The sequence below is a fragment of the Alteromonas gracilis genome, assembly GCF_036870955.2.
Taxonomy (GTDB): domain Bacteria; phylum Pseudomonadota; class Gammaproteobacteria; order Enterobacterales; family Alteromonadaceae; genus Alteromonas; species Alteromonas gracilis_A.
Window position 1 is genome coordinate 2,998,915 of record NZ_CP145482.2, and the last position, 115,343, is coordinate 3,114,257.

Sequence of the window (115,343 nt, forward strand, 5' to 3'; positions counted from 1 at the left end):
GTACTTTGAATCACAATTATTAAAGATAAAAGCGCAGACATAAAAAAAGCCCGCTAATAATAGCGGGCCAAAATGGTTGGATCCAGGGTAACCACATATTCCCACCGCTGATAACCATCTAAATTGCTACCAACCGATTTATGAATGCGGTACAAGCTTATTTGCTTGAAGTGACAATTTAAACGACATTTGTGAGAGTTATATGACAGTTAGCCTCTTTTCGTCGAATTTTTTTCAATTCTAACGGTTGATACTCATGATGACTGATAATTATTCCATTTCGCCCATTGCCACCATAAATACGCCGTTCAAGCAAAAATTCGCAATTCCTCGTCAACCTAGTTTAGCAAATGCTAAAGGCTCGATTTCGTTTTTACCTGGGTTTGATGACCCTGCCATGCTTGAAGGTATAGAGGGCTTTAGTCATTTATGGCTACTTTTTATTTTTCACCAAACCCTACCTCGCGGATGGAAAAGCAAAGTCAAAGCCCCCCGTTTAGGAGGAAATGTCACTACAGGTGTACTGGCAACGCGAAGTACGCACCGCCCTAATGGCATAGGTATGTCTGCGGTAAGAAACCTTGGTATAGAGATAAAAAAAGATAGGACAGTCCTTAACGTTGGGGGCGTAGATCTTGTCGATGCAACCCCGATCGTTGATATTAAGCCGTATCTTCCTTATTCAGATAACGTCGATGATGCTACGGATTCTTTGAGCACACATTCTGGAATACCGGCGCGACGCGTTGAGTTTGAGAAAATACTTGCCAGCAAACTCTCAGAACTCGAGAGAAAATATGTGGGTTTTAAAGCGCTTTGTAAAAACGTGTTGTCACAAGACCCTAGGCCTGCGTACAAACAGCATATCGATGATGATCCTAAAACCTACAAAGTTGCGCTTTATGATGTAGACATTGGCTTTGTTATTCATAAAGGCGTTGTCACTGTAACGCAGATAAATCAGCTTTAAGCGCACGCGTTTGTAGCGAAATTGCTCTTAGTTATTTAGAATACGCCAGTTCAGATAAATTTTTACAGGAAACCTGCTTTACATGCGCACTAGTCAATATTTGCTTGCCACGCAGAAAGAAACCCCTGCAGATGCAGAAGTTATCAGCCACCAGCTAATGCTTCGTGCTGGTATGATAAGAAAACTAGCATCGGGACTATACACTTGGTTACCGTCTGGTCTTCGCGTACTCAATAAAGTAGCGAATATTGTTCGTGAAGAAATGAATAAGGCAGGCGCTATTGAAGTACTTATGCCTGTAGTCCAGCCAGCTGACCTTTGGGAAGAGTCTGGCCGCTGGGATGAATATGGCCCTGAATTACTTCGTGTTAAAGACCGCCACCAGCGTGATTTCGTGTTAGGTCCAACACATGAAGAAGTGATTACTGCCCTAGTTCGCAACGAAATTAGCAGCTACAAGCAGCTTCCTTTGAACCTATACCAAGTTCAGACTAAATTCCGTGATGAAGTGCGCCCTCGTTTTGGCATTATGCGCGGACGTGAATTTACGATGAAAGACGCGTATAGCTTTCACATAGAAGACAGTTGCTTACAAGAAACCTACCAGAAAATGTACGATGCTTACTGCAACATTTTCTCGCGCATGGGCTTGGATTTTAGAGCTGTTATTGCCGACTCAGGTTCGATTGGTGGTAGCCACTCTCACGAATTCCATGTACTTGCTGAGTCTGGCGAAGACGCCATTGCTTTCTCTAGCAACAGTGATTATGCAGCCAATGTAGAGATGGCAGCAGCGGTAGCTCCTGCAAAAGCGCAAGCTTCAGGGGCGCAACAAGAAGTGAAAGATGGCAAGGGTAAAGACTTCAACGCCATCTTAAAAAGCGTTAATGTATCACCTGAAAACGCGGTAAAAGTTGTCGTGGTCAAAGCGGCCAATGGCACCGATAGCAAGGGCGAAGCTGTAGAATCTGACAACTGGGTGGCGCTAGTACTTCGCGCAGACCACGAGCTTAATGACGTGAAAGCAGAGAAGCTTGAAGGCGTGGCCTCACCGCTTGTTGAAGCAACGTTTGAACAGGCAAAAGACATTTTGGGCGTTTCAGTATTGTTTGCTGATGCAACCAACCTTTCTATACCTTCATTCGTTGACGCAAGCGCTGCTGCACTTGCTGATTTCGCTACGGGTGCAGGCGTTGGTGGTAAAGTCAGTGTGAATAATAACTGGGAAGACGACGTACAAACTGCAGATATTCGCAACGTGGTAGCAGGTGACGCTTCACCTGATGGTCAGGGAACACTTGATATCAAACGCGGTATTGAAGTAGGTCATATATTCCAGTTAGGAAGCAAATACTCTGAAGCAATGAACTGTGGGGTATTGACCGAAACAGGGAAGCACCAGACCTTGACTATGGGGTGTTACGGTATTGGTGTATCTCGCATTGTGGCAGCGGCGATTGAACAGAACCACGATAAATTTGGCATTAAGTGGCCAGATCCTATCGCACCGTTTAAAATTGCTCTTATACCAATGAACATGCACAAGTCTCATCGCATCAAAGAAGCCGCTGAGAAACTTTATGAGGAGCTTGTATCACTTGACGTAGAAGTGCTATTTGACGACAGGAAAGAGCGCCCAGGTGTGATGTTTAACGACATGGAACTAATCGGTATTCCTCACAGTATTGTCATTGGCGAAAGAAACTTGGATAATCAACAAGTTGAGTATAAAAATAGACATACTGGCGAGAAACAGTTATTAGACCTTAGTGCCGCAAAAGATTTTGTAGCCGCTCTCTAACATCTGAACTTGCCCACTAGGTAAGAAGAGGGGCGTATGCGGTTAACATTTTATGGCGTAAGAGGTTCTATCCCGACACCGGGAGCAGATTTTGTTCGCTACGGAGGCAACACCGCGTGCGTCCACATTGAGCTTAAGGACGGTACGGATATCGTCCTAGACTCTGGTACCAGTATTCGGCTACTGGGTGAGAAGCTCGCATCAAAAACCACCCCCATCAATATTTTGCTGAGCCACAATCATTGGGATCATATTCAAGGTTTTCCTTTTTTCGTTCCTATCTACCAAGATGGCCGAGAAATAAATATTTTTCCGGGGCAGACCTTACTTAATGAACCAGACCAAATACTGCGTCAAATGGAAGGTTCGCTATTTCCCGTTCCCCAAGAAGCGCTAAAGGCCAATATTGTCATAACATCACTGCCAGAAGATCAAGACAGGTTTACCATAGGTGCAGCGGTCATCAAACGCTTGCGTATGAACCATCCAGGGAGAGGCAGCGCATATTGCATTGAGTCAGATGGGTGTAAAGTCGCTTATATCACCGATAACGAACTCTACCCTCCTTATAAAAAAGAGACTGACTTCCTAGACTTTGTCATGTTTGCACAAGATGCAGATTTACTTATCCACGATGCACAGTATATGTTGTCAGATATGCTTAGCAAAGACAGGCTGGGGACATTCAGTCGCAGAGGAAGCGGTGAAATTGGCAATGGCCTGTAATGCAAAACAATTGGCGCTGTATAGTCATGATCCGGATCGCACTGATGAGGATATAGATAACGTGGTGGCGCATTGTAATGAATATGTCACTATCGCAGAGTCTACTTTACACATCATTGCATCATCAGAAGGCCAAACACTGGACTTCAGTTAAGCACAACTTACAACCCTTATATGGAGATACCTAGGTGTCAGTGTTAAAGCCTTTACTACTTGCTGTTATTTTTGCAGCTTCGCTTCCCGCGCATGCACAAACACGTCCTTCTGATTACGATAAAGCCAATCAGCCCACACCCACAGAAGGGAAAAAGCAAACAGAAGAAGCACAAACAAAAGGTATCGAAGTTATCGACATCATTAAACGCGATACCACAACAGAAAGCGCATTAGATGAGCGTATGGAAGGCGACAAAGAAGCCCTCGACAACGTGTTTGCAATTACTCAGCACAGACGAAACTATATACTGCCCTATACCTATGTTTCTTCTCCCAACTCAATGGGCAACGAAGACTTAACTGACGAAAATGTGGATAACAGCGAAGCGAAGTTTCAAATAAGTACAAAGCTTCCACTTTATTTAGAAGACAGTGGCTTTGACGGGATGTATTTTGGTTTCACGTTAACGTCATTCTGGCAATTGTATAACAGCGAAGTCTCTAAACCATTTCGTGAAACTAACTATGAACCTGAAATTTTTTGGCAGGAAACCGGCGATTATTCGGTTTTAGGCTATAAATTCAATACGTTTCAGGTTGGCTTTAACCATATGTCTAACGGACAAAGCGGCATTCGTTCAAGAAGCTGGAACCGCATATTTGCTTCTATTGTATTCAGTGATAATGATGATATTTATTATCTTAAAACCTGGTACCGCATTCCTGAGGACGAAAAGGAAGACCCTGCGGATACTTCAGGTGACGACAACCCTGACATCCAAGACTTTTATGGGCGTATCGAATTGGGCTATGGACGCAAAATCGGAGCGTTCAAAATGCTCGCGCTGCTTCGCAACAACTTAGACTTTGATTCAAATAGAGGCAGCATTCAAGTCGACTTGACCTACCCTATCTCTGACAGGTACGAAGTATTACTGCAATACTTCAACGGTTATGGAGATTCACTGATTGATTACAACCGCTCTCAAGAGCGCATTGGTATAGGTTTTCAGCTTCACTTTCTTTGATAGCGCAAATACGTAATAGCCTATGCAACTACGCCTGCTGCACGGTACAGTTGAATGTGCACATCAACAAGTGCCGCTATATCGCGCTGGTAGCCCCCACCAATAACTGCTGCTATTGGCACGCCTAGGCGTTCGGCCAATGCAAAGACTAAGCAATCTCGCTGATAAACCCCTTCAGTGGAAATGTTGAGGTGCCCAAGGTCATCGTTTATGTGAACATCAACGCCCGCATCATAAATTATTGCATCAGGTTGAAATTGGCGCTGGGCTAACGCTAGCGCTTCCTCTAACGTTGACAGATATTCATCATCTCCGGTGCCCTTTTCTAGACCAATATCTAAATCAGACTGCTGTTTGCGGTAGGGAAAGTTTTTCTCACCATGAATTGAGAGCGTAAAAATATCATTGTCATTTTCAGCGAGCTTAGCGGTTCCATCACCCTGATGCACATCAAGGTCAACAATAAGCACATTTTCAATGTTTTGATCTTCTTGCATGGTTTTAGCTGCAATATACAAATCATTAAACAGGCAAAAACCAGAACCAAAATCGTTGAAAGCATGGTGGTAACCATAGGTTAAATTCAACGCCCTCCCCTCTTTGAGGGCTAACATTGCTGTAAGCTGCGTGCCCGCAACTGCAGTGCGAGTGCGTTCAATCAATTGTGCAGACCATGGAAAGCCGATGCGACGCATGGCTTTCTTGTCTAAGTCTCCGCGAGTAAGCGCACTGACATAGTCAGCGCTATAAAATGACCGTAGCACTTCATCATTCACTGGTGTGGGTTTTATAAAACGCGATGGGTCGACGCCTCGTCTGATTAATTCATCTCTTATCCCCACATACTTTTCAATGGGGAAACGATGTCTTTCGGGTAAATCAAGCTGGCTGTAGATGGGGTGAAAAACTAACGGCGTCATTAACTCACAGTACCTATACAAAAAAAGGAGCTCGCTGCTCCTTTTTATAATACTGTCAAAGCAGACTTAACGGGTCAAACTGTTAACGACTTTTTCGACGTTGTGCGACATGCTTTTCATTGAACGTGACATGTCATCTTTTTGCGCTAACTGGTGATAGCGCTCAGATGATGAAACCACGTTACTAATTATTGCTTCTACCTGATGCAATACCGCTTCTTGTTCATCTGCCGCTTCGTTTAGTGCTACTACAACACTGGCCGTTTCCTGGATATCTCGTACCACATTATTTAGGGTTTCAAGTGCAGTAGCCGCTTCAGCTGCGTTATTATCTGACAGCTGTTTTCCCGACGCCATGGCAGATACCGCACCTTTTGCTTCAGACTCAAAGCTGCTTAGAATATCGTTTATCTCTTTAGTCGACTGCTGGGTTTTGGCAGCAAGCGCGCGAACCTCATCGGCAACAACCGCAAAACCTCTTCCGTGCTCACCTAAGCACGTGCAGCTTCAATTGCCGCATTTAAGGCTAACAAATTGGTTTGGTCAGCAATCTCATTAATAACATTAACGACTTTCAGTATGTTAGTACTACGGCTTTGAAGTTCAGATACTATATTGCTCGACTCTGTCACTGTTTTAGCAAGCTGTTTAAAACCCAAGTTCGCTTTTTCAAAGGTAGAATAGCAACTTGCAACGTTTTTCTCTGAGTTGTTTGTTGCAACGGCAACTTGGTCTGTGATCGCCACTAAACTTTGTACAATCTCTCGAAGCTTGTCTGTGCTGCTGTCTAAAGAGTGTGACGCATCACGCTGCTCATTTGCGCCTTGCATGATTGACTGACTCACACCGCCAAGCGTGCTAAACGCATGCTCCATTTCACATTCAGCCTCTTGTAGCTGTGCCACTGATTCATTTAGCTTGCTTTGCAATGCGCGTGCTGAATCGGCGAGAACGCCCAGCTCGTGTTTACTGGTGTATTGAAGTTGATAATCATATTTGCTAGTCGCTAAATTTGAAATGCAAGCAGCAACTTGCTTAGTCGGCTTTATCACCTGCGAACGCAAACGAGAAATCACATAGGCCACTGACGCAATAGTCAAAACAATAGCAGCCAACAAAATAAGCCAAAGCATGCTGCGAGTGGTAGATTTTAAATTTGCTATAGCATTGGCTGATTCAGTAGCAATATCATCGGCAATACTCGATAGTAATTTAGCTGGCTCTCTGTCAATACCTCGAACATAGCTATCGCCTACCTTGGGGTCAAAACCAGCGGCGACGAAAGCCTCGTACCCTTCTCGGTATTTGGTTGCCATGAGTGCGTGTGCTTTTTGAAATTGACGAATTTCAGACTTAGCTTTGTCGCTAATCACATTGTTACCGAGCATTTGCTCAAACTGGCGAGTGATGTCTGCTTCTCTTTCTTTAAATCGGTTCCAATATTTTTCGCGGTTTTTCTGGTCATGGCCACGTAACAACACATTTTTCCATTCTTGAACCTGTGTTTTGAAGGTACTTAAGACGCTGTTAACATCGCGCTCTGACTGAACGAGGGTGTTTTCTAGCTCATCAAAAGAGCTTAATACCGAGAAAGATTTTAGAATTGATGCGCCATTGAGTAATACAAGTAAGAACAAACTGGCAAGGACAGGCGTCATGACAAGACGGCTGATGCTAGTGTAGTTGAACACAATATGACCTTTTATAAGGAACAAAAAAGATGCCGCTATTAAATGGTATTTTTATGACACTAATGTTACACACACATAAATACCTTTTAATTAAATGCTCTTTTTAACATGATGTTTTGCTCGTCGATTTGATTTAGCCCGCTGAGCAAGCATGCCATCGTCAGCGGCATTTTTGCTGCTCTTCAACAATCCAAACCATACTCTGTGAAGTAACAATATTGCGACAATAATCGCCCAAGAAGTAACGTCGTTACTACCCGCTTTCTCACTCATGCCAAAATGATAAAGTACGACTATAGCAAGTAGATAAATGCAGCGATGAATCTGTCTCCACCTGCGCTTCAGCACTTTTTGAATGACATCAGGGCTTGTTAGGGCCAGCAGACACAACAAACCAATACTTATCCACCCAAGCGCGATAAATGGTCTGGTATTGGCATCCCATACAATATCTTGCCAAAGCCAGTCAAAATCTAACCACAAGTAAAAATACAAATGGACCAATGCGAAGAACGTGCAGACCATGCCTAAGCTACGACGAAGCTTTATCAGCCAGTTCCAATCGCTCAAACGCTTCCCATAACTTAACTTGCACTGCTGACAAGCAATGACAGCCCACCGTCGAAGTGGAGTTATGGTTAGCACTATCACCAAATAAATCAGTGCATATTGACCAGTGAGTTTCATCAGTAATTGATAAACATTGTTAGCAGAAGAGAAATAAACCATGCAAAGATAAACACTGAGAAGCATCGCTACCAGGTAAATGCTGTTACTAAGAAATGCATGACTCTTTGAGAAAAAGCGCAGCCAATGCTCCACAATGCTACTCGCTGTAAAGACTAGCCACCTGCTCCGCAAATCCATTGAAGAGTTTGGTCGGCCTTTTTTGTTTTTCTCCCAAAAACAATTCTCGCCTTTGACTCCATCTTGGATGAGGCTCTTTAGGATTTACGTTTGCATAAAAGGTATATTCACTTGGACTTGCTTGTTCCCACGCCCCTACAGGTTGTGATTGAGTGAGCTCAATACGCGTAATCGCTTTAATGCTTTTGTATCCATATTTCCAAGGCACTACCAACCGAATTGGCGCACCGTTTTGCTTAGTCAGTGATTTGTCATACATTCCTGTAGCCAATATGGTAAGCGGATGCATGGCTTCGTCCAATCGCAATCCTTCAACGTACGGCCATGGGAAGTGCTGTCGCCTCTGCATAGGCATTTCAGAAGGGCGAAAAACACTATAAAATTTAACATATCGCGCAGTTTCTTTTGGCGAAACTAGCGACAAAAGTTCGCTAAGAACAATTCCTTGCCACGGAATAACTGCAGTCCACCCCTCAACACAGCGCATCGGGTAAACACGGGACACGGTTGGTGTTAATTGAGATACATCTAACGTTTTCGGTGAACTTACTTCACCATCGATTCGCAATGCCCAGGGCGAAGTGGTCAATTCCTTCGCAAGATGGTGTACGACTTTTTTATTGTCAGAAAATTCATAGTAGTTGCAGTAAGTAGAGGCCATCCGCATGGGTGTAATTGCATTCACGTTGTTAGTATGGCCGCGGGCAATTCGAGGTGTTGCTGCCAAAAGCCCTGAGCAAAGTGCTTGCTTTATAAAATACCTTCGATTGTGAAATATTGACTCGCTCGTTATTTCCGATGACGTAAAGTACTTCATTATTTCCTCAAGGACATCACGTAGCTGACCACTTGATTAATCTCTTGCTCGTTGAGTTGATCTCCCCAAGGTGGCATTTGTCCAGAGCGTTGCATGGCCTCTCCTCCTTTAGTCACAATATCAATGAGGTAAGCTTTCGGTAACCGCGAAAGTGTTAGGTTATAGGGAGGAGGTGATTTGATGATTTTACTCATCCTCCCATTACCTTCACCCGCTGGGCCATGACACAGTACACAGCGTGTTTCATATATATCCCTACCTAGCAAATACGCTCGTCAACTGCGAACCATTGTCGCTTTCATCCTTTAACAAATTGAGGCTTTTGGGAGTGTCGGTTTTTAGGAGCATCAGAAAATCAACAACACTCTCTAGCTCCGTCCAACTCAATTCAGCTCCCATTGGTGGCATAAAATCGGAGATGTTGTCTAGTGATGCACCATGGGTAACGACGCGGTGGATCTCTTCTCGACTTCTCTGCCGAATACGCTTTAGAAGATTGGTGTTGGGATAATCTTTGAGTTTCATGGGCAAAATCCCTTCGCCCATCGCTTGCATACCATGACAAAGTACACAACGCTCCTGATATACACGCGCACCTATTTCAACTGTTGGCTCAGTTTCTTGTTGATTAGCCATTACTGAAAAGGCCAGCATAGTGACCAAAAATAAACTACTCAATGAATAAGCTTTGAGTAATTTCATTGTTTAGCCCTCGGGCTCTTCTACGTGAATCACCATCCTCATAGAAGGATGGATAGCACACTCAACTTCTACTTCTCCTGCCGTATCAAATTGAATATCACGGTGTTCGCCTTGCGGAAAAGATCCCAAATCAAAAAGTGCCGCGTCAGAAAGGGAGAAAACGTTGTGAAAAAAAGAGTCCTCATTAACAAACCGTACCGTATCTCCTACTTTTATCGAGACTTCACTTACTGTAAATGCTTTGTCTTTTTGTCCCACCACAACAGGCCCATTAGCCAATGCTGGTGTTGAACTCAAAAAAAAGATAGCAATAAATAACCTATACATGGTCTTCATCCTCAAAGTGGTAAAATAGGCAGAACAAATGCTTTAGGAGGCGTAGTGAGCGACTCCATAAATGCGACAATGTCTTCCTTTTCTTGCTGTGATAAGTTCAGCGTTTTCATGTTTGGCGAGCGATTCTCCTTAACCACACCGCCAATGGCATAATGTTCAACGACGTCCATCAACGTTTCTGCGCTACCATCATGAAAATACGGGGCGGACAGTGTGATGTCTCGGATGGTTGGTGTCTTAAATGCGCCTTTCATTAAACGCAAAGGCCGCTGGGTATAGCGCCCTAGATCTGGGTTCTCTTGTCCATAGGAGGCAAGGCCTAAATTGTGGAACCCATTGTCAGTAAAATTGGGCGCACTGTGACAAACCGCACAATTTCCTTTATTCGGGTCGACAAATAATTTAAAGCCCCTAACCTGTTGCTCACTAAGCGCTGTTTTATCTCCCTTTACCCATTTATCAAACGGAGAGTTTCTGCTGACAATAGTACGTTCAAATGACGCAATAGCCTTAGCAATTTGCTCTACGCCAATAGTTTCTTTAGGAAATGCCTTATCGAAATGCTCTTTATAATCAGAGGTACGTAAGAAATTGCGCAACTTAGGAATGTCCATATTCATCTCTGCGGTATTCCGCATTGGTCCTATAGACTGGTCCTCTAATGTTTTCTCTCTGCCGTCCCACATCTGTATGTCGTTATACCCCGTATTTACAACCACAGGCGATGCACGGCCCAACACCATACTTTTATGACCTCGGGCAGTCTTCTGACCGTCAGACCAGCCAAATAAGGGAGAGTGACAAGAAGCACAAGACATATTGCCATCACCGCTGAGACGTGGGTCGAAGAAAAGCATTTTCCCCAATGCGACTTTTTCCGGTGTCAGTGGATTATCCTTCGGTGTAGGAACGTTTTCAGGAAGCAACCATTCTTGAAGGGACGCGTGCCCTGCTTCAAAAACATATTCCGTTGCCACTACGTGAAATGAAGTTAAAAATAACGCGATTAAAGCAAGCTGTTTCACTTAGTACCTCCTATTAATGTAAAGTAGGACACAAGCGACTGCAGCCTGCTTGATGATTTCGCAAGACTGTCGGACAAGCCTTCCATATCTGCGACTGAAAGCGTTGTTGAATCAATTACGCCTTTTAGTTTTTCCATGGCCGCGATAATAGCCCTGGTCTCTTCAAGCTGCTTGTCCCCCAGTAATGACGTTTCCTCTATTCGTTCTTCGCTATTTCTTATCAGCAATTCTGCATTCAGAATGCTCTCCAGGGTCGATTCAAACTCTTGGCCTTGTTTTTCAACTTTTTCACTTGTCTCACTCATTTGAGAAACCATCGTTGAAACACTGTCAGTTAGTTGTTGTGCCAAAGACGCTATTTCATCTACCGATGCATTGGAACGAGATGCTAGATTCCTGACTTCATCTGCAACGACAGCAAAGCCTCGACCACTTTCACCAGCTCTCGCTGCCTCTATAGCAGCATTCAGAGCAAGCAGATTAGTTTGCTCTGAAATAGCCGCAATGGTTTCAGAAATCGAAGTGATGTTTTGAACGGCAAGCCCCATTTGCTCTGCACATTGATTAGATACATTTATAGCGTTGTTTACTTCAGCAATGTTTTGCTTAGTGACTTTCGCCTGCTCCAATGCTTTTAGTGCTGTCGCACTTGCTTCTGAACTTTTAGTTTGTGCAATGTGCAACTGTTGTGCGGTTTGTTCACTGATGTCTATGTTGGTTTTGGCGCTTTCATCTATACGTTCATAAGTAGTAGTGAGAGCCTTTACGTTATCTATTGATTGCTCTGTCGCTTCTTTTACAACTTCAGCATTCCTATATAGACTCGATGCCCTGTCAGATATTTGATGTACTGTTTTTTCTAGTTTGGCTATTGTGATTGAGATCGAGTCATTAACTTCACCAATTTCGCATTTACTGCGTTTTTCAACTCTACTTGTTAAATCGCCCTCACTTACTTTGCTAAGGACAACTCGGACATGATTGAGTCTGTTTTTTAACGTCTTACCAAAATAGAGCGCTATTCCTAGCGATATAGCCCCCCTACGCAAGAAAATATTATTAAGGTATAAACTAGACGAGTGTTCTGAGAAGCATTGGCTTCTTTTAACTGAGTAAGCTGCTCTGATTCTCGCTTTACTAAATCAAGACTAATTTTTTCTAGTTCTGAAATGAGTGGCTTCATTTCTTTGGCAATTACCATTGCTTCCGCATCTTGATTTCGCTTTGCTTTACCAATGACTTGCATTTGCTTAGGTTTAATCTCATCGAACAGCCTTCGCATATCGATTAGGCTAGGCTCGCCGCTAAGCGTTGCGTTCAATTTTGTTAGCTCTTCCTCTACCGTAGAGGTCGCTTTTATTGTCGCAATTGCACTTTCTCTGATGTCTTCTTTCGACGATGCCGCAATCAATGATTTTACTTCTGCATTTAGTGCTAGATTTGCCACCATGAATGAAAGCGACATATCTTGACGGCTTTTTAAGTCGTCAATCGCGTTTTGAAGAGACTCGCTTTGCGAGAAAAGTGTATTAGATGCTAGTACAACAATAGACAAGCAGACCAAGATCGGAACTGCGCCAACGAGGTAAAGCTTAAACTGCCAACTTGCCATGTTTTGCTTCAAAAACATCCTGTCAATTCTTCTTAAGTTTAATTTTTACAATCACTAAAAAAAGAATAGTCCAGTTCAAAAAACGTGCAAAAGAATTTTTAAGAAAGTCAATTAACTACAATATTGTCGCAGGAGATAGAGATTTGACTTGCTGTCTAAGAGTGAGAATAAGTTATGGGTCAGGGAAGACAAAAAAGGCCAACAACTTGTGCTGGCCTTTGCGCTGTCACCCTATTTGGGGAAAGAGAAAGAATAGTGGTGTAACACCTATTATTCCCATTCGATAGTCGCCGACGGCTTACCAGAAATATCGTAAACCACGCGGCTAATGCCGTCGATTTCGTTGATGATACGGTTAGACACTTTGCCCAAGAAATCGTATGGCAAGTGGGCCCAATGTGCCGTCATAAAGTCGATGGTTTCAACAGCTCGTAGACTCACTACCCAATCGTATTTACGCGCATCCCCCATTACGCCTACCGAACGTACTGGTAGGAACACAGTAAATGCCTGACTTACTTTCTGATAAAGGTCAGCTGCGTAAAGCTCTTCAATAAAGATAGCGTCAGCACGACGTAGTAAATCGCAATAGTCTTTCTTTATTTCGCCGAGTACGCGAACACCAAGACCTGGACCAGGGAACGGGTGACGGTAAAGCATGTCATACGGCAAACCTAGCTCGAGACCAATTTTGCGTACTTCGTCTTTAAATAGTTCACGCAGTGGCTCAACAAGACCTAGTTCCATATCTTCTGGAAGGCCGCCTACGTTGTGGTGCGACTTAATGACATGCGCTTTGCCCGTTGCAGAACCGGCAGACTCAATCACATCAGGGTAGATCGTACCTTGCGCTAGCCATTTTGCGTTCTCACGCTTACCAGCTTCTTCATCGAATACACGAACAAACTCATTGCCAATGGCTTTGCGCTTAAGTTCAGGGTCTTCAATGCCTTTAAGACGCTCAAGGAATCTATCCTCAGCATCAACGCGAATAATGTTAAGTCCGAAATGGTCGCCGAACATTTCCATTACTTGGTCAGCTTCATTTAAACGCAATAGACCGTTATCGACGAAAACACACGTCAGATTTTTGCCGATTGCACGGTGAAGAAGCATAGCGGTAACTGATGAATCAACACCACCAGAAAGGCCAAGAATAACTTCTTCATCACCCACTTTTTCTTTAATGCGTTCAATAGCATCATCAATAATTGCGCCAGCGGTCCAAAGCTTCTCGCACTTACAGATATCCATAATGAAATGGGTAAGTAAGCGCATACCTTGGCGTGTATGTGTTACTTCAGGGTGGAATTGTACGCCGTAGAACTGTTTCTCTTCGTTATACATTGCCGCGTGCGGGCACGATGGTGTTTGTGCAACAGTTTCAAAACCAGCTGGTATAGACGCTACTTTATCGCCATGGCTCATCCACACATCAAGTAATGCTGAACCATTGTCACTAATGGCGTCTTCAATTTTGTCTAAAAGCGGGCTTGGCTTGATAACTTCAACTTGCGCATAACCAAACTCACGCTTGTCAGAACCCTGTACTGCCCCGCCTAATTGTTCAGCCATGGTTTGCATGCCATAGCACACACCTAGCACGGGTACGCCCGCTTCGAAAACGTATTGCGGCGCACGCGGAGAGCCTGCTTCAGTCACTGACTCAGGGCCACCTGACAAAATAATGCCTTGCGGATTAAATTCACGGATTTGCTCTTCGGTCACATCCCAAGCCCAAAGCTCACAGTAAACACCGATTTCGCGAACACGACGTGCTATCAACTGTGTGTATTGCGAGCCAAAATCCAAAATAAGTATGCGTTGAGCGTGTATGTTTAAACTCATAAAAAGCCTTTTTCTTTTTCCAATCACTAAGCAACGAGTCGCAAGTTAGCGTGGGCAAAGTGTTTGTAAACAACCTGTCCGAGGCATGGATGCCGAGGCCAAGCTCCCATGGATGGGTTTACAGCGTGGTTGTGTCAAACACTTTGACCACGCTGAGCGGTAACTCGCCTTAACCTAAGCGGTAGTTTGGCGCTTCTTTGGTAATGCTTACATCGTGCACGTGACTCTCGCCCATGCTTAGCTGCCGTTACACGTACAAACTGTGCTTTAGTGTTAAGCTCTTCAATTGTTGCGCAACCCGTTAAGCCCATCGCCGAGCGCAAGCCGCCCATTTGTTGATGAATGATGTTCGCAATTGGGCCTTTATATGCAACGCGTCCTTCAATACCTTCAGGTACTAATTTCTCCGCGTTGTCAGATTCTTGGAAATAACGGTCAGATGAACCGTGACTTTGATCCATTGCACCGAGTGAGCCCATACCGCGGTAAGACTTGTAATAACGACCTTGGAAAAGCTCCACTTCACCTGGCGCTTCTTCTGTACCGAGCTAACATGCTGCCCACCATTACGCAGCTTGCACCAGCGGCAAGTGCTTTAGCGATGTCACCTGAGAAACGAATACCGCCGTCTGCAATGACAGGAATATCAGTATCTTTAAGCGCTTCAACAGCGTCTGACACTGCAGTAATTTGTGGCACACCACAGCCTGTAACAATACGTGTAGTACAAATTGAACCAGGGCCAATACCTACTTTAACTGCATCTACACCTGCATCAGCCAGCGCTTTTGCACCGTCACCTGTTGCCACGTTACCTGCAATAATTTGTACATCTGGATAGTCAGCTCGCACTTTCTTAACACGGTCGATAACACCTTGTGAGTGACCATGTGATGTATCGATAAGCAATACATCAACACCTGCATCTACCAATAGCGCGATACGCTCGTCAGTACCTGGGCCAACACTTACTGCTGCACCCACGCGAAGACGACCTAGCGAATCTTTACATGCGTTAGGTTTATTTTCAGCTTTCTGGAAATCTTTAACGGTGATAAGGCCTGTAAGCTTGAATGCATCGTCAACCACAAGAATTTTTTCAATGCGGTGCTCATGCATAAGGTCTAGTACAACATCAGAGCTTGCGCCTTCTTTAACGGTAACCAAATCATCCTTACCTATCATCACGTTGCTAATTGGCAATTCAAGACGTTTTTCAAAGCGTAGATCACGACCTGTCACAATACCGATAAGATTATTATCTTCATCAGTTACAGGGAAACCTGAGTAACCAAGGCGCTTGGAAAGTGCAATGACTTCACCAATAGTTGCGTCTTTTGATACCGTTACAGGGTCAGACACCACACCACTTTCGTACTTTTTAACTTCACGTACGTGCTTAGCTTGCTCTTCTGGCTTCATGTTTTTATGAATAAAACCAATACCACCCTCTTGCGCTAGCGCGATTGCTAGGCGGGCTTCAGAAACCGTGTCCATGGCTGCAGACACCATTGGAATATTTAACGTTACGCCACGCGTAAGGCGTGTTTGTAAGTTGGCAGTGTGAGGGAGGACGGTCGAGTGGCCGGGAACCAGCAACACATCGTCGAACGTCAGGGCTTCTTGGATGATACGTAGCATGCAACAACACCTATTCAGTTGAGGGTTAATTGCGGCGCAATTGTAGTGTTTTTTAGTTTTCAGGTAAACTCTAAATGTATTAAACCCAGTGATTTTTTTTATGTTTACAAATTCGCCATCTACCTCTCGACAAATTTTAACAGTTACTAAGCTAAATCGCTTAGCCAGAACCGTACTAGAAGGTGAAATTGGCCTTATCTGGCTATCGGCAGAAATTTCCAATTTTGTTGCCGCAGCGTCGGGGCATTGGTACTTCACGCTTAAAGATAATAAAGCGCAAGTTCGCGCAGCAATGTTTAAAGGCGCTAATCGCAATGTGCGTATTCGCCCGAAAGAAGGTGACAAAATATTAGTCCGCGCCTCTGTCGGCTTATATGAGGCACGCGGTGACTATCAGCTTGTGGTTGAGCACATGGAAAGCGATGGCGAAGGTGCGTTAAAACAAGCCTTTGAAGCGCTAAAATTTAAATTAAATAATGAAGGCTTATTTGATGCCGCTCGCAAGCGCCCGCTTCCAGAAAAAATACATCGAATTGGTGTCATTACATCTTCTAGCGGCGCTGCCCTTCACGATGTGCTAAGCGTTTTAAAACGTCGAAGCCCGCAGACGGAAGTCATTGTCTATCCATCAATGGTCCAAGGTGATACTGCACCGACACAGCTTATTCATGCACTACAAACTGCAAACCAGCGCAATGAGGTTGACGTTATCTTGCTCACGCGTGGTGGCGGCTCTCTTGAAGATCTTTGGTGCTTTAACGACGAGCAGCTAGCACGAACGGTGTCAACAAGCGCATTACCGGTTATCAGTGCAGTGGGACACGAAGTAGACTTTACTATCTCAGATTTTGTCGCTGATATGCGAGCCCCCACCCCGTCAGCTGCTGCTGAGATACTTAGCCAAGATTCAACAGCACTGGTAGCCTTTATCGCGCAACAACGGCAGCGTTTATCGCGCGCCATGTCGCATTATTTGTCAGCGAGTAAACAACAACTCATTTTAAAAAAGCAACGACTTGACGCGCTCCATCCCGAAAGCAAGATTCAAGCACAATGGCAAAGCTTGGACCGGCTTCACTTAAGGCTAACTCATCAAATACAGCGCGATTTGTCAAAAGCTGAGAAACAGCTGAATTCACAAAAAGCGACACTAGCGCAATATTCACTTAGGTGACAAAAGTAGCGCGAGTGAAAGATAACGTAGCGACGCTGAACAAGCGCCTTTCACATGCAATGCACACATATTTAAAGAACAAAAAAAGTGAACTCGGCGGTCATGTATCACTCTTACAATCTGTGAGTCCACTTTCAACTTTGGCACGCGGCTACTCCATTACCATGAAAGAAAACAGCACAGTTAACCATGTTGATGATGTCGAAATTGGTGATGAAGTGAAAACACGAGTGACTGATGGCGAAATAACCAGTAAAGTAGTAAAAATTAATCGGCAATAGGAATGCTACGACCACAATGTCATTGCGCACATACAAACAAGTCTTCGCTTTTCACAGGCAGTGCGCTGGCACTTTTGCTGGCAAATCGCTTTTGAAAACCATACGTAAGGCATTATATCTCGGTACTACATGTGCAATGACAATGAGTCAGATTGTTAATAGTGCCTACGCGGTTAGCATTCAAAATCCGGTATCTATATTTTCAACTTACCCAAGTGACGCCTTAAACGCACTATGCGAGGCTGAAGCTCAAAAACAAAATTGCATCGAAGATGCTATCGCACCCGCAGCTTTTGTTAATGCTATTCAAGCCACTCAACTATTTTCTTCGCTCGCCCCGTTTAATGAAGGAAGTGACTACGAAGTGCTAATTGCCAACTTGGGAACGACCACAAGTCATGGTAATGCCCAGTTTGTTGAATTTACGCTTCAATGGCGCGGTATTGAAATTGATAGTGCGACCTTTACCGAATGGCAACAGACACCTTCTCAAAGCAAAATTATAGACACTTTGGTAGCCAAATGGGTAACGCACATCAAACAGCAGAATGTGTTTTCTAGTCGATATCTTTATTCAGCGCTAGAAGCAAGTAATTATGAAAATAGCCTGACGGTTCCAGACAGTATCGGCGAGTTTACTAAACTGGATACGCAATTATATTCTGACCCATTTAACGGTGCCATTACGCGCTATACGCACCCTGCATATGAGGATGCATTAGTAGATGTGACTGTTTATCCAATTTTGGGATCACTAGAAACTGCTGATAACGTACTCTTAAACAAACAGCTCAATGAGGACTTGGAAAAAGCCAATTCTGTCGCTCAAGCCCAACAACTCACGCTTAGCCTTCCTGCTCCTGCCTCACCTTATACCGTTAACCCTGCCATTCAAGGTTGGCGACTCGGTCTTAAAGCTGAATCAGATACAACGCCGACAATCTACGCATCAACGTATGTCTTCCGTCAAGAAGACAAGATTGTCAAAGTTGCGACCACGTTCCCCACTGACTTTTCAGACCCCTTGGTTAATGAATTACTTGCTCATGTTCAAGTACCTAAAGAGTCTGCTTTAATGAAAAATATCCGCGCTATGCTCTCGGAATCTATTAACTAGCGGGAATTGATATTTACAGAGCACCTCTTAGTTTGATGAAACGCTTTACCAAACTTGGTTTTGTGTAAGCGTTATGGGTCAATGTATATACGCGGTTTTCTTCTGTTGTCTTGTACCTATCAAACCAATTGTATACTTGGTTTTTCTGTAGTGAAGCACTGACTTCTTCATTTTTGTTCACTGACATATTAATCCTTACTGTGTTTTTCCTAAATCTAACTTTAGAAATGAAACGTCCATGAGACTCGAAGGGCAATGTCGCTAAACGCGGCGACATTTAATTTCCAATGAAACATGCACCAATGTCTTATTTTAAAAAAGGCGGTGTCGCTTTTTGCATACAATGCATAGGCAACACTGCTGTTACTTGCACTCACAAAAATTGCCAAAACGCGAAATGACTCACTATTTTGCAACTAATGCCAATTCGATATCACGCTACACCCTTAAAATTCTGCAGCACGTTGTAGCTAAAGTAAGAACGATGCAAAAACAGTGCACAAACGAGAGTACTAGGCATTATCCATTTATTATCAATAAGTTATGGGCCGACAACTACTTAGCTTGCATACCTTTATGAGCTTTACATCAAGATTAAGAATATTTGCGGAACAATAGTTACAAAGCGTTGTAAATATCACTTTCTCGCGCTCCTTAGTTTGGATTAAAGAAGGTGCGCGAGTTGTTAGACAAAAAGTATGCCGCCAAATGTAAAAAAGCCGCTAACGCGGCTTTTAAAAGACACAGTCAGGTGATTTCAAAGCGCTACAAGCGCAATGAAACAACGATGAATGTGGTTATTTTTTATCTTTATAATAAGACATCATACGACGGCGTTTGCGCTGCTGCGCTAACGTAAGGTTATTCTTTTTACCTTCAAATGGGTTGTTACCCTCTCTGAACTCTATCTTAATAGGTGTTCCCATAATCTCTAATGCTTTTCTAAAATAATTCATTAAAAAGCGTTTATATGAGCTAGGAAGGTCGTCTACCTGATTCCCGTGGATAACAATGACAGGAGGGTTATATCCACCTGCGTGTGCATACTTCATTTTAACGCGTCGCCCTCTCACCAAAGGAGGCTGATGATCGTCTTGCGCCATTTCCATAATTTGAGTAAGTAATGCGGTATTAATGCGCTTAGTAGCACTGTTATAAGCTTCTTGAACTGATTCAAATAAATTACCAACGCCAGAACCGTGCAATGCGGAAATAAAGTGAATACGTGCAAAATCAATAAAGCCAAGGCGTCTGTCCATCTCGCGCTTAATTTCATCTTTCACGTCGTTATTTAAGCCATCCCATTTGTTTACTGCAACAACCAGCGAACGGCCAGAGTTAAGAACAAAACCTAGCAGGCTTAAATCTTGATCTGTTATCCCCTCTCTTGCATCAATCACTAACAGTACAACGTTAGCTTCTTCAATAGCCTGCAATGTTTTTACAATAGAGAACTTTTCCACGGCTTCATTAATTTTCTTGCGTTTACGAACACCAGCTGTATCAATGAGGATGTATTCCCTATCGTCACGTTCCATTGGAATATACACGCTGTCTCGGGTTGTGCCCGGCATGTCATAAACCACTACGCGCTCTTCACCAAGAATGCGATTAGTCAACGTGGACTTACCCACGTTTGGCTTACCTACTATTGCGAGCTTTATCGGTAGTTCTTGCAGTCGCTGACGTTGACTTTCAGCATCTTCACTTTCTTGTGGTTCTTCTTCAACCACTTCCATATCAGGGAATTCAGCTTCTAGGGGCGCTAAAGCATCTTGCAGAAGCTGGCTTACACCGCGACCATGCGCAGCGGCGATTTGTTTAATATCACCTAAACCAAGTGAGTAAAACTCTGCACTTTCACTATCACCGTCAATACCATCGACTTTGTTTGCAACAACAAATACCTTCTTGTTTATGCGGCGTAAGTGGTCAGCAATCCCCTGATCTGCAGGCAATAAGCCTGCTCTTGCATCAACCAGAAACATAACGACATCGGCTTCTTCAATAGCCAACAATGACTGTTGCGCCATTTCAGCATCAATACCTTCTTCGTCCCCCGTGATACCCCCGGTATCCACAACGATGAATTGGCGCTTATCAAACTTCGCTTGACCGTACTTACGGTCACGCGTCAACCCCGGGTAGTCTGCAACTAACGCATCACGGGTGTTTGTAAGACGATTAAACAAGGTCGACTTGCCAACGTTTGGGCGGCCTACCAGAGCAACAACGGGTAACATTTATCAGATCCTAAGGGTCATGAGAGCAAAAGCACTAAAAAACCGAAACTAGCACTGCGCTTATCGGTGTCATAATGTGCAGATTTTTGAAAGGCTGCATTATACCCTGTTCACTTTCTAATACCAATCGGCATAAAAGTACGGGATATACCGCAACATTATTGTCTTACCAAAAACGAAAAACGGCGACATAGTGCTAGCACTACATCGCCGCTTTGTATCAGTGTAACTATTATTGTGGAATGCTTACCGAAGCAACCGTTCCTGTTCGCGTCACTGCTATAACATTATTATTGACGTTAAGTGGCGCTGCGAAAATAGCGTCATCTTCGTCATCGCCACCGACATCTAGTCGAGCAACGATTTTACCGCCGTCTTTTTCAATCCAGTGTAAGAAGCCCCAGTTGTCACCAACAACCACATGCTCACCTACAGGTGTTGCCGCGGTCAAAGAACGAGACTTTAAACCACCTTGTGACCATAGCTCAACGCCATTTCGTCTATCAAGTGCGTACACATTAGAATTGTTGTCGACAACAAACAATTTGTTGCCGTCCAAAGTGAGGTTTCTAAAAGACGCATATTCACGCTTCCAAATTACGCGGCCAGAGCGCAATTCAACTGCCGCTAACGTACCATTGTACGATACGGTATAAATGGTGCCGCCATATAAAATAGGCGTTGTATCAATATCAACAATACGCTCTAGCTCGGTTGCACCTGTTGGCGTGGCAATCGCCGTCTCCCAAGCAAGAACGCCAGAATCAATCAAATTAACCTGAATTTTGCCTGTCGGGGTACCAACAATGGCTCCGCCGTTTGACGCAATTGGGCCTGAAATACCGCGTAGTGTTAATGGCGGTGTGTCGCCTTCATGACGCCACATTTGCTCGCCGCTACGGGTACTAAATCCAAACAAGCTTCCCGCACCGGTGTTTACTACCAAAATGCCTTCGTCAACGGCAGGTGCTGCAAGCACTTCACCCGGTACCGTCGCGTCCCATGAGAGTTCACCCGTTTCGGCATCAAGCGCAGCAACATAGCCGTTTTCAGTGCCAATAAAAACCAGTTTATCGGCTACCGTAATTCCGCCAATACGCGCAGTTTCACCGCTTTGCCATAAATTGGTCACCGAGCTCATCATGCCTTCGCTTTTGAAGGTCGCAAAATTCTTTTGCCAAATGACTTTTCCTGTATCCGGCTCCATAGCAACTACGGCACCGTGGCGGTCAGCCGCATAAAGTTTGTCGTACGCATATACAGGGCGTAAGCGAGAGAAAAAGTGCTCTACACCATCACCAATATCTCGTTCCCAGTTTATTTTGGGCTCGAACTCGGCCTCAATAGGCTTAAGTCTTCGTATTTCCAACTCTTCTTCGTCGGCAAACCAATCTGAGATGGTAGTACAGCCTGACATAGTCATAGACACGGCGAGTGCCATTCCTACCGTGCGAGCAAAACGACCTTTTCGGCCACACGTCTTGTGAAACAAATTGCGTACCTCTTTATTTTTTATACCAGCCTATCGGCCCGCTTATTAATTGGCAGCAGCCACAGAGAGATTATCAAGCTTCATCTGTAAAAGCGGATTATTGGCATTCTTTTCTAACGCACTAGAGTAAGCCAAGCGAGCATCGTCAAACTTATTTTGTTTTTGATATACATCGCCTTTCAATTCAGAAGCTTCCGATGAAAATGCGTCGTTTGTTACGTTGCTAAGCGTAGACAACGCTGCGTCCAGCTGGTTCATTTCAATTTGCACACGAGCAAGTCTTAGGGAAGCTAACGCTTTTAACTCTTCGCTATCGGCAAATGTAACAACGCTATTCAAATGTGATGCCGCGCTGTCTAGGTCGCCAGAATCAACCGCTTGCTTTGCAGCCAACAGGCTCGCCACACTTGCATAACCGCTATCTTTGTTGTCTTCGATAAATGCTTTAACCTTCGCTTCGCTGCCCTCTGTGCCGAAGGTCTCAACCGCATCTTGATAGGCAACCGACGCCGCTTCTTTGCTTTCAATCTGCGACTCTGAATATGCTCTCCAGCCATACAGGCCGCCTAACCCTAGCAGAGCGCCAACGATAATAGCCGTGCCGTGCTCTTTCCAAAAACGTTTAATCGCTTCTACTTGTTGTTCTTCTGTTGCGAACTGTTCCATGATGTCCTCTTTATATTACGCGCTTAGCATCTCTGACACTTTTTCTACTAACGTGTCGAAGCTTGCGGTTATCTGCTCTTGTCCATCGCGAAGTGGTTTTATGCCCACCATACGTGACTGCATTTCGTCTGAGCCTAGTAGTAGCGCTAGACGAGCGCTGGCTTTATCCGCACGCTTAAGTTGTTTCTTAAAGTTCCCACCGCCGCAGTGCATCATTATGCGCACTGTTGGCAATGCATTACGAAGGTGCTCAGATACTTCAATGGCATACGACTGGGCATCATCTCCCATGGCCGTTACGTAGATATCTGCAAAACTGGTGTCCTGACCTTCATCAGTCAATGTGGTCAGTAACAGTACCAAACGTTCGATACCCATGGCAAAGCCTACTGCCGGAGTAGCCTTTCCACCAAGCTGTTCAACGAGGCCGTCATAACGACCACCCGCACAAACTGTACCTTGGGCGCCTAAACTATCAGTTACCCATTCAAACACTGTGCGGTTGTAGTAATCTAGGCCACGTACCAGTCGAGGATTTATCTCAAATTCAATACCTGCCTGTTTAAGTCTTTCGCACAGTGTCTCAAAGTGTGATTTCGACTCTTCATCAAGATGGTCTATCAGTGATGGCGCGTCAGCAATGGCCGCCTGTACATCAGGGTTCTTGCTGTCTAATACGCGTAATGGATTAGTTTCTAAACGACGAAGTGAATCTTCATCTAATTGATCTGCTCGTGCTTTTAGAAATTCAACTAGCGTGTCTCTGTACGCGGCACGCGCTTCATTCGAACCAAGTGTGTTAATTTGTAGCTTAACGTGCTTTTCAATGCCGAACGCTTTCCAAAAACGAGCGCTAAGTAGAATGACTTCTAAATCAATATCTGGCCCGTCCATGCCATAAGTTTCCACACCAAATTGATGGAACTGGCGGTAACGGCCTTTTTGTGGACGCTCATGACGAAACATTGGCCCCATATACCACAAGCGCTGTTGTTGATTGTAAAGCAGGCCGTGCTCATTACCCGCACGCACGCAGCTTGCTGTGCCTTCTGGACGTAACGTTAGGCTATCGCCATTTCTGTCTTCAAAGGTATACATCTCTTTTTCGACAATATCGGTTACTTCGCCGATAGAACGCTTAAAAAGGTCTGTGCTTTCAACAATAGGGGTACGTATTTCTTGGTAGCCGTAACTCGCCACTACTTGACGAAGTACAGATTCTACTTTTTGCCATGTACCGGAAATCTCCGGTAGGCAGTCATTCATGCCTCGAATTGCCTGAATAGTCTTAGCCACGTGTAATTCTCATACTGCTATATAGTGAAAAGCCCCGCATTATAGGGGCTTTGGAAGTAAACAACAATGAACAAAAACTGACTCAGTCTTTAACCGAAACCTGTATCTTGTTTTCTTCGCTCATTCGGGCGGCTTTTGCTCGGATCTTAGCTTCCAATTTGTCCACTAGATCATCGTTAGCAAGGCGTTCTTTTACGCGTTTACCATCTTCGTAGAGACCGCTCATATTGCGCGCGCCAGTAAGACCTAGGTCAGAAACCTCAGCCTCGCCAGGCCCATTAACCACACACCCAATAATAGATACATCCATTGGTGTCAGTATATCTTCTAAACGCTGCTCTAGCGCGTTGACAGTGCCGATAACATCGAACTCTTGGCGCGAACAACTAGGACAAGCAATAAAGTTGATACCGCGAGAGCGAATACGCAGCGACTTTAAGATATCAAACCCTACTTTAATTTCTTCTACTGGGTCGGCAGCAAGCGATACGCGTAATGTATCGCCAATACCTTCAGCTAACAGCATTCCTAAACCAACCGCACTTTTCACAGCACCTGCTCGCTGCCCACCTAGCCTCGGTTATACCAAGGTGCAGTGGCTGGTCGATTTGTTGTGCAAGCAAACGGTAAGCACCGACTGCCAAAAACACATCTGACGCTTTTACACTGACTTTAAACTGATCGAAGTTAAGCTTATCTAGGATATCGACGTGGCGCATTGCCGACTCAACTAAGGCTTCCGGTGTCGGTTCACCGTACTTTTCTTGTAAGTCTTTCTCGAGCGAACCGCCGTTTACGCCGATTCGAATAGGGATATTTTTATCTTTCGCACAATCTACCACAGAGCGAACACGCTCCATGTTGCCAATATTTCCAGGGTTTATACGTAGGCAATCTACGCCATATTCAGCTACCTTCAATGCAATGCGATAGTCAAAATGAATATCTGCAACCAGCGGCACGCTTACTTGCTTTTTTATTTCCTTAAACGCTTCTGCCGCTTCCATGGTAGGCACTGAAACACGCACTATTTCACCGCCAACCGCAACAATGCGATTGATTTGGTCTACAGTAGCAGCCACGTCAGTGGTACGTGTATTTGTCATTGATTGAACGGCAATGGGCGCACCATCACCAATAGGCACATTACCTACATTAATGCGCGTGGACTTTCTGCGCTTAATGGGACTTTCTGAAAACATCTAATTACCTACATAGGAAGTGTAAAGCGAGCTGTTCTACCATTTTGGTAAGAAGAAATATCAACAGGCTCGCCATTTACCGATATACGCACATTATCCGGTGCACCGAGCGTAACTTCAACAGGAGGTACGCCTTGAATCTCCATTACTCGACCTTTTTGCTTCACGCCATAGGCAATTGCTTCGCCTGAAGCGTCTTTGATATTTACCCAGCAATCATCATCAAATGTGAACGCCATGGAAATCGCAGCTGCATTATTGTCTTGAGTAAGATCAGGCAGCTGAGGCGAATCGTCCTCTGCGATTAGCTGTGTAAGGTTATTACTTTCATTAACGTCGGTATCCGGGGCAGATATTGCACCGTCTGCTAAATCACCATCTTGGGTAAATCCGCTCTCTTCTAAGCTAGACGGCTCTATCAGAGTATCAGTACTCAACACATCCCGTTCAGTTGCAGTGTCATCACTCTCATAAGACTCAGAAGGGATAGGAGCTTCGTCCTCCGGCAAGGTCACCTGACTTGCATCTTCAGTGCTCGATGGGATAGGTGTATTGCTCGCTTCTCGTTTTACTGCTTCGGTAAGAGACACATCGGAAACGGCTTCATCACTGGGTTGCTGATACCACCAGGCAACAACACCTGCGATAATGAGCAAAAGAATAATGTAGGTAACCATCATCCAGCGGTCATCGTGTGTCTGTTTTGCGACACGCTTTGAAAAACTTTGTAGTTTTTCTGATGAAGGCACAGACGTTTGGTTATGAAAACGCTCAAAAGCCTCAATAACCTCTTGAGCATTCATGTTGAGTTGTTTCGCGTAATTTCTTACATAGCCTTTCGTGAAGGTTACAGATGATTTCTCGTCAATAACATCGCACTCCAAATCATTGATTTGATGCGCTTTTAAGAAAAGTTTATCAGCAATATCCTGTTGTGTAAGGCCGAGCGCTTCACGTTGAGCTTTCAGCATGGCACCTGGACTTGGCGTACTTTCTTGTTGTTGCGAATTTACGTCTTGGTTCGCGTTTTCTTCTGACACCATTAACCCTTATTCCTCCTGCATATCTGGTGGTACTAACCAAATCGACTGACCAGCAATAATAGCGCCAGTATTGTCTAAATTATTCCACTCTCGCAGTGTAGCCATCTTGATATTGTGTAATAGAGAAATACGATATAAGTTTTCGCCCGGTTTTACTACATGGATTTTAACTGTTTGTTCAGATAATTCAGTATTTTGATCTTCTTTTGAATTCGCTGAACTTACCGCTTGAGCCTGTGTATCTGAAAACGCCGTCTCGGTATTGCTCACTTCTGGCTCTCTAACAACACTTTCACCACGCGGTGCAGGAGTTGTAGCGTTACTTGTTTTGACCGTTTTTACCACTTGACGCTGCAAAGATTGACTTTCATCTACGTAACGCTTGGTCAGCGGGTTATCAGGATAAACCGACTTCAGCATGTCTCCATAGCCTTTAGCCGTTTCAAGATCCCCCTGCCCTTTGGCAATCTCATAAGCAAGCCATAAAGAATCTGGCGTTACTCTCGCCACTCTCTCATATTTGTTTAAGGTTGTTTTTGCGAGCTCCCACTGCTCTGATACTACGTAAAGCTCGGTAAGGAGAAAAAGACTTTTTCCTCTTGCGGGTTGATGTTTAAGCGCCTCATTAAAATACCCAATTGCCTCTTCTAATTTCCCCTGACTTTGCGCGCACAGGGCCAAATTTTCATAGGTTTGAGCGGCATTAGAATAGAGACGATTGTTAATGGCATCAAAAAAGTAAGCTTTAGCCTGCTCATATTGACCATTCTGACATTTAAACGCCCCATAGCTATTGGCGATATCGCCATTGTTGGGCGATAAATCAATCGCCGCTTCGTAGTATGTTTCAGCACGCTGATTATCGCCTACTAATTGATAGTAATACGCCATGGCATACTGAACGTCAGCAGAACGCGGATTAAACTCTAAAGCTTTGTCGAGGTTTTTCTTTGCTTGGGAATAATTGTTATTTTGCAGATAGGTAAGACCTAGCGACATGCGTGTTTTGGCTGCTTCTTCCCGGTTAAAGTTTCCGCCATAAGCCCCTGACGGGTCGTTGCTGACACATCCTGTAGTGGCTAATACCGCTACTAGTGCAGTGCCGAGCACCGTTTTCTTAAGCCCAAATCGCAATCCTGCTAGCATAGTCTTACCCTATTATCTTAATGATTATTGGGCTATTTTTACCGAAATTGCTTCGCCCTTCATCTGTTTTTTTAATAATCTTTTTGTTCTGTCGACAACATCGCCAACTAATTGGCCGCACGCGGCGTCAATATCATCACCGCGCGTCTTACGCACAACTGTAGTAAACCCATATTCCATAAGCACTTTTGCAAATCTATCGATGCGTGAATTGCTCGAGCAAGTGTAGGGTGAACCCGGGTATGGGTTAAAAGGTATTAAGTTTATTTTACTTGGTGTGTCTTTTAATACTTTTGCTAATTGATGCGCTTGTTCTGTGCTGTCATTGATGTTTGACAACATAACGTACTCAACAGTAACACGACCTTGGTTTGCTTTTGACTTCGCCAGATAGCGACGCACACCAGCCAAGAATGCTTCGATGTTGTATTTTTTGTTAATAGGCACAATTTCGTTGCGTAATTCGTCAGTTGGCGCATGCAGCGATATTGCTAGCGCCACGTCTATTTGGTCGCCCAACATATCAAGTGCAGGCACAACACCAGATGTACTTAATGTAACGCGGCGTTTTGACAATCCGAAGCCAAAGTCGTCTAACATAATGTCCATAGCCGGCACTACGTTTTTAAGGTTAAGCAACGGCTCACCCATGCCCATCATCACTACGTTAGTAATTGGGCGTTTGCTAGAATCTTTTGATAATCCAAGGAAGGTAGCAACACGCCAAACCTGACCAATAATTTCGCTAACGCTTAGGTTACGGTTAAAACCTTGCTGCGCAGTCGAGCAGAATGTGCACTCTAGTGCACAGCCAACTTGTGATGATACGCACAGCGTTGCTCGGTCTGTTTCAGGGATCCAAACAGATTCAACTTCCTGACCACCTTCAAGGGTAAGCGCAAACTTAATAGTACCGTCGCTCGCTTCTTGGAAGTACGCTATTTCAGGGGCTTTAATTTCGCAGTTTTCAATGAGCATCGCGCGAAGGTTTTTATTTAGGTTACTCATTTCCTCGAAATCGCTAATACCGTGCTGGTAAATCCACTTCATTACCTGGTCGGCACGAAATGGTTTCTCGCCCATTTCCTTAAAGAAATTGCGCAAGCCTTCGCGATTTAAGTTTAATAAGTTAGTTTTTGCCATGAATAAGATGACCCTTTTACCTTCGAGGGATACCCCTCTTACTACTGAATATGGTGTAAAAAACAGCGATTCGACTATGTCTTGAGCGACATTTAAGAAAATGAAAAGCGCTGATTAAAATTTGCGCGGATTTTACCACAAATGAGATTTGAGAAAAAGCCGATTTAACGCAGAGAAAGGTTAAGTTTGGCTATGGGCGAAAAGCGTAGTTTAGTATGCCTAAATAGAAACAAAAACGGGGCCTATAGGCCCCGTTTTGCTGCTTCTGTAATCTTAGCGAGTACGTGGGCAGATTTCTTCTTCAGAGAAGAAGTATGCGATTTCGCGTGCTGCTGACTCAGGTGCGTCAGAACCGTGAACTGCGTTTTCATCGATAGATGCTGCGTAGTCAGAGCGAAGTGTACCTGCAGCTGCATCAGCTGGGTTAGTCGCGCCCATGATTTCACGGTTAGCTAGAACAGCGTTTTCGCCTTCTAGTACTTGAACCATAACTGGGCCAGAGGTCATGAAGTCTACAAGTGCACCGAAGAAAGGACGCTCTTTGTGTTCTGCATAGAAACCTTCCGCTTGCTCTTTGCTCATGTGGATCATCTTAGATGCCACAATGCGAAGACCTGCAGATTCGAAACGGTTGTAAATTGCACCGATAACGTTTTTAGCTACCGCATCAGGCTTGATAATCGAAAAAGTACGCTCAAGAGCCATGTTCTCTCTCCAAACAAATAGTATGTATCTTTAAAAATTTTGGTCGCGAATTATAGGCAATAAATACCAGCTTGACTAGAGCCTATGTGAAATGAAACTTAAAGTATTGTTTTTACGGGCAAAGCTTGCGCTAGAGTAGCGCATGATATATGACAATATGATGACAGTGTACACATTACATTGCGCTGACAGGCACTTAATGAGAAATACCTGTCAGGCGAATACCAGTGTTTACAACCTATGCGTTGGCTTTTGCAAGCTCTTGAATTTTACCCACGATGGCACGCAAACCGTTACCTCGTGTGGGGGTAATATGACGCTCTAAATCCAACGCTTCAAAGTAACCATCAATATCAAATGCAATGATATCGCTGGGTGTTTTATCGTTGTAGGCCGCCAACACGAGGGCCAAAAGACCTTGAACGATCACGGCGTCACTGTCGACATCGAAGTTAATTTTGTTGCCATCGTAAGATTCAACAAGCCACACACTGCTTTGACACCCTTTTACTAAACGCTCTGGTGTTTTTGCATCTTCAGATAAACCAGGGATCGATTTACCCAAGTCGATAATGTATTGATAACGCTGTTCCCAATCGTCGAAGAACGCTAAATCATCAATAATTTCATCACTGCTAGGTAATTGCATGGTTATTTCCGTTTAATATGTCAAAAGGTAATTTGAAAGTGTTGTGAGAATACAGCTTAGAAAAACAGTCCGGCTTCAAGCTGCGCCTCTTCACTCATCATTTCGCGTGACCATGCTGGGTCGAAGACTAACTCAACATTCACATTATTCACGTGAGGCACCATAGCAACGCGATATTCCACGTCACCGACAAGTACTGGCCCCATACCGCAGCCAGGTGCAGTGAGCGTCATATCAATGTTCACATCACCTGAAGCTTGGTCGATGTCTACCTTGTAGATAAGGCCAAGAGACACCAAATTAATAGGGATTTCTGGGTCAAAGATGGTCTCTAACGCATCCCACACCTGCTGTTCGCTGATGTTTCCATCTTCTGGTGCTTCGAAGCTCAGCGTCATAGCTTTGCGACCAATGGCGCCCGCGTCCGTACCATCAATACGGTACATGTTTCCACGCCACGTAACCGTGTAATTACCACCGAGCTCTTGCGTGATATTCACAAACTCGCCTTCAGGAATAACGGTTGGGTTACCCGCGGGTACTAGGCGCGCTTTACAGTCACGCTCAGTAATCACCATCTTTTGCTTCATATACTACTTAGTGCCTATTTTATTGCTGGCGTTAACCATTAACCTACGTTAAAGCTCTCGCCACAACCGCATTCGTCAACCACGTTAGGATTGTTGTATTTGATCACGCCGTTAACGCCTTCCATTACATAATCAATTTCTGTATTACGTAAAAGCTCTGTCGCGTCTGATGCTACCGCAACATTAAGCATTGGTGAAATCTCAATAATCTCATCATCTGCCTTTGCGCTGTCTGCAAAATCAAGTACATAAGCGTAACCTGTGCAGCCGCTTACTTTTGTCGATAAACGAATTAACTGACCAGGCTTGTCTTTAAGCTTACTTTCGAAATGCTTAACGGCACTGTCAGTTAGCGAAATGAGTTTTGTACTTGGTACAAAGGTTTCAACACTCATAATGCCTCCTTAGGCCAACATCATTTTTGCTTTCTTAAGTGCAGCAAATAAGCTGTCGACTTCTTCAAGCGTGTTATAAATTGAGAACGACGCACGCGCCGTGCCCGGAATACCAAAACGCTTCATTAATGGCTGCGCGCAGTTATCTCCTGTGCGGATCGCCACGCCCTGACGGTCAAGAATAAAACCGACATCTGCCGGGTGCGCGCCGTCGAGCAAAAAGCTTAGTACCCCAACCTTGTTTGGAGCAGTACCAATGATACGCATTCCCTCGAGGGCCTGTGCTTGTTCGGTCGCGTAGGCAAGTAGCTGTTGCTCGTGTGCATGAAGCGCTTGTACATCAAGTGCACTAAACCAATCTACAGCCGCCCCCATGCCGATGGCTCCAGCAATATTTGGCGTACCAGCCTCTAGACGGTTTGGCAATGCACCCCATGTGGCTTCATGATAGGTAACGTCTTTAATCATTTCGCCGCCTACCTGCCATACTGGCCATGTCTCAAGCACGTCTTTTTTGCCCCACAGGCAACCAATACCCGTCGGGCCAAAGAGCTTGTGCCCTGAGAAGGCATAAAAATCACAGCCAATGTCTTGTACGTCAACACCACCGTGAGCAATACCTTGAGCACCATCAACCAACACCCAAGCACCAACCGCTTTAGCTTTTTCAGTAAGCTGTTTAATAGGGTTTACCGTACCTAATGCATTAGATACATGCGGGAACGCCACCATCTTGGTATTGTCAGACAGCAGTCTATCGAAAGCGTCAACATCAAGCTCACCACTATCAAAAATAGGCACAACGTTTAGCGTTGCGCCAGAGCGGCGACATGCTTGTTGCCAAGTTACTAAGTTGGCGTGGTGTTCAAGTTCAGTAACCATCACTTCGTCACCTTCATTGAGAAGTTGACCAAGTCCATTAGCGACAATATTAATGGCTTCTGTGGTACCTGAAGTCCAGATAACCTCTTCGCGGGCACTGGCGTTGATAAAACTCGCAACGCTGCTTCGTGCATTTTCATAGCGGCGCGTGGCTTCATCAGATAAATGGTGCGCACCGCGGTGCACGTTTGCATTCGTACCCGTGTAGAAGTCCATTAATGCGTCAATCACAGCCTGAGGCTTTTGTGTGGTAGCCGCGTTATCAAGGTATACCAGCGGCTTGCCGTCTACCGTTTTAGATAAAATGGGAAACTGGGCACGAAGTGCTGCAACGTTTAAGCTCATTTCACCTCCATTTGGGCGAATCGCTCACTTAAAATTGGCGCTAGCCATTCACGTATAGCAGTGTTTGGTACGTCGTTAATAAGCTCTTGAATAAAGCCAAAGTTAAGCATTACTAGTGCCTTGCTGCGAGAAACACCGCGAGTTAGCAAGTAATACAAGGCCTCTTCTTCAATTTCTGCCACCGTTGCACCGTGGGCACATTTTACATCGTCAGCATAAATCTCAAGCTCTGGCTTAGTGTTGATAACACCGCGGCGAGATAGCAACAAGTTGCGGTTGTTAAGTTCAGCCAATGTCTTTTGGGCATCGCGATGAATATGGATACGACCATTAAATACAGCGCGCGCCTTATCACCCACGATACCGCGCGCGTTTTCTTCTGTCGTGCCATTTGGCATAGCGTGCTCAATGGTTGAGTGAAGGTCGAATAGCTCGCCTTCTGCCAGAAGATAAATGGCGTTCATTTTCGCATCGGCAAACTCGCCAGCGTGATGAATATCTACGTCTAAACGCGAAAGCTCACTACCGTAACCTACCATAGTGCTATTTAGCGTGGTGCGGTTATGCAGCTTAAAGTGGCTACCACCTAGCTGCTTTGCTTTACCAGTAAACATAGCAAAACGATAGTGCTCAAGGTGCGCATCGTCGGCCAAGTCATATTCAGCAAAAGCAGTAGTTAAGCTTTCGGTATCACCAAAGCCTTGCTCAATAACCGTGGCGCTTGCGCCTTCGGCTAGCTTTACTACTACACGCGTGTGGGCATCTACATCTTGTGATGTCATATTCACAATGCGAACTGGTGTGTCAATTTTCACACCAGCTTCTACATGAATGAATATACCGTGTTGGCATAATGCATCGTTCACTAGGCCAAACATATGACGTGTAGGCTTAACCTGACCGTATACGCTGCTAATGGCTTGCTGGGTAGCCGCGTCATCGCTGTTTAGTGATGTAATGGTCATGCCTGCTGGCACGTCTAGGGTATTAACCTGCGTTACCAAGACACCATCAATAAATACAAGGTCGATAGCATTTAAATTGTCAATTGCCGGTACTGGCAAATTGTCTGCCTGAACGACTTGCTTCGCATCACGCTTTTCAAGTGACGTAAGTGGCGTAAACCGCCAGCTTTCGTTACGGCGTGCGGGCCAGCCATCGGCTTTTAACTGTGTTAAGGCCTGTTGACGCACGGGCGCTAAATAATCGGAGATTTGCGCCGCATCAATGACCTGGTCTAGCCATTGACTCATGCCTCAGCCTCCTCATAGCCCTTACCCAAGAAAGCATAACCGCTTTTCTCTACTTCTAGCGCTAGTGACGCGTCGCCGCTTTTCACAATTTTGCCGTCAGCAAGGATATGTACGAAATCAGGCTTAATGTAGTCTAGAAGGCGCTGATAGTGAGTAACAACGATGAAGCTGCGCTCACCGTCGCGTTGGCTGTTTACACCGTCTGCAACAACTTGTAGTGCGTCGACGTCAAGGCCAGAGTCTGATTCATCAAGAATACAAAGCTTTGGCTCTAGCAAAATCATTTGCATGATTTCGTTACGCTTTTTCTCACCACCAGAGAAACCTTCGTTAACACCACGCTTTAAGAAATCCAAAGGAAGCTGTACTTGTTTGCACGCTTCTTTTGCTTTCTTTAAAAATTCCGCAGCGCTTAACGGCTCTTCGCCACGTTGTTCACGCATAGCGTTAACCGACTCTTTCATGAATTCCATGTTGCTAACACCTGGAATTTCTACCGGGTATTGGAAAGCAAGGAAAAGGCCTTCACGAGCGCGCTCTTCTACTTCAAGCTCAAGCAGGTCTTTACCGTTTAGCGTGGCTTCGCCTTCGCTTACTTCGTAGCCGTCGCGGCCAGATAGCACGTAACCTAATGTACTTTTACCTACACCGTTGGGGCCCATGATAGCGTGTACTTCACCAGGTTTAACTTCAAGGTTAAGACCTTTAATGATGTTTTTCTCTTCCACGCTGGCATGTAAATTATTGATACTAAGCATTGATTACCCCACTGAACCTTCAAGACTAATTTCGAGCAGCTTGCTGGCTTCAACGGCAAATTCCATAGGCAGCTCTTTGAATACTTCTTTACAGAAACCGTTAACAATCATAGAAACGGCCTTTTCTGTGTCTAAGCCACGTTGCTGACACAGGAATAATTGTTCGTCGCTCACCTTCGATGTTGTTGCTTCGTGTTCAACAATGGCTGAAGGGTTACGGCTTTCGATGTACGGGAACGTGTGTGCGCCACACTTGTCACCAATGAGTAGCGAGTCGCACTCGGTGAAATTACGAGCGCCGTCTGCGCGCGGCCCCATTTGAACCAGTCCGCGATAGGCGTTGTTACTATTACCCGCTGATATACCTTTTGAGATAATGGTCGACTTGGTATTTTTACCCACGTGGATCATCTTAGTACCGGTATCAGCTTGCTGACGACCTCGCGTAAGCGCTACTGAGTAGAACTCACCTACACTGTTATCGCCTTTAAGAACACAGCTAGGGTATTTCCACGTAACCGCAGAACCCGTTTCTACCTGTGTCCACGAAATTTTGGCATTGGTATGCGCTACACCACGTTTAGTTACGAAGTTGTAGATACCACCTTTACCGTTTTCGTCACCCGGGTACCAGTTTTGTACCGTTGAGTACTTGATCTGCGCGTCGTCCATTGCCACTAGCTCAACCACTGCCGCATGAAGCTGGTTTTCATCACGCTGTGGTGCTGTACAACCTTCAAGGTAACTTACGTAGCTGCCTTCATCAGCAACAATTAAGGTACGCTCGAACTGACCCGTGTTCATTTCGTTAATACGGAAATAGGTAGAAAGCTCCATTGGACAACGTGTGCCTTTTGGAATATAAACGAATGAACCGTCGGTAAATACAGCGCTGTTCAGTGCAGCAAAATAGTTGTCTGTGCGCGGCACTACCGAGCCAATGTATTTCTTAACAAGGTCAGGGTACTTCTGAAGCGCTTCAGAGATTGGACAGAAGATAACGCCCGCTTCTTCCAGCTTTTCACGGAACGTGGTCACAACAGAGACCGAGTCGAATACTGCGTCTACCGCCACACCTGCCAACATTTCCTGCTCATGTAGCGGAATACCAAGCTTTTCGTAGGTGCGAAGAAGTTCTGGGTCTACTTCGTCTAGAGACTTAGGCTTGTCTTTCATACTCTTTGGTGCCGAGTAATAAGAAATGGCCTGATAGTCAATTTTTGGATAGTCGACGTGCGCCCAGTCTGGCTCTTCCATTTCTAGCCAAGCATGATAAGACTTCAAACGCCATTCAAGCATCCATTCAGGCTCGTTTTTCATTGCTGATATGCGGCGGATAACCGACTCGTCCAGGCCGCTTTCAAACGTTTCCGATTCGATTTCAGAGTAGAAACCTGCTTCGTACTTTCTGTCTAACGCCTGTTCGATCTGTTCACTCATGTTGGGATCTCACTTGTTTGCCTGCATTTGCTGCCATTTGCTGTTTACTCAGCACAGTAACCACCCCACGGTCTTGATGATTACTGGGTTTCTGTGTATTTGAGTGCGTTTACATTCAAAGAAATCACCACGCAAAACTCAAACAAACCACTTGCCACAAAAAGGGCAGCCTAAAAAATTGGTGCGGTATTATATAATACCCGACTAATTCACTCAAATATTCAGCCGTTTATTTACCGTCACCAAGCTTAAAATTTCTTTAACACGCTATAACCTTTATTTATGCTGCCGCCGCGTCTCTTAATCGAGTCACAACGTCAGTTACTTTCGTTATTACGTAATCAATGTCTTCTTGGGTTGTAAATCTACCCACACTAAAGCGAATACCGGCGTGAGCAAGTTCATTGCTTCGACCAATCGCTTTTAGTACATAAGAGGGTTCAAGACTGGCTGACGTGCATGCTGAACCTGATGACACCGCAATGTCATTTAAGCCCATCATTAAACTCTCGCCGTCCACGCCAGCAAAACTGACGTTCAAAATTCCAGGGACGCGCTGTGTTTCATGGCCATTTAGCAGCACGTCATCAATTTTACTTAGCCCCTGCCATAACGATTCACGAAGAGAAGTAACGCGCTTACTTTCTTGTGCTAAATTTTGGTATGCCAGCGCTATGGCTTCCCCCATACCAACAATTTGGTGGGTAGCAAGCGTACCGGAACGCATACCGCGCTCGTGACCGCCGCCATGTATTTGCGCCGCTAACTGAATTTTAGGACGACGACGGACATATAACGCCCCCATCCCCTTTGGCCCATACATTTTATGGGCAGAGATTGACAGCAGGTCGATAGGCAAAGTGGACAAATCGATGTCTATCTTGCCGACACTTTGTGCGCCATCAACGTGAAACAAAATGCCTTTCTCGCGACACATTTCACCAATAGTTTGAACATCCTGAATAACGCCCAATTCATTATTTACGTGCATCACAGACACCAATATTGTGTCTTCGCGCATGGCATTTTTTAACTCATTAAGGTTAATCAGGCCATCTTGTTGTACGGCTAAGTAAGTCACTTCGAAACCTTGACCTTCAAGATATTCACACGTGTCTAACACCGCTTTATGTTCAGTGTTAACCGTAATGATATGCTTACCTTTCGCGGCATACCCTTCTGCTACACCTTTAATAGCAAGGTTGTTTGATTCTGTAGCGCCAGACGTAAGTACTATTTCACGCGGGTCGCAATTAAGTGCGTCGCTTACTTGGTTTCGTGCAACGTCTACCGCTTCTTCAGCCATCCAGCCAAAACGATAGCTTCGAGACGCTGGGTTGCCAAAGTTTCCATCTAAGGTAAGGCACTTTGCCATCGCCTGTGCCACAGCCGGATCTACAGGCGTTGTAGCAGCATAGTCGAGATAAATTGGAGTTGATAAAGCCATGTGTGACTCGAAACCTGTTTAAAGTTGGATACTAACTTCAATATCGTTGGCGATATTGCGAAGGGATGTGGCGCTATCTTGACGACCAGCGACTTCTTGAACATCACGTTTAGCCATGAGTTCACCCAACGTAATTGAGTCTAAAAATACTGAAATCCTATCGCTTAAATCTTGCCACAAGCTATGAGTGAGGCATCGATCACCGCCCTGACAGTCGGCTTGCCCTTGGCAGCGGGTTGCGTCAATCGATTCGTCTACCGCGCGTATAACCTCACCAATGGCGATGTCACACGCTTCTTTGCCCAGCAGATAACCGCCACCAGGACCTCTTACGCTATCTACCAGTTGCTCTTTACGCAATCGAGAGAAAAGTTGTTCTAAGTACGATAAGGATATTTCTTGACGTTCTGATATATCGGCAAGAGGTACAGGACCGCGTTTGGAATGTAGAGCAACGTCTAACATTGCTGTAACTGCGTAGCGACCTTTAGAAGTGAGTTTCATTGAATTCTCCCGCCATTCTTTAATGACGCGAATTCTCACATACCCGACTAAAATGGTCAAGTATAAGACCTAGTATTTTAGTCAGGTATTGTATTTTCCAATCCAAAGCTGGAACGGTTTCTAACGATTATGGAATCCAAGACCTTTTAGAATGCGGTTTCAAAAGAAACCAAATTTAAACAACACTTCCTGTTTCCAATAGAAACGTCAATTTAGAAGGTTTTTATGATTTAATTCAAATAAGAAAATATGGTAATAGCAGCCTGATTTTCTTATTCCCTGACAGGCAGATTTGGTCAAACAAGACTGACAGATTTGGACCTCTTCTATCTGTCAGATTGTCAGATTTTGACTTATCCAAGTTTTGAACATGAGTACTTATTTAGTCTTTAGGCGCCAACTTTTTTGCTATCACAAAAATACTGTTTTCACTTGGAGTCCATGCAAAAACTGCATCAAACCCGGCTTCAGAAACCAAATCGAGGTATTCTTCTCTCTTGAAGGAGTGTATTTTCGGCACTAGCCCTATAAATTGAACAAATTTCACAAGCCACCTCACGATCACAAATTCATTTTGTATAAGTGGTGTGCTTGAGACAAACACGCCCCCCTCTCTTAATACTCTATGGATCTCGGTCAAAGTAGACGAGGGATTCTCAACTAAATGCATAACGTTTAGCCCCAAAACAGCATTATAAGAATCAGGTTTGAAGTTAAAATCTTCCAACGCACCTACTTCAAAAGATACATTTGAAACATTGGCGGCACTCGCGCGCTCTTTGGCTATTTCAATCATTGCTGGCGAGATATCTGTGGCTTCAACCCTTTCTACTTTTGAAGCATGCATAATTGCAGTGCTACCTGTACCACAGCCAAACTCCAATACGGAATCACTGGAAAGAAGATACGCTTGGGTAAGCTCTACTTTGCGCAGATAAATCTCCTCGTTAGGCACAGCTTTCTTGGCATACCTTTTTGAAATCCGGTTCCAAAAATTCGCTGCTTTAACGTTTGTCTGCATATAGCCACTTCACTCTTCGATAAATTTGGTGTCGTCGAAATTAGCATTAGCTATGGCCAGATGCTCATTTTTTCCGTGTTGACTCAGTATACAAATATGTATACTGGAAATACTAAGCGATGAGAGGGCCACGTATGGATTTCGATTGGAACGATGCTAAAGCGTTTCTGCGCACGGCTGAGACAGGTTCTTTAACAGCAGCATCAAAGATACTACGCACTAGTCAGCCAACTGTAGGCAGGCGGATTTCCGCTTTGGAAAAAAACTTAGGGATCGTATTGTTCGAGCGCAGCAAGAATAATTTATTCCTGACACCGCAAGGAGAGCGAATTGTTGAGGTATTGCAAGGAATGGAGAAAGTTGCGAGTGAGACTATCATAGTAGCCAAAGGAGCTACGTTAGCTCACATTGGAACAGTTACTATTGCAGTTAGCGAAATTGGTGCAGTATTCACCATGCCTGCGATGATTTCTGAACTAAAAAAACTGGAGCCGACCATTCAGATAAGGTTAGAAGTTTCAAATGACACGGCCGATTTACTGCACAGAAATGCTGATATCGCGATAAGACACTATAGACCTGAAGAAGAAGCGCTAATCATCCGTAAGATAGGTAGTAGACAAGTAAGTCTCTATGGGACTCCTGAGTTGTGCAAAACATTTCGTAACGCCAATTTAAATGGGCAAAAAATTCCTATTATTGGCTTTAACGATACTGACTTTATGACACAAATTTTAGTGACTGGAGGTCTAAACGAGAAGCAGATTGACTATGTATCAATAAGTGATTTTCAGCTTAGTCAAATTGAATTGGCAAAACGTGGCTTAGGTTTTATTTTGCTGCCCGTTAATTTTCACGGAACAATAAGTGAACTTGAGTGTTTATACCCTGATAGCCGTTCATTATATGAATACAGTTCATGGTTAGTTAGCCATTCAGAACTCCGTAAAAACAAGCGAATACGCTTCGTATATGATTTTTTGTCGACTCAATTGGAAAAGTTTTAACGCGACCTGCCTAACTCAAATAATATCCAGCGTTAATATTTATTTTGAAGTTGTCAGGATGAAGAAATGCGCTTTCAATTAGGTTCATACCGGATTGACGCGTTAAAGCAACATCCTGTAATTTGAAAACGTAAAAAGTATCTGCCAAAAAGGATAGAAAATTTTCATCGCATTTCCTTTTATACTCATCAGTCCGAGTAAATAAATTCTAGTGTCTATGAAAGCGCCATTTTCGTTGTGTATTATTCATAAGGTGCGATGGATAGTAGGTGTCAAATGGTGGGTGATTGCCTCCTCCTTATGATGTCGACAATGCGATCATGGATAATTTGTGAAAGTAATAAAGTATCGTTTCCTGTAGTGTTCACGAATTGGATGACAATTGTGTCAATATCTTGATAGTAACGTGCTCGACTCCAGTAACCCAGAACCCAACCGTCATGTTGGAATTCATATAGCTCTTTGTAGATCTCAGCTTCTTTTCGAGTAAATAATGAGCCTTTATTGAGTGCTCCCAAGAACTGGCCAACGTCTTCAGCGGTTGATACCATGCCTTGATCTAGATGCTTAAAGTCTTCCGAATATCCAACATAATACCCACTCATCAACTTGGTTTGATCAACTTCATTTACAGACATATAGGTATCTGTTATGCCCAGTGGAGCTAACATTTCTTCTTTGATAAACCGTCCATAATCATAACCGAGTACCTTAGTCATTATTCTTTGGAGTAAATAATAATTGGAATTTGAGTAGCGGTAGTCAGAATTCGGTTCGAAGTCAGCTGGTTGGTCAAGAATTAACTCCAGCATATCTAAGGAAGACTCCCCCCAATTGAAATTTTCATTATCGGTAAAATTCGGAATACCACTCCTGTGTTGGATCATCATGCGCAGCGTGATCCTGTCGGAATTTTGAATTCTCCGACTTAGTTCGGGAAGATAAAAAGCGAGAGTGTGGTCCAATGACAACTGACCTCTAGCTGCAAGCTTAACCGCTGCGGAGGCATCATAGAGCTTGGCAATACTTGCTATCTTAAATAGAGCTTGCGGATAAGCTTTAATTTTCTCATCCCTGTTGTGGAAGCCCTCGGCATAATATTCAGGGTCTTTGTCCTTCTGAACTACATAAACTATAATGCCATCCAATCCTTCACTAACAGCACTAGACAGCTCTTGTTCAATTGTCTTTGGTATCGGCTTTAGGTAATAGAGGCCAAACTCCCATGGTGCGAATAAGTAGATACTTGAGATAGTTACAAGTGCAGCGCCCATGCGCAGTATTGGTTTGAGAGAAATTCGTTTCATTGTGATTCTACTAGTTGACTATTTACTTAATATCCAAAATCAAAGGCTATACATATTGTAATTATCCTTTTAATAATACTTTCGTAAGTAAAAGAGGAATTGTTGCCAAATATGGACATAATTCGAAGTAAAACATAGCTGAAACTGCTAAGTCGCAACGTCGTATAAAACAGGCATTTTACCTTTCCACTTTTCTTATAAACCTTCTTCTACACTTAGTCGAGACATAAAATTTGCAGCATTGATTCGACTAGATTTACTTACCGAAAAAATTGCGCCTAGAGTTAGGCACGACAATATTTCATATTTGGCTATAGAGACTGTTACTAATCGAACTTCCATAGTTTCAAGCTTAAATTTCTAATTCCATTACAAACTTGCAACCATCTTGAGAGATGACTTTGAAGCCATACTTTTCATAAAGGCGAATCAAGTGCTCTTCGCAACGGAGATGTAGAACGACTAAATTTAAAGCTTTAGCTTCTAAAATAGCGTATTTAATCAAGGCATCCGAAACACCAATCCCTCTATACGGCTTTAGTACATAGATACCATCTATCCAGTTTTTACAATCAGGACAACTAGACGACTTAACAAAACTTATCTCTGCCGCCCCAACTGGCTTACCATTGATATGAGCAACAAAACCAATTCGCTCGTCAAATTTGGTAATTTGATCAATAGTATCTAAGGCTGTAGCTGTAGTGTTTCTGCAATCCCACTCTTGGTAATACCAATGAGCAACTGTCTTTATGTCACCTGGACATTCTTTCAATCTCGAGATTACCAATGTGCTTATTCTACCCACGATTTTATGCCTGTTTCCTATACATAATTAATGCGCACAACGATTCACTAAAAACCAAATTAAAAAAACGGGCCACTTTTCATTAACGTTTTAAAATTATAATTCGTGAATACATGAGAAACATTCCGAATCAAAGTGTCATATGCAGGAGTGGAAATGGCTTGCCCATGTCATCCAGCGGTGAACGGGATTCTACTTTAAATCCCATATGTTCATAAAAGCCGACTGCTTGAGGGTTTTGCTCGTTCACATCAACTTTGTTAGCATTAAGTTCTTCTATTGCATATTTGAGCAATAATGCTCCAAAGCCGTGCCCTCTTGCCTCATTTAAAATAAACAACATTTCTATTTTGGAACCATGAACTCCCACAAATCCAAGAATTGAGCCACTTTCACTTTTTACACACCGTAATGAGACAGCTGGAAACGCTTGTTGGACAATGATGGGTTTATAAAACTTAATGTCTTCGTCTGAAATAAAGTCATGTGTCGCTCTTACTGAACTCTCCCACACTTCCAGCATTTCGGAGTAATCCTCTGGTACTACCCTTTCTACAATCATTGCATTTCCCTGATATTTAAAAATTGCCGAATGTGGCTAAGAAGGGGCTATCCCCTATAGCTTCCGCAGACCAGATTGGCAATTAGCCTAAATCCACACATCATTCTCAGCTGTTAAATCACAGCCTGCCTCACCTGTATTCACTACACCTTTCGGTTCAACAAGTAAAACCTTGCACTCTCGTGTAGCCGAAGGTTTATGCTTAACGCCCTTTGGAACAACAAATATTTCTCCCGGAGTAAGATGAACTTCTTCGTCCATCAATGAGATTGTCATTTCCCCCTCAACAACGAGAAAGGTTTCGTCAGTATCATCATGCTTGTGCCAAATAAAATCATCTTTGAATTTGGCTAACTTAAATTGATAGTCGTTCATTTCAGCAATCACTTTGGGTGACCAATATTCGCTGACACTTGAAAACTTTTCCTTCAGATTTATTTTTTTCAATCCAAAATCTCTTTATTCTCTTCTACGAAATTAAACGTTTGCCCCTGCCTGCTTACCTTGTTTGAACAAGATGTACCCGTTTATTGCAAATCTGATTCTAATATCATTTCTTTAGCTACTAAGGCAGCAGATGGCAAAAACATAGTGGATACAATACGTTCATCGATTACCACGGAATGTTTGTCTTCTAACGAGTCCTTGTTTAACGCAATAGCGCCATTTTTGTTCAGCTGGGTTTCAATGAGAAAAGGCAGTAAGGTCCCTTGTTTAGCCCAAGACTTAGATGTTTCTGTAGAATTTGGAAAACCAGCAACCTTTTTTCCTCTTACCATAAACTCACCGTTAGACAGTGTAACGTTGGCAATTCCAGCAGAGCCGTGGCCACCAACACCAATAATTCCACCTGACTCATAGACCTTTCTTATGATTGAATGAATCGCTTTATTGTTGGCAACATCGAACATGACGCCATATCCACCTCCAATAAACACGCCCCAATAATCTTCGGGTTTTACTTCCATTGGTCGCAGCGTTGCGTTCGCTTTGTCTAAAAAACCTTCATACTTGATGGTGTAGCTGCTTATACCATGTGGTGACATCATAAATTCTACTTTTCCACCTTTTGGCGAGACAAAATCAACGTCAAAACCATGACTGACAAATACATGGTAAGGAGGAGCGAACTCTAATAGATTGTTTCTCGCTTCATGCTTTTCTGGATCGCCCATGTCGACCATGTTAGAAGCGATAATCAGAACTTTCTTTTGGCTTTCCGCGTGGGACGCCATCGATATTAGCGCTACGCTAATCAATAATAGTTTTATTAGTTTCATAAATAATCCTTATAAAATGTGAACGTTGCTTGCCTAAAAGTTTGGTTTTAAATTACACATGAATTTCAAAAAACCTTTATTCGACCCGTTTTTAAAAAGTCTATATTGCAGGTAGTTCGTGCTTTTGCATCTATGTCTGTATTGATTCAATTACATTATTTACCACTGTACCTCTTTGAATAGTTGACTTATCAAACTTGACGCAATCTATTGCTATGTTTTCAAACTTCAAAGGCAGACCGACTGAGCTGTAGAATGACGGTGTGTCTTGGAGGTGAAAATGCAAATGAGGTTCTGTCGTACTACCTGAGAAACCACACTTACCTATGAATTGACCCGCAATTACCTTGTCGCCAACCTTTAATGGAATTGAATCTTTAATCAAATGCGCATAGAAGCCATACTCACCTTCTTCGTGCTTAATTATTAAGTGATTTCCAGCAGCTTGTTTTGACATAGCGTTAATAAAGAACCAACCAATAAAAGGTGAATCTTTTACTCCATTAACGACTTTAATTACTTCACCGTCAGCCGCTGAAAGAATATCCTTGCCGTAACATTTGTAGTCGCTTACGTCAAAGCCTGTCCCTGTATGCCTTTTGTAGGTATTATCAGAAACAACAAAATCGTAAGCATATCTCTGATTAAGAACATTCCAAGAATGAGACGTTTCCGGAGTTGTACCTCCATGATAAATCAACCATCCACCGCAAAATGGTAAGCGATAGCGAGCTTTTACCTCATAGTTCTTGATGTATTCTTCACGTCCTCTAATTCGATAACTTACGCAGATCATCCCGAAAGTGAGTCTAATTTGCTGAAACAAAAGAAAAGGGTTGAGTAGAGAAAGCAGATTTGAAAGTACGAAGACAATAGTTTTTACACCAATGCCTAGTCTCCCTTTTAAACCCGGCATAGGCCACGAGTAAGACGGGTGTTTGCTCAGCTGCTTTTTACTGTTTTTTTGTCGCTGCCTAAATATGACTATTGCTAGTGAATAGCAGCCAAAATAAAGTCCCCAGCTGTAACTGCTTTGCCAGTCAACTGACGTAAGTCGGGTTATTGATAATTTAACCAGTGTCGCAACAACCATTGCGACAAGTAGCGGGTATAACCATTGAAAACTACTTGTAGTTTGTTCGGTGCGTTGATTATTAGACATTTCGATTATTGCCCTGATTAAACTCTAGGCACATGTTAACAGTTTTCCAAGGTTATAGAGCCAGAATCGTTGTGGTATCATTTAGTGAAACCAACAGAGACATTTAGTGATACTAAAAATGCAGAGATATCAAGAGAACACGTCAACATTGAGTTTATCTATTCAGAACGGATTGACACTAATAAAAAAAGAACTGAAAGCCAAAGGCATTAAATATTCAGTACTTGCCGATTTAATGGATACCTCCGAGGTTACTGTCAAACGTATGTTGAACAACGCAAATATTTCATTGTCTCGCATGATGTTTCTGAGCGAGCTATTAAATTTGGACTTGGCAGAATTGCTTGTTCCAAAGGGAAGAACGAAACCAACGCAGAGTTTTTTTACAGAGGAACAAGACAAGGCTTTTTTTGAAGAGCCTAAGCTTTGGTCGTATTTTGTAGAACTTTTTTATAACTGTAAATCACCTCAAGAAATTGAAAAAGAACATGAATTGACTCAACTTTCGACCTACATTTACTTAAGAAAGCTCGAAGGCGTTCAACTCATTAAACTTAATCCTAAAAACAACGTTGAGATTTTGGTAAAGGCGCCGATCGGATTTGACAAAAAAAGTAAGGTCATAAATCGGCATATAAGCCACATGATGGAAGTAAGTTATAAAGCCGTTATGGTTGATGACAAGGAAGATGAAGATTATTTTTTAAGAGTTAAACCTATGCGACTAACACAGCCTGTTTATCTTAAACTCGTCGGCGAGCTTAAAACCGTAATGGACAAATACGCGGAGGTGTCAGAAGTGGCCTTTGCAAACTCGAATGAAGCAAAGGATTATCAGGTTGTTTTTACTGGACATCGTTTGATTGTTGAGGATTATGAGACTAAAAGTTTATAAAATACTAGACTTGGTGATTGTCCGATTAAAGTATTATAGCTAGGTTCTTACCTAAAGAGCACTCTCCAAACAAATCTTAAATTAGTCGATTTTCACAAAACTAGCTTTGCACATTACACCACTGCGAGCTATGCTTTCTGCCATAAGTTGAAAATATTAAATATCAACGTGAGTCTTTATTTTATAGAGACATACCGATTCCAAAACGGTTCTGCAAGTATACCCTCCATCCAGCCAGATTCTGAAATTCTGCAAAAGGGCTATTTGAAACTTTGCCCCACAACCCCAATTAATTCGAAGATCATCATTCCAGCTTTGGATTGGAAGCTACAGTATTATCGATTAATTATATCAAGTTTACTAAATAGCAGGATCGAATGATGAGTGGGCTTTTTCGCGCTGCTGAGAATCTGTTAGTTCAATGCCCGTATCAGCAAAGTCTTCAGCGCTAATATTATGCAAATTATCGGTACATACGTCGCCACCAAGCGACTGGATAACCTTGCACATTTCTTCGACTTTTGTGTCCATTTGATGCATGTGCTCCAGCATGATCCCCATTGCATTTGCCACCGGGTCTGGATTATCGGGCGCAACAGCATAGGCATCAAAACCATACTTCTGCGCTATTTTGTCGCGCTGCGGATTTGTAGCCGCCGAGATTTCCTTTTGCTTGGAAATAATAATACGACCAGGAATACCCACCGCCGTCGCGCCATCAGGAATGTCTTTTACCACAACAGAGTTAGAGCCGACTTTGGCATTCTCTCCGATAACAATAGGCCCCAATACTTTTGCCCCGGCCCCCACGACCGCGCCCTTCATTAGCGTTGGGTGCCGTTTACTGGCTTTCCAACTGGTGCCGCCAAGCGTCACGCCGTGATACAGCGTGACGTCGTCACCAATTTCAGCGGTTTCACCGATAACAACGCCCATACCGTGATCGATAAATACGCGTCGTCCTAATGTGGCCCCCGGGTGGATCTCAATGCCCGTTAACCAACGACTGAAAGTTGAAAGCGTGCGCGCTAACCATTTCCAGTTTGCACGCCATAGTTTATGGCTTACACGATGCAGCCACACCGCGTGTAGTCCCGGATAATTCGTCAGTACTTCAAACGTATTACGTGCGGCGGGGTCACGATGGAAAACCCCCTGAATGTCGTCTTTAATTCGGGAGAACATAACGCGTTACTCTTTATCAGTGTCCGCTTGCTTTACCGACTTATCGATAGACGCCAAAATACCGCGAAGAATGTTTAACTCTTGCGACTCAGGGCGGGCACGGTTAAATAAGCGACGTAGCTTTGTCATCACCACACCAGGATGACTCTTACGAATAAACGACGTGCTTTCTAGCGTTGACTCCAAGTGCACATAAAAACGTTCTAAATCTTCATTAAGCGGGTATTCTTCTTCTACGCTCGGGTATGATTCGCGATTAAGGAAAGCCATGCGGATCTCATAGCATAAGGTTTGCACTGCTGCAGCCAAATTCAATGAGCTATATTCAGGGTTCGCTGGAATACACATGTGGAAATGGCACTGTTGCAATTCTTCATTAGTCAGCCCGCTGTTTTCGCGGCCAAATACCAAAGCAACAGGGTATTTTTCAACTTCTTGAACCAGTTTTTCACCACAATCACGAGGACCAAGCATAGGCCATGAATGCGTACGCGAGCGCGCCGAAGTACCTACCACCAAACCGCAGTCTTTAACCGCCTCTTCCAACGTGCTGACTATTTTCGCGTTAGCAAGTACATCGCCTGCACCAGCTGCAAGCGCACTCGCTTGTCCATCTGGCTCGTTAACGGGGTCAACAAGATACAGGCTACTTAAGCCCATGGTTTTCATGGCGCGTGCCGTTGAACCGATATTGCCCGTGTGAGAGGTGTTAACCAAAATAATGCGGATGTTTTCAAGCATGGGGGTGATACCTACGTACTTTCTAAAATGAAATAGCTGCTATGCTGCAGGCTTTCTTACTATTTTTACCGTGCGGCGATTGTAGCATAGCGGCAGTATAGATGGCTATTCACCGCTTTTTCTTTCCACTTCTATTTTAAACGGCGAACAACGTCGAGGTAATTTCATTTGCATCACAGAATGATTCTGGTAGACTCCGCCCGTTTTCGAAAACAATTAGCTATTTTTTGTACAGCTAGTTAGTTTCATTGGTCTTTTACAATTGGTGGTTTATCTATGCATCCTATGCTGAATATTGCGGTGCGCGCTGCGCGTGCGGCTGGAACAGTTATTGTTCGTGGTTTTGAAAAACATAATGAAGTTGCAACTGAGTCTAAAGGCTTGAACGACTTTGTTACACAAGTTGATAAAGAAGCAGAACAAGCTATTGTTTACAAAATTCAGCAATCGTACCCAGAGCACTGCTTCTTGGGCGAAGAAATGGGTGAAATTCACGGGAAAGAAACTGATTATCAGTGGATTATCGACCCGCTAGATGGCACCACCAATTTTGTTAAAGGCATTCCTCACTTTGCCGTTTCTATTGCACTTTTACACAAAGGTCGTTTAGACCAAGCGGTTGTATTCGACCCTATCCGTAGCGAACTGTTCACTGCAAGCCGTGGTCAAGGTGCACAGCTAAACGGTTACCGTATTCGTGCCTCTAAGCCTCGCGACCTTACTGAAACTATTATTGCAACGGGCCTACCGTTTAAGAACAAATCTCAGTTTGGCGAGTATGCGCTAAGCCTGAACAAGATTTTCCATGAAGTGGGTGACATTCGTCGCGGTGGTAGTGCTGCACTTGATCTTGCCTACGTTGCGGCTGGTCGCCACGACGGTTACTGGGAGCGCGGCATAAAGTCTTGGGACATCGCAGCAGGCGAGCTTATTGTTCGTGAAGCTGGCGGCCTAGTAACAGACTTTAAAGGCGGTAACGATCCATTACACAAAGGCGAAATTGTCGCAGGTAGTGTGAAAGTTGTTCAAGGTCTTGTTAAGCACCTAAAATAAGTGACCTAGCTCAGACAGCTATAACACAACGCATAAATCGAAAGGCGCTATCAAAAATAGCGCCTTTTTTGTAAGTATCACCATGTTGTCGAAAGACAAACACATTCACTTTCACTCGGCTATTTAACCCGTTTTTTTCTACTTACTCTTTGGGGCATGCTTTAGCTTCAAGCCAAACAAAAAACGCAGCACCAAAAACCGTTTAGCAATCTCATAGGTAATTGCGCACCCAACAAATGTTACAAGCGTGATACCGATAAACTCTGCCATGGTAGAGGAAACGCGGGAGTTCAAATAAAACGCAGCGACCACGATGAGTGTTTGATGAACCATGTAGTAAGGCAGCACGCCACGGTTTAAGTAGCGAAGAAGTTTGCTCGGTTTAGATAAGTACTTTTGGGCAAACCCTAAAATTGCCGCAAGCCATGCCCAGTGATTAAGCACAACAATAACGCCGACTAACACGCGAAAGCTTAAGGAGGATTCCATTAATTCTCCTGTCGCACCAAGCATGTCATGGCGGTCTAGTATAATCACACTATACAGCGTTATCGCCATAGTAAGGCTTATATAGCGAGCTTTCATAATTGCCTTGTATAGCGCAGGTCGAAGCACGATCACCATGCCCACCAGCATCACCAAAAAGTATTTTGCATGGCTGTACCAGTCGCTGACAAGATCATGGGTTGTCGGGTAAGCCATGCGCAGCTCAAGCCAGATATAAGTCATCAATGCCACCGCCACAACACTAAACAACGCGAGGCTATCAAGTAAGGTAGATTTGACCTCGCTTATGAGTCGTACAAATGGAAACAATATCAATACAAATACGCTATAAACAAAAAGGTAAGGCAAAAACCACAGGTGGTTCCAAGTAAGTAAGCCAATTATCGACTGTTTGTCTGTAAACAATTCGGTATTGGGGTTGATATAAGCAAGGTAGAAATCAATAAACGGCATTTCGAGTATGCCACTCGCCGTCCACTCAACGAAGACTTGTGGTGCCACGATAACAAACATGCCAAACAATAACGGTACCATTATTCGCAAAATTCGCTTACCTAGTACGTTAGCCGAAAACACCCAGCGAGACTGGCGGGTGTGATAACCTCGGTTCAATACAACAGTAAACACCATGGAAGAAATAAGAAATAGCAACGACATACGCCATTGATTAGTCAGGATCATAACGTCTTGCAGCCATGAAAATTGTACATCGCTTTTTATATGCCACCCCCAGTCAAGAACATAAAACATGCCAATGTGGTACAAGATCAAAATACCAAACGCGATAACGCGCAACGCATCCAACTCAACGTAGCGCTGTGATAACCGCGTTTGAGCTGTTGCCTTTTCTGGTGCAAACGCACCTACTTGCTCAGAAACTGATCGTGGCTGATTAACAACATATGCTTGCGTCAATGCCCTCACTCCTATTCAATAGTGACAAATTAACTTGGTATATCTAATGCGTTTCGTTTTTGACGACCAAGGCCTAAGTGACGAAAAACAAAGGATTTAGGGATAAGCGGTGAATAGTTGGGATGAAAAATGGAGCCAGTATCTTCGCGATACTGAGCCAAAACATAAATACGCGGCATTTCTTTTACTCGTCGTGTATCTATTCATTAATAACTCAATAAATGCTGCATCTAGCTGGACGGAATTTTCGCGAAGTGAAACTAATAACGTGGCACTGTGGGAGCCTTATGTATGGGAATACAGCAGTGCACTAAGTACTGCGATATTGGTTATTCCCCTAATTTTTGCCATACGTATTCTTGATAAAAGTAAAAAGCCCAGCGCCGTTTGGTTGGGATGGCACTTCGTATTTGCCAGCGTATTTTCAGTTGCCCATGTCGTTATCATGGTTGGCCTGCGCAAGCTCGCCTATTTGATGTCTGAACGTAGTTACGACTTTGGGGCGTGGCTTAGTGAGTTTGTATACGAATACCGAAAAGATGTGTGGGGATATATTACGCTTGTAACCTTTTATTATATCGCGCGATTTGGCTATCAGCGACTAATAGGCGAAGCGTCATTGATTAAAAGTGATACCTCGCTTCCCGAAGTTGAAAGTGAAGCTCAAACACTGCCTGACTACTTACTGGTAAAAAAACTCAATAAAGAATTCTTGGTTAAGGTATCTGATGTTCAGCGAGTGGAAGCCTCAGGCAACTATATCAACTTACACACTCACCTTGGCGTTTACCCACTGCGATATACGTTAAGCAGATTTTGCAAAGAAGGAGCTGGGCAGAGCTTTATGCGCGTTCACCGCTCGCATGCCGTTAGAATTCCTTCTATACAATCTATTAGTTATGGCGAAACCTATGACGGCCTTATTACGCTAAACAACGGCCACACTGTATTGCTTTCGAGGCGCTACAAAGACAGCTTAAAGCAGGTTTTAGCACCATAAAGAGTGTGAAAACGCTCTATCCTTATACAAAAAAACCGCATCATTGATGCGGTTTTTTTGCTTTATTGCTATGCAAGTGCATTAGGGCATAGGGTCTAAATCCGCACCTTCTTTTTCCACCTGAGGCGGCATCAAGTCTTCTTTACTGATACCCAACGCAAGCGCTACTGAACTCGCGATATAGACTGACGAGTAAGTACCTACTACCACACCAAATAACAATGCAGTCGCAAACCCGTGAATTAGCGCACCGCCCTTATAAAATAAGGCTACCAATACTAACACCGTAGTTAGTGATGTAATGATGGTACGGTTTAAAGTTTGCGTCAGTGAGATGTTGATAATCTCTACGGGTTCACCCTTACGGATTTTGCGGAAGTTCTCGCGAATACGATCAGATACAACGATGGTATCGTTCAGTGAGTAACCGATAACCGCAAGTACAGCGGCAAGCACCGTTAAGTCAAATTCAATCTGTAGCACAGAGAATAGACCTAAAGTAAGAATAACGTCATGAGCTAGCGCTGACACTGAGCCTAATGCAAAACGCCATTCAAAACGCATTGCAACGTACACCAAAATACAAATTAGCGCGACAAGCATAGCTAAGCCGCCCTGCTCTGTAAGCTCTTCACCCACATTAGGTCCGACAAACTCGATACGACGCATATCAACCGCAGTGCCATCTGCGCGCAGTGCTGCTAAAACTTGCTCACCAATAGTGGCAGCTTTAACGCCATCACGCGGTGCAATGCGAATAAGTACGTCTTGACTGCTACCGAAGTTTTGAACAATGGCATCTTCAAAGTTTGCATTGTTAAGCTGCGTACGAATACCCTCTAGATTCGCTGCATCTTCATAACCCACTTCAATTAGAGTACCGCCAGTGAAGTCAAGCCCCCAGTTTAAGCTATTCACACCTAATGAAATGAACGAGCCAAGAATAAGGACTGTAGAAAGCACCATCGCAGGAATGCGAAGGCGCATGAAATCGACGGTATCGGATAGTTTTAATAATTGCATGTTACGCTCCTTAAATCGCCAATTTCTCTACGCGCTTACCACCCCACACAGCGTTAACAATAACGCGAGTGACCAAAATAGCGGTAAACATTGAAGTAGCAATACCAATCATAAGCGTAATTGAGAAGCCTTTAATTGGTAGGTTCCCACTGCGAACAAAATTAATCCCGCAATAAATGTGGTGATGTTGGCATCCAAAATAGTAGAGAATGCACTGTCGTAACCGTGGTGAATAGCTTGCTGAGGGCTGCGTCCGTCACGCAGTTCTTCGCGAATACGTTCAAAGATAAGTACATTGGCGTCAACCGCCATACCTACCGTTAACACGATACCCGCCATACCCGGCAACGTGAGTGTAGCCCCTGGAATCATAGACATAATGCCGACAATCATCACAAGGTTAGTCACTAGTGCGATATTCGCTACAACGCCAAATGCTTTGTAGTAAATCAGCATGAAAATAAGTACTGCAGCTAAGCCATAGATAATGGCCTGCATGCCTAGCTCGATGTTCTCTTTACCTAAGCTTGGCCCTACGGTACGTTCTTCAACAATTTGAATTGGTGCGATAAGTGCACCTAGCGCGAAGTAGAAGTGCCAAATCACGCGCTTCTTTCGGTGAATCTAACCCAGTAATCTGAAACTTGCTGCCAAGCTGTGCGCGGATGGTAGCAACAGAGATAACCTGTTCTTGCTTTTCAAAAACCAGTTTACCGTCTTTATTACGCTCGCCAGTCGACTTGTATTCAATAAACACGGTTGCCATTGGCTTACCAATGTTGCCACGTGTCGAACGCGACATCTTGTTACCACCTTCAGAGTCTAGCGAGATGTTTACATTGGGAAGACCGTATTCATCAACACCACTGTTCGCATCAATAATGTGACTGCCTGTTAGCATAATTCGCTTTTCAAGCAACTGAGGAATACCTTGCTGGTCTTCAATCAATTGTGACCCTGGCGGCACACGGCCATTTAACGCATCGCGAATATCATTTTTCTGATCCACCATACGGAACTCAAGCGTTGCGGTTGCGTTAAGAATTTCTTTTGCACGCGCGGTGTCTTGAATACCTGGCAATTGCACAACGATACGGTCGGCGCCTTGTTTTTGAACTAAAGGTTCAGCAACACCTAGCTGGTTAACACGGTTGCGGATGATGGTGATGTTTTGCTTAACCGCATTATCGCGGATTTCCTGCAACTTGCTTTCAGCAAACACGGCGCGAAGTGTTAAGTCATCAACTTGATTGAAGGTTAAGTCGCGGCTTTGATTGCGTAAGAAAAACTCTGCTTTATCAAGTGTATCTTCATCACGAAACGTAATATCAATGTGATTGTCTACTTGCTTTACGCCACGGTAGCGAATGCCTTCTTCACGTAATGATGTACGGAACCCGCTTTCAGCATCTTCGAGTGACTTAGTAATAACCTCAGTCATATCCACTTCCATTAAGAAGTGAACACCACCACGAAGGTCAAGACCGAGCTTCATTGGCGCTCCGCCCAAACCCTCTAGCCACTCAGGTGTGTCAGGGGCTAGGTTCATCGCAACGAAATAGTCATCGCCAAGCTCTTTCTCAAGTGCTTCGCGCGTCACTAACTGCGTGTCAGAATCAGAAACGCGAACAAGTATTTGCTCGTCTTCAAACTCGATTCGCTTAACCGTGATGTCTTTTGCCGCCAGCGTTGCTTTAACCTGTTCAACCGTGGCATCGGTCACCACAGCATCTCTGCCCGCTGAGATTTGAACGGCGTGATCTTCGCCGTAAATATTAGGAAGCGCGTAAAGTGCACACATCGCTACGACGATTAGCGCACTTAACACTTTCCATATAGAGTTTTTGTTTAGCACTGGATAATCCTTTCGTGCCAGTACCGGGTAGCTTCCCGGCCCCGGCGGTTGTTACTTACAGTGACTTCATAGTGCCTTTAGGCAGCACAGCAGTTACTGAAGACTTCTGAACAACAATGTTGTTTGAATCGTTAAGTGCCACTTCAATGAAGTCTTTCTCTTCAGACACTTTTGTGATTTTTCCTACCAAACCACCTTGCGTTAGTACTTCATCACCTTTGCTCAGTGATGAAACAAGGTTTTTATGCTCTTTAACACGCTTAGCTTGCGGACGGTAAAGTAAGAAGTAAAAAATCAAACCGAATACGGCCAACATGATAAGCATTTCCATGCCACCACCTTGTTGAGCACCGCCAGCAGATTGCGCGTACGCGTTTGAGATAAATAGGCTCATAAAATTCCCCAAATATTATCGTTGTTATAGTGCCGGAACCAAGCAACCCTTTTTGTTCATAGAATTCTTGTACAAACTCATCCAGCGTGCCTGCATCAATGGCATCGCGAAGACCTTGCATTACACGTTGATAGTAACGAAGGTTGTGAATGGTGTTTAGGCGTGCACCCAGAATCTCGTTACATTTATCCAAATGATGTAGATAAGAGCGAGAATAATTTTTACAAGTGTAACAGTCACAATTCTCATCAAGTGGAGACGTATCGTTGCGATGTTTGGCATTGCGGATCTTCACAACCCCTTCTGTTACAAACAAGTGACCATTTCGTGCGTTACGCGTTGGCATTACGCAGTCGAACATGTCGATACCGCGACGCACTGCTTCAACAAGATCTTCTGGTTTACCCACACCCATCAAGTAGCGTGGCTTGTCTTCAGGAATCTTAGGCGCAGTGTGATCGATAATGCGCATCATGTCTTCTTTTGGCTCACCAACAGACAAACCACCAATGGCATAGCCGTCAAAACCGATAGCTTCAAGGCCTGCTAGAGACACATCACGAAGGCCTTCATACATACCGCCTTGAATAATGCCAAAGAGCGCTGCTGGATTGTCGCCATGCGCCTCTTTACTACGCTTGGCCCAGCGCAACGACATTTCCATAGAAACACGGGCTTCTTGCTCGGTAGCTGGATATGGCGTGCACTCGTCGAAAATCATAACAATGTCAGAGCCAAGGTCGCGCTGCACTTCCATTGACTTTTCTGGTGTAAGAAGAATTTTCTCACCATTGATTGGAGAGCGGAATGTTACTCCCTCTTCGGTAATTTTGCGCAAGTCACCCAGACTGAATACTTGGAAACCGCCAGAATCAGTAAGAATGGGTTTGTCCCAGTTCATGAAGTCATGCAAGTCGCCATGCTGACGAATAATACCTGTGCCAGGGCGAAGCATTAGGTGGAACGTGTTGCCAAGACAGATATGTGCACCGCTGTCTTTAAGCTCTTCAGGGGTCATACCCTTAACGGTACCGTACGTACCAACTGGCATAAACGCTGGTGTTTCAACTACACCGCGTTCAAATACCAAACGACCGCGTCGTGCACGGCCTTCGGTTTTTAACAACTCAAATTGCATGTGAAAGCATTCCCAATCTAGCGCGCTTTTGCGCCGGGTATAAAAATAAATTGGCGGGGATTATACCAGTAATTCAGCTGAGATCATGCCCCGTATCTATGTTTATCTCAAACTCAAGAGGAATAAAGCAAAACGGGGCAATTGATATGGACTCACCTTGCGTTTTTACGCGCGCTCAATAAACATTGAGTCGCCGTAGCTGAAGAAGCGATATTCTTCATCTATAGCTTGTTGATACGCTTGCATGACGTTGTCTTTTCCAGCAAACGCGCTGATCAACATCATCAAGGTTGACTCTGGCAGATGGAAGTTCGTGAACATGGCGTCAACGACTTTGAACTCGAAGCCGGGATAGATAAAGATTTCGGTATCTTCATAAAACGGGGCAATAACGTCAGCATGGTTTTGTTCACTGCAAGCTTTTGCCGCAGATTCTAATGAGCGCACGGAAGTGGTACCTACGGCAATAACTCGCTTACCATTGGCTTTTGTTTTTAACACCGCGTCTACAACCTCTTGCGGAACTTCAGCGTACTCAGCATGCATTTTGTGTTCTTGAATATTATCAACACGTACAGGTTGAAACGTACCAGCGCCTACGTGCAGAGTTACAAACGCTAGGTTTACGCCTTTTTCTTTTAGCGCCGCAAGTATTTCGTCGTCAAAATGAAGCCCTGCCGTTGGCGCTGCCACTGCCCCTGGCTTCTCGTTATAAACCGTTTGATAACGCTCTTTATCTGAATTCTCATCGGGGCGGTCGATATATGGCGGTAAAGGCATGTGACCGTGTGCCTCTAAAAGCGACAATACCGTGTCATCGTGCTCAAACTGAAGGATAAACAACGCGTCGTCTCGCCCAGTTACCGTAACGTGCACCTTATCCTCTAATATTAGCTTAGTACCAGGTTTAGGGGCTTTGCTGGCTCGCACGTGAGCAAGTGCCGTATTGTCAGAAGTAATGCGTTCAATGAGCACTTCAACCTGTCCACCCGTCTCTTTTTTGCCTAACAATCGAGCGGGAATAACGCGGGTATTATTGAAAACCAACAAATCGCCTTCGTCTACAAGTGATAGCATGTCAGCGAACATGGTGTGCGCTACGTTCCCCGTTTTGCCATCTAAGTGAAGAAGACGGCTTGCGGTGCGTTGCTGTGTTGGGTATTTTGCGATTAATTTTTCAGGTAGCTCAAAGCTAAAATCAGATAGTTTCATAAATACAGTACTGCTTATTTTCACTTAGTTAAACCAAACCTTCGGGTTAAACTCACCACTTGCTGGACGTTTTAAATACACTAAACGCGCAACAGGTATTAATTTAGATAACCCATTATGAAGCTGCATACCTTCTGGTGCACATCAACCATAGCAGCCCAAGACTTAAACGGTTAAGATATACACAGATAGTGATGATGTTCTCCCATAAACATTCCGTATCATTTTTATACCTGGCACTTTGCTGGGTATTTTTTTGCCCAAAAAAGGATAAAACAGGGATTACACGCAACCTCATTGCTGTTTAGGTATTTTACGCGGTTTATTCGTTAAGATCAGTTAAGATTTCTTCTAAAAGTGCACTATCTAACGGACGGGCCTTCAACACGTAAAGTATCTGCAAAAGTAAATCGGCACCCATTATTCCTTTATTTACTTTATTTCTTAAGTTATCGGCACTTTGTTCAACACCAATTTCTTCAAGACGCTGACTTAGGGCTTGGTATTTAACACCACGTACCGACATTTCAGATTTAACGACCCTCGCAACGGCTTGTCTCCACGCATTTTTGGCACTCACGCAACACTCCAAAACCACCCAAATGTGATATATATTTTACAAAAACACACTTTTTTACACTTAAAAAGCAAATTCATTATTGACGATTATGGCATATCCAGTCTACACTGCAAGTCAAGATATTGGCGTATGTGAAAATTGTCGTTACAGTGGAAAGGTTGAAAAACTCAACGCGACATTCATATACGACATAATCGCTTCAATATTCAAAGGAGAAAGGTATGAGCTGGGAACTGGGAAGCATCGAAGCCCTATTCAAAGAGCACGATGACTTTGTGGTAACACAAGAAGAAAACTGCTTACTTATTGCTAATCAAGACGGCATCGACGCTTGGCTTGCGATTAGCGGTGAGCAAATATTAGTGGAAAGCTTATTGTTCGCTGCGTCTGAGGTAAAGGATAAACCAGCACTAGACCACGAAATTTTGTCATCTCACATGGTATTCCCATTAACAACAGTGGGCATTTCCAATATTGGTGGCGAAGAATACTACACCGCCTTTGGCGCATTAAGCGCGCAATCGAAAGGCGAGAGTATTGTAATTGAAGTCGAAACCCTGTTTCAGAATGTTGCATCATTCCTCGATGCCTACGAAACACACCTTAACTAAAATTTACTTCTAAGGAGAAGCGAATGTCAGTGTGGAAAAAATTAGTAACTGCAGTAAAAGGTGGTGCAACCGAGGCTGCGCAATCAGTGGTAGACAGTCAAGCGATTCGAATTCTGGAACAAGAAATTAGAGAAGCCAAAGAAGAATTGCGTAAGTCAGATCATGCTCGAACACAAATTTTAGCGAAGTGTAAACTATCGCAACAAAAAGTGGACAGCTTCGATTCATCGATTGCCGAATATGAAGCGCATGCACGCAAAGCCATTGATACCGATCGCCAGCTTGCACTTGATTGTGCACAAAAGGTGTCTGAACTGAAAGAAGAGCGCGATCAAGAGCAAGCATACCTTGATCAGTTTCAACAGTCAGAGAAGCAGCTTGCACAGAATATTCAGCAAGCAAAAGCCAATCTACGTCGTCTAGAACAACAAGTAGATATGGTAAAGGCCACTGAAAGCGTGCAAAAAGCACAAGTTGCTGTTTCATCTCGCCACATGGGAGCTAACAGCAAAATGAAGACGGCGACAGAGTCACTGTCTCGTATTCAGGAAAAGCAAAAAATGCGCAACGCTGAGCTTCAGGCTGCCGAAGAACTGGCAGGTGATGAGTCAAGCAGCGACCTTGAGAAACGCCTCTCAGAAGCAGGTATTAAGGGTGGCAAAACATCGGCTGATGATGAACTTGCTCGCATTTTAGGTAAGTAATACAAAGGGAGCGCTCTGCTCCCTTTTTCTTTTTGTTGATTACTTTCAACGCTTTGTTACACATGAATCATAGACAAGAAAGTCGATTAAAGGCAGAGTAACTGCTCGCATAACAAGGGCTGTGAGTTGAATGTCTCCATGGATTAAACTGCGTAAAATAATGCTGCAATACTTTGCAGAATCACGGTGGTATACCATTTTAGGTGCTACTGCATTTTATGCTGCTTCAAGTTATTGGCTGCTATTTGCAGCCGTACGAAGTCGACTTGATAGCGAATGTCGATTTTATTTACTGGCTTGCGGTGACCGCCTCTACGGTTGGCTATGGTGATTTGTCACCCGTAACATCTGCAGGAAAACTCGTTGTCGCATTATACGTCATCCCATTGGGCTTGAGCATTTTTGCCATGGTCGTAGGGCGCATTGCGTCATGGGTTTCACAGCAATGGAAAAAGGGGTTATTGGGAATGAATAACTTGCAACTCGATGAACATATATTAGTAATTGGTTGGAACGGTCAACGCACCATGTTGTTGCTAGACCTGCTGTTACGTGAACGCGATGCCATGCCTGAGCGCCCTACCATTGCGCTTTGTGTAAAGGCAGATATTGCCAACCCAATGCCAGGTGTCATTGAATTCGTTAAGGTTGATTCATTCAATAAAGACGAAGATATGGATAGAGCCTGTATCGCGAAAGCAAGAACCATCCTTATCGATAACCCTCAAGATGACGTCACTATGACAACCGCACTTTACTGTGCCAAACGCAACCCAGATGCACATCAGGTAGCCTATTTCGATGATGAAAGCTTGGTTGGTTTGCTTCAAGATCACTGCCCCAAGATAGAATGCACCCCAAGTGTGGCAGTTGAGATGCTTGCAAAGGCCGCGTTTGACCCTGGCTCGAGTATGCTTCATCACGATTTATTGAGCGTAGAAGAAGGCCAAGCGCAGTTTTCCGTCAAAATACCAGACACTAGCCCTGCTATCTCAGTTGCTAAACTGTTTATTAACCTTAAGCGCAAGCATAACGCCATATTTATAGGCTACGCTCCTGATGGTCAGGTAAAGGAGATGGTCGTCAACCCTCCTCTTGATACTACCCTCAATGCGGGCGACACACTGTTTTACATTGCCGAGCGACGTATCAATGCCATTAATTGGTCGTCACTTGACGCAGACTAAGAGGCCCTGTTTATGTTCAGTAAGCTTTTTAAAAAATCAGCACTTAAAAAACCTAAAGCCCCCGAAGTGATGGGCCTTTATTTGGGAGGCTCATTTGAATTAGACAACCTTAAATTGTCTTTACTCGAACCAGAGTTAACCATTGAAGGTGCAGCGCGCTCTCAGCTTATTCAGGCTGTCGGTGAAGCGCCTTTAGATACAGGTGGCACTTTGCTTCGCTTTTACACCGACGACGATGCTTTTCTACAGGTCATTTTAGACGGTGGTATGACGGAAAATCACATCACTGATGTCAAGCTGTGGCACTTTTATGAGACCAAGACAATTGGCAGCACGGCGCAGTGGAATGACTGTATCACAAACATTATCAGCCAGCCCACTTACGAACTGAACGGTAATGTCTTTGAACGTGTGTGGGAAGCCGTGGGCGAAGAGTCACCACCTATGGCAGTAACAGAAACCACTTATGAAGAAGACGGCGATGTCAGCAAGACAGACCAATTTATGATGTTGTACGAACGGCCGCTTGATAATGACAGAGTAGAAACCCTTTTGGTTGTCGGCGAAGAAAAACAAGTTGGCAATAATTTAGACAGATGCCTTGTCATCTCGACAGGCTTTGACATACAACCTACTGATATAACAATAAACGGCTAAAAAGGAATTACTATGGATACTATTTTGCATTCACTGGCAGGCCTTGGAAATTTTGCACTGTATTTCGGCCTTTCCATTGTGTTTTTATTCGTATTCAAACTGGTTTATGCGTTGGTGACACCGCATGACGAGTGGAAACTGGTAAAAGAAGAGAAAAACGTTGCTGCTGCTATCGGCTTTGGTGGCGCAATCATTGGTTTTGCTATTGCGCTAGGCAGCGCTGCATCAAACTCTGTTGCCATTATTGATTTTGCTATTTGGGCGCTCGTTGCGGTTGTCGCGCAGTCTTTGGCTTTTGCTATTTTACGCTTTAGCTTTATGCCTAAGATTGCCGAGAGAATTAACAATAACGAAGTGTCGGCGGGTGTAATGCTAGCTAGCATGTCAATTGCCGTGGGCCTTTTAAACGCAGCATGTATGACCTACTAAGGGGGCTGTAATGACTAAGGTAAACGACACGCCTCGCACAAAGCGCAGTAAGCACATTGACTTAACTCGAATGCGTAAAGCATTCAGCGTAAAGCCTATTGCACTAGGTGTAACAAGTGTAATGTTAAGTGCATGTGGTTCAGAACGCGAAGATGCAAAAATATATACGTCGCTGGATGATTGCAAGCAGGACTACCCTGATGCTGTTGAGCGCTGTGAAGCGGCCTATCAAACGGCAGTAGACGAAGCCATGCGCACTAGCCCTCGCTTTAATTCTGAATATGACTGTGAATATGAATTTGGCCCTAACCAATGCCAGTATGTAAACAACAATAGCGGCAGTTTTTTCATGCCATTTATGGCTGGCTATATGGTGAGCTCTTTGCTGTCGCCAAGCCGCTATTACTCACAGCCGCTCTACACATCGTATTCTTACAACTCGCCTTTTCGCTCGCGCTGGATCACGGCGGACGGGTATGTGTTCGACGGCGATATTCGTAAACGCAACTATCGCGTAAACAAAGATGTTTACAAGCCTAAACCAACGGTAAACCGCACCATGAAGCGCGGTGGATTTGGCAGCAGTGTAAGAGCCAAATCATCGTGGGGAAGCAGTAGCCGTAAAGGCAGCTGGGGCGGTTAATTATGTTCAGAATGCCTTGCCAGCCAAGAAAAGGCTGGCAGCAGCTGGCCAACGAATATGGCTTTCACTTTCACACTATGTATGGCGAACCTTATTGGGACGAAAGCGCATACTATCAGTTTTCATTACAGCAAATAGAAAACGACATTGAAGACCCCACTGCAGAGCTACATCAAATGTGCTTGGCGGTGGCGGATGAAGTCATTAACAGCGAATCGCTGCTTACTCGTTTTTGCATACCTGAAAAGCATTGGGACACGGTAAAGGACAGCTGGCAACAGCGTGACCCCAGTCTTTATTCGCGCCTAGATTTAGTTTACAACGGAAAAGGCCCTGCAAAACTACTTGAAAACAACGCTGACACTCCCACCAGCTTGTATGAGTCGGGCTTTTGGCAATGGCTGTGGCTAGAGCAAAAGGTCAACAACGGTTCACTCGCTCGCCATGCCGACCAGTTCAACAGCCTTCAGGAAAAGCTGGTTCATCGTTTTCGAGAAATTGCGCTGCATTACAACATTAATCAACTTCATATGGCGTGCTGTAAAGATACTGTGGAAGACCGCGGAACTGTGCAGTATCTGCAAGACTGCGCCAGCGAAGCAGGGCTCACTGCCGATTTTGTGTTTATAGAAGACATCGGGCTTGCTGACACTGGCGTTTTCACTGATCTTCAAGATAAGCCAATAACAGACTGTTTTAAGCTGTACCCGTGGGAATTTATGCTTCGCGAAGAATTTGGTGATGTACTAGGCGATGCGGGTGTCAACTGGCTAGAGCCAGCGTGGAAAACAGTAATATCGAACAAAGCACTATTACCTCAGCTTTGGAAAATGTTTGAAGGGCATCCCAACCTATTGCCAGCATTCTTTTCCGAAGACGTCGGTTCACATGATTTGTCTGGAAAATGGATTAAAAAACCCTTGTTTTCGCGCGAAGGCGCCAATGTATCAATGATTGAAGATGGTCGTGAGCGCGAATTAAGCGCAGGTCCCTACGGTGAAGAAGGTTTTATCGTCCAAGCTTTTGAGCCATTACCTGTCTTTGAAGGTAATCATACGCTTATTGGCAGTTGGTTAGTTGATGACATGCTTAAGCAGGTATTTCTGTGCGAGAAGACACCTCTGCTATAACGCAGGATTTATCGCGCTATTTACCGCATATCATCCTTTAGCATGAATTAGGGGTTATATATGAAGCCTTTCGCTTTTCAAATGCGCGTAGTATTAACACTAGGCGCCCTATTGATTGCCATTGAAGTAGCCAATTTACTTACGGGCAATACCCTTAATCAATTTGGTGTTGTGCCGCGTTCGCTTTCACACCTACCCTATATTTTTACTGCGCCATTCCTACACGGTACGCCAACCCACTTAATGGCCAATCTTGTCCCCTTATTGCTGTTTATGTGGCTAACCATGCAGTGGGGAAAGCGGCCCTTTATTATTGCTACGTTAAGCGCATTACTCATTGGGGGCTTAGGCGTGTGGCTATTTGGGCGCAGCGCTACACATATTGGCGCAAGCGGCATGGTATACGGCTACTTTGGCTTCCTCGTATTGGCAGGGTTTCGCAGCAATAAAATACGCTACTTGGTTATATCTCTTGTGGTTGCGGCTTTGTATGGCGGTATGCTCGTGGGAGTGCTTCCCACCTCAAGGTTTATTTCCTTTGAATATCATCTATTTGGCTTTATTGGTGGCTTATTTGCCGCATGGCACTGGGCACGCTAGTTTGTTTTTGTATAATTAGCATCACAACAAGACGTTTAAAGTAACTATGTCAGCAGTACAGCAACCGACTCAGAAAAACCAAGGCTTTTTCGGCAACCTTGCGTTTAATATTATTATCCCCGTCGTACTTATGAGCTACGCCAGCTCCGAAGACTATTTAGGTCCAGAATGGAGTATTGTCGCCGCGCTGAGCTTTCCAATCGGCTATGGTTTGTGGGACCTGAAAGCATCGGGAAAGGTAAATGGCTTTTCCGTTCTTGGAATAATTAGCGTATTGCTCACGGGAGGCTTTAGTCTACTCAAGCTTCCTGCGGAATATATCGCTATTAAAGAAGCGGCTATTCCTGGCATTATCGGCATTGCCATTCTTGTCACCCAGTATTCCAACAAACCGCTGGTAAAAATGTTGGTGCTTAACGACCAAATCATAAACTGGCCGCATTTAAATGAGGTTCTTGATGCTAAAGGTAAGCAAAACGAATTTAAAAAGAAAATTGCCGTTAGTTCATACATTGTTGCGAGTTCTTTCTTTTTATCATCTGCACTGAATTATATTTTGGCCAAAATGATTTTGGTGAGCGAACCGGGCACAACCGCATATACTGAAGAACTCGGGCGCATGACGGCACTGAGTTACCCGGTTATTGTGATCCCAAGCATGGTGCTATTGATTGCAGCGCTTTGGTATTTATTTGCTCAGATCAAGAAGGTTACTGGCGAAGAGCTTGACGATTTCATCAATCAATAAGCACATCTACGCTACCTGATTACAATATGAGTTTACAAAAGCGGCACAAGCAAGTAGTGCACTTTTGTTTTTATCATTTGGTTTTTAACCAAAATGCGGTTCTGTTGCGTATACTGAAGACACTGTTTTGTTAGCGTTTTTTGAGTTTACGCATTTATGCTTACCATCAATGCCCTGTCTAAGTCTTTTTCTCCTAATGCACTGCTTTTAGACCGTTTATCATTAACGGTCAAGGCAGGTGAATCAGTCAGCATTCAAGGTGCATCAGGGTGTGGAAAATCGACCTTACTCTCGCTTATAGCCGGTTTCGATACACCTGATGAAGGTCAAATTTACGTTGGAAACGAGTGCATTTTTGATAACCACGTAACTGCCAGCACAAAAGCATCTATTAAAGAGTCAGCCACCACAGGCAAACTTGATGATTTTCGCAAGCAGCACCTTGGCATTGTATTTCAAAGCTATAACCTCTTTGACTGCTTCAACGCCTATGACAACATTGCCTTTACGTCACGGCTAAAAGGCAATTTTGATGCAGAGTATCAGCAGCATTTAATGCAAGAGTTGGGGATCGCTCATCTTGCCAAAAAGCCAATTCACTTACTATCTGGTGGCGAGCAACAGCGGTGCGCCATTGCTCGCGCATTGGTGCACCGCCCTGCTTTGGTACTTGCTGATGAACCCACGGGAAACTTAGACGAGGCAACAAGTGATATGGTCTCAACGCTATTGTTTGATGTTTGTCGCAGTACTAACACAGCGCTTGTCGTAGTAACCCATAGCCAAGAAGTGGCAGAGAAAGCCGTTATGAAAACCAAACTTCACGGTGGAAAGCTGGTTTCACTTACCAATGACCAAAGTGCATGCTGATGAAAAGCGCCCTGCACACTTTCGGAATAACATTAAAAACGCTTTTTGCAATGGCAAAAAAGCGCTGGCTCGAGCCGCTTCTCATTATTGCTGCTATTGCAGTAGCCAATGCAGGTCTAATAACAGTATTGCTTATCAATGAAGGGGCAGAGCAAGGCGAGTTATTAGAAGCCAACGACAAACTCTTTACTGACAATGTATTGGTCCCTATCAACAGCGAGCTGTCGCTAACTAAAGAAGATTATGTAAAAGCTAGATTGGCGGGGTTTACTCAACTAGCCGCGCTGGCTCAGCGTACTGTTCGTGTGTCGTGTGGCGACACGTCATCAAGAACATTTAGTGTTAACGTCATGGGCGTAGACACCCAAGTATTGATGAGTCACTTTGCTAGCGTATCTAACTTACAAAACGGCGGCGCATGGCTTAGTACAGAAATGCAGGGGCAAAACAATACTGCTGTCAGAGGTCTCATGCACCCTGCTACGTTAGGCGAAATAGCATGTGAAAACCTTGTGTCGTCAGACGTAAAATGGCCATCGCCTATCAATCCTGTTGTGAGTGCTGCTGTCCCCCAAGACACCTTGGTTATCGCTATTACCGACTTTTATCGGCACGACGTTACTGTGCAAGATACGCCGCTTTCTGGTTTGTTATCGCTCATGCCATTGTCCAGTCAGGACATTGAAGCGCTAAACAGCATTACGTCAGTCCCATTAATTAAACCTCAAAATACGCTTGCTCAAGAAACAGGGTCACTCCCAGATAGCTTTAAGCTTAACCTTTGGGCAATGAGTGCACTTATGGGGGTTGTTGCGCTGTTCATTGTGTTAAACGCGCTTAACCTGATGTACCGCACGCGTTTGCCCAATATGATTCGACTAAGACAGCTAGGCATTCAAAGCTACATTCTATCGTTAGCACTTGTTACTGAGCTTCTGATCTACTGTGTCTTTGGTATCCCCCTTGGCATGATTGCTGGTTTTAATGCGGCATCCTGGCTATCCCCAGTGATTAGCGGTACGTTTTCTTCTTTGTTTAGCGCTGTATTCATAACGCCAGACGTCAATTTGCTCTCGATATTTTTATTTGCGCTTACTGTGACCTTCACTTCGCTGGTTGTGTTTTCACTCTTGCCAGTTACCCAACTAGCCAATGCCCTCTCACACCATAAAATAAAGCAAGAAAGCCAGGCTTCTCTAGCGCAAGCTAGTGTGATTTCATGCATAGTGCTTTTAGTACTTTATCTGTTGTCACACTTCGTCTCTTCCACAACACTCGCACTTGGCTATGTTGCCGCATTACTGCTTAGTAGCTGCGCATTGGTCTTACTTTGGTTGCCTATATTGACCAAATGGCTTGCTAAAGTTACGCCAAAGCGTTGGGTGGTGTTATTTTTTGTTGTTTCAAATATGCAGTCGTTGTCATCTAAGTCGCGATTGGCCGTTTGCGCATTTTTTATCGCACTTACCGCCAATATTGGTATGAATACCATGACAAGCAGTTTCCGAGACGCGACGGTTGACTGGTTAAAACAACGCCTTTATGCCCCCGCGTACCTTTATACCGATATGCTGTATTCATATATCGTGTTGCCAGACAGCCTCAATGCAACCCCCTTGATGAGGTTAAAAGCCACGTTTAATGAGCAAACCATTTCTGTCTCTAGCTACCCCCTTCATACCGAGGGGAAAATCGCTTTACTGCTTGATAATGCGGTGGATGATGCGTGGGAGCAGTTTTCAAAAGGCCAAGGGGTTTTTATTAATCAACAATTGGCACTGATGAACAACGTACGCATTGGTGACACACTTTCTTTGTCGAACTATTCATTGGCAACAAATAGAAGCGGTTTAGATAAAAACATCACCACCCTTACGGTTGATAGCGACACTCTAGACAAAACCCTATTTGGTGAAAAACAAGCGTGGCGTGTACTTGGTATATACCCTGACTACGGTAATACACAAGGGCAAGTATTTGTCCCTCTTCCCCGTTTATTGTCAGCTCGTCAGGAAAATAGTGGGCTAAATGACATGTTGTTTTCTGGGGCGATGGCACTGTATCCAGCCACTCAAAAGTCTGCTTCTTCAAGCACACTAACAGGCAGCACACTAACAGACAGCGCGATAACAACGCTGGCGGCGCCATTTGGCAGTGCCTACTCAAAAACACACTTACTTAACCAGTCGCTTAAGGTTTTTGATCGCACATTTTTGCTAACCGATGGACTCAATATCACCACGCTTGTCGTCGCTAGGCATTGCCTTTGCGGTATCGTTAACGGTATTAGCTTTAGGTAACGCTCCGCAATTGAATACATTGCGGGCACTAGGTGTCAGTCGCCTACAAGTGAAAAGCGCGCTGTTTACACAATATTTTTTGCTTTGCCTAGTAACCGCGATATTGGCCATTCCCTTTGGTATTTTCTTAGCTTACGTGTTTATTGTTATGGTAAACAGGTACGCATTTAACTGGGTGTACCCCATTGTTATTCAGACGGACGTAATCATGTCCAGCGTGGTGCTCTCACTTGCCATTGTGTCACTGGTTTTACTCTTGCCACTTGGGAAGCTTGAGCCAAAGGTAGACCTTCGTCAGGAGGTACAGCTATGAATAAGCCATTGAAACGCCGAGGTCTGTTGTTGGTGATCGCGTGTATTGCCTTGTTTTTAGGCTCTTTGCTGATACCAAAAACAAAAAACACGCCTAATGAAGAACATTCACCTTTGGCCCAAAACGACAGGCCTCGACAATTTTTTGGTGGCATAACCGCACAAGATGCAGACACCGCCGCGCAAAGTTTCGCGCAGGTTATACAAGATAAGCCATTCACCTTGCCTACCGATCACAAAAGCCACCCAGATTACCAGTTAGAGTGGTGGTATCTCACCTTTGTGCTAGAAGATGACAACAAAAATGAGTACGGCCTTCAATATACGCTGTTTAGATTTAAGCCCCCTGGCAGTAGTGAAGTCGCTGAAAGCAATTGGGCTAATACACAGCAATGGATGGGGCATGCTTCATTACACACAAAAACACAGCACTATTTTGAAGAAAGATTTGCAGCAGACGGTGTGGGTAATGCTTATGTAAACGGCAGTCCGTTTGAAGCTATTATAGACGACTGGTCATGGCGTACCTCGGCTTCAAGCAAGAATCACGCTATGTTCCCGTCATCCCTAAACCTGTCACTGAAGAATAAAAATGCTTCGGGAAATAGCTCGCCATCACGAGACCATACACTTGCATTGGGCGAATCAGTGTCTATTGATTTATCACTCGATACTTCAGGCCCATTTGTAAAGCAAGGCGATAATGGATATAGCCGTAAAACGCAAGATGAGCGACTTCGCTCTTACTACTACAGCCAACCGTTTATCAACGCAAAAGGAAACCTACTGATTAATGGAAAATCAATTGGTGTTAAAGGGCTTGGATGGTTTGACCATGAATGGACCAGTCACTTAGCCAACAGTGAAGCAATGGGGTGGGATTGGTTTTCAATTCATTTGGACGATGGGAACAAAGTCATGGCCTTCAGAATGCACTCGGAGCAAGTAGTTCAAGGAAAGGAACAATCACAAACTGAAGATATGCAACAACAATTGGATCAGGAAGGGCTTGATGAAAGTCACGCAACTTACATAACCGGAACGTTTATTTCAAAAGAAGGTGAGACCACAACACTTGATGACGCACAACTCACCTTAACCCCTACTCGTTATGAGACAATAATGACAAAGCGTGGCGTGCGAACGATGCCCACATCATGGCGGATTGCTATTCCTTCAAAAGCCCTCGATGTAACGGTGACCCCTTTTAAAGATAACCAGTGGAACGATGGTTTCATGCCCTATTATGAGGGGAGGATCACAGTATCAGGCTCGCACACTGGCCGTGGCTACATGGAATTAACAGGTTATTAATCTAAACAGCTTGTTAGTGTCAAAAGCTTTTACAGCTTGCATCACAAGCTGGTCAAACCTCTTTAGCAAACAATAACTTAAAAACTGGCACAAAATTAGCTTAACCACTAATACAGAGCGTTCTAGCAGTTAATAATGTATTAGCATATTTGGAGTGGTTATGCGTTTTATTAAAATTTTAAGCACCTTTTTATTTATTGCCTTGTCAGCTCAAGCAAGCGGCAGCGTGATATATCTAAACGACAATACTGTTGTAAACCCTTATAAAATTGATGCTTCAGTCGATTCATTCGAAACGTTCTATGGCTATAGCACAACGAACAAATGGTCTACTGCATTATCATTTGCCAAAAGTAATACCGCCGTATTCTTTTTAGCAGAGCTCAATGACCAGCTGGCGCTTTTCGCACTTTTCGACGCGTTTTCACAAAACAAGACTGGAAACGGAAAGTACAACTTTGGATTCAACGCGTTTAAAGGTAATGCTGCATTTAGTCTAATTGACGACTCAGGCGAAATGGTAGGTAGCAACCAAGCAAACTTTTCTTGGGGAAACAAATACGGTGACGGGTTAGTGTTGACCTTTGACCAAAGCGACTTCTTTGGTATCGATTTAAACGGTTCGAATGCAAGTGGTCTATCAGGCGGTTTCGAATTCCTGACGTTCGACGCTTCAAACCAAGCGACAACGATAGCATTGGCAGATGGTAACTTTCGTGTAGAGGCGGTGCCTGCTCCAGCAACGCTAGGCTTGTTTAGCCTTGCCATTTTTGGTCTAGTACTTCTGCGTACTAGAGCATAAACATCGATTTTCCAGTAAGCACAGCGCTGTTTTATGCGGCGCTGTACTTACTCTACCTTTTCAATGACTCTCACACTTATTCGTTAGACGTGACGCCACGTTCAAAAACCTTCAGTAAATAGACCAGTTAATTCGTTCACTCAACGAGGTTAATGCAGCAACGCCTAGCTGCGAGTTGCCTACACTATTGAGTGCAGGAGAGAAAACACAAATTGAAAAGCGACCTGGTACAACGGCAACAATTCCGCCACCTACCCCACTTTTCCCAGGTAAGCCGACTTTAAATGCAAAACTGCCTGCCTCATCGTACATACCGCTCGTCGCCAATAACGCATTAACTTGTTTAGTTTGGTAAGGTGTTAAGACTTGCTCACCTGCACAGGATGAGAACCCTGCGTTTGCCAAGAAGCTGGTAGACCGTGCTAAATCTTCGCAGCTCATCTCTAATGCACAATTATGAAAATAGTTGCGCAACACATCCTCAACGTCGTTTTCGAAGTTACCATATGCTTTCATTAAATACGCCATAGCTGCATTGCGCGACCTATGCTCGTACTCCGACTCTGCGACGACTTTGTTCACTATTATGTCGCCATTGCATGAAAGCCGTCTGACAAAATCTCGCATTGCAATATGGGGGGACGCAAAACGAGATTGCACCATATCACTTACCACCAGCGCCCCAGCGTTTATGAAAGGATTTCGCGGAATACCGTTTTCATACTCTAGCTGGACAAGTGAGTTGAAAGGTAAGCCTGAAGGTTCACACCCAACGCGTTCCCACATTGGTTCACCATAATGATTTATCGCAAGCACTAGGTTAAACACCTTTGAAATACTTTGAATAGAGAAAGGTACGCTGGCATCGCCAATCGACGTGATATGGCCTTGTGTGTCACAAATGGCAATACCAAACTGGCGGGGATTTACACTTGCCAAAGCTGGAATGTAATCAGCAACTTTCCCCATACCTAACATGGGCTCTACTTCATCAAAAATGTTTTGTAGTAACACATGCATTTCACTATTCATGAGTTCATCACCTTTTCTTTGTGCACATAAAAATAAAGCGCCATAAAGGCGCTTTATTTAGCCTACTAGACGCTACTTTTTGCCAAGCAAACTAAAAATATTCTTTGCGATATCAGTATTATCAATTTGCCCCATAAAGTGCGTGTATCCCGCACCAAAAGCAAATACCTCAACATCTACCCCAGTATGACCACCAGTTGTCCAACTAGGTATTGGTCTTTGTATCTAAAAACCCTTTAACCGCCATAAAACGTGTTCTGTCATCTTGATTTGACACACTGTCTAGCGTGGCAAGTTCTTCATCGGTCAAAGACAGCCCCAGTTGAGCAGCAACATAATCCCCTGGATTTTCTTCATTTGGCATTGCCATCGCAATGGTCATTACCGATGCTTGCATGTTCTTGAGGTGCTCTGGGCTCCATCTGTAGTCGCCGTTTGCACCAATCGTCAACCCACCCGTACTGTGGTCTGCGGTAAGCACAACTAATGTATCAGGGTTAGCCTTAACGTATTCTCGCAAGTATTCCATCGTTTGCGCTAGGTCGTGCATCTCAGCCATAGCAGATGCAATATCGTTAGCATGACCCGCCCAATCGACCTGACTTGCTTCAACTAGTAAAAAGAAGCCTTTATCGTTTTCTAAGTGCTTTATGGCATGTTCTGTTAAAAACTGTAGGCGATTTTTGCGTTTATCATCCAGAGCTGCAGGAAGCGCTACTGGTGCAAACAACCCTAAAACATTACTTCCTTTTGGCACAGTATCTAGCTGGTCATATGTATCAGCATGTTGGTAACCAGCCTCAACAAACTCGGCCAACACATTGCGGTCATCACGTTCAAAATAGGTTGTACCGCCACCTAACATAACATCGGCAACAAACTCGCCGTTTACGCGGACATCATAAAAATCTTCCGCAATTTCATTGTAGTTTTTACGACTTTCGTTGTGAGCAATATAGGATGCTGGTGTGGCGTGAACAATTTGTGAAGTCACTGCAAGCCCTGTGCGCATGCCTTTGCTCTTTGCATAGTGCATTACTGAGTTGACTGGGTTCTTATCAACGTCAACCCCAATTGCGCCATTGTATGACTTAACCCCCGTAGCTAAAGCGGTAGCGGCAGCAGCTGAGTCTGTGACATAGCCTGAGACTTGCGCAGGATAAGTTGATGCGTTACCTACTAAAATATCATCAAAGACAACGGTTTCTATTTGCGGCGTTGACGGGTCGTCAACGTAATTACGATAAGCGGTGGTGTAAGCAGGGCCCATTCCATCGGAAACGACCATAATGATATTTTTTGGTGTTTTACTTTCCCCAACGTGTGACTGTGCGACGGCGTTTTGGGTATTGTTTGTGGGTGTAGCATTATCTGTGGCACTACAACTTGCAAGAAGTGTCACTGACACACACGCGTATAACGACGTGCGAACAAATTGTTTAATCATTTAAACTACCTTGAGTACAAACACACCAACCGCTGCAATTGGTTGCGATGGCGCGCTTTTAAAACATTTACTGTCCCTGCTAATGTTACAACACAGGGCTATTTAAATTAGTAACTCAAGTGTAAATCACCTAGCCCTCTATCCTCAACGAATTACGCTAAAATAATGTAAATTAACATGTTATTTCGCGCTAATGAGGCAGCCAAAACCTGACCAAATGGTCACCACAAGGGTAAGCGTTGAATTTAGAACGCGCGATGGGGGCGCTATGCTAAGTACTCACGCAATCGCTGCTGTGCGACATCAACAAGCATGTCGGGTTGAAACTTCGAAATAAATCGATTACACCCAACCTTCTCAACCATGGCATCATTGAAACTACCGCTGAGTGATGTATTAAGCGCTATAAAAAGGTCGTCCATACGAGGGTCGTTTCTTACTTCAGAGGTCAAGCGGTAACCGTCCATTTCAGGCATTTCCGCATCGGTAAACATAAGTAGGATCTCATCAGAAGGCCGTTTGCCCTCATCCGCCCACGACTTCAATAGCTTCAGTGCTTCTGCGCCATTCTTGCGCTCGATAATCGACACCCCAAGCTGCTCTAAGGTATCCCTTATCTGTTTGCGCGCGGTACCAGAGTCATCAACGATAAGAATTTTTTTGCCGTTGAAATGATTAACAATTTCAGTGTCGAGTACTTCTTCAGAAATCGATGTGTCGTAATCGATAATTTCTGCCAGCACTTTTTCAACATCGATTATCTCAACCAGCTCTGTTTTCTCGTCAATATTCACCTGAGTTATAGCGGTTAGATAGTTTGATTTACCGATACCACTTGGCGGCGGCTGAATATCACCCCATGACGTATTCACAATGCTTTTCACTTCACCAATGATGAAGCCCTGAACACTGCGATTGTACTCGGTAATGATGACATTTTTTGCGAAGTCTTCGGCAACATTAGTGCGCATTTTTATTGCTTGGCGCAGGTCAATAATAGGGATAGATTGACCGCGGTAATTCATAACACCTTTAAGGTTATAGTGTGAACCGGGCATTACATTGAGTTTTGGAACGTTAATAACTTCTTTGATTTTAAAAACATTCATAGCGAATACGTGACGCGTGCCCAGCTGAAACATCAATAGCTCTAGCCTGTTTTCACCGACAAGCTTTGTTCTTTGATCCACGGACGATAGGACACTATTACTCATATCACTCACTTTTCTTTTAAAATCAATGCATTTCACAACACATAAAGCATTATCGCGACAATCTAACCTGCACAGCCCGTCCTTGCAATTACTCTTTTTGGTATAGCACCGTTAAATATTATGCCGCCCTAAGAACAGCATAGATGCTAATTACCTTACTTTCCTTACGCATAGCAATTAAAATAGGACTTAAAATTTGATTTAAGTCGGCACCTAAGCAAAGCACAAACACCTCACCTAGCAGCGCATACAGTAACAACACTCAACAATTCACTTCCCACTTTAACGAAACACCTCTCACAAACATTCACAAAATGAATGACGGCAATGTTAAATATATATTTCTATTATTCAACTTTGCGCACTAGGATGAAATGGAACTAACGGGAACGCCCTACAGCGTAAACGCTAATAACGTTAAGTATTTTAATTATAGTCGGGAGAGACGCTCATGTCGCAATATCAACAAGACATTGATAACTTCGCCACATTAAAAGCAGCACAAAAAGGAACATGGGAAGGTATCAACCCAGAGTTCGCTGCTCGCATGAAACTTCAAAACCGTTTTAAGACGGGTCTAGACATCGCTCGCTACACAGCAAGCATCATGCGAAAAGACATGGCTGAATACGACGCAGATTCGTCTCAGTACACACAGTCACTAGGTTGCTGGCATGGCTTCGTAGGCCAGCAAAAAATGCTTTCAGTTAAAAAGCATCAAGGCACAACGAATAAAAGCTACCTTTACCTTTCAGGCTGGATGGTAGCAGCACTTCGCTCTGAGTTTGGACCACTTCCAGACCAATCTATGCACGAGAAAACGTCAGTATCAGCGCTTATCGAAGAGCTATACACTTTCCTTCGCCAAGCTGACGCTCGCGAGCTAGGCGACCTTTTCCATAAGCTAGACGACGCGAAGAAAAACGGCGGCGACGTAGCGGCTATCCAAGCAGAAATTGACAACTATGAAACACACGTAGTGCCAATTATTGCTGATATCGATGCAGGCTTTGGTAACGAAGAAGCTACTTATTTATTGGCTAAGCAGATGATTGAAGCTGGCGCATGCTGTATTCAAATTGAGAACCAAGTATCAGACGCTAAGCAATGTGGTCACCAAGACGGTAAAGTAACGGTTCCACACGAAGACTTCCTAGCTAAAATCAACGCAGTACGTTACGCATTCCTTGAGCTAGGTGTAGATGAAGGCGTGATTGTTGCGCGTACCGATTCACTAGGTGCTGGTCTTACTCAGAAGATCCCTGTATCGACGTCTGAGGGCGACTTAGCTGCACAATACAACGCATTCCTAAAAACAACTGACGTTGCTGGCGCAGACGACCTAGCTGAAGGCGACCTAGTACTTAAGCAAGGCGGCAAGCTTGTTAAGCCTGAGCGTCTTCCCAACGGTTTATTCCGCTTCAAAGAAGGTACAGGTTTTGACCGCGTAGTACTTGACTGTGTGACTTCACTTCAACACGGTGCGGACCTACTTTGGATTGAGACTGAAAAACCTCACGTGGGCCAAATTGCGGAAATGGTTAACGCTATCCGTGAGCAAGTACCTAACGCGAAACTGGTATACAACAACTCGCCATCGTTCAACTGGACGCTTAACTTCCGTCAGCAGGTATTTGATGCATGGACTGAAGAAGGCAAAGATGTTTCTGGTTACGACCGTGCGAAGCTTATGTCTGCTGACTACGACGACAGTGAGCTTGCAGCGGCAGCGGACGAGAAGATCAAGAGCTTCCAGGCTGACGCAGCGCGTGAAGCTGGTATCTTCCACCACCTTATCACGCTTCCGACTTACCACACTGCGGCGCTGTCTACTGACAACCTTGCTAAAGGTTACTTCGGTGAAGAAGGCATGCTTGCATACGTTCGCGGTGTTCAGCGTCAAGAAATTCGCCAAGGTCTAGCGTGTGTTAAGCACCAAGCAATGGCAGGTTCTGACCTAGGTGATACGCACAAAGAGTACTTCTCTGGTGACGGTGCGCTTAAAGCATCTGGTGAAGACAACACCATGAACCAGTTTGACGTGTAAGCTACGTTGAAAACAAGTTAACTGGAAAGCATCCCAACCTTTCCAATGGGCACCTTCGGGTGCCCTTTTTCGTTTACTTCAAAAAAAACGCCTCACTATTCACATGATTTATCAAGAAAATGAAAAATAATTTATTACATATTTTACAAGCAGGCATAAACCACAAATATAAACCAATAAATACAACAACTTAAAATAAAACGCTCATCTGCATTACGACTAAACGCTTATCTGACATTCAAACTAAAAACACGTACAATAGGTTTGTTTAATTAGGTTTAATAAGAGCATTAGAATAATGAATATAGCGAAGGTCGACCTGAATTTATTAGTGTACTTAGATGTTTTGCTAAGAGAAGGCAGTGTAACAAAAGCAGCCAACCAACTTAGTATCACTCAGCCAGCTATGAGTAACGGCCTTAAACGCCTGCGCGATTTATTTAAAGATCCTCTATTGGTGCGCACCAGTGACGGTATGACACCAACAAAACGCGCTTTGGAGCTCCAGCCAATTATCCGTGACGTTCTTAGCCGCCTTGAAAGCTCTATTCAACCTGAAACTGACTTTGACCCACTTACCAGTGATAGAACCTTTCGCATAATGACCAGCGACTATGCTGAGAGTACGCTTTTGCTTGAATTAGTTGGCCGACTTGCTGATTTGGCACCTAACATAACGCTAGATTTAATCACCCCCAGCGATGTCACGTTTCATGACGTAGAGCAAGGCAAAGTGGATATGGCTATAAACCGCTTTGACGAACTACCGCTTTCATTCCACCAAAAAGTAATTTGGTACGACACTTTTAGCTGTGTGATGAGCGCTGACCACCCGCTTGTCGCAAAATGTGATTTAGAAGGCTACCTACGTGCACAGCATATATGGGTAAGTAAAACTGGATTTGGTGTAGGCGTAGGTATCGACCCTAATGAAGTGCAAAAGCTAGGTTGGGTTGATGCAGAACTGACAAAAATAGGAAAACAGCGTGCTATTCGCGTGTTCACGCGCCACTATCATGCAGCGCTACAAATTGCCAAAAAGCAAAAGCTTATCGCGACGTTACCGAGTAAAGCGGCTCGCTTATTTAAACACGACCCAGATGTTGTCATTAAAGAGCCGCCTTTCGACATTCCTCCTATTGCGCTGAAAATGGCGTGGAGTGCACTTTTACACCACGACGCGGGTCACATTTGGCTGCGAAGACTGATTAGTGATGTAGCAAGCGACATGAATGCAGGCTAAGCGCAGCCAAACATTCACAGGTTTTATGGCAAAGATACAAGCCATAAATTAAAAAACTACCTCTATACACACTACACTGAAGACACTAAAAAATGTATAGAGGTAGTTATGCAAGGATATATCACTCGAGGCCGTTTACAGGTTGCCGACCAACTCGACAACTTCATTAATCAACAGGCACTCCCTGGTACAGGCGTAGATCAAGACGCTTTTTGGAAAGGCGCAGAGGCCCTCTTCGCAGAATTCATTCCTCAAAACCGAGCATTGCTAGAAAAGCGCGACCAGTTACAGCGCGCGATTGACGACTATCACAAAGCCGGAAATCCGGTTAATGGTAGCGAATACAATGAATTTCTAAAAAAGATTGGCTACTTGGTAGACCAACCTTCACACGTTGACACGAACACCACTAACGTTGATGCCGAGATTGCTACGATGGCGGGCCCGCAGCTAGTGGTACCTATTAACAACGCACGTTATGCACTTAACGCTGTTAACGCGCGTTGGGGCAGCTTATATGATGCGCTTTACGGTACAGACGTTATTAGCGATGATGGTGGAGCAGAAGCGGGTAAAGTATACAACCCTGCTCGCGGCGCAAAGGTCGTTGCCAAAGCGAAAGCATACCTAGATACCATGATCCCACTAGCTAAGGGTAGCCATGCCGATGCAACAGCTTATAACATCAACACAGGCAAACTTGCCGTAACGCTAGCAGACGGTGACGTCACCACGCTTGCCAATACCGAACAATGGCAGGGTTATCAAGGCGATGCTGCAGCACCTAGCGCTCTATTATTTGTACACAACGGCCTACATTTTGAAATTCAGCTAGATCCTACGCACCCTATCGGTGAAAGTGACCCTGCTAACGTGAAAGACGTACTTGTAGAAGCAGCACTTACTACCATTATGGACTGCGAAGACTCTGTAGCCGCCGTAGACGCCGAAGACAAAACCCTCGTTTACAGCAACTGGCTTGGCCTTATGAAAGGTACGCTTAGCATTGAAATGACAAAGGGCGGTAAACAACTTGTTCGCGCCATGCATGCAGACCGCGTTTATTCACCTTCAACACATGCAGACCATCAAGAGCAACTTAGCTTAAGCGGTAGAAGTTTGATGTTTGTGCGCAACGTAGGTCACTTAATGACAAATGACGCTATGTTATTTGACGGTGAAGAGGTGCCAGAGGGCATTATGGACGGCCTCGTTACCTCGCTTATTGCTAAGCATGATTTGCTTTGCAACAGTAAGTTTAAAAACAGCCGAGCAGGCAGCATTTATATTGTTAAACCTAAAATGCATGGGCCTGAAGAGGTCGCCTTCTCAAACGCATTATTTGGCAAAATTGAAACCATCATCGATGTGCCTGTAAACACATTAAAAATGGGCATTATGGATGAAGAGCGTCGCACTAGCATAAACCTTCAGGCGTGTATTGCCGAGGCGACGTCTCGTGTTGTGTTTATTAACACCGGTTTCTTAGACAGAACGGGTGATGAAATTCATACATCAATGTTAGCGGGTCCATTTGCCGAAAAAGCAGCGCTAAAAACCATGCCATGGATAAAAGCTTACGAAACAGCGAACGTAGCAATTGGCTTGCGTTGTGGTTTATCTGGTAAAGCGCAAATAGGTAAAGGCATGTGGCCAATTCCTGATGAAATGCAAAACATGATGGATGCAAAAATTGGCCATCCCAAAGCGGGAGCGAATACCGCCTGGGTTCCCTCTCCTACTGCGGCTACACTGCACGCCTTGCACTATCACGATGTCGATGTATTTGATGTTCAAAAATCCTTGGACGCTAATTTCGACGGCTTAAATGACATTTTAACGATCCCGCTTTTAGAAGATGTATCTACCTTGACCCGCGATGGTATTAAGCGTGAAATCGACAACAATGTGCAAGGCATACTGGGCTATGTGGTTCGTTGGGTACACCAAGGTGTGGGTTGTTCAAAAGTGCCTGACATCAATGACGTAGGTCTAATGGAAGACCGCGCAACACTGCGTATCTCATCGCAGCACATTGCGAACTGGTTAGAACATGGCATTGTGAGTGTTGACCAGGTAAAAGAGTCATTAGCACGAATGGCTGTGCTTGTTGACGAGCAAAACAGCGCAGACCCTGAATACATTCCAATGACACCTGATCTTGAAAGCTCTATTGGATTTTTAGCTGCCAGTGACCTTATTTTCAAAGGTAAAGAGCAACCAAGTGGTTACACCGAGCCACTGCTTCACGCCCGTCGCCGTGAGATGAAAGCAAAATTGGCGCAGCAGTAAAGTGCGCTAACACGAGGTATGAGCAACATATCTCGTTTAATGGGTTCGTGGTCACCGAAGGAAGGATTATCCATCGGTGACCAGCACCTCTCTTCAGCACATACACTAGGCATTGCTTTAAGACTCGCTAGCCCACGTTAGACTAAAGTGCCCCCCAAGTTTTTTGCCGTCTTTGGCACTATCTACTAATCTTAAATGATACAGCGCGTGTCATGCTACGTACTAATGACTATCAGACGTTATGACTATCAGACGTTAACAAGCCTCAACAGGTAATATGACGACCTAACTATTGGAGTCGAAATATGCAGTTAGCCACCACGGTCCCAACTACTCAGCCAATCAATATTGTGCCGATATTTTCAGGTGGCGGCACCAGACTAAGTGCACACATCGGAATTATTAAAGCGCTGCACGACATGAACTTTGCGTTTGACACGCTCGTAGGCGTCTCTGGAGGGTCAATAATTGCGGCCCTTTATGCTAAGGGGTACACCGTTGAAGAAATGCGCGAATTGGCGCTTGCTACGGACTTTAAGCAGTTTACACAGTTCTCCTTAGTAAGGTTGCTAAGAGAAGGCGGCTTATCGTCAGGCGATGTATTTCAAACGTGGATTGACAAGCAACTAGATGGAGCGTGCTTTTCAGATTTACCACTGGATTTAAATATCCTTGCCACAGATGTGAATGGTGGCGGGCCAGTACTATTTAATCGAAAAAGTGCGCCAGATATGAAAGTGTCTGAGGCCGTGAGGTATTCCATGTCAATACCACTAATTTTTTCCTTCAAGCCATTTAAAGAGCACTTATTGGTTGATGGCGCAATACTCTCTGAGGACGCCTTATTTGAAGACTGGCGAGGTGACGGTACGCCTTCGGTCTGTTTCAGACTGCAAAGTACCATGCAAAAACGAAAGGCGATCAAGAAAAACTTACTGCAGTTACCTCAGTATGTCAGCATGCTCATTCGCACATTTATGACAGCTATTTCACGAGAATATGTTAACGCCAAATATTGGCACAACACCGTTGTGATAAATACTGGCGATATTTCAGCCGTTGATTTTTCGCTAACACCGGAGATTAAGAACTCACTGTTTGATTTAGGCTATCACACCACCAAAGAGTTCTTACCTAAGAAGTGTGCAAGTGTAATGAGAACGAGCGCGCTCTAGCGCTCGGCTCATAAACAGAAACGTGAAGAATCTGTCCTATACGTTGTAAAACCCACGATACCACTCAACAAACGCTTTTATGCCTGTGGTGACATCAGTGCTTGGCTGATAACCAGTATCGTTAACTAAAGCTGACACATCTGCATAGGTATCTGGTACATCACCTGGCTGCATGGGTAACAAATTCTTTTTCGCCTCTATGCCTAACGCATCTTCAAGTGTTTCAATGAACTTGAGTAGATGCACTGGGGTTTGAGCGCCAATATTGTATACCTTATAAGGCGCTTTACTGGTACTTGGGTCAGGGTTACTGCCATCCCACTCTTCATTTGGCTTCGCCACATTATCAAGCGAACGAATGACACCTTCTACAATATCGTCTATGTAAGTAAAGTCACGGCGGTGATCACCGTAGTTGTAGACGTCTATCGTTTTACCTTCCAAAATAGCCTTTGTAAATTTGAACAACGCCATGTCAGGTCGCCCCCAAGGGCCGTACACCGTAAAGAAGCGTAATCCTGTTGTTGGTAGGTTATATAAGTGACTATACGTGTGCGCCATCAATTCGTTCGCTTTCTTAGAAGCGGCATAAAGACTAACTTGATGGTCGACATTGTGTTGTTCTGAAAACGGCATAGTCTCATTGGCACCATACACCGAACTTGAAGATGCATACACCAAGTGCTGTACGTTATTGTGGCGGCAACCTTCTAGAATATTACCAAAGCCCACAATGTTTGAGTCTATGTATGCACTGGGGTTTTCTAGTGAGTAACGAACGCCCGCCTGCGCTGCCAAATGAACTACTCTATCAAACTTATGCGTTGCGAAGAGATCACTCATTTTTTCTCGGTCTTCTACTCCCATTTGTATAAATGAAAATAGTGAAGACGCTTTTGATGAAGATAGTTGCGCCAAGCGAGCATGTTTTAAGTTTACATCGTAATAGTCGTTGATATTGTCGATACCAACAACCTCATCACCTCGATTGATAAGGTACTGTGAAACTGCCGCACCTATAAAACCGGCTGCGCCAGTGACTAAAATTTTCATGATAATATGTACTTAAACGTCAAGATAAAGTTATGCTTCCACTATACTTAAATTTTTAGTGATGGAAAGTTGCATGAGCAAAAGTCTTATTGAATCGGTATTGAGTAGTAAATCTGTATTAGTGACGAATAACGACGATGTTACTCCTTACCACAACTCACCTGAAGGCTTTTCATCACAAGTAAAAGGGGTGATAAAAATAGGTGACAGCGCTGATATTCAGGCTGTTCTAGCGCTTGCCAACCAATGCAGCAACACAGATGAAGAGTTTGTTGTTTATCCCATCAGCACAGGTAATAACTGGGGTTACGGCAGTAGTGTTCCCCCAAAAGACAAAAGAATTCAGTATCTACTAGATTTATCACAGCTCAATGACATCTTATTTTTCGATGAAAAGACTGGACTTTGCACTATTCAGCCAGGCGTAACACAAAAAATTCTCTATGATTTTCTTAAAGAGAAGTCATCTGATTATATGGTGCTTAGGTGACGGGTGCAGGGCCAACATGTAGCGTGCTCGCCAATGCACTCGAGCGAGGTTACGGAATTACCCCTGTTGCAGACCATTTCTCTGCTGTAACTTCAATTAAAGGGTTTCTACCCACAGGGGAATATTATCAGTCAGGGGTTGCCGAGATGGATATGACACCTGAGCAACTGGCAGACAAGTCATTTAAGTGGAAACATGGCCCTTATCTTGATGGGATATTTACTCAATCGGCTAATTTAGTTGTGACCGAAGCCACAATTTCACTTGATAAAGCAGGTGACGGTTTCACATCGTTCTACATGCAATTCTTTGATGAATCGTCATTTACTGACGCTTATGAAGTTGTATCGGAAATATTCGATAGGGTTGGACGAAACGTTGGCAGCATGAACTTGATGGACAAAAGAAGAGTGTCAGCCATGATGGCCGACAATCCTAATGGTGCTTAGGTTCACACCAAAACATGTCGTTACAACAAATAGAGAAAATCAGCAAACAGAAAGATATTCCTGAGTGGACGGTAATAGGGACAATCTATGGAGCAAAAAACGTCTCAAAGGCCGTGAAAACAGAGATTAAGAAAATTGCGAAGAAAAGAGCATCAAGGCTTTTCTTTTCAAATGACCTTCTAATCGAAATTGGAAAGCTAGTTACTAACTTAGCACCAAAGTCTATTTTACAAGCACCTAGACAACAACTTGCCACTTTAGAAGAAGGCATGGCAATTATGAGAGGGATACCAAATCAAGTTGCTCTTCCTCTTGCTTACTGGCGTAACTCAGCAACGACACCAGACAAAGCAAACCAGCTTAACCCTGCAGACGATGGATGCGGACTTTTGTGGTATGCACCTTTAATACCGACCAAACCAGCCTCAATGTTAAGTTTTATAGGTTTAGTTAGAGAAACATGCCAACAGTACAATATTGAGCCCATGATTACGTTTACAAACTTCAACCAATTCTGTACTGACAGCACTATTCCTATTGTTTTCGATATCAATAATCCAAAGGCAAAAGAAGATGCAAAAGCATGCCTTGCGTCACTCTACGAAAAAGGTCTAAAGCTGGGCTTTGTTCCATATCGATTAAACATAGAACAACAAGAAAATCTCGACACGTCAAAAACGTTCTGGTCGACGTCGAATAAAATTGCACACGCCCTAGATCCAAACAACATTCTTGGGCCAGGTCGTTATGCGAAAGGACGTTAACTTTTGCGTAAGACCATGGATAACTTTCTAAACATATGTGGCACAAGTACATGAACAGGCATCTTCATGAGATGCCCCCGCAAATAAGCTATGAATCGGCAGATTTTTAGAGAAACGCTACTGCAAGCACGAGTATCCGGCACCAAAGCACGCTTCATCACAAACCGCGTAATAGACTGCCGGACTCTCTGAAAAAGGTTTAAATGGCTTTTCAACTGAGTTTTGGTTTCTAAAGGACAATGCAACTGAAAAAAGAATTCTGACAAACAAACTACATCGTAGAGAAGAGGTGATAAGTTCATGTTTTTTGCAGTTTTGATTATTGCTTCCCAAAACTGTTCTGATGCACTGTCGTTACAAAGGCAAGTAAAATCGTACAAATCACGAAGTGATGAGCTTACGTCTTCGTTCCAGTATAGGTGCACGCAAGTATGTAATGCCTGCATGTGCTTTTTGAAGACGAGTTTATTTTCCGAAGATGCAATGATGTTCTGCCTTAAAACAGACTCGTCGGGAGCCTTTCCGCTAACCTAGCAGATATAAGTTGTGGTGAATATCTAACGTCGTGCCAGAAATAGGGTCAAACATTGGAGGAATTTCGTGTGCAAACTCTCGATAATATTTTTCATCATAATTCGACAGCTCTTTTGCCTGCCACCCCAACGAAAGTAGTCTTTTTTCTGTCTTTTTGATTTCGCTAGAACTAACAAGAATATCAATATCAGACATCGTTCTGCCTTCCAGCGAAGCTACTTTTTCAATATTGTATGCCGCGCCTTTTAGAAAAACAGGGGTAATTCCAGCGTCCTCTAAAAGAAGGTTAATCCTGTCTATTTCAATTCCAACTTGATATTGCTGTCGTTCAGAATAATTTATATTTGACGTTATATGCCATCGAAAGTTTTCAGGCAATTCATATAGCATGTCTTCGCGCACTACTTTATGAGCAAACAGACTCAACATGTTTGCAGCGCGAAGAAAAACAAGTAATTCAGATAGCGTTTTCCGCGACTGAGCTGATACTAAGCTTACATCGTTGAAAATCTTGAGAAAGTATTTAGCTTTAGCGAAAGCGTTCACAGAAGCAACTCCGTTAGCGCCTCTTCCGCACTATCAATATCAGAGTACTCTAACGAAAAGAATTCTACCCTATCAGCAAGATTAACCAATGCTTCAAACCCTTTCTCGGCCATGACATGGTAGTTAAAAGCATTCCTAATTACCTGGAGGATACCTTCAGCAGACGTAACTTGTTGCACCCTAGTAGCTTCACCGCGTATATATTTAGGGAACACAACAGCGCCAATTGGCATATCTTCTAAAAGCTTGAACGACTGTTGTGTATGCACCCGTTTATGTGCAACCGTTCCTTTCTGAGTGTCATAAAACTTCTCTGTAAAGACGCTGTTGCTAAAACTAGACTTAACGATATCGATGGCATCGTTTTTCAAGCAAACTGGCCTATTTATAGGTTTTACATTCAGGCTATCAAGCTCAATAATCGCCATTTCATCAGAATATACCGACCAGCCCATTTCAGACAGCAAGGCACTGAGTGTACTTTTTCCCGACCCAGGTAAAGCAGGAAACAAAATAGCCTTTCCATTTTTTACTAATACTGCTGAGTGTATGACCAGCCGTGAGTACTCATGTGCAGCAATACACCAATTCATACCCCACTCAAGAAGTGGGTAACTTTGCTTTCGAGGTAAAGGAAAAAAAGGAGCTTGTTTGTCGCAGTAAAAACTAATTTGGGGGGCGATGAAGCGTCTTAAGGCACTTGGAGAGGTAACAGAGATAGCGAAATCGTAGCCGTCTGTTTCTAAGTGATGGTCACCATACATCTGTTCTACTGACCTTATCACCTTCGAACATTCACAATCTAACTTGAAAACATATGGCCCAGTATTTATAAATAGAGACTTCAAACTTTCTCAATAATCTTTAGATCACAGGCTTTTTTAAAACCAATTGGTTCGAATTTTAACGCCGACTCAAAATGATTTCTGTCATGCGCTTTATCAAGCAATTCTGCCGCCAGCTCAGCATGGCTACATTCTAAAGCAATAGTATCGCCTGAACGCATGTCGAAAAGCAGTAAATGACTGCCCGATTTTAATAATCTCGCTTTGACCGAGCTACTAAACCTGAACATAACGACTTAGTTTAATTAACCTTACTGCTTGGAGCGTTTAGTTTCCGTTTCCATTTCCGTTTCCGTTTCCGTTTCCGTTTCCGTTTCCGTTTCCGTTTCCGTTTCCGTTTCCGTTTCCGTTTCCGTTTCCGTTTCCGTTTCCGTTTCCAGAATCATCGCTTGTTAAATCATCCTCAGTCAATCCATGCGGCGTTGTTCTATTGATTTCATTATCTTCAGGGTCTGAAATGGTATAATTCGTCGAAGCCTCAGACTCGAAGTTGTAATTGAAACTAACCAACTCAGTACCTCCAAACGAAGCTGGTGAAGACATCGCAATTCTGGCTTCGCTAAATAAATATATAGCAATATTGTTAACTAACTCGTTGGCGCGATCAATTCTTTCCTGCTCATTAGCATCGTGCGCTACGATAGAAGGATAAAAACCAAAATATACGTTCAGCCAAACTGCCGCCAAATTGTAATCCATACCGCCCGGATCACCCAATGCAGCAGCTAAGGGAACTCCTCCATTGACAAAGATTACGCCGTTGGAAAGCACACGTCGGTCAATTTTCATCGAGTGAGTTCTCACTACTTCCTCTAAGTGCTTTTCATAAGCGACCCAGAGTATCGAACCAACTTCAGCAGCAGGCAAATGAGTCTGTTCTTTCAAAATGGGGAACATAGCCTTAATTTTTTGGCCATTCATCGCCCCATCTAATGTGTCTTTCCAAGAGCCCGGAGAGCGACCACCGCTGATTGTCGGGGCTACACATTTATGAGTATTCTCGACTCGAGAAACGTTGCCTGACATGGCGCCAGAAACTGAACACGCGCCCCACACTGACCTACCGGGTACTGACAATGCAGCAGAACCTACTACGGTTTTTACAATAAATTGTCTCCGTGAGTTTGTTTGCTTTGTTGAATTGTCATTGTTAGTGAGTTTTTGGCTCATTTGATCCTCGAAAAATTAAATACTTTGAAAGCGAATCTATACACACTAATGCAAGAAACAAACCAATTAAAAAGCCATTGATTTTCAATATGATAAAAACAAAAAAAATTTACTTGTAAAAAAAAATGACACTTTATTTAACTGAGTTAAGTTTAACACTCGAGCGTGTTTGAGTGACGTCCCATGTCCACTAAATTAATGATATCAAAATTACGGCGAATTAATAGAAAGAAGTTTAAATTTGAATTTGGTGTCGTAGTCCTCTGCTATTAAGAATCTAATCGCCAATTGCTATTGTTTTCAAAACTGCTTACTGTTTAGTTTTGGTTGCGGGTTAATATGGTTTGGTTTTGATAAAGGCACTTGTACTAGAACTCATTTCTCCACTTAAATTAAGTTTCTTTCTTATTATACTGGCACTGTTCATGCGCTATTTCTTTAAACGTGCGAGACTGTCTAATTATCTTGCGTTAGGCTCTATTGCCTGGCTTTTGATCTGGTCTCAACCTTATTCTGCAGACTTATTACTTTACCCTCTTGAGCGAAGTGAAAAAGCAACTAATCAGCTATACAAAGCAAACAGCCAACCTGATTATATATTAGTACTCGCATGCTACTACAACACTAAGGGGGATGTGCCCGAGGTCAGTCGTTGGTCTCACTGTTCACTACAAAGGCTGGTGCAAGCAGCGATTTTGCACGCACAGACTAAAAGTAAAATAGTGTTAACCTACGGCTACTTCCTAGAGAACGAAAATGTAAACTACAGCCAAAAAGCAGAAGCATTTTTGATTTCTCTAGGGGTGCCCTCACAAGACATAATAAAAACAAATGAAGGCACAACCACTCAAGAAGAAATTTCTTCGGCAAAGAATGTCATTAATAACAAGGATATTTTAATAGTCACAACCGCTACTCATGTAGTTCGCGTGTCAAAAGAAATAGAAGGAGCTTCGAAGGCGGTGTCTTTCTTTCCTGTCGATTACCACAGTGGCGGAGATTTAACGCCTTATTTAACATTACCATCACTCGCAGCTTTAGAAGGAAGTCGTTTGGCATCCTATGAGTATTTAGCCTTGATAAAACAACAATTTAATTGAAAGTAATATTACTCTGAGATATTAAACTATTGTTTAAATCAAAACAGTTCAAAACATTTTCTTTTTTGCTAAACTCATAAGTATCTTAAAAAGTACGTGCGTATTATGCCAAACTTAAAAAACACTAATGTTTTAGATGTGGTTACCAAGCTTGTTGGTAAAAATAATAAAATAGGTAAGCTCCTTTCCGGGTATGGAAAGCTACGAGAGGCTAACTATATTTCTTCGCACTTTTCATCCTATCTAGCGCCTGTTGTCGCTAGCACAAACAGCCTTAGGGACGAAGTTTTCAAGATACGCCATGGCGTATATTGTGAAGAACTTGGTTTTGAACCAGTAAAAGAGAGTGGAATGGAGCTCGATGACTTTGACGACTTCTCAGTTCATTGCTTGATAAAACACAGTCGCTCGTCCAGCTTTGCTGGCACAGTAAGAATAGTACGCCCTACTGAAAGCCACCAGCAGCTACCGATAGAAAAATATTGTTTAAATTCTATTACTGATGACCAGCTAAACCCTTCTAATTTTGACAGAAAAGACATTTGTGAAGTGTCAAGACTAGCAGTACCCAAACATTTTAGACGTCGTCAAATGGATAACCACCAAGGCGCTGCTGTGGGTACTATTAACCAGGATACCTATTCTGAAACCGAATTACGTTGCTTCCCATTTATTGCCGTTGGTCTCTATTTTGCTGCAGCAGCACTAGCCTTAGAAGAAGAAATCAAACATGCATACGTGATGATGGAACCAAGGCTAGCAAGAAGTATGGGGTTTGTTGGAATCAAATTTCAGCAAATCGGCCCAGTGGTGGACTATCATGGAAAACGTGCACCTTATTACATTAACCAAGAACTACTAAAGACTAAGCTATCTCCTAGTTTTCTTAAAATGCTCAACGACATTAGACAAAGCATTTCTGAACAAAAATAAACGTTCTATAAACAAGTACATTGAGGTTTTAATTATGCATTCGTTATTAAAACCGTAGAGACTTGTATCCGACTTTTCAGCAATAAATGAATCTTCAGCTTGAGCAGACGTTTTTAGAAAAACACTTGGCATGAATCCGTTGCACCAAACGTATCGAGAGACCGTAACAATACCGAAACCAGAACTCTCATAACTGTCAAATCATAAGAGCCAAGAGGAAGTAGCAAGGCCAAGTCAATGTACTTCTCCAATTTCAACAGATAGCACCTTGATCAAAAAAAACGCCCAACTGAGTTGGGCGCTTCATTCGTTTTTTAGCCAAGCACAGTCCGCCGTGCTTTGTACCGCGTGTTATTTGCGCTTACGCGATAAACCGCCAACTGCAAATAAAGCAAGTCCCATAAGACCAATCGTCGCTGGAGAGCTCACAGAAGTGATAGATGCAGTCGCAGTTTGAGAGTAGTTCTGATTGTTGATTTGGGTTTCAGATGTAAAGAAAAAATCAAACAGATCATCACCAAAGTTAATGGCTTCAACCACCTCAGGAATGCCACCCACTACATTCAAACCTGCAGAAGCAAAGCCCGCTCTGAAAGGGTCAGCGGGGTCATCTGGAATGAAATCAAAGAAATCGAAATCGAACGATGCCCATAAATCGCCATTCTGCGTAGAAGAAAAACGCTCGTAAGAATCTTCGTCTGCTCCTGCTCCGAAAATATCAGTTGGATTGGTGACTACGTTGTTTGTCAACGAAACAGTATTATCGAAGTAAACATTTAACCAACCGCTAGAAAAATCGAAGGTGCCATTAGGTTGTGGTACTAAACCACCGAATTCAAACGTTAACTCACACGAGAAAAAACCATCAGCACAAAATGATGGAATAGTGTTAGAACGGCCATTTGAGAAAACCGTAAACACACCAAGACCTGTAAGTACACCTTGACCTGGAGTTACGCCGTTGTTTGAATCTTCGTTGATGACGAAAACATCATTCAATGCGTCGTAGCCATATGCTCCTGTTGTAAACCACTGTTGGTAGCTAACTTGAGCCGACATTCCAGCGTTACCGTTATTGTCAGTGGTATCCCACTCGATGCCACCTGCGCTAACTGTGTCAGCAGAAACAGTATTTAGGGCGCCCATGCTCATCAGAGCAAGTGCAGATAATGTGTTTTTTACGTTTTTCATTTTCATATCCGTTAGTATTTAAGGTTACCACACCCAATAGAAAGCAACATGTATACCATAATTAAAAAAAGCCTAAATTACAGATGGTTAAATAAAAATAACAAATTAAAGAAACCTTTACTGTAAAACAAACTGACACTAATCTATGAGTTCCCAATTGCTCTTGAGTCTACTGTTCTCTGATGATTGAAAAGCTTGCTTAAGTTTCAATGCAGATGCCCTATCACCCTGTTCAATATAGATTTCAGCAAGATGGACTGCTGCAGCTTCGTAGCGGGGCTGACTTTCGAGTAAAGACTTAAATGTACTAACTGCGCTTTCCACTTGACCAGCTTTATATTCAGCCCAGCCTTTTGTATCTAAGTAGGCAGGATTCTGACGAATATTATACGCCTTGTCCGCAAGCTCTATTGCCTCAGTAAACTTCTTTTTCTCAATCAAAATATTTGCTTTGTTGTTGAGCGCAATATGTGATTCCGGGAAGTTTTGAATAATCTTGTCATAGTAGGCTTGTGCTCTGTCAAAAAAACCTACCGAAGCGGCGTACTCTGCAAGGGTATGCAAATCTTTTTCGTTATTCGAATCAATAAAAACACTCTCGAGAGCATTTAATCCTGTCAAAGGCTCTGATTCTTTATTAATTTGCGCTACTAACAGAGCTGTAGGGACACTCGGATTGATAAGCAATGCCTGCTCTAATTGTGATTTAGCAGATTTAACGTCACCACTACGAAGGCTTACAAGCCCTTTGAAGTGAGTTACTAACCATTTCGGTACATCGTTATTTTTTAACGAATTGATGGCAACCTCAGCTCTTTCCAGCGCTCCAAGGTTAATAAGGCTTTCAAGCTTCGCAATCTTAAAGCTCACTTCGTCAGGAAACGCATTAAGCGCGCTCTCGCTGGCGCTTAATGCTTCTTGATTAAAAGAGTTCATTAGGTAAAACGCAATGATATCAGCAAATATCTTGGGGTTTTCACCAACGTCGTCCTGTGTTAACAACTTGTTTGTGTAGCTGAGTATTTTGGCTTTATCACCTAGCTCGATGAGTGTATTCAGCCAAAGACGATTTTCTATAAACGACAATGCAGCTTCATTACTTTGTGCAATTTCAAATGCACGGTCAGGCTCACCTTTGTAAATGTAAAGATAAATTAACCCAGCGTCATACAGAGCTGGGGAGTCACTTTTCGCCTTCCACCTTCTCAGTGCGCTCTCTGTATCAAGATTATTGTTCTCTTCAAGCATTTGTAATAATTGAAGTACGCTAGCAGAATTTTGATTCAACTCAACAAGCCTTTTCGCAGAATTAGTTGCTAGATCGAGCTGGCCTGCTCCGTATGCACTTAGCATTTTTAAATTCAGCAAGTCGGGGTTTTCGTCATCTTCAATTTTTTCAATTTCATCAAGCGCTTTTTGATATTGTTTATTGTTAACTTGAACAGTTGAGTAAAGTAGAGACAATATTTCGCTTTCATCTGGTGAAACGTTAGTTCTATTTTCTTCTATCAAAGCGATTGCTTGTTCATATTGACCATCCTTGATTAACTTTTTCAGTTTCACTGCTAAAAGTTGCAGAGAAGGGCCACCAAGATTTTCCAGGCGTTTAATATCAAGCTCGAAACTATCAAAATTTTCATTATCGATGTTGTGAGCAATCAACTTGTATAGTAGCGATGCATTTGCAGGGTCTCGAGAATGGACTTCTTTTATCAACTCGCCTGCCTCTTGATTCTTTCCAACCTGACTCAGGTATTCACTGGTATTAGCAATAAAGGCAACATTGTCTGCATTTGAAAAATCAGCCGCTTTCATGAGTTCGATGGATTCGTCGACATAACCTAATTCAATGCTGACCCCAGATAGAAGTCTCATCGTATAGGCATTCTGTGGATTTTTAGCATAGGCCTTCTTAAGGTATTCATAAGAGGTTTCGTTTCTACCGAGTTTAAAAGCAGCGGTACCTGCGATTATAAAGTTATCTTCTATCGACAACCCTTTATCAATAGCTTCTTCAGCAGATTTCAATGCACTCTCATTCTCATTTTTTCTAAGATAAATCTCGGCAGAGATTTTATCCAACCATGGAGAACGAGTGTCAGGAGGTACTGAACCAATAATATTGAAAGCTTTATCATACTCACCGTTTAAAGCAAAAGCATGTGCTGAAGTGATCTGTACAATCGCAATATTAGGCCAAATGCCTAAGATCTCTGTCATATACTCAACGGCTTTTTCATTTTCTCCCGATTTCATGGCAAGTTGCGCTTTCAAATCAGTAATTAACGGAAAAAGGAAAAACGGGTGATCTACTTTGTCAATATGGCTTTTTGCATTCGCGAAGTTTTTATTTACATAGTTAGACACGGCTAAGAAGAGGTCAGACTCTTTGCTCGCTAATGTTCTTTTTACGCGAGCAGTTTCAATTCGTGGGTTACTACCATTTTTTATCGCAGCTACATACGCCACAATAGCTGCTTCGTCGTGTTTCTTAGCTTCATCGCTACGTTGATAAAATAGTATCGCGTCCTCGTAACTACCTGTAAAAAGGTAACTCATCAAAAGCATCCCTATACTTTCTTTACCTTTTAAAGAGACGGATTCCTCAACTAGTTCAAGCTCTTTTATCACGCCCGATAAATTGCCAATATTAAAATAAACTTTTGCAAGTTTTTCTCTCGAGACCATATCTGACGGCTCAGATAAGACTATGCTTCTTAGTTGTATCAACGCATCATCATACTTTCCGCTTTCGGAAGCAGCATCTGCTATAGCTAAACGTTCTTCTTTACTTACCTCACCACACCCACTAAGAACCATTGATGACGATAAAAATACGGCGCACATTAGCTTGCTATTTAAAATACCATAGCGATTACTTATGGATTTACTCACTTGAATTCCCCTATTCCAATGTGACTTTGTCTATTTAACATTGTTATTAATGCATTCGTTTTTGTCTTTTAAAACTTTATCACTAGTCTGATTAGTTTGCTTTCAATTTATGAGTGCTTAACTCCGTTTGTTATGGCAAACTAATTTTTGTTTAAAGTCATGCTACTGATTTCGCTAATTTATATTCTCAATGCTTCATTTTCTAGCTGCTTCAAACCTAGTTTTATTCGCAGCTGAGTTGATAGCACTCAATATACATGACAATTTACATTGAATAGGTATTTTAACTTGGTTCATGCAAAGGTTGTAAATGGCTGCAGCCATAAAGAATTCTGTCAATATATTGAACAGTTAAGCGCACAGTTCAAGCCTAGCAATCTTTTTATAAACGCAGCGTGGCTTCATTCTTGGGCAACTTCCACTTCCCTCCAAACACTGGTTCTTTTTTTCAAAGACAAAGACTTAATAGGACTAGTTCTCGTAGGCACGGTTCGAAAACAGAATGGACCAGTCAAGTGGCACCATGCTTTAGTCAATCAATCAGGTATACCTGAGCACGATCAAGTCTGGGTAGAATACAACCGAATTTTTTGCGCTGCAGAAAATGAGCAAATGTGTATTAAAGCATTGATAGAAATTCTCGACCGAGAAAAAATAGACGAGTTAACGGTATCGCTTGCGCCATCAGCATCTGGCTGGATTAAAGCAGCGGAAAAGAACTGGTTTATAGAAGTAGAAAGCTGTTTTGGAGCGAAAGTTTGCTTGGCGTCAATATCTGATGAATTGAGTTATCTTTCAAAAAACACCCGCTATCAGGTAAGAAAAGCATTTAAATTATTACAAGAGGACTTTGGCGAACTGTTTGTTAGCAAAGCACGCTCTGCTCAAGAACAATTAGACTATTTTGACTTACTTTCAAATCTTCACATTGAGAAATGGGGCAATAGCGAGTTTGGAAGCGGCTTTAATAACCCGACTTTTAGAAAGCATCTTTTAACATTAATTTTAGAATACCCAAATAATGCGGAGTTAATTGCTGTTTTTGCTGGAAGCACACTAATTGGTGTTAGCCTCAACTTAATTGATGAACATCACGTCGGATTTTATTGTTCTGGCATAAACTACAACATACCTAATAAGAAGATTAAACCTGGTTACATCTTCCACACGCAAATGATTAAGCACTATAAAAGTCTGGGTAAGCAAGAATATGACTTTTTAGCCGGGTATGCGCAGTATAAACAGTCCCTTTCAACGGAAATTTACAACCTAAAAACACTACGACTTACCAAACGCAATTTGCGTGGTACGATTATTCATTTGCTCCGCAGCCTGAAACACTTATTTTTAAAACTTAAACAAAAAACTTAGACATGAAATCACTGCCATTTAAGATAACAAATACGTCAGCTTTTTCTGGCTTGGGGTCGTTCAAACAAGGTATTCCGGTTACAAAAGGTTTTTTCACAGCCAATGAACTTCTTGCTGTTTTCGACGGACAACAGCAACTCTCAGATGTATATATTTCGGTAGAGAAACTTTGGGAGGATGGCTCAGTAAAATGGCTTCTTGTAGCGGGAATAGTACACCTTCAAGCGAACGGTTCGGCAGCATTTTGTGTACAACCTATAAAACCTGATGCACGAGAAGAAGAACTAGTGGTTTCAGAGTCTTCTAGTACATTGACAATTAAGACAAGCCTAGAGTCTGTTTATCGAGTGTCTCTTCAACAGCCTGCTAAGCTAGAACTTCCTCAGCGCGCAAACATATCAATGCATTTTAATGGCCAGGCAATTGACCAAGCTGATTTAAAACATAAAGAGTATGAGTACTTATCAAATGGGCTTTCACATGAAGCAGTAAAAACATCTCAATCATTTGAAGTTGTGAACGAAAACCAAAAGATAACTATTTTTCAAGAGCTTCACATATTTCTTAGCTCTGGCACCGTGCTGTGTACTTTAACGATAACCAATCCCTCAGCTGCTGAGCATCCCAATGGTACGTGGGACTTGGGAGACCCGAATTCGATAGCGGTATCTGAATTAGGCTTAACAATTCAGTTGCTCCAGGGCGAAGCAATGATCTGCGCTTCAGAACTGGAAGGGGCACAACACCCTACAACCATTTTTCAAGCTTCCAGTGGCGGTGAGCAATGGAAAAACAGTATCCACGTTGATCACTCCAACAACGTTACATTGCCTTTTAAGGGGTTTGAAGCACTTGCCAACGACAAATGCTTATTGAAAGGCAGTACTATTCAACCAATGTTAACCTGCAAAACAGAAGCTAGGAATGACTTGGTGATAGAAGTGGCCGACTTTTGGCAACATTTTCCGTCATCACTGATTGTAGAAGGCAAAACCGCCCAATATAGTTTGCTTGGTTCTGCATTAGCGCCAATGCAGGAATTGCAGCCAGGAGAACAGCTTACTAGACAGTTTTCAATTGGCTACGAATCGATTTTAGAATTCGATGTTGAGATAGCGCAATCTTTGACAAGTTCTCATCAATTTTTTCCATTATTCTATGCACCTCGAGATAATAACCCGTTTGATTCATTAATAAGAAAAGCCGTTGACGGCAACAATAGTTTTTTTGAAAAAAGAAAACGAGCAGATGTTTATGGGTGGCGTAATTACGGTGAACTATACGCCGACCACGAGCGGGGAAACATTCCACACGATGAGAGTTTTGTGTCGCACTACAATAATCAGTACGACCCCATTTCAGGAATGCTTTGCCAGTGGCTTTGCAGTGGAAACATAAAATGGAAAAGGCTTGCCGATGACCTAGCAAAGCACGTCGCTAATATCGATGTCTATCATACTTCCTTAGATAAACCAGAATACTCTGGTGGCTTGTTTTGGCACACTGATCACTACGTTCAAGCGTACACCGCTACACACAGAACCTATTCATCATTGCAGCCGAACGATGTATATCAAGATCACGCTGGCGGAGGTGGGCCCGGCGGGCAACACTGCTACACCAACGGACTTTTGCTTCACTATTACTTAACCGGTAGTAAAGTATCAAAATCAGCTATGCTGTCTATTTGCAGTTGGATAGAGCGTTATTACGAAGGCGACGGCACAGTTATTGGTGCTTTGCTTGCGCTCAAGAATGCCGGAAACATAGGCCTCAAAAATGTACTTACGGGCGCCTACCCTCTCGACAGAGGCACAGCTAACTATTTACAAGCTTTGATGGATCGATTCGATCTACTGGGCAACACTGAGGACCTAACCAAATGCGCAACAATAATAGCAAACACTGTATCGCCTGAAGACGATATCGCTCAAAGAGATTTGCAAAATGTTGAGCTGACCTGGTTTTACACGGTTTTCTTACAAGCGTTATGCCGTTTTATCCATATCAAAGAACAGCGTTTGGAAAGCGATTTTGACTATAGTTACGCGGTACAATCACTATGCCACTATGCCAAATGGATGATAGATAATGAATACGTTTATCTAGAAAAACCAGATATACTCGAGTTTCCAAACGATACATGGACGGGTCAAGATTTACGCAAACTGTGCATATTGAGTTTTGCAAAAGCGTATTTAAATTGCAGTGAAGATATAGATAACAAGTTGAGTACTCTCACAAAAGGAATACACGAAAGACTGTCACTAAGTACTGAGACAGATTCAACACGAGTACTATGTCTAATGATGCAAAATGCCCATTACGACGTTTATTCAGAGCTTCCACAGCCAATGGAACAGGTAAAGTTCGACATGAAAGAGCACAGGAAAAGCGCGTTTACTGCATTGTTATTTTATACAATCAAGAACTTCTCAATCAGCAAAGAGAGAAGCCAATTGGCAAAACGTTTCCCACAACTTCAAAAATGGATAGGAAAACCGTGACGGTTAAAGTAAGTTTTATTATCCCGCACAAAGGGCGAGAGGAAATGTTGATACAAACGCTTCAGAGCGTGGGTATGCAAACACTTTCCGAAGATGAATATGAAGTTATAGTGGTAAGCCAAAACAAGACATTTTCAAATGCGCTTTATGAGCTAAAAAAGCAAATTCCTTTAACTCTCATGTTAAATGATAGTGAGAACACTATCTCGCATTCACGTAATCTAGGTGCATCAGCGGCACAAGGTGAATACCTTGCCTTTTTGGATGCAGACGTTGCACTTGAGCCCAAATGGGCACAGGCCATGGCGGAGTTGTTGGAAGAAAACGAAGATATAGTGTTATGCAGTGCTATGCAGAAATGCGCCGAATCAGCGCCACCGCTGGAAAAGATTAGAACCGCTCTAAGCAATGCTGAACTAGATCAAACAGTCACGTTTTTGCCTGGGCGTAATTTATTTCTTTCAAAAAAAACGTTTCAGGAGGTGGCTGGTTTTCCAGAACACCTACATACCTGCGAAGATTATTACTTTACCCATAAAGTGGCTCAGACTGGTAGTTTACTTTACACCTCGACATCAAGTTACGTGCATCTAGGAGAAGACAAGGCTTTCTCCCCTATGTTCAAAAAAGAGGTTTGGCGCGGTCAGTCAAATTTAGCCTCAATAAGTGGTCGGAGCATTCCTCTAAGAGAGCTTCCTAGCTTCTTTGTTCCATTTGCTGTGACGTTTGGTTTTATCTTTTTGTTGGTGTCGTTGCTGTACTCGCAGACAAGTTTAGTTATTATGGCTAGCGTTATGACACTTTTACCGTTAGCCGTGTATACAGGTCGATTAAAAAAACTCACAGGAAGTAGCGTGAATATTGGTTATTGTCTGTTGTTTTACTGCTTGTATTTCCCCGCAAGGGTTCTTGGCACTTTATTAGGAATAAAGGGTGCGCTAGGTACACCTACACACAGATAATTACAATGAAAGTACTACAGTTTATATGCTCGACAGGCTTTTACGGAGCTGAAAGATGGATTTTAGCGTTGACCAAACATATGCCTGATGATGTTGAAAGTCACTTGGTTGTCACGCTTGAACCTGGAACAGAAGATTTAGAGTTAGTAAAACAATTTTCAGCTCTCGGAAAAACACATCACATAGAGATGCGAAATAGGTTTGATCTGGGTGCGATAAATAAATTAGCAGAGCTTATTAAGGCCAATGGCATTGACTTGATCCACACACATGGCTACAAGTCAGATATTTTAGGTGTTTTTGCAGCACGCAAGGCAGGTATTCCCTGCGTGGTAACACCTCACGGTTTCGAAAACGCTGCAGACTTCAAGTTACGCACTTTTATTTGGCTTGGCTGTCAATCAATGAGACTGGCTGACAAAGTCGTACCTCTTTCAAAACAGCTCATGCAAGATGTCAAAAAATTTGGTATTAAGGCACCAAAATTAGAATATATTCAAAACGGCGTCGACCTTTCGGAAGTTGAAGCGGTCAGGCAAACGAAAATACCAAAGCCCACTGGCACAACAAAGCGTATAGGCTTTGTAGGGCAAATGATAAGTCGCAAAAACATTAAAGCAATATTGGACTGTTTTAATACACTTTATTCGTACAGAAAAGACATAGAGCTAGTTCTGTTGGGTGACGGAGAAAGTAGACAAGAATTGGAAACGTATAGCAACACGCTATCAAGTAAAAATGCGATTCAATTTTTGGGCTTCAGGGATGATAGACTTGAACTTCTTAAAGACTTTGACTTGTTCGTAATGACTTCAACTTTAGAGGGCATTCCACGCTGCTTAATGGAAGCGTGTGCAATGGAAATACCTGTTTCTGCTTATGATATTGCGGGTATTGATCAACTTATTACACATAACAAAACCGGTCTGTTAGCTCCGCTTCATGACATTGACCAACTGCAAAAAGATTGGGTTACGTTATTAGACGATAAAGAATACGCTCAACAGCTAGCCGAATCCTCTAGGCTATTTGTCGAAGATAACTTCTCAGCCAAACGTATGGCTAGCGAATACTATACGCTTTTCGACAAGACACTAAACGAGTAAGCTATGGATAAACAGGACGTTTTATTTGTACTGAGTATTGATACTGAAGAAGAGTGGGAATGGAGCAATGACTTCCCCGAGTCTGACTGCTCGGTTAAGAACATCGAAAAGCTTCCTGCTTTTCAAACGTTTTGTGAGTCTTTACATATAAAGCCGACTTATTTTGTAGACTTTGCCGTAGCAGATGATGACTATAGTAGCGAGGTGTTACGCCAATTTGCTTCTCAACGAAACGTAGAAATAGGTGCACACCTCCATCCATGGTGTAACCCCCCGTTTTTTGGTAAAACAGACGAAGCGAAATCCCACGTAGTAAACCTTCCTAGAGATCAAGTAAAACAAAAATTAGATTGTTTAGTAGAGCGATTAATTACCAATATAGGGCCTACACCGGTATCTTTTAGAAGCGGACGCTGGGGCATAAACGGCTCGACAATCCAGCTACTTGCCGAACGTGGTTTCAGTGTAGACAGCAGTGTTTATCCGTTTTACGAAAACAGCTTTTTTAGTTGCAAGAATAGAGACAGCACCCCTTATTGGCCTAGCTTCGAAAACGCAGATTTAGACGGAGTCCAGCGTAATTTACTAGAGCTTCCAGTGACCGCGGGGTTCAACCGTTCACACTTTAAACGCGCAGACAGTATCCACTCGTTACTCGCAAAAAGCCCATTAAATTTGGTGAAACCTGTTGGCCTGCTATGGCATACAAAACTGCTTCGAAAGCTGTATTTAAGCCCAGAGTTAACCGATAGCACGTCAATGAAAATGCTGATTGATATGTGTTTGGAAAAACAATACCCCGTCATACATATGTATTTACACAGTTCAAGTCTGCTTGACGGTGTAACTGGACTATTACAAGTGGACAACGCATATAGTCGCATATGCAAACGCATGACAGAGGTTATTCAGCATTTGAATGCTAAAGCTAACGTGAGATTTTGTACCATTTCTGAAGCAGCTACTCTGTTAAAGCACAAACACAACTCATGTTTCAGTTTGCAGGATTGAAAACGACAGTGAATTTGAACGACACACTTAAGTTAGTACCGCTCAACGAGAAGACATTAGATGACTGGAATCAGTATGTTTCAGCCCACTCTCACGCAACGCCATACCACAACGCCGCATGGCAAATAGCTTCTCTAAAGGCATATAACATGCAACATGCAGGGGTACTTGCCATGCGTGTAGACGATAATTGTGTTGTAGGCGTGCTACCAGCTGTAAAGTTAAAGTCTTGGATATTAGGCGAAAGGCTATGCGCACTCCCCTACTGCGATGTGGGCTTTCCTATTGCTAACTCTGAAGACATAGCGCAGCATTTATTAGCACACGTAAAATTAGAGCACCCCAATGCAAAATACTTAGAAGTGCGCGATCGCATTGTCGAGGTTGCTAGTGATGAGTCTTCGCTTGACGGAAAAAAAGTACAAATGCGCTTAGCATTACCAAAGTCAAGTGACACTCTTCTCAAGTCATTTAAATCAAAGCTGCGCAGCCAAATTAAAAAAGCGGATAAAAACGGGCTCACTTCAAAGGAAGGAAACTCTTTACAGCTAATTTCCGATTTTTACGCGGTTTATTCTAAAAATATGCGAGACCTGGGCTCACTTAAGCACATAGCCTATCTTGGTTTGAAAGCATCGCGAGCAATTATGCAAATTCGTGCTTTGTTAGTGTCGTTTATTTTGAAGACACGCCAATCGGTGCAGGTATTGTGCTGAAAAATGGAAACAAAGCATCAATACCATGGGCGTCGACACTTCGAGAGTTTAATAGACTAGCGCCTAACATGAAGCTTTATTGGAATGTTTTAGCCCATTGCGCGGACAATGAAATATGTGAATTTGATTTTGGTCGCAGTACATATAATGAAGGTACATTTAAATTTAAAAAACAATGGGGGGCACAGCCGTATTTGTTAGATTGGTATTGCTACCCGCGCTCCAAATCAAATGAACGCGAAAATGAAAATTCGGAAGGAAGTTTAAAAGCGTCGATTAAACCAGTTGTAGAGCAAATTTGGCGGTCACTTCCGCTAAAACTTACCGTCGCGCTAGGTTCAAAAGTCAGACCGCATATTAGCTTATAGGAAATCAATATTGTGTGTGGAATAGCAGGTTTCAGTTTATTTAACCACGTAGAGGGAAACGAAGCCTCATTAGAAAGAATGGGCAATGCGATCTTTCATAGAGGGCCTGATGCAGGCGGTACCTACATTGATGAGTTTGTAGGCCTTTGCCACAGAAGACTGAGCATTATTGATTTGTCTGAGGCTGGAAACCAGCCAATGTTTTCTGGTTGCGGAAATTTAGTCATTGTTTTTAATGGTGAAATTTATAACTTCCTCGAACTTCGAGAAGAGCTAGAACAGCAAGGTATTGTATTTAAATCTCATTCAGATACTGAAGTCATTCTTGAGTTGTATAAAAAAGAGGGCGTCGATTGCTTAAAGCGTTTAAATGGCATGTTCGCTTTCGCGCTGTGGGATAAGCAGAAAGACTTATTATTTATAGCTCGAGACAGACTGGGCAAAAAGCCCCTTTATTATTTCAGTAAAGATGGCCGCTTTGCGTTCGCTTCTGAAATCAAAGCAATCCTAACTTTAGACAACATTCCGCGTAAAATTAGGCTGGATGCCGTTTACGATTTTTTCGCATACCAGTATGTACCCGACCCCAAGAGTATATTTGAAGACATTCACAAGCTGCCGCCAGCGCATTACATGTTAGTAACCAAAGATGGTATTAAGCAGCGTCAGTACTGGGATTTGAGCTTTACCAATACTTCTAGTGATTCGATAGAAGACAATAAGGACAAACTACTCTCTTTGCTTAACGAGACAACTCGTCAACGCATGATAAGTGATGTTCCACTCGGTGCATTCTTGAGCGGCGGCGTAGATAGCTCTGGTGTAGTTGCCCTAATGGCCAACAATAGCGACAAGCCAGTTAAAACCTGTACCATTGGCTTTGATAACAAAAAATACAACGAAGCAGAATTCGCAAAAGAAATTGCGCAAAAGTACAACACCGAACACCATGAGTTTACAGTCCATCAAAATGTTGCTGAGCGCCTTGAAGAAATAGCAAAATACTTTGATGAGCCCTTCGCTGACCCCTCGCTGGTGCCCACATTTTTTGTATCTGAATTAGCCCGTAAAGAAGTCACAGTTGCCATTGCAGGTGACGGCGGTGATGAAATGTTTGCTGGTTATGAAAAGTACGCTATTGATGACATCGAAAACAAGTTAAGAGATAAGTTTCCAAAAATTGTTCGGGAAAAACTTTTTCCACCTTTGGCTAAGTTCGCTGGCACAATCCCTTTAAACATAGCTAAAAAAGGCAAGTCGCTGCTAAATAGCTTAAGCCAGTCACCTGCCATGGGTTTTTACATCACGAACAGCCAAATGACCGACGAAACCTGGTGCAAGCTTGTTAAACCCAACGTAGCGCGAGCGCTCGGAAATTATCACCCTAGTCGTATTACTCTTGATAACTATGAGAAAGCGGATGGTCCAGACCACTTAAGTAAACTGCTTTATACTGATATTAAAACCTACTTAACTGGTGGAATTTTAGTTAAAGTAGACAGAATGAGTATGGCTAATCACTTGGAAGTTAGAGCACCATTACTCGACTACCAAATTGCAGAATTCGCAGCTTCTATTCCTTCAGAACAAAAGTTTAACGAAGGAGTAAAAAAACGCATTTTAAAAGAAGCCCTCGTTCCGTTTATTCCAACCGACCTCCTTCACAGAAAAAAAATGGGCTTTTCTGTTCCACTAGCGCAGTGGTTTAGGGGAGAGTTAAAGCCGCTCTCGGAAAAGTTCATGGTTAATTCAGATTATGGGGTTTTTGAATACTTGCAAAAAAGTGAAGTTATGAAGCTTTGGCAAGAGCATCAGTCGTGCAAACACGACCATAGTAATGTTCTATGGAGCATACTTATGTTCCAGATGTGGTTTAGCACCTATATAGCTGCATCGGAGACAAACCAATGAAGGTATTGCATGTAACATACGATATGCGTATCGGCGGTACCGAGATGGTTATTAAGAATATTATCGAGGGAAATACCGATCCTGATATCAAGATGTCAATTTTTTGCATTGAGAGTCCACTTGGCCCTTGGGGTCATGAACTACAAAAAACAGCATTAATTGACATCACTGTTGCTAATCGCAAACCTGGTTTTGATTTTGAACTCATTCAGCAGCTTCGGAACCACATTAAAACCAATACAATTGATATTGTTCATTGCCACCAATACACACCTTGGGTTTACGGAGCACTCGCAGCCATGGGCTCTTCCGCTAGAGTAATTTTTACTGAACATGGACGCTTTTACCCCGACACCTCTAGTTGGAAAAGAAAAATCATAAACCCTCTATTAATGCAACTGACGCAACAAGTTACTGCTATTTCAAGAGCAACCAAAGAGGCGTTAAAAGCCTTCGAGAATATCCCGTTAAATAAAATAAAGCTTGTTTATAACGGAATCCTTCCCCTTAGTAGCCCAAAAAGCGATGTTGAGACACTTAAAGAAACATTGGGTATACCCAATGATTTTCTGGTTTTTGGTACTGTTTCAAGAATGGACCCAATCAAAAATCATAAGTTAATGGTTAGAGCTTTTGCAGAGTTCAATCAAACTTTTCCCAACTCTATTTTGTTGTTAGTTGGAGATGGAGAAGAAAAAGAAACTATAGTGGGGCTAATTGAACAGTATTCATTGAGCAGTAATGTCATCTTGACTGGTTACATCAAAAAACCTGTCAATCATATAGCGGCACTAGATGTTTTCTTATTACCGTCATTTAGTGAGGGAACATCTATGACATTACTAGAGGCAATGAGTTTAAGTAAGCCATCCATCGTAACTGATGTCGGTGGAAACCCAGAAGTTGTTCAGCATGCAGAAACTGGTATAGTAATAAAAAACAATAACTTAAAAGATTTAGTCAGTGCTATGAAGACATTGGCAACAGACCGACAAAGCAGAGAGCTCTTAGGAAGGAATGCTAAGCTGCGTTTTGACGACATGTTTTCGTTAGATAAAATGTGTAAAGCCTACAAAGCGTTGTATCAAAAAAGATGAGTCTCGCACGTTCCCTCTTTCACTCTTTCAGCGAAAAATACATAAACCTAATAGTTCAACTGTTAACGAGTGTGTTAGTTGCGCGAATACTATCACCCGAAGATTTCGGAATTTATGCAATTTCGTTCTTTATATTGCTTATAGCTAACATACTAAGAGAATCAGGAATAAGCTCATATATTGTTAAAGAAAAAGAGCTGTCACAAACAAAAATAGATACGTGTTTTGTTATTCTAATGAGCGTTTCTTTTATTACGTTCATTGTGATCACTTTAACCGCTGGGCGAATAGCCGACTTTTATGCAGAACCCCAACTGAAACTAGTATTACAAATATTAGCCGTCAATATCTTAATTTCTTCTTTCGGAAGCATTAATACAGCACAGCTGCATAGAGCATTAAGATTCAAAGGCATTGCTATTAGCTCCATCGTTTCAAATATCTCAGGCAGTGTTGCCACCATATTACTTGCAGTGTATTTGGGTGGCCCTGAAGTTCTTGCTTTAGGTGCATTAATTACCACGGTCACCTACCCCATTTTTTTATACTTCTTAGAGAGAGAATTCCTTGAATGGAAAGTACGGTTTAAGTTCAAGTTACGAGAAGCACGATCGATTTTTTCTTATTCTAAATTTGTTTTGGCCTCAACGTTGATTTTTGAGCTAGCAAATAGCTTGGCTCAAATGATAATCGGCAAAACACATTCTATGTCACAGGTAGGGCTTTATAATAGAGCGGTGACGACGGGGGGGCTACTGAATAAACTACTGACAGAGGGGCTTTCGCCAGTAATTACACCCTTTTTCTCTTCAATCAATCGTGCGCAAGAGAACTTAACTTCTCCGTACTATACCTTAACAAATATTTTCAACTATATCAGCTGGCCGTTTTTCACATTCGTTTTCTTTCATTCAAACGAGATAATTACCCTTATTTTCGGAGAGCAATGGAAAAGCGCGGGTATTTTTTTACAAATAATTTGTATTGATCGCATTCTTGGAACTTTCGCCCCCATGTTTGACCCTGTGTTTTTAGGATTGGGCAAAGCAAAACAGTTAATGAACTTAAATCTATGCCTAAATACTTTGAAAATATGTGTCATCGTCTCGACGATACATTACGGGATAGATATTATGCTACTTGCTGTTTCTACTAGCATTCCACTTTTAGGTTCAATCGTGAGAGTTTGGTTGTTGGCACAAAATAACCTCATTACCTATAAAGGAATATTCATTGCCAATTCACGCCCTTTTGTTGTTGCAATATCGATTGCCATTTGTCTCAATTTGTTCAAAGAGTCATCTGACTTCGATATCATCGAATTGGTACTAAGCGCACTATTGTGTTTTTTCATTTTTCTGGTTTTTTTGATTAACAGTGAACTGCTAAAGATAATTCGAACACTTATGGAGAAGAAAGCTTGATTTTTCTTTTGGATAAACTTCCCACTTTTTCAGAGACGTTTATTTCGGATATCATTGATGCTATATCCAAAAGCGAAAAGGTAATGCTTGCTTCAATGGAAAGCGGCATTCAAGCATCTCGTTTTAGTGACCAACTAATCATCGACAAGTTCTGTTATCCGTCTATTAAAAAGAAGGTTTCACTAATTGTAAAACGCCCCTTTCATTTTTTAATGACATTGAATGAGTATTTGAAAGTAAAAGGAAAGGAAGAAGAGGTAGCATATTGGTTTGCTTTAAACTTAACTTTATTCAAAAGCATGAGAGCGGCTAAGTATGTTCATGTTGAATTTGCCCATAAAGCAGCATATGCGGCATATATGCTTCATAAAATGCTTGGAACAAAATACACAATAACCGTACATGGATTTGATCTTCGAGCCCCTTTATTTTCAACACCAAAAGTATTGGGCAAAGCAAAGGTGATTTTCTGTCCCTCTGATTTTCATCGCAGAAGAGTAATCGAGATATCATCAAAGTCAAACACTCAGATTTCTTATCTGGGTGTTGATACGAAACTTTTCTCTCCAGAAAAAAACAAATGCGCAACAACCAGCTGCAGATTTATTCATGTTGGAAGGTTCCACCCTATAAAAAATCATCAGCTGTTGCTAGAGGCCTTTTGCCAGGTTGCAAAAACAGAAGGTGTGGATGTTTCATTAACTCTAGTCGGTGATGGCGAAGAGATGCAAAAATGTATTGAATATGTTTCCTCGCAGAAGCTAGAAGATAAAATTCATTTTGTTGGGCAGAAAACACCTGCTGACATCAGAAAACTCTACCGCCAGCACGATGTATTTGTGCTTACAAGTAAACATGAAGGCTTATCAATTGCGGCTACAGAAGCAGCATCTTGCGGTCTTGCAATTGTAACGACCGACGTTGGTGGTATGAGAGAGTTGGTGCAAGACGAAGAGAATGGAATCATTACAAGTCAAGCTGACTGTATTTACCAGTTGTCACATGCATTAAAAAGAATGATTGAGGATGCTGATTTGAGGCGAGCCATGGGGGAAAGATCACGAGAGATCGTTTTATCAAAATTTGATTTTCAAAAGAACCTGCAAGACAAAACACAAGTTTGGAACGAAATTAATGGTAACTGATTTTTCAATTGTCTTCGCAACATTTAATGGCTCTGACACGTTAGAACAAATGCTCACATCTCTCGTAGATTTAAGTAGGCACAGCTCCATTAAGTTTGAAGTTTTAGCCGTCGATAACAACAGCACAGATGATACTCTCGTAATACTCGAAAAGTACGAGACTCTATTACCTCTGAAAATTCTGCATTGCGAAAAGCAGGGAAAGAACCACTGCTTGAATATGGCGCTACCATACATAAAAAGCGAGCGCGTTATATTTACTGACGATGATGTGATTTTTTCACCTAATATTCTCGAACAATACAAGCTTAGCTTTGACAATAATTTAGATTACGATATTTTTGGAGGTCACGTTTTACCTCACTTTATGGAAGCCCCCCCACTTCACTATTCAAGGCCATTCCATCTTTAGTGGCTTTTGCTTTGACTGATAGTGACGTTTATGAAGAAGGTGAAATTGCCCCTGAATCATTGTTAGGACCAAATATGGCAGTAAGAAAAAGAGTGCTCTCATCACTGCAATTCAACACCAATATTGGCCCGAGCGGGAACAATTACGTTATGGGTAGTGAAACAGACTTCTTGTTCAGAGCCAAAAAGGCTGGCTATAAAGCGTACTTCACGGAATCATCCGAAGTGAAGCATATAATTCAACCTTCTCAATTTACAAAAGACTGGTTAAGCAATAGAGCTTTTAAAGCGGGGAGAGCACTCGTACACGAGCAGAAGCGAAATGGCGAGCTCGTTAATACAAAAACATTCTTTGGTTATCCAAGGTGGGCGCTCAAGAGACAGCTCACAAGCTTTATACAGTACTTTTTTTCCTCAAAGCATTCATACCGCCAATTTTACTACCTTTGGGATTGTTGTTTCATGAAGGGTTACAAATTTGAAAGCCGAAAGTCTTTAAAAGAGAGTAACTAAAATGCATGCTCTCTTATTTGTTTCCTCGATACTCTACTCGGTTGTAAATACATTTAAGCAGCAGCCTATTTACGCCTTTTTCTTGTATCAACTTGTCTACTTTTTTAATCCAAATTATCGATGGTGGAATTATCAGATACCAGATTTTAAATACGCATTTAGTAGCTCTACTTTTCTGTTATTAGTATGTATATTTTCTAAAAAATATCGTGAACGTAGCGGCAACCTTTTTAAGTCGACGCCACTAGTATTGCTAACGCTGTTTTCTGCCACCTTTTCGGCCACATACTTTGTGGCGTATTTCCAAGTATTTCACATCATGGCTGTGGAAGATCTAATAAAATCACTTATTGTCATATTCTGCGCTTATAAACTTTGTATCAACAGAGAATCGATTTCTATCATCAAAAATGGCTACGCAATCGGAGCTACTTACCTTGCCTTTTATACTTACCAAATAGGGAGAAACGCTGGGGATAGAGTGGAAGGTGTTGGTACGGTCGACGCACCAGATGCGAACGACACTGCGGCAATGCTCTGCCCTGCGCTGTTTTTTGCTGCACATAACTTCTACACTGCCAAAAGCCTTAAAAGTAAGGCTGCGTGGTTAGTAAGCTGTGGACTCCTTGCAAATGCACTTATTCTTATTAATAGCCGGGGTGCATTTTTAGGCGTAATCATTGGCGCGCTAATACTTGCTAAAAATTTGCTTGTAATTAAAGTTGATATCTTTAAGCACAAAAGAAAACTATTTGCTATTGCATTTGTGGGTATTATTGGATTGTTTTCGGTTTTAGATAAAGCGGCACTGGAAAGGTTCTCCACTATTACCCAAGAAGCAAAAACAGAAGACCGAACAAAAGAATCAGGTAGCACCCGAATTGAATTTTGGAAGGCCGCCATCAATATGTCACTGGATTACCCTATGGGGTTGGGTACACTAGGATTTAATGGTCTATCAAGCCGCTACATCCCGGAAAACGTCGATACTGGTGGCAATCGTTCAAAAACAGTGCACTCGACTTGGTTTGAAGTTTTGACAGAGTCTGGCTATCTGGGCGCGTGCTTTTATTTGTCGCTTTGTTTCTATATCTATAGAAAACTGATAACTATTCGAAGATATGCGAATAAAGTAAAAGATGAAGCGGCCTATTTATCCATATCATTTCTGCACTCAGCAATTATCTCATGGTTTGTTTGTATAACATTTATAAACAGAATGAGAGCCGAAGTATTTATTTGGCTTGTTTTAATTGCAGCATGCACATTTTTTGTTTACAAGGTTGATAAAAATGCTGTTATGGCGAATAAAACAGAAGTTGCTTAGTGTTGTAAACGCTCTGCATTATGCGAAAAATAAAGTAAGGCATAAAAACAACGCATCAAAGCATACTGTATTGATGTACCCTTCTTTTGATGGACTAACTGGGGGCTCACTCGCTTTTTACTCAATAGCCGAAATGATATCGGAATATCAAAGTGTAGAGCTTTTTACTCATTTAGGCGCAAATAGAAACAAGTTAGTTAAGCCGTCGATAAATCTAATTGTCAAACTGAATGAAAATACTAACTACGATCTTATCATTGTTGATGACACTACAGACGCTAAAACAATAAAGCAGCTTAGATATACATTCCAATGCCCTGTGATAGTGTCTTGTCACTGCCTGCTGCATCACTGTCACGGCAGAAAACCTAGCGATTTATTAGCAACTTTAGATGCATCTGACCACATTCATTTTGTAGATACCTGTCAATTGGACGACTTTCCAGAATACAAAGATAAAGCGACAGTTATACCCAATCGCGTAGAACAGGTCGGAAAAACGCGATTTCAAAGCAACTTGGGGTCTGTTGGTAATTTTAATGAAAAAAGAAAGAACTTAAATGGAGTGTTACGTACGTATGAACGCACTAACGCCGAGCATTTATTCATTTTTAATTATAATCAGACCGTTGAGTGTTCAAAACCAGTTACGATAAATAGACAATGGATTTCGAAAAAAGAAGACATTTACAACAATATCGACGTGTTTGTATTTCTTAGTACTCATGAAACGTTTGGTCTAGTCGTTGCAGAAGCTCTAAGTGCTGGTATTCCTTGCGTTATTTCTAACATAGCCGCTTTTCAACACTACAAACGCTGTGAAGCAGTAAAATTAGTAGACCACGAAAATGTGCAAGACGCGGCACAAAAAGTTAACGAAATCCTTGAATCAAAAGAAAAATACAATGGCGTTGCCAAGCAGTTTTGGGAAGACAACTACTCAGACACGGTAATAAGTAAAAAGTGGAATCGCTTGGTGGGTTCGAAGGTGGGTGAACATGTATAGTGCCAATGCAAGAGTCAGCAAATTACCGCTCCTATTCCTAACCATCATAAGTAGTTACTTCTTAATAAGTACTCCCCAATTTTGGTTAGCATACCCTGACTCAGGTTATTACTTAGGAAGTGCAATCGAAGTATTAAACAGCGGAAGATACTACTTCAACACACTGCCAAACTTGCAATATTACCCGGGCACTAGCAGCGTTATCACTCTAGGCTACATGTTATTTGGTACAAGTATTTACACAACGCAACTTGTCTTCAGCGTATTAACTCTGGGCTCACTGTATGTAGGGTATTTGTTGTTCTATCAAATTACCTCTTCAAAATTGAGTGCTTTTGTCGCTACAATTGGCTTTGGCTCTTCGTACGTTTTTATTGAGAGCATACACCCTGTTTTATCCGACGGTATTTTTGTTCTATTTACTTTTTGTTGTTTATTACTATTTCGTGTTTTTAATAAACACCAAAACAAAAGCACACTAGTTTTACTTTGCCTTGCTGTTTCGTTTTGCGCCTTGGTAAGATTTCAAGGGTTGTTTTTAGTATTTGCAATGGGCATTGCCCTTCTATGGTTCTTATATAAACGTACCATTGATGTAAAAATGTTCTTTATTACAGGCTTCTTGTTAGTATTTCCTTTTATATTGTGGACGCTGCGAAATTATATTTTGCATACTCCTGACGCATATAATATGGCCAATCAGTTCTTTTTCTCTCTTTCGGGACAACGCTTATATGCCCCTGGCTTGAATGGTGATGTAGACAGTAGCTGGGTGAACGCTAGCTGGAAATACGCCGTCTATCGTCCTCTTTACAGTATATCGACTATATTAGAGAGTTACTTTGGATATATTCCTTTAGACTACAAATTCGTTTTTGCTCCCCTTTTTGTGATCATTTCTATTTCTGGTTTTATAAAATGTATAAAGAAGCTGTCATTGTTGGAGTTAACATATATTGGCTTTTCGACCGCTTATATTGCTGTGGATCTACTGACTAAAAAACACCTGTACGTATTAGGTAGATATTGGTTGCCATTATTACCTTTTATTTCACTATTTTTTGTTATGGGTGTGGTTTGGTGTTGTCAAAAAATGGTAAGCTCGATGAATCTGATTACAAAAAAGGCGCATCTAACTCGAGTCGTGAGTGTTGCGTTGTTAGTTGGTTTTGTTATAGCAGGCTTTTTGAATACCACGCTTTATTACAAAAACATTAGTATTTACGAACCTATAAACCAAAACTTAGACAAGCTTTCGGCTTTTTCTACAAACACAATCCCATTAGGCGCCGTAGTTGCTGTAAATGACTGGGGGGTTATACCGCTTACATTGAATCGATACGCTATTCCGCTGCTCAATGACGACAGCCATATTCACTCTGTAAAGAAAATGATTAAATACTCAACCGATTACATGGTGATCGTGGAGAAATTTAAACGAAGTGGCGAACCAGCGCTCAAGTTAGCAGAGGACAGGCCTGACGTATTCCAGCTGCTACAAATTTTTAGTTCAACGACACCCGAGGCGAATACTTTTATATTTAAAATTGATAAAGAGAAAATGCCACTTCTTTTAGATGAGCTAGAACAAGCAGGCGTAAATTAGGCTGTTAGATAGTCCTTAAGTGCAATATGTTACCCTGTAAAAGCCAATACTCACATTAGTTAGATAGGAACCACTAAGATGAAGAAAATTGCTAGTATATTATTAGCACTGAGCACGGCTTTCAGTGTTAACGCTGACTACAAAGAAATATCGCTTACAGATGACATACATCTGAAATACCAAGGAGCATTTAGGTTTAGCGTAGACGACGTTGGTGCCTCAAGAATGCCATTTACAAATGGCGTTTTTACCATTGCGCCGAATGGAATCGACTTTTTTGCTTCAGGTCATGCTCAAATGCAAGGTATTGCAGAGTTCTCCATGCCTTCTTTAGAAAAGACGCAATCAGTAAAAAAATTACCATTTGCGAAAATTAAACAACCTTTTGTTCAATACGTTAAGAACCCAAAAAAACTTAAAAACTCACAGAACTTAGATACCATCTCAGGTATGGAATTAATCGAAGGTGAACTTTTTGTGAATGCAGTAGAATATTACGACGCGCCTGCTGACAATACCCATACAACTTTCATAATAAGAAAACCGTCTAATTTAAAGAAATCTAAAGTAAATGGCTTTTTCAAATTGCAGGGCAGAGTTAATGCTGCGGGTTGGATGAGTAAAATTCCTGATTCTGTAAAATCGGAATTTCCAGGCTCTTATATTGTTGGAAACGCAAGCAATGTCCCTATCAACACAAGACTAAGTATTGGCCCAAGTGCTTTCGCTTCTAACATTGATGCTTTAGCTGGCCTAGAAAAAAAAGGCGGAGTCATACCTACCTTTGAAATGATGAACTTTTCTGTAAATTCACCGCTTCACCCTGATCAATACAATAAAAGCAAAAAAAATGATGTTTGGACGGAAGTATCTTATGCGGCATACGGGTTTATTGAACCGAACGGAAAATACTACATCATAGTTGGCCATTCGGGTGGTCATAACTCTTCAATTGGTTACAAGATAAAGCAAAATAATGGAAAGAAATGCGGTGGACCTTGCTCTAGAGATTATAAAGATAACTACAATTACTATTGGATTTTTGATGTAAAAGACTTACTTAAAGCGAAGAACGGCGAATTACTTTCAACAAAAATTAGACCAATTAAATACGGCGAACTTGATATGCCGTTTCAACCTAAAAACGGTATTTTACGAAAAGTGATAGGCGCTGATTTTGACCCTAAATACAATAACCTATGGTTTTTGTTAGAAAATGTAGACCATACCCAAAGCAAGTATGAAGCAGCTCCTGTAATGGCAGTATACAAATTAAGTATCGAGAAAGCATAAACGTTACGGGGGTGAGCTAGCATGCTCCCCCCATTTTTTCGTTTGGTTACTACCTCGTTTACTCTATCGTCTTTTTGATTTCTTGATTGCCCCAAAACTCATTGATCAAACTCATCGCGCCATTATGTGAAACATGACCATAGTCAAATTGCATTGGATCTCCATTAGGCGCATACAGTATGCACCTGTCGCTAGTTGGACACATTTTATGTAGTAACGATATATAAACTGCGCCTCTACTATCAACAGCCTGACCGAGTACATAGTCTAATTCAGAACTCTTCGTATAATTTGACATTGTTTGAATTGCATTTTCTGAAGCCCTAGCAAGCAACCATGGTAACGAACTCTGATATTCAACAAGAGGACCAATTACAGCAATTTTCGGCGTATATTGTTTTAGGAAATCCAGCATATTAACCAGTCCGTCAACATCAGCTTCTCGCCACCGAGCTGAGACTAAAACTAAATCAAAATTCAAAGTTGGTATGACATCTTTCATACCCCAATCTAATAGCTGGGTGCATCTTTTCTCTCCTACTAAAGGAATCGTAGGTTTGCAACCGCTAGCGGTTAATTGCGAGAGCGTTACATTGTTAGGTAGCGTTGTTTCAAGCGAAGATACCCAGTGTGCAGCAAAGCTATCACCAACAAGCAAAATATTTATGCTTCCATCGATTACGTTTATACAGCTATTGGCATTGTAGTCGTCAACCCGATTAGCGGAAGTAATAAAACATTCGCCACGTTTGAAGGTTTTGCCATGATCAACATTCTCAAATTTTTCCAAAAACACCTTGTTAGGGTCAACACCTTGCTTTTGGAAAGGAATTAAAGCAAAAATGCCTGAAGCTAAAACCGCTGAACACACTAAAAATGTGCCACTTGTTTTGATGGATGATACCGAAAGATGCTTTTTTCGAAGTGGTGTTTCAACAATAAAGTAAGACAACGTACCAAGTACGATCGAGACAATTAGGACCAGCAATTTATCATGTAAAACATAGCTTCCTATAAATATAGTTTTGTAGAAAACGATAACGGGCCAATGCCAAAGGTAGAATGAATATGAGATATTCCCAAAAAACTGACTTAGCTTATTGGCAAGCGCGTAATGGATAACACCTTTTTCTATACGTGCATATATAATTAATGCAGTAGCAATGGTAATAGGGACAGCATTAACACCGGGAAAGCTAGTGTTTTCGTTAAAAACGAAAAGCAGCGTTATTGTTGTAAATAAACCAGCTAAAACCAGTGCGATTCTGACACCGTGATTTAATTTTGTAGCGGGAACTATTGCAACTATTCCGCCAATCATAAATTGCCAAAAGCGCGTTGGCGAGGCATAGAAGCTGAGCGAACTATCGTAAGATAACACCCACTCGCTCAGCGAAAAAAAACAAACCGCAATAACTAACAATATGACACATGCTTGTTTAGTGCTTTTACAATATTTTGAGACGCCTAATAAAATTAACGGAAAAAGTAGATAAAACTGCTCTTCTACTGACAGCGACCAAGTATGTAGAAGAGGAGCAAATTCTAACTTAGAATCGAAATAGCCTGAATGTGAATAAAACCAAAAGTTTGAATAGTAGAAAAGCGAAGAAAGCGCGCTGTTTGCAAGTTGTTCAAATTCGCTGGGTAGAAACAAACAATAAGCAACAACACTACTCACGGATATCATAGCAATAAGAGACGGTGCCAAACGCCTGAACCTGTTTGCATAAAAATCTGCAAAACTGAATTGTTCACAAGATAGTTTTCGCCAAATCTGACCTATTATGAGGTAGCCAGATATTACGAAGAAAATATCTACTCCCAAATATCCACCCGGAATGTGACGCGGGGAAATATGAAAGAAAACAACGCTTAAAACGGCAAGAGCCCTCAGCCCTTGAATATCTAGCCTAAAACCTTTTTCGATCATTACTGATAATAGCCTTCAAAATCTTGCGCGTTAACGTATGTTTCACAACGCTTCGTTTTAAAAAGTAAGAATCAATTTTTGATACCTTACAGTTTCGTCAGAAAACGTATACTATAAGATTCCATTGCAAAAAACATTGTAAATATCAAGAACAAGACAAATGAAAACCACTCTAAAAGGCCATTCAAAATATAGGCCTGAGATAGATGGACTTCGTGCCATTGCAGTATTATCCGTTGTAATTTTTCATGCCCAAGCTCCATTTTTATCTGGTGGATTTGTTGGTGTTGATATATTTTTCGTTATTTCAGGTTTTCTTATAACTGGTATTTTGGTTTCGAATTTTGAAACTAACATTTTTTCATTACCGCTGTTCTACGCTAAACGAATTAAGCGCCTGTTACCAGCAGCTCTCACACTTACATTGGTTACCCTACTTTTCGGCTACTTCATATTAACGCCGGATAAATATCTGGAACTCGCAAAAAGTGCAGTTATGTCTTCTGCCTTTGCCGCTAACGTTTGGTTTTTTTTAAATTCTGGCTATTTTGACCAATCGACTGAAATTTCGCCTTTGGTGCATATGTGGTCGTTGTCTGTTGAAGAGCAGTACTATTTTATTGTTCCAGTCCTGATTTTTTTATTATTGAGGTACGGAGGAAAGAAAGCCCTAAATATTGGATTAACTATTATCACACTAGGCTCATTTGCTATGAGCGTACTTTTAACACCAAAACATCCCGACGCCTCTTTTTATCTTCTTCATACTAGAGCTTGGGAATTATGCGCTGGTGGTTTACTGTCATTAAACCTTCATAAACTCAATTTTCTTTCAAGTAGAAATATAAACGTACTCGCCTGCTTCGGCTTGTTAATGCTTGGTTATTCATTATTTTTTATAACCCCTGCTATTTACTTTCCGGGGTGGATTGCAGCAGTTCCAGTAATTGGGACTATCATAGTGCTTGCTACAATTAAAAACAGTCAGGTTGTAGGCTACGCACTTTTAACCACACGCCCTATGCGCTTTATTGGTAAAATTTCTTACTCGATGTACCTTTGGCATTGGCCAATAATTGTTTACTACCGGATATATGTTTCAGAGCGACACTTTAACGCTACTGAACAGGCGACGTTAACACTGCTAAGCATTATCGCTGGCTACGTTTCTTGGAAGTTTGTAGAAGAGAAATTTAGGTATAGCAAGTACACTCCTACAAACACAATTTTAAAAGGCGCTTCAACGTCAATTTTTGTAATGATGGTATGCTTCGCTGTTTACTTTTACCAAGGGTTTCCGTCAAGAATTAGTGAGCAGGCAAGAGCGATTACCGACCACAATTTAATGCAGCA

At 42.8% G+C, this 115,343-nt stretch carries 100 protein-coding genes and 10 pseudogenes (2 of these 110 only partly in view); 51 read left to right on the forward strand and 59 right to left on the reverse strand.

Translation table 11 applies throughout. The features are described 5' to 3' along the window. The 5 genes and pseudogenes from V6N89_RS14500 to V6N89_RS14520 form a co-directional block, all read left to right on the forward strand. Positions 1 to 43, forward strand: the 3' end of a protein-coding gene (locus tag V6N89_RS14500) for a DUF1415 domain-containing protein (RefSeq protein WP_338518173.1). The gene continues 533 nt to the left of window position 1, outside the view; 43 of the gene's 576 nt are visible here — the last part of the coding sequence; its start codon lies off the left edge, out of view; it ends in the stop codon at positions 41 to 43. 213 nt (positions 44 to 256) lie between these two features. Next, complete coding sequence (gene tsaA / locus V6N89_RS14505; protein ID WP_338518174.1) at positions 257 to 970, forward strand: tRNA (N6-threonylcarbamoyladenosine(37)-N6)-methyltransferase TrmO; 714 nt, start codon at positions 257 to 259, stop codon at positions 968 to 970. 82 nt (positions 971 to 1,052) lie between these two features. Then, positions 1,053 to 2,771, forward strand: a complete 1,719-nt coding sequence (locus V6N89_RS14510) for a proline--tRNA ligase (protein WP_338518175.1) — start codon at positions 1,053 to 1,055, stop codon at positions 2,769 to 2,771. A gap of 36 nt (positions 2,772 to 2,807) precedes the next feature. After that, positions 2,808 to 3,651, forward strand: a pseudogene (locus tag V6N89_RS14515) (MBL fold metallo-hydrolase). A 34-nt stretch (positions 3,652 to 3,685) separates the two neighbouring features. Continuing rightward, positions 3,686 to 4,681, forward strand: a complete 996-nt coding sequence (locus V6N89_RS14520; RefSeq protein ID WP_346992855.1) for a phospholipase A — start codon at positions 3,686 to 3,688, stop codon at positions 4,679 to 4,681. 20 nt (positions 4,682 to 4,701) lie between these two features. Here V6N89_RS14520 and V6N89_RS14525 read toward each other — a convergent pair whose 3' ends face one another. The 12 genes and pseudogenes from V6N89_RS14525 to guaB all read right to left on the reverse strand — a co-directional run bounded on the left by V6N89_RS14525 (position 4,702) and on the right by guaB (position 16,140). Further along, the gene (locus tag V6N89_RS14525; RefSeq protein ID WP_346992856.1) at positions 4,702 to 5,601 is read right to left on the reverse strand and encodes a histone deacetylase family protein; all 900 of its coding nucleotides are present in this window, start codon (positions 5,599 to 5,601) and stop codon (positions 4,702 to 4,704) included. A gap of 66 nt (positions 5,602 to 5,667) precedes the next feature. After that, positions 5,668 to 7,292: pseudogene (locus V6N89_RS14535) on the reverse strand (methyl-accepting chemotaxis protein). Between the two features lie 90 nt (positions 7,293 to 7,382). Next, positions 7,383 to 8,114 (reverse strand): sulfite oxidase heme-binding subunit YedZ, encoded by a 732-nt coding sequence (locus V6N89_RS14540; RefSeq protein ID WP_338518178.1) that lies wholly within the window; start codon positions 8,112 to 8,114, stop codon positions 7,383 to 7,385. 4 nt (positions 8,115 to 8,118) lie between these two features. After that, positions 8,119 to 8,976 (reverse strand): protein-methionine-sulfoxide reductase catalytic subunit MsrP, encoded by an 858-nt coding sequence (gene msrP / locus V6N89_RS14545; protein ID WP_338518179.1) that lies wholly within the window; start codon positions 8,974 to 8,976, stop codon positions 8,119 to 8,121. Beyond that, on the reverse strand, positions 8,976 to 9,242 hold the full coding sequence (locus V6N89_RS14550; RefSeq protein WP_346992858.1) for a c-type cytochrome: 267 nt from the start codon (positions 9,240 to 9,242) through the stop codon (positions 8,976 to 8,978). Before V6N89_RS14550 ends, msrP begins: the two co-directional genes overlap by 1 nt. Next, on the reverse strand, positions 9,232 to 9,678 hold the full coding sequence (locus V6N89_RS14555) for a c-type cytochrome (RefSeq protein WP_346992859.1): 447 nt from the start codon (positions 9,676 to 9,678) through the stop codon (positions 9,232 to 9,234). The genes V6N89_RS14550 and V6N89_RS14555 overlap by 11 nt, the downstream gene beginning before the upstream one ends. Positions 9,679 to 9,681: 3 nt before the next feature. After that, on the reverse strand, positions 9,682 to 10,005 hold the full coding sequence (locus V6N89_RS14560) for a plastocyanin/azurin family copper-binding protein (RefSeq protein ID WP_338518181.1): 324 nt from the start codon (positions 10,003 to 10,005) through the stop codon (positions 9,682 to 9,684). A gap of 11 nt (positions 10,006 to 10,016) precedes the next feature. After that, positions 10,017 to 11,039 (reverse strand): cytochrome-c peroxidase, encoded by a 1,023-nt coding sequence (locus V6N89_RS14565; RefSeq protein ID WP_338518182.1) that lies wholly within the window; start codon positions 11,037 to 11,039, stop codon positions 10,017 to 10,019. Further along, positions 11,036 to 12,088 carry a methyl-accepting chemotaxis protein gene (locus V6N89_RS14570; RefSeq protein WP_338518183.1) on the reverse strand — a complete coding sequence of 351 codons (1,053 nt, stop codon included), beginning with the start codon at positions 12,086 to 12,088 and terminating at the stop codon, positions 11,036 to 11,038. The genes V6N89_RS14565 and V6N89_RS14570 overlap by 4 nt, the downstream gene beginning before the upstream one ends. Continuing rightward, complete coding sequence (locus V6N89_RS14575) at positions 12,064 to 12,669, reverse strand: hypothetical protein (protein WP_346992860.1); 606 nt, start codon at positions 12,667 to 12,669, stop codon at positions 12,064 to 12,066. The genes V6N89_RS14570 and V6N89_RS14575 overlap by 25 nt, the downstream gene beginning before the upstream one ends. A 252-nt stretch (positions 12,670 to 12,921) precedes the next feature. Beyond that, entirely contained in the window at positions 12,922 to 14,499 is a 1,578-nt protein-coding gene (guaA, locus tag V6N89_RS14580) for a glutamine-hydrolyzing GMP synthase (protein WP_346992861.1), read from the reverse strand. A gap of 169 nt (positions 14,500 to 14,668) precedes the next feature. Further along, positions 14,669 to 16,140: pseudogene (gene guaB, locus V6N89_RS14585) on the reverse strand (IMP dehydrogenase). Positions 16,141 to 16,240: 100 nt separating this feature from the next. Between guaB and xseA the strand changes: the two are divergent. Together xseA and V6N89_RS14595 are read left to right on the forward strand one after the other, a co-directional pair. After that, positions 16,241 to 17,595, forward strand: a pseudogene (xseA, locus tag V6N89_RS14590) (exodeoxyribonuclease VII large subunit). 142 nt (positions 17,596 to 17,737) lie between these two features. Beyond that, entirely contained in the window at positions 17,738 to 18,712 is a 975-nt protein-coding gene (locus V6N89_RS14595; protein WP_338518185.1) for a hypothetical protein, read from the forward strand. Positions 18,713 to 18,725: 13 nt separating this feature from the next. Here the strand turns inward: V6N89_RS14595 and V6N89_RS14600 are convergent, their stop codons facing one another. From V6N89_RS14600 to V6N89_RS14695, 20 genes and pseudogenes are all read right to left on the reverse strand, one after another. Beyond that, positions 18,726 to 18,899, reverse strand: a complete 174-nt coding sequence (locus tag V6N89_RS14600) for an exodeoxyribonuclease VII large subunit (RefSeq protein ID WP_338518186.1) — start codon at positions 18,897 to 18,899, stop codon at positions 18,726 to 18,728. Positions 18,900 to 19,509: 610 nt separating this feature from the next. Next, entirely contained in the window at positions 19,510 to 20,955 is a 1,446-nt protein-coding gene (gene der, locus V6N89_RS14605) for a ribosome biogenesis GTPase Der (RefSeq protein ID WP_338518187.1), read from the reverse strand. Between the two features lie 232 nt (positions 20,956 to 21,187). Continuing rightward, positions 21,188 to 22,447 carry an outer membrane protein assembly factor BamB gene (gene bamB, locus V6N89_RS14610; RefSeq protein ID WP_346992862.1) on the reverse strand — a complete coding sequence of 420 codons (1,260 nt, stop codon included), beginning with the start codon at positions 22,445 to 22,447 and terminating at the stop codon, positions 21,188 to 21,190. A gap of 45 nt (positions 22,448 to 22,492) precedes the next feature. After that, entirely contained in the window at positions 22,493 to 23,113 is a 621-nt protein-coding gene (locus V6N89_RS14615) for a YfgM family protein (RefSeq protein ID WP_338518188.1), read from the reverse strand. Positions 23,114 to 23,128: 15 nt separating this feature from the next. After that, the gene (gene hisS / locus V6N89_RS14620; protein WP_346992863.1) at positions 23,129 to 24,409 is read right to left on the reverse strand and encodes a histidine--tRNA ligase; all 1,281 of its coding nucleotides are present in this window, start codon (positions 24,407 to 24,409) and stop codon (positions 23,129 to 23,131) included. 82 nt (positions 24,410 to 24,491) lie between these two features. Continuing rightward, a pseudogene (gene ispG / locus V6N89_RS14625) lies at positions 24,492 to 25,611 on the reverse strand (flavodoxin-dependent (E)-4-hydroxy-3-methylbut-2-enyl-diphosphate synthase). Positions 25,612 to 25,619: 8 nt separating this feature from the next. Further along, entirely contained in the window at positions 25,620 to 26,654 is a 1,035-nt protein-coding gene (locus tag V6N89_RS14630) for a RodZ domain-containing protein (protein ID WP_338518189.1), read from the reverse strand. A 6-nt stretch (positions 26,655 to 26,660) separates the two neighbouring features. Next, complete coding sequence (pilW, locus tag V6N89_RS14635; RefSeq protein ID WP_346992864.1) at positions 26,661 to 27,800, reverse strand: type IV pilus biogenesis/stability protein PilW; 1,140 nt, start codon at positions 27,798 to 27,800, stop codon at positions 26,661 to 26,663. 24 nt (positions 27,801 to 27,824) lie between these two features. Then, entirely contained in the window at positions 27,825 to 28,943 is a 1,119-nt protein-coding gene (locus tag V6N89_RS14640) for a bifunctional tRNA (adenosine(37)-C2)-methyltransferase TrmG/ribosomal RNA large subunit methyltransferase RlmN (protein ID WP_346992865.1), read from the reverse strand. Between the two features lie 273 nt (positions 28,944 to 29,216). Next, entirely contained in the window at positions 29,217 to 29,648 is a 432-nt protein-coding gene (gene ndk, locus V6N89_RS14645; protein WP_012519000.1) for a nucleoside-diphosphate kinase, read from the reverse strand. A 238-nt stretch (positions 29,649 to 29,886) separates the two neighbouring features. Further along, the gene (locus V6N89_RS14650) at positions 29,887 to 30,297 is read right to left on the reverse strand and encodes a SufE family protein (RefSeq protein ID WP_338518193.1); all 411 of its coding nucleotides are present in this window, start codon (positions 30,295 to 30,297) and stop codon (positions 29,887 to 29,889) included. 56 nt (positions 30,298 to 30,353) lie between these two features. Continuing rightward, entirely contained in the window at positions 30,354 to 30,887 is a 534-nt protein-coding gene (sufT, locus tag V6N89_RS14655; protein WP_338518194.1) for a putative Fe-S cluster assembly protein SufT, read from the reverse strand. Positions 30,888 to 30,925: 38 nt separating this feature from the next. Then, positions 30,926 to 31,282, reverse strand: coding sequence for a HesB/IscA family protein (locus V6N89_RS14660; protein ID WP_338518195.1), 357 nt, complete (start codon positions 31,280 to 31,282; stop codon positions 30,926 to 30,928). A gap of 9 nt (positions 31,283 to 31,291) precedes the next feature. Beyond that, positions 31,292 to 32,509: an aminotransferase class V-fold PLP-dependent enzyme gene (locus V6N89_RS14665; protein ID WP_338518196.1), complete on the reverse strand. Its 1,218-nt coding sequence runs from the start codon at positions 32,507 to 32,509 to the stop codon at positions 31,292 to 31,294. Beyond that, complete coding sequence (gene sufD, locus V6N89_RS14670) at positions 32,506 to 33,762, reverse strand: Fe-S cluster assembly protein SufD (protein ID WP_338518197.1); 1,257 nt, start codon at positions 33,760 to 33,762, stop codon at positions 32,506 to 32,508. The genes V6N89_RS14665 and sufD overlap by 4 nt, the downstream gene beginning before the upstream one ends. Beyond that, complete coding sequence (gene sufC / locus V6N89_RS14675) at positions 33,759 to 34,520, reverse strand: Fe-S cluster assembly ATPase SufC (RefSeq protein WP_346992866.1); 762 nt, start codon at positions 34,518 to 34,520, stop codon at positions 33,759 to 33,761. Before sufC ends, sufD begins: the two co-directional genes overlap by 4 nt. A 3-nt stretch (positions 34,521 to 34,523) precedes the next feature. Next, positions 34,524 to 35,960 (reverse strand): Fe-S cluster assembly protein SufB, encoded by a 1,437-nt coding sequence (sufB, locus tag V6N89_RS14680; protein ID WP_346992867.1) that lies wholly within the window; start codon positions 35,958 to 35,960, stop codon positions 34,524 to 34,526. 280 nt (positions 35,961 to 36,240) lie between these two features. Beyond that, positions 36,241 to 37,407, reverse strand: a complete 1,167-nt coding sequence (locus tag V6N89_RS14685) for an IscS subfamily cysteine desulfurase (protein ID WP_346992868.1) — start codon at positions 37,405 to 37,407, stop codon at positions 36,241 to 36,243. A gap of 18 nt (positions 37,408 to 37,425) precedes the next feature. Continuing rightward, positions 37,426 to 37,911: a Fe-S cluster assembly transcriptional regulator IscR gene (gene iscR / locus V6N89_RS14690; protein WP_338518199.1), complete on the reverse strand. Its 486-nt coding sequence runs from the start codon at positions 37,909 to 37,911 to the stop codon at positions 37,426 to 37,428. Positions 37,912 to 38,293: 382 nt separating this feature from the next. Further along, positions 38,294 to 38,932 (reverse strand): class I SAM-dependent methyltransferase, encoded by a 639-nt coding sequence (locus V6N89_RS14695; RefSeq protein WP_338518200.1) that lies wholly within the window; start codon positions 38,930 to 38,932, stop codon positions 38,294 to 38,296. A gap of 134 nt (positions 38,933 to 39,066) precedes the next feature. Here V6N89_RS14695 and V6N89_RS14700 point away from each other — a divergent pair, with 134 nt between their 5' ends. After that, entirely contained in the window at positions 39,067 to 39,939 is an 873-nt protein-coding gene (locus V6N89_RS14700; protein WP_338518201.1) for a LysR family transcriptional regulator, read from the forward strand. A gap of 272 nt (positions 39,940 to 40,211) precedes the next feature. Here V6N89_RS14700 and V6N89_RS14705 read toward each other — a convergent pair whose 3' ends face one another. The 6 genes from V6N89_RS14705 to V6N89_RS14730 all read right to left on the reverse strand — a co-directional run bounded on the left by V6N89_RS14705 (position 40,212) and on the right by V6N89_RS14730 (position 45,058). Beyond that, the gene (locus V6N89_RS14705; RefSeq protein WP_346992869.1) at positions 40,212 to 41,246 is read right to left on the reverse strand and encodes a serine hydrolase domain-containing protein; all 1,035 of its coding nucleotides are present in this window, start codon (positions 41,244 to 41,246) and stop codon (positions 40,212 to 40,214) included. Positions 41,247 to 41,598: 352 nt separating this feature from the next. Next, entirely contained in the window at positions 41,599 to 42,054 is a 456-nt protein-coding gene (locus V6N89_RS14710) for a GNAT family N-acetyltransferase (RefSeq protein WP_338518203.1), read from the reverse strand. 130 nt (positions 42,055 to 42,184) lie between these two features. Continuing rightward, positions 42,185 to 42,616 (reverse strand): GNAT family N-acetyltransferase, encoded by a 432-nt coding sequence (locus V6N89_RS14715; RefSeq protein ID WP_338518204.1) that lies wholly within the window; start codon positions 42,614 to 42,616, stop codon positions 42,185 to 42,187. 87 nt (positions 42,617 to 42,703) lie between these two features. Further along, positions 42,704 to 43,063 (reverse strand): cupin domain-containing protein, encoded by a 360-nt coding sequence (locus tag V6N89_RS14720; RefSeq protein ID WP_338518205.1) that lies wholly within the window; start codon positions 43,061 to 43,063, stop codon positions 42,704 to 42,706. Between the two features lie 80 nt (positions 43,064 to 43,143). Further along, a complete protein-coding gene (locus V6N89_RS14725; protein ID WP_338518206.1) occupies positions 43,144 to 43,896 on the reverse strand; it encodes a type 1 glutamine amidotransferase domain-containing protein in 753 nt (250 codons plus the stop codon). A gap of 130 nt (positions 43,897 to 44,026) precedes the next feature. After that, positions 44,027 to 45,058 (reverse strand): M23 family metallopeptidase, encoded by a 1,032-nt coding sequence (locus tag V6N89_RS14730; RefSeq protein ID WP_338518207.1) that lies wholly within the window; start codon positions 45,056 to 45,058, stop codon positions 44,027 to 44,029. A 148-nt stretch (positions 45,059 to 45,206) separates the two neighbouring features. On the opposite strand from V6N89_RS14730, the gene V6N89_RS14735 reads away from it, so the two are divergent. Then, positions 45,207 to 45,953: a helix-turn-helix domain-containing protein gene (locus V6N89_RS14735; RefSeq protein ID WP_338518208.1), complete on the forward strand. Its 747-nt coding sequence runs from the start codon at positions 45,207 to 45,209 to the stop codon at positions 45,951 to 45,953. Between the two features lie 360 nt (positions 45,954 to 46,313). On the opposite strand, the gene cysE is transcribed toward V6N89_RS14735, so the two are convergent. Beyond that, positions 46,314 to 47,138, reverse strand: coding sequence for a serine O-acetyltransferase (cysE, locus tag V6N89_RS14740; protein ID WP_346992870.1), 825 nt, complete (start codon positions 47,136 to 47,138; stop codon positions 46,314 to 46,316). A 6-nt stretch (positions 47,139 to 47,144) separates the two neighbouring features. Then, positions 47,145 to 47,879, reverse strand: a complete 735-nt coding sequence (trmJ, locus tag V6N89_RS14745) for a tRNA (cytosine(32)/uridine(32)-2'-O)-methyltransferase TrmJ (protein ID WP_338518210.1) — start codon at positions 47,877 to 47,879, stop codon at positions 47,145 to 47,147. 276 nt (positions 47,880 to 48,155) lie between these two features. Here trmJ and suhB point away from each other — a divergent pair, with 276 nt between their 5' ends. After that, on the forward strand, positions 48,156 to 48,932 hold the full coding sequence (gene suhB / locus V6N89_RS14750) for an inositol-1-monophosphatase (protein WP_274741271.1): 777 nt from the start codon (positions 48,156 to 48,158) through the stop codon (positions 48,930 to 48,932). 138 nt (positions 48,933 to 49,070) lie between these two features. Here suhB and V6N89_RS14755 read toward each other — a convergent pair whose 3' ends face one another. Further along, positions 49,071 to 50,354, reverse strand: a complete 1,284-nt coding sequence (locus V6N89_RS14755) for an acyltransferase family protein (protein WP_338518211.1) — start codon at positions 50,352 to 50,354, stop codon at positions 49,071 to 49,073. A 109-nt stretch (positions 50,355 to 50,463) separates the two neighbouring features. On the opposite strand from V6N89_RS14755, the gene V6N89_RS14760 reads away from it, so the two are divergent. After that, complete coding sequence (locus tag V6N89_RS14760) at positions 50,464 to 51,354, forward strand: LytR/AlgR family response regulator transcription factor (RefSeq protein ID WP_346992871.1); 891 nt, start codon at positions 50,464 to 50,466, stop codon at positions 51,352 to 51,354. An 81-nt stretch (positions 51,355 to 51,435) separates the two neighbouring features. On the opposite strand, the gene secF is transcribed toward V6N89_RS14760, so the two are convergent. From secF to V6N89_RS14790, 6 genes and pseudogenes are all read right to left on the reverse strand, one after another. Further along, on the reverse strand, positions 51,436 to 52,377 hold the full coding sequence (secF, locus tag V6N89_RS14765) for a protein translocase subunit SecF (RefSeq protein ID WP_338518213.1): 942 nt from the start codon (positions 52,375 to 52,377) through the stop codon (positions 51,436 to 51,438). Between the two features lie 10 nt (positions 52,378 to 52,387). After that, a pseudogene (gene secD / locus V6N89_RS14770) lies at positions 52,388 to 54,232 on the reverse strand (protein translocase subunit SecD). Between the two features lie 55 nt (positions 54,233 to 54,287). After that, positions 54,288 to 54,626 carry a preprotein translocase subunit YajC gene (gene yajC / locus V6N89_RS14775; protein WP_338518214.1) on the reverse strand — a complete coding sequence of 113 codons (339 nt, stop codon included), beginning with the start codon at positions 54,624 to 54,626 and terminating at the stop codon, positions 54,288 to 54,290. A gap of 43 nt (positions 54,627 to 54,669) precedes the next feature. Further along, positions 54,670 to 55,764: pseudogene (gene tgt / locus V6N89_RS14780) on the reverse strand (tRNA guanosine(34) transglycosylase Tgt); the annotation flags it as partial. A gap of 165 nt (positions 55,765 to 55,929) precedes the next feature. Next, positions 55,930 to 56,976 carry a tRNA preQ1(34) S-adenosylmethionine ribosyltransferase-isomerase QueA gene (gene queA, locus V6N89_RS14785; RefSeq protein WP_338518215.1) on the reverse strand — a complete coding sequence of 349 codons (1,047 nt, stop codon included), beginning with the start codon at positions 56,974 to 56,976 and terminating at the stop codon, positions 55,930 to 55,932. Positions 56,977 to 57,298: 322 nt separating this feature from the next. Then, positions 57,299 to 57,502: a DUF6471 domain-containing protein gene (locus V6N89_RS14790; protein WP_232369772.1), complete on the reverse strand. Its 204-nt coding sequence runs from the start codon at positions 57,500 to 57,502 to the stop codon at positions 57,299 to 57,301. Positions 57,503 to 57,777: 275 nt separating this feature from the next. Between V6N89_RS14790 and V6N89_RS14795 the strand changes: the two genes are divergently transcribed. The 14 genes and pseudogenes from V6N89_RS14795 to V6N89_RS14860 all read left to right on the forward strand — a co-directional run bounded on the left by V6N89_RS14795 (position 57,778) and on the right by V6N89_RS14860 (position 69,863). Further along, entirely contained in the window at positions 57,778 to 58,167 is a 390-nt protein-coding gene (locus tag V6N89_RS14795; protein ID WP_338518216.1) for a DUF2170 family protein, read from the forward strand. A gap of 23 nt (positions 58,168 to 58,190) precedes the next feature. Next, a complete protein-coding gene (locus tag V6N89_RS14800) occupies positions 58,191 to 58,871 on the forward strand; it encodes a PspA/IM30 family protein (RefSeq protein ID WP_338518217.1) in 681 nt (226 codons plus the stop codon). 130 nt (positions 58,872 to 59,001) lie between these two features. Next, a pseudogene (locus V6N89_RS14805) lies at positions 59,002 to 60,058 on the forward strand (ion channel). Between the two features lie 12 nt (positions 60,059 to 60,070). After that, on the forward strand, positions 60,071 to 60,715 hold the full coding sequence (locus tag V6N89_RS14810) for a YjfK family protein (protein WP_346992872.1): 645 nt from the start codon (positions 60,071 to 60,073) through the stop codon (positions 60,713 to 60,715). A gap of 12 nt (positions 60,716 to 60,727) precedes the next feature. Next, positions 60,728 to 61,144, forward strand: coding sequence for a DUF350 domain-containing protein (locus V6N89_RS14815; protein WP_338518218.1), 417 nt, complete (start codon positions 60,728 to 60,730; stop codon positions 61,142 to 61,144). A 10-nt stretch (positions 61,145 to 61,154) separates the two neighbouring features. Continuing rightward, positions 61,155 to 61,787, forward strand: coding sequence for a DUF1190 family protein (locus V6N89_RS14820; RefSeq protein WP_338518219.1), 633 nt, complete (start codon positions 61,155 to 61,157; stop codon positions 61,785 to 61,787). 2 nt (positions 61,788 to 61,789) lie between these two features. Next, a pseudogene (locus tag V6N89_RS14825) lies at positions 61,790 to 62,958 on the forward strand (glutathionylspermidine synthase family protein). Positions 62,959 to 62,977: 19 nt separating this feature from the next. After that, positions 62,978 to 63,517, forward strand: a complete 540-nt coding sequence (locus tag V6N89_RS14830; RefSeq protein WP_338518220.1) for a rhomboid family intramembrane serine protease — start codon at positions 62,978 to 62,980, stop codon at positions 63,515 to 63,517. Between the two features lie 46 nt (positions 63,518 to 63,563). Beyond that, a complete protein-coding gene (locus V6N89_RS14835) occupies positions 63,564 to 64,265 on the forward strand; it encodes a VC0807 family protein (RefSeq protein WP_338518221.1) in 702 nt (233 codons plus the stop codon). 156 nt (positions 64,266 to 64,421) lie between these two features. After that, positions 64,422 to 65,135 carry an ABC transporter ATP-binding protein gene (locus V6N89_RS14840; protein ID WP_346992873.1) on the forward strand — a complete coding sequence of 238 codons (714 nt, stop codon included), beginning with the start codon at positions 64,422 to 64,424 and terminating at the stop codon, positions 65,133 to 65,135. Further along, positions 65,135 to 67,435, forward strand: a complete 2,301-nt coding sequence (locus V6N89_RS14845) for an ABC transporter permease (protein WP_346992874.1) — start codon at positions 65,135 to 65,137, stop codon at positions 67,433 to 67,435. The genes V6N89_RS14840 and V6N89_RS14845 overlap by 1 nt, the downstream gene beginning before the upstream one ends. A 10-nt stretch (positions 67,436 to 67,445) precedes the next feature. Next, positions 67,446 to 67,748, forward strand: coding sequence for an ABC transporter permease (locus tag V6N89_RS14850; protein ID WP_338518224.1), 303 nt, complete (start codon positions 67,446 to 67,448; stop codon positions 67,746 to 67,748). Further along, complete coding sequence (locus V6N89_RS14855) at positions 67,745 to 69,061, forward strand: lipocalin-like domain-containing protein (protein WP_338518225.1); 1,317 nt, start codon at positions 67,745 to 67,747, stop codon at positions 69,059 to 69,061. Before V6N89_RS14850 ends, V6N89_RS14855 begins: the two co-directional genes overlap by 4 nt. 160 nt (positions 69,062 to 69,221) lie before the next feature. Then, positions 69,222 to 69,863 (forward strand): PEP-CTERM sorting domain-containing protein, encoded by a 642-nt coding sequence (locus V6N89_RS14860; RefSeq protein ID WP_338518226.1) that lies wholly within the window; start codon positions 69,222 to 69,224, stop codon positions 69,861 to 69,863. A 111-nt stretch (positions 69,864 to 69,974) separates the two neighbouring features. On the opposite strand, the gene glsB is transcribed toward V6N89_RS14860, so the two are convergent. The 3 genes and pseudogenes from glsB to V6N89_RS14875 all read right to left on the reverse strand — a co-directional run bounded on the left by glsB (position 69,975) and on the right by V6N89_RS14875 (position 73,556). Next, positions 69,975 to 70,883, reverse strand: a complete 909-nt coding sequence (gene glsB, locus V6N89_RS14865) for a glutaminase B (protein WP_338520152.1) — start codon at positions 70,881 to 70,883, stop codon at positions 69,975 to 69,977. A gap of 84 nt (positions 70,884 to 70,967) precedes the next feature. Further along, positions 70,968 to 72,342 (reverse strand): annotated as a pseudogene (locus tag V6N89_RS14870) (alkaline phosphatase). A 266-nt stretch (positions 72,343 to 72,608) separates the two neighbouring features. Then, positions 72,609 to 73,556, reverse strand: a complete 948-nt coding sequence (locus V6N89_RS14875; protein ID WP_338518228.1) for a chemotaxis protein CheV — start codon at positions 73,554 to 73,556, stop codon at positions 72,609 to 72,611. A 451-nt stretch (positions 73,557 to 74,007) separates the two neighbouring features. Here V6N89_RS14875 and V6N89_RS14880 point away from each other — a divergent pair, with 451 nt between their 5' ends. The 4 genes from V6N89_RS14880 (at position 74,008) to V6N89_RS14895 (ending at position 80,313) form a co-directional block, all read left to right on the forward strand. Beyond that, positions 74,008 to 75,603 (forward strand): isocitrate lyase, encoded by a 1,596-nt coding sequence (locus V6N89_RS14880; protein WP_338518229.1) that lies wholly within the window; start codon positions 74,008 to 74,010, stop codon positions 75,601 to 75,603. A gap of 298 nt (positions 75,604 to 75,901) precedes the next feature. After that, positions 75,902 to 76,846: a LysR family transcriptional regulator gene (locus V6N89_RS14885; protein ID WP_338518230.1), complete on the forward strand. Its 945-nt coding sequence runs from the start codon at positions 75,902 to 75,904 to the stop codon at positions 76,844 to 76,846. Positions 76,847 to 76,954: 108 nt separating this feature from the next. Continuing rightward, entirely contained in the window at positions 76,955 to 79,138 is a 2,184-nt protein-coding gene (locus V6N89_RS14890) for a malate synthase G (RefSeq protein WP_346992875.1), read from the forward strand. Between the two features lie 305 nt (positions 79,139 to 79,443). After that, positions 79,444 to 80,313, forward strand: a complete 870-nt coding sequence (locus tag V6N89_RS14895; RefSeq protein WP_338518231.1) for a patatin-like phospholipase family protein — start codon at positions 79,444 to 79,446, stop codon at positions 80,311 to 80,313. A 36-nt stretch (positions 80,314 to 80,349) separates the two neighbouring features. Here V6N89_RS14895 and V6N89_RS14900 read toward each other — a convergent pair whose 3' ends face one another. Next, positions 80,350 to 81,366, reverse strand: a complete 1,017-nt coding sequence (locus V6N89_RS14900; protein ID WP_338518232.1) for an NAD-dependent epimerase — start codon at positions 81,364 to 81,366, stop codon at positions 80,350 to 80,352. Positions 81,367 to 81,439: 73 nt separating this feature from the next. Here V6N89_RS14900 and V6N89_RS14905 point away from each other — a divergent pair, with 73 nt between their 5' ends. From V6N89_RS14905 to V6N89_RS14915, 3 genes are read left to right on the forward strand one after another with little or no spacing between them, the layout of a single operon-like run. Then, the gene (locus V6N89_RS14905; protein WP_338518233.1) at positions 81,440 to 81,856 is read left to right on the forward strand and encodes an FAD-binding protein; all 417 of its coding nucleotides are present in this window, start codon (positions 81,440 to 81,442) and stop codon (positions 81,854 to 81,856) included. Further along, complete coding sequence (locus V6N89_RS14910) at positions 81,853 to 82,305, forward strand: hypothetical protein (protein ID WP_346992876.1); 453 nt, start codon at positions 81,853 to 81,855, stop codon at positions 82,303 to 82,305. Before V6N89_RS14905 ends, V6N89_RS14910 begins: the two co-directional genes overlap by 4 nt. A gap of 14 nt (positions 82,306 to 82,319) precedes the next feature. After that, positions 82,320 to 83,069, forward strand: a complete 750-nt coding sequence (locus V6N89_RS14915; protein ID WP_338518235.1) for a hypothetical protein — start codon at positions 82,320 to 82,322, stop codon at positions 83,067 to 83,069. Here V6N89_RS14915 and V6N89_RS21800 read toward each other — a convergent pair. The 5 genes from V6N89_RS21800 to V6N89_RS14935 all read right to left on the reverse strand — a co-directional run bounded on the left by V6N89_RS21800 (position 83,066) and on the right by V6N89_RS14935 (position 86,164). After that, complete coding sequence (locus tag V6N89_RS21800; RefSeq protein WP_431189733.1) at positions 83,066 to 83,515, reverse strand: nucleotidyltransferase family protein; 450 nt, start codon at positions 83,513 to 83,515, stop codon at positions 83,066 to 83,068. The two genes, V6N89_RS14915 and V6N89_RS21800, sit on opposite strands and share 4 nt — an antisense overlap. Before the next feature lie 79 nt (positions 83,516 to 83,594). Next, complete coding sequence (locus V6N89_RS14920) at positions 83,595 to 84,149, reverse strand: nucleotidyltransferase family protein (RefSeq protein WP_346992877.1); 555 nt, start codon at positions 84,147 to 84,149, stop codon at positions 83,595 to 83,597. Next, the gene (locus tag V6N89_RS14925) at positions 84,146 to 84,934 is read right to left on the reverse strand and encodes an HprK-related kinase A (protein ID WP_346992878.1); all 789 of its coding nucleotides are present in this window, start codon (positions 84,932 to 84,934) and stop codon (positions 84,146 to 84,148) included. Before V6N89_RS14925 ends, V6N89_RS14920 begins: the two co-directional genes overlap by 4 nt. Positions 84,935 to 84,993: 59 nt before the next feature. Continuing rightward, positions 84,994 to 85,155, reverse strand: coding sequence for a hypothetical protein (locus V6N89_RS14930; protein WP_346992879.1), 162 nt, complete (start codon positions 85,153 to 85,155; stop codon positions 84,994 to 84,996). Between the two features lie 106 nt (positions 85,156 to 85,261). After that, positions 85,262 to 86,164: a hypothetical protein gene (locus V6N89_RS14935; protein WP_346992880.1), complete on the reverse strand. Its 903-nt coding sequence runs from the start codon at positions 86,162 to 86,164 to the stop codon at positions 85,262 to 85,264. Positions 86,165 to 86,514: 350 nt separating this feature from the next. Here V6N89_RS14935 and V6N89_RS14940 point away from each other — a divergent pair, with 350 nt between their 5' ends. Together V6N89_RS14940 and V6N89_RS14945 are read left to right on the forward strand one after the other, a co-directional pair. Next, positions 86,515 to 87,264 (forward strand): YdcF family protein, encoded by a 750-nt coding sequence (locus V6N89_RS14940; protein WP_346992881.1) that lies wholly within the window; start codon positions 86,515 to 86,517, stop codon positions 87,262 to 87,264. Between the two features lie 105 nt (positions 87,265 to 87,369). Further along, the gene (locus tag V6N89_RS14945) at positions 87,370 to 88,197 is read left to right on the forward strand and encodes a PEP-CTERM/exosortase system-associated acyltransferase (RefSeq protein WP_338518241.1); all 828 of its coding nucleotides are present in this window, start codon (positions 87,370 to 87,372) and stop codon (positions 88,195 to 88,197) included. Between the two features lie 351 nt (positions 88,198 to 88,548). Here V6N89_RS14945 and V6N89_RS14950 read toward each other — a convergent pair whose 3' ends face one another. Beyond that, on the reverse strand, positions 88,549 to 89,388 hold the full coding sequence (locus V6N89_RS14950) for a hypothetical protein (RefSeq protein ID WP_338518242.1): 840 nt from the start codon (positions 89,386 to 89,388) through the stop codon (positions 88,549 to 88,551). 138 nt (positions 89,389 to 89,526) lie between these two features. After that, entirely contained in the window at positions 89,527 to 92,283 is a 2,757-nt protein-coding gene (locus tag V6N89_RS14955; RefSeq protein WP_338518243.1) for a tetratricopeptide repeat protein, read from the reverse strand. A 288-nt stretch (positions 92,284 to 92,571) separates the two neighbouring features. On the opposite strand from V6N89_RS14955, the gene V6N89_RS14960 reads away from it, so the two are divergent. The 16 genes from V6N89_RS14960 (at position 92,572) to V6N89_RS15035 (ending at position 112,057) form a co-directional block, all read left to right on the forward strand. Next, the gene (locus tag V6N89_RS14960; protein ID WP_338518244.1) at positions 92,572 to 93,654 is read left to right on the forward strand and encodes a GNAT family N-acetyltransferase; all 1,083 of its coding nucleotides are present in this window, start codon (positions 92,572 to 92,574) and stop codon (positions 93,652 to 93,654) included. Positions 93,655 to 93,656: 2 nt separating this feature from the next. Continuing rightward, positions 93,657 to 96,161 (forward strand): hypothetical protein, encoded by a 2,505-nt coding sequence (locus V6N89_RS14965; RefSeq protein WP_338518245.1) that lies wholly within the window; start codon positions 93,657 to 93,659, stop codon positions 96,159 to 96,161. Next, the gene (locus tag V6N89_RS14970; RefSeq protein ID WP_338518246.1) at positions 96,158 to 97,123 is read left to right on the forward strand and encodes a glycosyltransferase; all 966 of its coding nucleotides are present in this window, start codon (positions 96,158 to 96,160) and stop codon (positions 97,121 to 97,123) included. Before V6N89_RS14965 ends, V6N89_RS14970 begins: the two co-directional genes overlap by 4 nt. A gap of 5 nt (positions 97,124 to 97,128) precedes the next feature. Further along, the gene (locus V6N89_RS14975) at positions 97,129 to 98,229 is read left to right on the forward strand and encodes a glycosyltransferase (RefSeq protein WP_338518247.1); all 1,101 of its coding nucleotides are present in this window, start codon (positions 97,129 to 97,131) and stop codon (positions 98,227 to 98,229) included. 3 nt (positions 98,230 to 98,232) lie between these two features. Then, the gene (locus V6N89_RS14980; protein WP_346992882.1) at positions 98,233 to 99,240 is read left to right on the forward strand and encodes a polysaccharide deacetylase family protein; all 1,008 of its coding nucleotides are present in this window, start codon (positions 98,233 to 98,235) and stop codon (positions 99,238 to 99,240) included. 8 nt (positions 99,241 to 99,248) lie between these two features. Next, positions 99,249 to 99,956, forward strand: a complete 708-nt coding sequence (locus V6N89_RS14985) for a hypothetical protein (RefSeq protein WP_346992883.1) — start codon at positions 99,249 to 99,251, stop codon at positions 99,954 to 99,956. Next, positions 99,875 to 100,324 carry a GNAT family N-acetyltransferase gene (locus V6N89_RS14990; protein ID WP_338520153.1) on the forward strand — a complete coding sequence of 150 codons (450 nt, stop codon included), beginning with the start codon at positions 99,875 to 99,877 and terminating at the stop codon, positions 100,322 to 100,324. The genes V6N89_RS14985 and V6N89_RS14990 overlap by 82 nt, the downstream gene beginning before the upstream one ends. 12 nt (positions 100,325 to 100,336) lie before the next feature. Further along, the gene (asnB, locus tag V6N89_RS14995; RefSeq protein WP_346992884.1) at positions 100,337 to 102,235 is read left to right on the forward strand and encodes an asparagine synthase (glutamine-hydrolyzing); all 1,899 of its coding nucleotides are present in this window, start codon (positions 100,337 to 100,339) and stop codon (positions 102,233 to 102,235) included. Continuing rightward, complete coding sequence (locus tag V6N89_RS15000) at positions 102,232 to 103,332, forward strand: glycosyltransferase family 4 protein (RefSeq protein WP_338518251.1); 1,101 nt, start codon at positions 102,232 to 102,234, stop codon at positions 103,330 to 103,332. The genes asnB and V6N89_RS15000 overlap by 4 nt, the downstream gene beginning before the upstream one ends. Positions 103,333 to 103,403: 71 nt before the next feature. Beyond that, positions 103,404 to 104,756 (forward strand): oligosaccharide flippase family protein, encoded by a 1,353-nt coding sequence (locus V6N89_RS15005; protein ID WP_346992885.1) that lies wholly within the window; start codon positions 103,404 to 103,406, stop codon positions 104,754 to 104,756. Then, positions 104,753 to 105,901 carry a glycosyltransferase family 4 protein gene (locus tag V6N89_RS15010; protein ID WP_338518253.1) on the forward strand — a complete coding sequence of 383 codons (1,149 nt, stop codon included), beginning with the start codon at positions 104,753 to 104,755 and terminating at the stop codon, positions 105,899 to 105,901. The genes V6N89_RS15005 and V6N89_RS15010 overlap by 4 nt, the downstream gene beginning before the upstream one ends. After that, positions 105,891 to 106,313, forward strand: a complete 423-nt coding sequence (locus tag V6N89_RS15015) for a glycosyltransferase family A protein (RefSeq protein ID WP_346992886.1) — start codon at positions 105,891 to 105,893, stop codon at positions 106,311 to 106,313. The genes V6N89_RS15010 and V6N89_RS15015 overlap by 11 nt, the downstream gene beginning before the upstream one ends. Before the next feature lie 513 nt (positions 106,314 to 106,826). Then, positions 106,827 to 108,152, forward strand: a complete 1,326-nt coding sequence (locus tag V6N89_RS15020) for an O-antigen ligase family protein (RefSeq protein ID WP_338518255.1) — start codon at positions 106,827 to 106,829, stop codon at positions 108,150 to 108,152. After that, on the forward strand, positions 108,118 to 109,158 hold the full coding sequence (locus V6N89_RS15025) for a glycosyltransferase family 4 protein (protein WP_338518256.1): 1,041 nt from the start codon (positions 108,118 to 108,120) through the stop codon (positions 109,156 to 109,158). The genes V6N89_RS15020 and V6N89_RS15025 overlap by 35 nt, the downstream gene beginning before the upstream one ends. Then, positions 109,151 to 110,764: an ArnT family glycosyltransferase gene (locus V6N89_RS15030; protein ID WP_346992887.1), complete on the forward strand. Its 1,614-nt coding sequence runs from the start codon at positions 109,151 to 109,153 to the stop codon at positions 110,762 to 110,764. Before V6N89_RS15025 ends, V6N89_RS15030 begins: the two co-directional genes overlap by 8 nt. Before the next feature lie 78 nt (positions 110,765 to 110,842). Continuing rightward, positions 110,843 to 112,057, forward strand: coding sequence for a hypothetical protein (locus V6N89_RS15035; protein WP_338518259.1), 1,215 nt, complete (start codon positions 110,843 to 110,845; stop codon positions 112,055 to 112,057). A 58-nt stretch (positions 112,058 to 112,115) separates the two neighbouring features. On the opposite strand, the gene V6N89_RS15040 is transcribed toward V6N89_RS15035, so the two are convergent. Next, positions 112,116 to 113,990 carry an acyltransferase family protein gene (locus V6N89_RS15040; RefSeq protein WP_338518260.1) on the reverse strand — a complete coding sequence of 625 codons (1,875 nt, stop codon included), beginning with the start codon at positions 113,988 to 113,990 and terminating at the stop codon, positions 112,116 to 112,118. 160 nt (positions 113,991 to 114,150) lie between these two features. Between V6N89_RS15040 and V6N89_RS15045 the strand changes: the two genes are divergently transcribed. Continuing rightward, positions 114,151 to 115,343, forward strand: partial view of an acyltransferase family protein gene (locus V6N89_RS15045; protein ID WP_338518261.1) — the 5' portion only. 856 nt of this gene lie beyond the right edge of the window; only the first 1,193 of its 2,049 coding nucleotides appear in the window; the start codon lies at positions 114,151 to 114,153; its stop codon lies off the right edge, out of view.

Excerpts from the sequence above, each read along its gene's own strand:
- tsaA (WP_338518174.1), top strand. The coding sequence starts at position 257 with ATGATGACTGATAATTATTCCATTTCGCCCATTGCCACCATAAATACG.
- V6N89_RS14510 (WP_338518175.1), top strand. The coding sequence starts at position 1,053 with ATGCGCACTAGTCAATATTTGCTTGCCACGCAGAAAGAAACCCCTGCA.
- V6N89_RS14525 (WP_346992856.1), bottom strand. The coding sequence starts at position 5,601 with ATGACGCCGTTAGTTTTTCACCCCATCTACAGCCAGCTTGATTTACCC.
- msrP (WP_338518179.1), bottom strand. The coding sequence starts at position 8,976 with ATGAAGTACTTTACGTCATCGGAAATAACGAGCGAGTCAATATTTCAC.
- V6N89_RS14555 (WP_346992859.1), bottom strand. The coding sequence starts at position 9,678 with ATGAAATTACTCAAAGCTTATTCATTGAGTAGTTTATTTTTGGTCACT.
- V6N89_RS14560 (WP_338518181.1), bottom strand. The coding sequence starts at position 10,005 with ATGTATAGGTTATTTATTGCTATCTTTTTTTTGAGTTCAACACCAGCA.
- V6N89_RS14575 (WP_346992860.1), bottom strand. The coding sequence starts at position 12,669 with ATGTTTTTGAAGCAAAACATGGCAAGTTGGCAGTTTAAGCTTTACCTC.
- guaA (WP_346992861.1), bottom strand. The coding sequence starts at position 14,499 with ATGAGTTTAAACATACACGCTCAACGCATACTTATTTTGGATTTTGGC.
- V6N89_RS14595 (WP_338518185.1), top strand. The coding sequence starts at position 17,738 with ATGAGTCAGATTGTTAATAGTGCCTACGCGGTTAGCATTCAAAATCCG.
- V6N89_RS14600 (WP_338518186.1), bottom strand. The coding sequence starts at position 18,899 with ATGTCAGTGAACAAAAATGAAGAAGTCAGTGCTTCACTACAGAAAAAC.
- der (WP_338518187.1), bottom strand. The coding sequence starts at position 20,955 with ATGTTACCCGTTGTTGCTCTGGTAGGCCGCCCAAACGTTGGCAAGTCG.
- V6N89_RS14615 (WP_338518188.1), bottom strand. The coding sequence starts at position 23,113 with ATGGAACAGTTCGCAACAGAAGAACAACAAGTAGAAGCGATTAAACGT.
- V6N89_RS14630 (WP_338518189.1), bottom strand. The coding sequence starts at position 26,654 with ATGGTGTCAGAAGAAAACGCGAACCAAGACGTAAATTCGCAACAACAA.
- pilW (WP_346992864.1), bottom strand. The coding sequence starts at position 27,800 with ATGCTAGCAGGATTGCGATTTGGGCTTAAGAAAACGGTGCTCGGCACT.
- V6N89_RS14640 (WP_346992865.1), bottom strand. The coding sequence starts at position 28,943 with ATGGCAAAAACTAACTTATTAAACTTAAATCGCGAAGGCTTGCGCAAT.
- ndk (WP_012519000.1), bottom strand. The coding sequence starts at position 29,648 with ATGGCTCTTGAGCGTACTTTTTCGATTATCAAGCCTGATGCGGTAGCT.
- V6N89_RS14650 (WP_338518193.1), bottom strand. The coding sequence starts at position 30,297 with ATGCAATTACCTAGCAGTGATGAAATTATTGATGATTTAGCGTTCTTC.
- sufT (WP_338518194.1), bottom strand. The coding sequence starts at position 30,887 with ATGAAGCAAAAGATGGTGATTACTGAGCGTGACTGTAAAGCGCGCCTA.
- V6N89_RS14660 (WP_338518195.1), bottom strand. The coding sequence starts at position 31,282 with ATGAGTGTTGAAACCTTTGTACCAAGTACAAAACTCATTTCGCTAACT.
- V6N89_RS14665 (WP_338518196.1), bottom strand. The coding sequence starts at position 32,509 with ATGAGCTTAAACGTTGCAGCACTTCGTGCCCAGTTTCCCATTTTATCT.
- sufD (WP_338518197.1), bottom strand. The coding sequence starts at position 33,762 with ATGAGTCAATGGCTAGACCAGGTCATTGATGCGGCGCAAATCTCCGAT.
- sufC (WP_346992866.1), bottom strand. The coding sequence starts at position 34,520 with ATGCTTAGTATCAATAATTTACATGCCAGCGTGGAAGAGAAAAACATC.
- sufB (WP_346992867.1), bottom strand. The coding sequence starts at position 35,960 with ATGAGTGAACAGATCGAACAGGCGTTAGACAGAAAGTACGAAGCAGGT.
- V6N89_RS14685 (WP_346992868.1), bottom strand. The coding sequence starts at position 37,407 with ATGGCTTTATCAACTCCAATTTATCTCGACTATGCTGCTACAACGCCT.
- iscR (WP_338518199.1), bottom strand. The coding sequence starts at position 37,911 with ATGAAACTCACTTCTAAAGGTCGCTACGCAGTTACAGCAATGTTAGAC.
- V6N89_RS14695 (WP_338518200.1), bottom strand. The coding sequence starts at position 38,932 with ATGCAGACAAACGTTAAAGCAGCGAATTTTTGGAACCGGATTTCAAAA.
- V6N89_RS14700 (WP_338518201.1), top strand. The coding sequence starts at position 39,067 with ATGGATTTCGATTGGAACGATGCTAAAGCGTTTCTGCGCACGGCTGAG.
- V6N89_RS14705 (WP_346992869.1), bottom strand. The coding sequence starts at position 41,246 with ATGAAACGAATTTCTCTCAAACCAATACTGCGCATGGGCGCTGCACTT.
- V6N89_RS14715 (WP_338518204.1), bottom strand. The coding sequence starts at position 42,616 with ATGATTGTAGAAAGGGTAGTACCAGAGGATTACTCCGAAATGCTGGAA.
- V6N89_RS14725 (WP_338518206.1), bottom strand. The coding sequence starts at position 43,896 with ATGAAACTAATAAAACTATTATTGATTAGCGTAGCGCTAATATCGATG.
- V6N89_RS14730 (WP_338518207.1), bottom strand. The coding sequence starts at position 45,058 with ATGTCTAATAATCAACGCACCGAACAAACTACAAGTAGTTTTCAATGG.
- cysE (WP_346992870.1), bottom strand. The coding sequence starts at position 47,138 with ATGTTCTCCCGAATTAAAGACGACATTCAGGGGGTTTTCCATCGTGAC.
- trmJ (WP_338518210.1), bottom strand. The coding sequence starts at position 47,879 with ATGCTTGAAAACATCCGCATTATTTTGGTTAACACCTCTCACACGGGC.
- suhB (WP_274741271.1), top strand. The coding sequence starts at position 48,156 with ATGCATCCTATGCTGAATATTGCGGTGCGCGCTGCGCGTGCGGCTGGA.
- secF (WP_338518213.1), bottom strand. The coding sequence starts at position 52,377 with ATGCAATTATTAAAACTATCCGATACCGTCGATTTCATGCGCCTTCGC.
- yajC (WP_338518214.1), bottom strand. The coding sequence starts at position 54,626 with ATGAGCCTATTTATCTCAAACGCGTACGCGCAATCTGCTGGCGGTGCT.
- queA (WP_338518215.1), bottom strand. The coding sequence starts at position 56,976 with ATGAAACTATCTGATTTTAGCTTTGAGCTACCTGAAAAATTAATCGCA.
- V6N89_RS14790 (WP_232369772.1), bottom strand. The coding sequence starts at position 57,502 with ATGTCGGTACGTGGTGTTAAATACCAAGCCCTAAGTCAGCGTCTTGAA.
- V6N89_RS14795 (WP_338518216.1), top strand. The coding sequence starts at position 57,778 with ATGAGCTGGGAACTGGGAAGCATCGAAGCCCTATTCAAAGAGCACGAT.
- V6N89_RS14800 (WP_338518217.1), top strand. The coding sequence starts at position 58,191 with ATGTCAGTGTGGAAAAAATTAGTAACTGCAGTAAAAGGTGGTGCAACC.
- V6N89_RS14810 (WP_346992872.1), top strand. The coding sequence starts at position 60,071 with ATGTTCAGTAAGCTTTTTAAAAAATCAGCACTTAAAAAACCTAAAGCC.
- V6N89_RS14815 (WP_338518218.1), top strand. The coding sequence starts at position 60,728 with ATGGATACTATTTTGCATTCACTGGCAGGCCTTGGAAATTTTGCACTG.
- V6N89_RS14820 (WP_338518219.1), top strand. The coding sequence starts at position 61,155 with ATGACTAAGGTAAACGACACGCCTCGCACAAAGCGCAGTAAGCACATT.
- V6N89_RS14830 (WP_338518220.1), top strand. The coding sequence starts at position 62,978 with ATGAAGCCTTTCGCTTTTCAAATGCGCGTAGTATTAACACTAGGCGCC.
- V6N89_RS14835 (WP_338518221.1), top strand. The coding sequence starts at position 63,564 with ATGTCAGCAGTACAGCAACCGACTCAGAAAAACCAAGGCTTTTTCGGC.
- V6N89_RS14840 (WP_346992873.1), top strand. The coding sequence starts at position 64,422 with ATGCTTACCATCAATGCCCTGTCTAAGTCTTTTTCTCCTAATGCACTG.
- V6N89_RS14845 (WP_346992874.1), top strand. The coding sequence starts at position 65,135 with ATGAAAAGCGCCCTGCACACTTTCGGAATAACATTAAAAACGCTTTTT.
- V6N89_RS14855 (WP_338518225.1), top strand. The coding sequence starts at position 67,745 with ATGAATAAGCCATTGAAACGCCGAGGTCTGTTGTTGGTGATCGCGTGT.
- V6N89_RS14860 (WP_338518226.1), top strand. The coding sequence starts at position 69,222 with ATGCGTTTTATTAAAATTTTAAGCACCTTTTTATTTATTGCCTTGTCA.
- glsB (WP_338520152.1), bottom strand. The coding sequence starts at position 70,883 with ATGCATGTGTTACTACAAAACATTTTTGATGAAGTAGAGCCCATGTTA.
- V6N89_RS14875 (WP_338518228.1), bottom strand. The coding sequence starts at position 73,556 with ATGAGTAATAGTGTCCTATCGTCCGTGGATCAAAGAACAAAGCTTGTC.
- V6N89_RS14880 (WP_338518229.1), top strand. The coding sequence starts at position 74,008 with ATGTCGCAATATCAACAAGACATTGATAACTTCGCCACATTAAAAGCA.
- V6N89_RS14885 (WP_338518230.1), top strand. The coding sequence starts at position 75,902 with ATGAATATAGCGAAGGTCGACCTGAATTTATTAGTGTACTTAGATGTT.
- V6N89_RS14890 (WP_346992875.1), top strand. The coding sequence starts at position 76,955 with ATGCAAGGATATATCACTCGAGGCCGTTTACAGGTTGCCGACCAACTC.
- V6N89_RS14895 (WP_338518231.1), top strand. The coding sequence starts at position 79,444 with ATGCAGTTAGCCACCACGGTCCCAACTACTCAGCCAATCAATATTGTG.
- V6N89_RS14900 (WP_338518232.1), bottom strand. The coding sequence starts at position 81,366 with ATGAAAATTTTAGTCACTGGCGCAGCCGGTTTTATAGGTGCGGCAGTT.
- V6N89_RS14905 (WP_338518233.1), top strand. The coding sequence starts at position 81,440 with ATGAGCAAAAGTCTTATTGAATCGGTATTGAGTAGTAAATCTGTATTA.
- V6N89_RS14915 (WP_338518235.1), top strand. The coding sequence starts at position 82,320 with ATGTCGTTACAACAAATAGAGAAAATCAGCAAACAGAAAGATATTCCT.
- V6N89_RS21800 (WP_431189733.1), bottom strand. The coding sequence starts at position 83,515 with ATGCAGGCATTACATACTTGCGTGCACCTATACTGGAACGAAGACGTA.
- V6N89_RS14930 (WP_346992879.1), bottom strand. The coding sequence starts at position 85,155 with ATGCGTTCAGGCGATACTATTGCTTTAGAATGTAGCCATGCTGAGCTG.
- V6N89_RS14935 (WP_346992880.1), bottom strand. The coding sequence starts at position 86,164 with ATGAGCCAAAAACTCACTAACAATGACAATTCAACAAAGCAAACAAAC.
- V6N89_RS14945 (WP_338518241.1), top strand. The coding sequence starts at position 87,370 with ATGCCAAACTTAAAAAACACTAATGTTTTAGATGTGGTTACCAAGCTT.
- V6N89_RS14950 (WP_338518242.1), bottom strand. The coding sequence starts at position 89,388 with ATGAAAAACGTAAAAAACACATTATCTGCACTTGCTCTGATGAGCATG.
- V6N89_RS14965 (WP_338518245.1), top strand. The coding sequence starts at position 93,657 with ATGAAATCACTGCCATTTAAGATAACAAATACGTCAGCTTTTTCTGGC.
- V6N89_RS14975 (WP_338518247.1), top strand. The coding sequence starts at position 97,129 with ATGAAAGTACTACAGTTTATATGCTCGACAGGCTTTTACGGAGCTGAA.
- V6N89_RS14980 (WP_346992882.1), top strand. The coding sequence starts at position 98,233 with ATGGATAAACAGGACGTTTTATTTGTACTGAGTATTGATACTGAAGAA.
- V6N89_RS15000 (WP_338518251.1), top strand. The coding sequence starts at position 102,232 with ATGAAGGTATTGCATGTAACATACGATATGCGTATCGGCGGTACCGAG.
- V6N89_RS15015 (WP_346992886.1), top strand. The coding sequence starts at position 105,891 with ATGGTAACTGATTTTTCAATTGTCTTCGCAACATTTAATGGCTCTGAC.
- V6N89_RS15020 (WP_338518255.1), top strand. The coding sequence starts at position 106,827 with ATGCATGCTCTCTTATTTGTTTCCTCGATACTCTACTCGGTTGTAAAT.
- V6N89_RS15025 (WP_338518256.1), top strand. The coding sequence starts at position 108,118 with ATGCTGTTATGGCGAATAAAACAGAAGTTGCTTAGTGTTGTAAACGCT.
- V6N89_RS15030 (WP_346992887.1), top strand. The coding sequence starts at position 109,151 with ATGTATAGTGCCAATGCAAGAGTCAGCAAATTACCGCTCCTATTCCTA.
- V6N89_RS15035 (WP_338518259.1), top strand. The coding sequence starts at position 110,843 with ATGAAGAAAATTGCTAGTATATTATTAGCACTGAGCACGGCTTTCAGT.
- V6N89_RS15040 (WP_338518260.1), bottom strand. The coding sequence starts at position 113,990 with ATGATCGAAAAAGGTTTTAGGCTAGATATTCAAGGGCTGAGGGCTCTT.